The sequence below is a fragment of the Flavobacterium suncheonense GH29-5 = DSM 17707 genome (assembly GCF_000430025.1).
Lineage (GTDB): Bacteria > Bacteroidota > Bacteroidia > Flavobacteriales > Flavobacteriaceae > Flavobacterium > Flavobacterium suncheonense.
Genome location: NZ_AUCZ01000003.1, coordinates 282,885 through 398,227, shown reverse-complemented (window position 1 = coordinate 398,227; position 115,343 = coordinate 282,885). Strand labels below are relative to the sequence as shown.

Genomic DNA, 115,343 nt, shown 5'->3' with positions numbered 1-115,343 from the left:
TTCCGTTACAAACAAAATGTACTGGTTTCCGTCATAAAACGTACGGATGCTGTTTTCCTGATACGCTTCTTTCGGCAGGGTTTTGTTCAACATCGAAATGTTGTCCTGGATTTTCTTTTGTTTTTCGGCTTCGGTCGGCAAATTCACTACGCCTTCCAAAACTTTGTTGGTGACGTCTTCGATGCGGACGATGAAGGTAACGAACAAATCTTTGTTGGGTAATTCGTCTTCCATTTTCATAGCCCAGAAACCGTCGGTCAGATAGTCGTGTTCCACAGAAGAATGACTCTGAATGTTGTCGTACCCGCAGTGGTGATTGGTTAAAATCAAACCTTTTGGCGAGATCACTTCTGCGGTACAGCCTCCGTCAAAATGCGGCACGGCATCTTTTAAACTGGAATGGTTCACGGAATAAATATCGTCCGCAGAGATTTTCATGCCTAAATTTTTCATTTCCGTTTCGTTCATTCCTTTTAATAAAGAAGGAATCCACATCCCGCCTTGCTGGGCGAATGTTGGCAGAACGAATAAAATAATAAGAAGTCTTAGAAATTTCATGAGTAAGTATTTGAATTGTAATATGGATTTTCAGTATAGGTTTGGTTTTATGCCTGATTGTTACAAATGTAGTTCATAATTGTTGCGGTTGCGCCTTTATTCATTTGTACGAAAGTAGCACAAATATGTCCTTTTTCATAGCGTTCGTCTTCGTTTTGCAGCAATAAGTCGAAAGTTTGATTCAGTTCGTCTTGGTTTTTGATGGAAAGACAACCTTTGATGTTGACCAATGCCGTAGCTTCCGCGAAATGGGAGTAATTCGGACCAATGACAATCGGCACACCAAACGTAGCCGGTTCCAAAAGGTTGTGAACGCCCGGATTTCCGAAGCCGCCGCCTACATACGCAATATCGGCATAACTGTAAATTTTGGTCAGAATCCCGATGGTGTCGATGAGGAAAACGTCAAATTCCGCAAGATTCTGATTTTCTTTTTCGGAAAACAAAACCGTTTTTTTCTTCAGTTGTGCTTTAAGATTCTGAATTTGTTCTGCTTTAATATTATGAGGCGCGATGATGAATTTTACCCCTTGCGACTGATTGATATACGGAATCAGCAACTCTTCGTCTTTCGGCCAGGAACTTCCGATGATGATTGTGGTGGTGTTGTTTTTGAACTGTTCGATGAAATCCAGCTTGTTGTCGCGCTCCAGAATCGAAACCACCCGGTCAAAACGCGTATCGCCGGACACTTTTACTTTGGTAAATCTTATACTTTGCAATAAATTTTTAGAGCTTTCATTCTGCACAAAAAAGTAGTTGAAGGTTTTTAAAGCGTTGCGGTAAAACCCGCCGTACCATTTGAAGAAAGATTGCTTTTCTCTGAAAATACCCGAAATCAGATAGGTTTTTATGTTTTGCTTTTTCAGTTCGTTCAGGTAATTCGGCCAGTATTCGTATTTGATGAAAAACGCCATTTCCGGATGCGTCAGTTTCAGAAACTGCCGGGCATTACTTTTGGTATCCAGCGGAAGATAAACCGTAACATCGGCAACCGTATTGTTTTTACGAACTTCATAACCCGACGGCGAGAAAAAGGTCACAATGATTTTATGATTCGGGAACTTTTCTTTGATTTTCTCCATTACCGGAAGTCCCTGTTCATATTCGCCCAAAGAAGCCGCGTGAAACCAGATTGTTTTGTCGGAAGTGGAAATTTTCGAGGAAAGCGTTGCGAAAACCAACTTGCGGCCTTCCACAAACAGCTTGATTTTCGGACTGAACCACGCCACAATTTTCAGCAGAAAACCGGCCAGGTGAACCAATAGATTGTAGCAAAAAAACATACTTTTTCTTTTGTAGCGCTAAAATACGGTTTCTTTTCGTTATCCTTAAATCATTCTACTTTAATTCGTATTTTTGCTTGTTTCAAATTATATTTTCCAGATGAAAAAACTACAAATGGTTGACTTAAAAAGTCAATACGACAAAATAAAAGATACTGTAAACGCCTCTATTCAGGAGGTTTTAGATACCACGACATATATCAACGGACCGCAAGTACATCAGTTTCAGAATGCATTGGAAGGTTATCTGGATGTAAAACACGTTATTCCGTGTGCCAACGGTACCGATGCGTTACAAATTGCCATGATGGGCTTAGGTTTAAAACCCGGAGACGAAGTCATTACTGCTGATTTTACCTTTGCCGCAACCGTTGAAGTCATCGCTTTACTGCAGTTAACACCAGTTTTGGTGGATGTGGATATGGAAACCATGAACATTTCCATCGACGCGATTAAAAAAGCCATCACCCCAAACACCAAAGCCATAGTGCCGGTGCATTTGTTCGGACGCGCGGCCAATATGGAAGCGATTATGCAATTGGCCTTAGAGCACGATTTGTATGTGATTGAAGACAACGCGCAGGCCATCGGTGCCAATTATACCTTTAAGGATGGCAGCAAGAAAAAAGTAGGGGCGATTGGTCACGTAGCTTCAACTTCGTTTTTCCCGTCTAAAAATTTAGGTTGTTACGGAGACGGTGGTGCCATTTTTACCAACGACGATGCTTTGGCGCATACGTTAAGAGGGATTGTAAACCACGGTATGTACGTGCGTTACCATCACGACGTAGTGGGCGTAAATTCCCGATTGGACAGTGTTCAGGCAGCGGTTTTAAATGCAAAACTGCCTCATCTTAACGATTACAATAAAGCAAGAAGAGCAGCGGCGGCCAAATACAACGTGGCTTTTGCAAATCATAAAAATATTGTGACGCCGGTTTTCGATTTGAACGGCGATGATCACGTTTTTCATCAATATACTTTACGAATTATAGATGCAGACCGCAATGCGTTGATGGAACATCTGCAGAACAAAGGAGTGCCGTGCGCGATTTATTACCCGATTCCGTTGCACAGCCAGAAAGCGTATTTGGATGTCCGTTACCGCGAAGATGATTTCCCGGTAACAAATCAATTGGTAAACGAAGTAATTTCCTTGCCGATGCATACGGAGTTAGACGACGAACAAATCGGTTTTATTGTCGATTCGGTGCTTGAATTTTTTAAATAATCTTTAAGAAGGCTTATTTTTATAAGGATTAAGGATTAATGTAAATTTTAGCTGCATGAAGGTACTCGTTACAGGAGGTTTAGGATTTATAGGCTCACATACGGCGGTAGAACTTCAGAACAAGGGTTTTGAAGTGGTAATTGTAGATGATCTTTCCAATTCATCTCTGAATGTTTTAGAAGGAATCACAAAAATTACCGGAGTTGCGCCTGTGTTTGAACAATTAGACTTGCGGGAAAAAGCTCTGGTGGAAGATTTTTTCAAACGTCATGCTGATATTGCTGCGGTTATTCACTTTGCAGCATCGAAAGCGGTGGGGGAGAGTGTGGAAAAGCCGTTGTTGTACTATGAAAATAATGTGACCTCTTTGGTGAATATTCTAAAGGAATTGCAGAAAAGACCTAGAGCAAGTTTTATTTTCAGTTCTTCCTGTACGGTTTACGGTCAGGCCGAAAAAATGCCGATTACAGAAGCGGCTCCTTTGCAAAAAGCGCTGTCCCCATACGGAAATACCAAGCAAATTGGTGAGGATATCGTTAACGATGTGGCCAAAGTAACCAATATTAGTGCGATACTTTTGCGTTATTTCAATCCGATTGGTGCACATCCTTCGGCTGAAATAGGCGAATTGCCCATTGGGGTGCCGCAAAATTTGGTGCCGTTTATCACTCAAACTGCTGCAGGACTTCGCGAGAGTTTATCGGTTTACGGGAACGATTACCCCACACCGGACGGAACGGCTATCCGCGATTATATTCATGTAGTGGATTTGGCCAAAGCCCATGTGGTGGCCTTACAAAGACTGCTGGACCATAAAAATCAGGAAAAAGTGGAAACTTTTAACGTGGGTACCGGTACCGGCAGTTCCGTTTTGGAAGTGATTACCGCTTTTGAAAAAGTAAGCGGCCGGAAATTACCGTATAAAATAGTAGGCCGAAGAGAAGGCGACATCACCATTGCTTATGCCAACACAGACAAAGCCAATGCGGTTTTAGGCTGGAAAGCAGCATCCACCCTGGAAGAAGCCTTGGCCAGTGCCTGGAAATGGGAACAGAAAATAAGAAATTTGCAATAATGTAAAATAAAAAAGTCCTTACACCGTAAGGACTTTTTGTTTTGTAAAAAGACGGGATTATTTTTTAACCTCTTCTTTTACTTCTTTAGCAGCAGCTTCTACTTTAGCAGCACCTGCAGCAGCAGCATCTTCTACTTTAGCAGCAGCAGAATCCATAGCTTCACCGGCAGCAGCAGCAGTTGAATCAACTGTTTCAGTCATTTCAGTGCCTACAGCTTCTACAGCTTCGTCTACTTTATCTTCTGTTTTTTCTTTGCAAGAAACCATTAATGCTCCTACGAAAGCTAACGCTAAAAGTGTTTTTTTCATTTTCTAAATTTTAAGAATTAATAATTATTTATAGGTAATGCTAAAGTTAAACTATTTTTTTAATAAAAAACAAGGCAATATGAAAAAAAATCCAGAAGATGACTTTACAAAACCAGCTCGCTGTAAAGTTTATCGAATGTCAGGTCGAGATTTGTGCTAAAGCCCGGATGCGGTCTGGAAATCTGGATGCTGGAACTGCGCACCGCCGTCAGCCAACGGAACCTTTCCGCCACATCAAAACCGGCTATCGGTCCTCCGTCTTTACTGCCTGAGCAGATTTTGTCAAACGAGCGGATGTTTTCCTCTAACTGCTCCAAATCAAATTCAGGACACAGCATTCTGATTTTTCCGGAAGGAACCGAGTAACTCATGCGAAGGTATTTCTTTTGCTTGCAGAAAAGAATCAGCCCGATGTTCAGGAATTCTTCGCGCTCCACTCTCGGGACCACCCGGATTACGGCGTATTCATATAAGTATCTTTCGTGCATCTTGGGCTTGTTTTAAGAATAAATCGGCATGTTGTAAACGGGTCGTCAAAAACTGAAAATAGACGTTTCGGATGGCTTCAGGAGATAGGGTGTGATCATCCCAAAGCAACCAGTCTTCCGGAATCAGGGCAACAATTTCCCGCAATACTTTTTCGTTCAGTCGGGAGGTAAATTCCTGATGCACTTCCTCTAATTTTGTTGCTTTCGGCAGTAAAACATGGTCTTTAATCAGTGCAAAAGACGTAACGGCACTGGCTTCCCAGTTGTTCCACGCGTGGTGAAAATAAAACGAGGCGCCGTGGTCAATCAGCCACAATTCCTTATGCCAGATCAGTAGGTTGGTGTTGCGAAACGTACGGTCAACATTGGTGATAAACGCATCGAGCCAGACGATTTTGGAAGCGAGCAGTGCTTCGCAGTCGTTCACGGCGGCATCATACGTGATAGCTCCGGATAAATAATGTAGCCCTAAATTCAGTCCTTGGCTGAATTTCAGCAAATCCTGAATTTCCTCGTCGGCTTCTGTACGTCCGAAGGCTTCGTCCAAAGTGGCAAAAACTAGTTCCGGAACCGATAAACCCAAATAACGGGCAATTTCTCCACCAAGCAACTCCGCAATTAACGCTTTTACACCGTGTCCTGCTCCGCGAAATTTTAAGACGTATTTGAAATCGTCATCCGCCTCCGCCAAAGCCGGTAACGAACCGCCTTCCCGTAAAGGGGTAATGTAACGCATGACGTTAACCGTCCGTAAAGTAGTTTGAACCATAGTGAAGTCTTCTAAAACAAAGATATTACTAAAAATAAAAAACTCCGACGTTTTGCATCGGAGTTTCTGTAAGTATCAGTCGTAAATTAAGCCGAAATCGTTTCCACGTCTTTGTTGATTTTGTTTACCAGACCAACAAGAACTTTTCCGGGGCCGACTTCCGTAAAACTGGTCGCACCGTCAGCAATCATTTGTTGTATGGATTGCGTCCATTTTACCGGAGCGGTCAATTGGATAATTAGGTTTTTCTTGATTTCCGCAGGATCCGAAACCGCGCTGGCCGTAACGTTCTGATACACCGGACAGCTTGGCGTGTGGAAGGTTGTTGCTTCAATCGCAGCCGCTAATTCTTCCCTTGCAGGTTCCATCATCGGAGAGTGGAATGCACCGCCCACGGGTAAAATCAAAGCGCGTTTTGCTCCGGCTTCTTTCATTTTTTCACAGGCTTCTTCCACGGCTTTCAGTTCACCGGAAATTACCAATTGTCCCGGGCAGTTGTAGTTTGCGGCCACCACCACACCGTCAATCGAAGCGCAGATGTCTTCCACGATTTTATCGTCTAAATTTAAAACGGCTGCCATCGTAGAAGGTGTGATTTCGCAGGCTTTTTGCATCGCCATGGCGCGTTGGGACACTAATTTTAAGCCGTCTTCAAACGACAAGGTTCCATTAGCCACTAAGGCAGAGAATTCTCCTAACGAGTGACCCGCGACCATATCCGGTTTAATGTCCAGTGTTTTCGCTAAAATAACCGAATGTAAAAAAACGGCCGGTTGTGTTACTTTGGTCTCTTTTAATTGTTCTGCCGTTCCTTCAAACATGATGTCGGTAATGCGGAAACCTAAAATTTCGTTGGCTTTTTCAAACATTTCTTTTGCTAACGGAGAGTTTTCGTATAAATCTTTACCCATTCCGGTAAATTGAGCTCCCTGACCCGGGAAAACGTATGCTTTCATTTTTATTTGGTTTAGTTTGGAAAAACAAAAATAGTGATTTTTTTGGAGCGCCAACATCCGGGCTTTTTTGGAGGCGTCATTCCCGCTGTCCGCTCTACAAGGTGCCGCTTCCATCGGGGCTGGAAAGTTATCGTCTTTTGTGCCGGAAAAGAGAAACCCGCTGCTTTAGTACAAAGCAACGGGTTTCGAAATCAACCAAAAACTTATTTATTATGAAAAGGTATTTATTGTTTAACCAACTGTAATTCAATATCCAGTTTTACGTCTTCACCCACCAAAACGCCTCCGGTTTCCAAGGCCGAGTTCCAGTTTAAGCCCCAGTCTTTGCGGTTTACTTTTCCGGAAATGTTGATTCCTGCTTTGGTGTTTCCCCAAGGATCGGTCATCAGTCCGCTGAATTCAGCCGGAAGTTTTACGAACTTGGTTACGCCTTTTATTGACAAATCTCCTGCTATTTCGTAGTTTTCGTCGTCCACTTTGGTAAACGAAGAAGCTTTGAACGTCATTTTCGGATGGTTTTCCGCATCAAAGAAATCAGCGCTTTTTAAGTGGTTGTCGCGGTCCGCATTATTGGTGTCAATCGAGTTGATGTCGGCCGTGAATTCGATGTTCGCTTTGGTGAAATCATCGCCATCGGTTACGATATTGGCATCGTAGTTGTTGAATTTTCCGGCTACGTTGGTAAACATCATGTGTTTTACTTTAAAGCCTACGGTGGAGTGTGTCGGGTCAATTGCCCATTTTGTTGTTGCCATAATTGTATTTTTTTAAATTTTAAGTGTTGTAATTTGATGAAACAAAGTTACGTTGGGTTTGTAGTTCAGGTACTTAACCTAGATTAAGAAATAAATTGTTATTGAATTTGCATCGGAACTTCCATCAGTAGCAATTCGGCTTCCGAATCGGCTTTTATCGAAACCTTGTCGGTGTTCCAGATGCCAAAACCATCTCTTCGGTTCAGGGTTTGCCCGTTTATGGTAATATCACCGTTTAATACGAAAACATATAAGCCGTTGCCTTGTTTTTTAAAGGTGTAATCAGTTGCGAAATCTTTGTCGAATTTTCCCAAATGAAACCACGCATCCTGATGGATCCAAACTCCGGCATCGTCTGGATTAGGTGACAAAATCTGCTGTAATTTGTTGTGACGTTCTTCCGGATTTAACGTAATCTGGTCGTAACGCGGGGCCACGTTTTGTTTGTTCGGGATCACCCAAATCTGAAGGAATTTTACAGCTTTGTCTTCGTTTTTATTGTATTCGCTGTGCTGTACTCCGGTTCCGGCGCTCATCACCTGGATGTCCCCGTTTTTAATTACAGTTTTGTTGCCCATGCTGTCCTGATGCTCCAAATCGCCTTCCAACGGAATACTGATGATTTCCATATTCTGATGCGGATGTCTGCCGAAGCCCATTCCGGCCGCCACCGTATCGTCGTTCAGTACGCGAAGCACACCGAAATTCATGCGCTCGGGGTTGTAATAATTCGCAAAGCTAAAGGTGTGATAGCTCTGCAGCCAGCCGTGATTCGCATTCCCGCGCGTTTCGGCTTTATGTAAAATAACATTGTCCATAATCTTTGAATTTGTGTTTTGAATGTGATTGAACCCGACAGCTTTTTCCTCGGATTCAGCGCTCTTGTTAGCCAGTGCATTTCCCGTAATGACGGCTCCGGTGCCTAAGAGTGTTTTTCGGATAAAATCTTTTCGGTTCATAACTTTGATTTTGATAGGACAAAGTTACGGTGGGATTGGGGTGGAAGTCCTTAACCTAGATTAAGAAATGATTTTTGAGGTACTGAGGTGCTAAGGTGCTAAGTTGCTGAGGTTTTAAGTCCTCAGCATTTTAGGGACTATTTTTTAAGCAGTCGCGCTTTCATCTTACTGAAAAACTCCGGCGTTACACCAATATAAGATGCGATTTGTTTTTGAGGAAGGCAATGGACTAAATCCGGATATTTTTTGGAGAACTTGTCGTAACGGGCTTCAGCGGTGAAGCTCATATTGTCAATCAGGCGCTGTTGGTTGGCTACCAGCGAATTTTCGATCAGGATGCGGAAAAAGCGTTCCATTTTCGGAACTTCGGCAAACAACGTGTCGCGATTTTCTTTGGAAAGCAGGATTACTTCGGCTTCTTCATTTACTTCGATGTACAACTGGCCGGGACGCTGTGATAAAAAGCTGTACATGTCGGCAATCCACCAGCCGGGGCAGGCAAAACTCACGACGTGCTCGACGCCGTTTTCATCGATGTTGTAGCTGCGCAAAATCCCTTTGGTTACAAAAAAGGAGTTGATGCAAACTTCTCCTTCTTTTAACAACAATGTTTTGGGTTTATAGGTTTGGATTTCGGTAAAAGCCAGTACGCGCTCCTGTTCCACGGGGGTGAGCGATACGTGTTTGGCGATATTGTCCAGAAGTTGCTGCAAAAGATTATTTATTCGTTGGGTTCAATATGAATTAAAACGTGGCCAAGCTCAATCAGTTGGCTTCTCAGAGTGTCTTTTAATTTGTGTGCCAGATCGTGGCCTTCTTTAACGGTGATGTTGGCATCTACAATGGCGTGCAAATCGACGTGGTATTTCATTCCTGCCTTTCGGATGAAGCATTTTTCCGTGCCGAGAATACCGTCAACGGTTAAGGAAATGGTCCGGATTTCCTGTACCAGATCTTCATAGCGGTGTTCGTCCATAATTTCGCCCAGTGCCGGTCTGAAAATCTTATAGCAATTGTAAAGAATGAAAAACGAAGCCAGAAGGGCCGCCCAATCATCCGCGGCTTCATAGCCTTTGCCAAAAAACAAGGCGATTGAAATCCCGATAAAAGCAGCAACCGAAGTAATCGCGTCGCTTCGGTGGTGCCAGGCATCCGCTTTCAGGGAAGAACTGTTGGTTTCAATGCCTTTTTTCATGACTTTCTGAAACGAAAATTCTTTCCAGAGAATGATGATGCCCAAAACAATCAGCGTCCAGGATTTGGGCAGTTCGTGCGGCGTTCCGATATTCTGAATGCTTTCGTAGGCGATAATGGTAGCCGAAGTAATCAGGAAGCCCACCACAATAAACGTAATCAGCGGTTCCGCTCTTCCGTGGCCGTAAGGATGGTTGTCGTCCGCAGGTTTGTTGGCGTACTTTATTCCGAATAAAACAAGAATAGAAGCAAAAATATCAGCGGTAGATTCAATCGCATCGGCAACCAAAGCATAGGAATTCCCGAAAAAACCAGCCAGCCCTTTGCTGATGGCCAGACAGGTATTCCCTATAATACTGAAGTATGTAGCGTTGATGGCTTCGCGTTCTTGGGTCATGGGGCTTATTTTTTCGTGTCTTTCTTTTCGTCAAGTAAGGTGAAAGAACTCGCAACAAAACGATTGTTGACCACTTCACCGGAAACTTCCGCTTTGCGAATGGCATTGCAGAAACCGTCGGACGCATGGGCATCACCGTGTTGGTCAATAGAAGTACCTTCCACAAAATACGGTTTTCCGTTTATGCGAACGGCTAAATCACAGCCTTTCTTTTCGGTCATCCCGAACTGACACTGCCCGCAGGAAGCTTCCACGATTTGTGTTTTGGGTTTTTCTTTTTTTTCTTGGGCATTTACAGAAAATGCTACTGTGACAAGAAGTATAGTAAATAACTTTTTCATGTGTTATGGATTAACAGTTACTAAGGTAGCGGTTTTTTTTGCTTTTTCCACCACTTCTTCGATTGGCGTGTCCAGCGTGTCGTTTACCAATACGACGCCCATTCTGCGGTACGGTCGGGAAGTGGGTTTGCCGAAAATCCTGAAATCGGTTTTGGAAAGCGACGCTACTTTTTCAATGCCGTCATAAGTCGGGTTGTCGGAATTTTGGGTGGCTAAAACCACGGCACTTGCCCCTATGCGTTCCAACGTAATTTCCGGAATCGGGATGCTTAAAATGGCGCGCAAATGCAGTTCGAATTCGTTGAAATTTTGTGTTTTGGCTAAGGTAACCATGCCGGTGTCGTGCGGACGGGGCGACAATTCGGAGAAATAAACGCCTTCATCCGTTAAGAAAAATTCCACGCCAAAAAGGCCTGCGCCGCCTAAGGCTTCGGTTACTTTTCGCGCCATGTCCTGAGCTTCCAGGATATCCTTTTCGGAAACGCGTGCCGGTTGCCAGCTTTCCTGATAATCGCCGCGTTCCTGACGGTGTCCGATTGGTGCACAGAATAGTGTTGGGTGATTGTTTTGGGTAACGGTCAGTAAAGTAATTTCAGAATGGAAATTCACAAACGCCTCCACAATGACTTCGATGATGTCGCCACGGGAACCTTCCACGGCGTAGTTCCAGGCTTTTTCTATATCTTCTTGTGTTTTAATGGTCGATTGTCCTTTACCCGAGGAGCTCATCAGGGGTTTAACAACACATGGTATTCCAACTTCAGATACTGCTTTTTGCAATTCTTCTTTAGTAGTGGCGTAACGGTAATTGGCTGTTCGCAAGCCCAAATCCTTAGCTGCCAAATCGCGAATGGCTTTTCGGTTCATGGTAAAATTGGCTGCTTTCGCGGATGGAACTACTGTGATGCCCTGTTTTTCATAATCGTAAAAACGTTCGGTGCGGATGGCTTCGATTTCCGGTACGATAAAGTCAGGTTGGTGTTTGGCTACGATGCGGTCCAGTTCGGCGCCATCTAACATGTTGATTACTTCAAACCCGTGCGCAACCTGCATGGCCGGAGCGTTTTCATAACTGTCAACGGCAATTACTTTCTGCCCGATGCGTTGGGCGGCAATTACGAATTCTTTTCCTAATTCCCCAGAACCTAAAAGGAGGATTTTCTTTTGCATTATGTTGTGTTGTTTTGAAGGCTTAAAGGTAGTTAGTTTAGGCTGATTGACCAAGTTTTTGACGGTTGTGATTTTTTAGATTCAAAATCGATTTGATCACAGTTTTGTAATTTTATGTTTTTCTTTAAATAAAAAATCACAAAACGGATGCGAGACTTTTTTGCCTGTGTAAATAGGAGAAATAAAAAAGCCTCAAATTTGCTTGAGGCTTTGTATTGTTATGCTAAAACTTCGGAAGTGGCGACCGCTTCTTTGATGCGGCGGAGCGCTTCTTTCAGTAAATCTTCGCTGGTGGCATAGGAGAAACGGATGCAGTTCGGGTTTCCGAAAGCGTCTCCGGTTACGGTGGCTACGTTGGCGTGTTCCAATAAGTACATCGAAAAATCGTCGGCATTGTTGATTTTTACACCGTTTAAAGTTTTGCCGAAGAAAGCCGAAACGTCCGGGAATACATAAAATGCGCCTTCCGGTACGTTGATTTTCATCCCCGGAATTTCGCGGATCAAACCAACCACCAAATCTCTTCGGCTGTGGAACGCATCCACCATGTATTTTAAAACTTTCGGATCGGCGTCTACGGCAGTAATCGTAGCTCTCTGTGCAATGGAATTGGCACCGCTGGTTACCTGTCCCTGAATTTTGGTACAGGCTTTGGCAATGAATTCCGGTGCTCCGATATAACCAATGCGCCATCCGGTCATCGCGAAGGCTTTGGCTACTCCGTTTACGGTAATGGTTCTGTCAAACATTCCCGGAATCGAGGCAATACTACAGAAAGTTCCTGAAAAATTGATGTGTTCGTAGATTTCATCGGAAACCACATAAATGTTCGGGTGTTTTTCCAGAACTCTGGCAAGTGCAGTCAGTTCTTCACGGCTGTATACCGAACCACTCGGGTTGCATGGTGAACTGAACCACATCATTTTGGTTTTTGGTGTGATGGCGGCTTCCAGTTCTTCCGGTGTCATTTTGAAATCGCTGTCAACGGAAGTTTTTACCACAACCGGTTCGCCACCGGATAATTTGATGATTTCGTAATAACTCACCCAATACGGAGCCGGTAAAATTACTTCGTCGCCGTCGTTTAACATGACTTGGGCAATGTTGTATAAGGATTGCTTCGCACCGGTAGATACTACGATTTGCGAAGGTTTGTAATCCAGATTGTTGTCTCTTTTGAATTTGCGGCAGATGGCTTCTTTCAGTTCCAGATAACCTTCCACCGGAGTGTAGGTGCTGTAGTTTTCGTCAATCGCTTTTTTTGCGGCTTCTTTGATGAAATCCGGCGTGTTGAAATCCGGTTCTCCTAAACTAAGGCTGATAATGTCTTTTCCTTGTGCTTTTAATTCTCTGGCTTTCGCCGCCATGGCTAAGGTTTGTGATACTGCCAGGCTGTTAATTCTGTCCGATAACGGGTTCATAATTGTCGAGTTATGTTGTTTTGTATTATGCTAATTGCGGTTTTCGTCCCATTTCTTTTAAGTGCTTGAAATGCGAATAAATAGCCGAACGCGTGGTTTTAAATTCGTAATACGGCAAATTGCATTCTGCTGCGGTCTGTTTTACGATTTCAGCGATTTTTCCGTAATGGATGTGGCTGATGTTCGGAAAAATGTGATGCTCAATCTGATGGTTCAGGCCACCGGTGTACCAGTTTACCAACCAGTTTTTAGGTGCAAAATTGGCTGTTGTAAACAATTGGTGCGCGGCCCAGGTGTTTTCGATTTCGTTGTTCTCGTCTGGTTGCGGATGTTCGGTTTCTTCCACCACGTGTGCCAACTGGAATACTACGCTTAAGATTAATCCGGCGGTATAGTGCATGATCAGGAAGCCTAACAATACTTCCCACCAAACGATGCCTAAAAGCATTGGAATGACCAGCCAGATGGAAAAATAAATCACTTTAGTTACAATTAATGTGCTCCAAAGAGTAAAAGGTTTCGGGAATTCACCGTACGATAGTTTGCGTTTGATGTAACGGCGCATTTGTTTGAAATCCGTAGTAATTGCCCAATTGAACGTTAGCAAACCATAAAGGAAAATGGAGTAATAATGCTGGAATTTATGCACAGGCGACCAATCGGCGTGTTTGGTAAAACGGATGATGCGTCCGGCTTCCAGGTCTTCATCATGTCCGTGTATATTGGTGTAGGTGTGGTGCAGTACGTTGTGCTGTACCTGCCAGTTGTAAACGTTTCCGGCTAAAATATAGATGCTGCCGCCCATGATTTTGTTTAACCAGGGCTTGGTGGAATACGAACCGTGGTTGCCGTCGTGCATCACGTTCATGCCTACGCCGGCCATTCCGATACCAATTACGATGGTCATCAGCAAATGCGCCCAAAGCGGTAAATCAAGCGTTAAAATCAGAAAGTACGGAGTCAGGAAAATCGAAAACATGATTATGGTTTTCAGATGCAGTTTCCAGTTCCCGGTTTTTTTGAGGTTATTTTCTTTAAAATAGTCGTTTACGCGTTTGTTCAGCGTTCTGAAAAACTTCAGGCTGTCGGATTTTGAAAAAATTGGAGCGTTATTTTCCATATTCATTTGCATTAAATTCGCCCAAAGGTAATTATTAATCGACACCTAATTCGTTAAAGTTGATAAAAATTTCACTGTTAAATTGTGTACTTTTGCTAAAAATTTGAATAATGCAGGATATTGTAAAGTATTTCCCTAACCTAACTGATACTCAGCGGGAACAATTCCGGAAACTGGAAGAGTTGTACCATGACTGGAATGCAAAAATCAACGTGATTTCCCGAAAAGATATTGACGAATTGTACACCAAACACGTATTGCATTCGCTGGGCATCGCCAAAGTGATGGATTTTCAGCCCGGGGCGAAAGTCATGGATGTGGGAACCGGTGGCGGTTTTCCGGGCATTCCGTTGGCAATTTTATATCCTGAAACTGATTTTTATTTAATCGATGTGATTGCCAAAAAAATCCGGGTAGTAAATGAAGTAGCCAAAGGATTGGGGTTGCAAAACGTAAAAGCCGAGCAAATGCGCGCCGAAAACGTAAAAGCCGAGTTCGATTTCATCGTGAGCCGCGCCGTAACCAACATGCCGGATTTTTACAAATGGGTAAAAGATAAAATCAAAAAGCAAAGCAATCATGCATTGAAAAACGGAATTTTGTATTTAAAAGGCGGCGATTTAACCGAAGAGCTGAAAGATTTTCCGAAAGCGACTTTGTATAATTTATCCGATTTCTTCGAGGATGAGTTTTTTGAAACAAAGAAAGTAGTGCATTTGCCGCTGAAGTATAAAGTGTAAGAGTCAAAAGTCAAAAGTCGAAAGTCAAAAAGAGAAGCGGAAAGTCCAAAAATAGTAGAATAAAAAAAGTCGAACCCAAATCCGGATTCGACTTTTTTTTATGAGGGTTTAAGGCTCTGAGACCTTAGACTTTTGACTTTAGGACTAATTTTAGCCTAAGAACGGATATCTGTAATCCGTTGGTGTTACAAAGGTTTCTTTGATAGTTCTTGGGGAAACCCAACGCATCAGGTTCAATACCGAACCGGCTTTGTCGTTGGTTCCGGATGCTCTTGCACCACCAAATGGCTGTTGTCCTACTACGGCTCCTGTTGGTTTGTCGTTGATGTAGAAGTTTCCGGCTGCATTTTCCAAGGCTTTGGTCGCTTCCGCAATTGCGTAACGGTCCTGGCTGAAGATGGCTCCGGTTAAAGCGTAGCTTGACGTTCCGTCTACTAATGCTAAAGTTTCTGTCCATTTGGCATCTTCGTAAACGTAAATCGTCAATACCGGTCCGAACAATTCGGTACACATGGTGTTGTATTTCGGATTCGTGGTTACGATAACCGTCGGCTGGATGAAATACCCAACAGATTTGTCGTAACCGCCGCCGGCAATAATTTCCGCATCGCTGTCTTTTTTCGCCTGATCGATAAATCCGGCCAATTTGTCAAACGACTGTTCTGAAATTACCGAAGAAAGGAAATTGCTCATGTCTTCCGGTGATCCCATTTTCATGGATGCTAGATCAGCTAACAGCAATTCTTTTACTTTAGGCCAGATAGAAGCCGGAATATAGGCTCTTGAAGCTGCCGAACATTTTTGTCCCTGGTATTCGAAAGCACCTCTTGATAAAGCGGTGGCTACTTGTGCCGGAATAGAAGAAGGGTGTGCTAAGACGAAATCTTTACCACCGGTTTCTCCAACAATTCTCGGATACGTTTTGTACTTGTGGATGTTCTGACCGATTTTCGCCCACATGTCGTTAAATACTCCGGTAGAACCTGTAAAGTGAATGCCTGCAAAATCAGGACTTGCCAACAAGGTGTCGGAAATCATTCCTGAATTCCCGGTAATCATGTTGATCACCCCGGCCGGTAAACCTGCCTGTTGGAACACTTCCATAATTACATTGGCCGAATAAACCTGAGTAGCCGCCGGTTTCCAGATTACCACGTTCCCCATCAAAGCAGGCGAAGCCGGTAAGTTGCCTGCAATCGCGGTAAAGTTGAACGGCGTAATGGCATACACAAATCCTTCTAACGGACGGTGCTCCATGCGGTTCCAGATGCCTTCTGAAGAAACCGGTTGCTCCGCATAAATCTGTGACATGAACTGTACGTTGAAACGCAGGAAGTCGATCAATTCACAAGCCGAATCAATTTCTGCCTGGTGAACGGTTTTTGCCTGAGCAATCATAGTCGCTGCATTGATTTTCGCACGGTAAGGTCCGGCTAACAATTCCGCAGCTTTTAAGAAGATGGAAGCGCGTTGCTCCCAAGGCATGTTTGCCCATTTTTTCTTTGCTTCCAAAGCAGTAGCAATCGCTTTTTCGATGTGCTCTTTTTCGGCTTCATGGTATTGTCCCACCACGTGTTTGTGGTCGAACGGAGGCGTTATGTTTTTGGTCTTTCCGGTACGGATTTCTTCCGAACCGATATATAAAGGTACGTCTACGGTGCTGTTGTACATTTGTTTGAAAGCTGCAGCCACAGCTTCTCTTTCCGGTGTTCCGGGAGCGTATGATTTAACTGGCTCGTTAACCGCTTTGGGAACATTGTAAATTCCTTTTGGCATAATTTGTTGTATTTGTGTTTTGAAAAAATTTCGCGTAGCGAAGATACAAATTATTAGCCAATACGCTAACCGGTTAACTGTTAATGGTTTTGTAATTTTTCAGAGTTTAATTTAAGGCGAAAGGCGCACTTAATTTAAAGGTAGGGATGATTACCCGAAAAGTTTTCGTGGTGGTAAAGTTGATCATGTTGAAATACCCGCGCATTGCTCCGAAAGGCGACGAAAGCAGACAGCCGGAATTGTAGGTGTGTTTTTCACCGGGTTTTAAAACCGGTTTTTTTCCGATAACCCCTTCGCCGTCCACAATTTCCAAATCGTTCAGGGAATCGTGAATTTCCCAATGGCGGGAATTGAGCTGTACGGAATCTTTACTCTGGTTTTCAATGGTCACTTCGTACGAAAAGGCAAAGTGAATCTTGTAGTTTTTGAAGTACGTGCCTTCAAAACTGGTCAGAACCGAAATCTTTATACCGCTCGTAATCTGTGAAACCATTTAAGGAAAAATTAGATTTCTTCAAAAATAAGAAATATTTGTTTTAGAAACAGCAATTTAGAAAAAATTTAATTGGTGATGTTTTCCGAATTGGAAATCCCGCGCCCGATGATTCTGTCATAACGATCGTTGTTGCCCCGGTAGTAAACGAGAATAAAATAGTCGTTTTCCGTCTGATAAAAATTCCCGTCGACAGCATTTTCATAATCGATTTTTCCTTTTTTATCGACGATAACATACTGATAATTAGTAAACCCCTGTTTGATTAAAACCGGTTTTTCAAAAATGCCGCGCTCTTTGTTGTAGTCCATTTTGTATTCCGGGCTTAGGCTGTAATTGTTAAACATTCCCACAATATAAATGTCTTTGTCGCCAATAAAAGGATTGGAACTCAGGGAAAAATACACCCACGAATAATCGGCTTCCAGAGTGCTGTTTGAGCTGTTCATGTTGTTAACCAGAAAGTTTCCGTTGATGTCCGGGGCATAAGTATACGGCTGATTGGCCCTCGATGTATTCAGGTACAGATGCGAATTGTAAATTTCGCCGGCCGTTACATTAAACACATTGTTTCCCACGGCCCGGATGTCCTTGTTTTCAAAATACAGAAATTCGTTTCCGCCCCAAAACTGGGTTTCTTTGTTATAGCGGTAAATTAAATCGGACCCAATGGTGTACTGGGGTTTGATGTTGTAAATCGCATTGTCCAGACGTCCGTTTTGAAACAAGGCCACCTTAATGTTATTGGCAGGATTCTGAAAAAGATGATCGCCGGTTTTAATTACAAAATCCAGATTCTGCATCTGGTTGATGGTGCTGATGTCGCGGGAACGTTTAATCTGTAAAGGAACAGCAAGCTGCTCTTCGTATAACATGAATTTTCGGGAAAAAACCAGCTCCTGACTGGAATCGAAAATCTTCACCATATAATTCCCGCTTTTGGTAATGCGGTTGTACTGATTTGGGAACGACAACGTATAGTGTGAATAAATCTGAAGCGTGTTGAAGGAGTTCTGATAATTCATAATCCGCTGGTTATCCATGCCTTGCAGGTATTCCACTTTAGCGAGCGGGCTTGGCGTCCAGTCGTAATTGTATTGGGTGATGGTGTAATAATAGTCTGCTTCGTTGCCAAACAAATCGTCAAATTGCAGTTCGAAACGGTCGCCTAACCGGAACATCGGAATCATATTGTTGCCGTTTTGAACAAAAGAAACCGTTTTGATGTTAAAGGGTGGTAGTGTTTCCTTTTCTGCTTGAGCAGACAAGTTGATGGAGAAAAATAAAACAATTAAGAGATGCGTTCTACTGAAAATCATAATACTATTTTTGGCAGTTCATAAAAGTAATGATTTTCTTCAAACAAAATCTGTTCCAAAAAAGGAAGCTGTTATTTATGGCAAACCGGCAGAATTTCGCCTTTGGCCAAACAGTATTTTTCCACCAGTTCCGGAGATAAAGTTGCAGTGTAATCCACTTCGGAAACTTTAAAACCGATGCTTCTCAATTTGTCGAAATAATCCCTTCCGTATACGCGCACATGATCGTACTGACCGAAAATTTTAGCACGCTCTTTAGGATCGGTAATCGAATCGTCCGAAAAAGTAGCCGTTCTGTTCAAATCCTGCGGAATTTGAAAAATGCCCATACCGCCCGGTTTTAACACTCGGTATAGTTCCTGCATGGCTTTGGTGTCATCCGGGATGTGTTCCAAAACGTGGTTGCAGAAAATGATGTCGTACGAATTGTCCTGAAAAGGCAAATTGCAGATATCGGCTTTCACATCGGCCAACGGAGAAAGCAGGTCAGTAGTAGTGTACTCGATGTTTTTTTGTTTTTTGAACCGCTTGTAAAATTCCTGTTCCGGAGCAAAATGCAACACTTTTTTCTTTTCGGTTGTCGTGAAAAAATCGGTTTCGTTTTTCAGATATAACCATAATAATCGGTGTCTTTCCAGAGATAAAGTGCTGGGTGATAAAACATTGTTTCGCTGCGTGCCGTAGCCGTAAGGCAAAAACATGCGGAAACTTTTCCCGTCAATCGGATCGGTGAACCGGTCTCCTTTTAAAAGAAACGCCAGAACGGGACGCACCACGATACTCAAACGAATCAGTATCGGACGCGGAATGGTATTGAGTATGAATTTAAAAAGTTTTTTCATTAAAGCACCAGCGGTTGTTTTCGGAATTCGTTTTCCTCATCGGACGTAATGCCCAAAGCTTTGTAAATATAAGCGAAGGTGGATAAAAGTTCCGGTTTTCCGTCCACAATAGCCACATCGTGTTCAAAGTGTGCCGAAGGTTTGCCGTCTGCCGTGGTAATGGTCCAGCCGTCTTTGTGCTGTTTGATGTTTTTGGTGCCTTGATTAATCATCGGTTCGATAGCTACCACCATGCCTTCCTGTAACAGTTTGCCGCGGCCGCGTTTTCCGTAGTTGGGCATTTCCGGGGCTTCGTGCATGGTGCGTCCGATACCGTGTCCTACCAATTCGCGCACTACGCCATAGCCGTGGTTTTCGCAATATTTCTGAATCGCATTGCCCACATCTTCCGTGCGGTTGCCGGCTTTACATTCCCGGATACCAACGTATAACGATTCTTTGGTTACTTTTAGAAGTTTCTTTGTGGCTTCACTCACTTCGCCTACCTCAAAAGTATAAGCGTGATCGCCGTAAAAGCCGTTTTTCAGCGCACCGCAATCTACCGAAATGATATCGCCACTTTCCAGAGGTTTGTCATTCGGAATGCCGTGAACCACTTGGGAATTTGGGCTCATGCACAACGAATTCGGGAAACCGTACATCCCTAAAAATGCCGGTGTGGCGCCATGGTCGCGTATAAAGGTTTCGGCAAGTTTGTCCAAATACAGGGTGCTTACGCCGGGTTTTACTTCCGAGGCAATCATTCCTAAGGTTTTGGAAACGATTAAGGCGCTCTCACGCATCAATTCGATTTCTTCACGGGTTTTGATGATAATCATAACTTAAATATTGGACTGCAAAAATACAATATTCTGCGGATAAATCTTTATTTGTAAAATAAGCCTGAGATTTATCAGATTTCCGTAACTTTAGTGGGAGTAATTTTACGAAAATTCAAAGTATGAGTCAATATGTAACTGCTGCAGAAGCTGTTAAAGTAGTGCAGTCTGGTAACAGAGTGTACGTTCAGGCCGCTGCTGCCACGCCTTCAGTATTAACCAAAGCCTTAACCGACAGAGCAGCCGAACTGAGAAATGTGGAAATCTGTCATCTCCATACCGAAGGGGAGGCGCCTTACGCCAATCCGGAGCTTTCCGAAAGTTTTCACGTGAATTCCTTTTTCATTGGCAGTAATGTTCGGCATACGCTGGTAGCGGGGAATGGTTCCTATACACCGGTTTTTCTGAGCGAACTGCCACTGCTGTTCCGCAAAAAGGTGGTGTCGCTCGACGTGGTTTTCATTCACGTTTCGCCGCCCGACAATCACGGATATTGTTCTCTTGGTGTTTCTGTTGAGGCAACTTTAGCGGCTATAGAAAATGCCAAAATGGTGGTTGCACAAGTAAATCCTAAAATGCCGCGGACTTTCGGAGACAGTTTGCTTCACGTGTCTGAAATTGATTATCTGGTGGAAGCGGAAACCGAAATCCACGGACACGGCATGGCTGAAATTACTCCTGAAGAAGCCAAAATAGGCGATTTTGTGGCGAGTTTAATCGAGGACAGAAGCACCCTACAGATGGGAATTGGTTCCATACCGAATGCCGCATTGGCGAAATTGGGCAATCACAAAGATTTAGGGCTGCACACCGAAATGTTTTCCGATGGCGTCATAGATTTGATTGAAAAAGGAATTGTTACCTGTAACTACAAAGGAGTAAGTCGCGGTCGTGCTTTGGCAACCTTTTTGGTGGGCTCCAAGCGATTGTATGATTTTGTGGACAACAATCCGTTTATTGAAATGCGGGAATCGTCTTATGTGAATGACGCCTCAATCATCCGGCAGAATCCGAAAATGGTAGCGATAAACTCTGCGATTGAGGTGGATGTAACCGGTCAGGTGTGTGCGGATTCGATTGGCGGAAAGATGTATTCCGGTGTTGGCGGTCAGATGGATTTTATCCGAGGGGCTTCGTTGAGTGAAGGCGGAAAAGCCATTATTGCCCTGCCGTCGGTTACCAAACGGGGAGAAAGCCGAATCGTACCTCATTTAAAACAGGGAGCCGGTGTCGTAACCACGCGGTCTCACGTGCAATACATCATCACCGAAAACGGCATTGCCGATTTATACGGAAAAACGTTAAAACAAAGAGTTGCCGAAATGGTAAAAATTGCCCATCCGGAGCATCAGGAACGCGTCGAGCGGGAATATTTTGAGATGATCAAGAATGGTTAGCGATAAAAAAACAAAGCCACAAATTCACGAATTGTTTTTTCGGACACTGATTATTCGTGAATTCGTGGCTTTTTTATAGCGTGAAGTAAGTAGCTTAATCTTGGTAAGCGTGTTTGTAAGGCTGTCCGCTTAAAATCTTCAGCATGTCTTTTTCGGCACTTTCCATATAAGACTCTACGATGCGGTGCAGTTCTTTGCCGTTTTTGTAGAAGATGAAGGTCGGCACGTTGGTGATGTCTAATCCTGCTTCAAAATTTTCCGGGGTGGTTTTCAATTTGTCGACCATAATCAGAGTCACTTTTTCAGTGTCGAAACCAATCGCGTCCAAAACGTTGTAAAATTCCGGAACACGGTGTTGGCTGTCTTCGCACCAGGTTCCCATAAAAACGGTTACGGTGACACCTCCGGTATGTTTTTTTAATTCCGAAAGAGTAGCCGCACTCGGTTTGTAATTCTCATAATTTGGGTTGAACCACAAATTGTATGGCGATTTTAAAAGCGCTTTTTTGTCGTATTTGCCTACTAACATATCACGGGTTTGAACGGTGGTTACTTCTGAGGTCATGATCGGTTTTTTTTGGGCGTTGCAACCTGTGAAAGTTGCCGCTAATACTAAAATTGAAACTATTTTTTTCATAATTACAGCAGGGAATGTCTTGTCATTACTTCGGGTTTTTCAAGACCCATTAGTTCTAAAATGGTCGGGGCAATATCGCCTAAAACGCCGTCGCTGATGTGTTTCAGTTCTTTGTCCACTAAAATAATCGGCACCGGGTTGGTCGTGTGCGCCGTGTTAGGCGTTCCGTCCGGATTGATCATGGTTTCGCAGTTACCGTGATCGGCAATTACAATAGTGGTGTAGTTGTTTTCCAGAGCGGTTTCAATCACTTCTTTCACGCAAACATCGACCGCTTCACAGGCTTTGATGGCGGCTTTCATTACGCCGGTATGGCCTACCATGTCGCCGTTGGCAAAATTCAGGCAGACAAAATCGACTTCGCCTTTTTTCAGTTCGGGAAGTAATTTGTCTTTGATGTCGAACGCACTCATTTCGGGCTGTAAATCGTAAGTAGCCACTTTTGGTGACGGGCAAAGCAAACGTCTTTCCCCGATAAAAGGGGTTTCGCGACCACCGGAAAAGAAAAACGTCACGTGCGGATATTTTTCGGTTTCGGCTATCCGGATTTGCAGTTTGTTGTTGTATTCCAAAACTTCACCCAAGGTTTCGGTGATGTTGTCTTTGTCGTAAATCACGTGTACGTTTTCAAAGGTGTCGTCGTAGTTGGTCATGGTAACGTAGTACAACGGCATTTTGTGCATGTTCTGTTCGTGGAAATCTTTTTGCGAAAGCACTTCGGTTAATTGTCTTCCGCGGTCGGTACGGAAGTTGAAGAAAATCACCACATCGTCTTCTTTGATTGTGGCAACCGGTTGGTTGTGCTCGTCGACCATCAGAATCGGTTCGATAAATTCGTCGGTAATATGGTTGTGATAACTCGCTAAAATGCTCATCACCGGATTAATGGAATGTGTTCCGATGCCGTTCACTATCAAATCGTAGGCTTTTTTGATGCGTTCCCAGCGTTTGTCGCGATCCATTGCATAGTAACGGCCCACAATCGAAGCCAGTTTTGCAGGGGAATCTGCCAGGTAATTGTTTAAATCTTCAATATACTTCGCTCCGGATTTCGGATCCACATCACGGCCGTCCGTAAAGGCGTGAACAAAAATATTTTGCAGGCCGAAATCTTTTGCCGCATCCAACAGACCGCGTAAATGCGAGGTGTGGGAATGAACGCCACCATCGGAAACCAAACCTAAAAAGTGAACGTTTTTATTGTTTTGTCTGGCATAAGCAAAAGCGTCATGTAGTACTTTTTCCTGATTCAGCGTTTTATGCTGTACCGCCAGATTGATTTTTGCCAAATCCTGATAGACGATGCGTCCTGCACCCAAATTCATGTGACCTACTTCCGAATTGCCCATTTGTCCTTCGGGTAAACCCACATTTAAACCGTCGGTGCGTAAGGTGGCGTTGGGATAATTCAGGTACAAACTGTCAATAAAAGGCGTATTGGCGTTGTCTATGGCAGATACTTTCGGATCGGGTGATTTGCCCCAACCATCCAGGATCATTAAAATCACTTTTTTGTTCATTTTCGCTAAATTTCAACAAAGATAACGAATCGGACGGGAGCCTGAAATTTGTTTTAAACTTTTTTAACCCAGCTCTTTGCCTGATTGTAGTCTATGTAATAACGAACGCTTACGGAAAAAATATGGTTCAGGTTGTTGTTTAGGGTATGATCCAGATTGTCTACGATGTTTTTGTTTACCCTGCGCTCAAAATGCGAAGCATTGTTGCGGTACAAAACGGAAACCTGGCTTCCCGGAGCGAACCACCACGAATAGGACAAATCAAAATTCCAGATTTTAAAATTGTTGTTCTGATTTTGCGTGTAGGTGTTGTTGTTTTCAAAATGACCGTCGTCTTTTAAAGTCAGGAAGTTAAGGTTTTCGGTATACGACCAATAATAACGGGCTCTTAAATTGAACGTCATTTTGTGGTTAAGGGAAAATTTTCCGGTAAGCGTATTTTCGATGGTGTTCCGATCGCGGTTGGAATACACGATATCGTCGTTAACGCTGTCGTAATCCACCCAGCCTTTGTCGGCATTCTGGCGAATGTGCTGCAGGTAATAAATGAGCGAAAACTGATTGCTGAAGCGATAACGCGGGCTGAAATAAAAGCCGATGTTGTGACGGATATCCTGATTGAACCGATCGTACCAAACGCCGGTATCCAGTGCAAACGGATTGTTGTAGTTGGTGGAAATGTCAAACCAACCGCTGTAAATTTGTGGGTTGTACGAAAAACGGCCTTCCTGTCTCGGCTGGTAAAAATCGTAGGTTTCAAATGGATTTACCTGAAGACCGCCGCCGATATAATGATTTTTTTTGTTCGTGGTATTGATGTTTACACTCATATAGGCTTCCTGTGCGCGCCCGGTGGTATTGTGGAATTCAGCGTAATAATTGGTGTTGATGTTAAAGCTGTTGAACGTTTTGTTCGGATTCAGAATACGGTAATTTGCATTTGCATAGACATTGTGATAATTGTTGATGAACAGAATGCCCATGTCGTTGATGTCGTATTTGTTGGAAACATAGGTGCTGTTCACGTTAAAACGGTATTTTCCGCTGATTTTGCTGAAATTCAGATAGCCGGTGTATCCGTTAAGGTTTTCCGTGATTTCGTTAACATGGCTGAATTTGAAATTTCCCGACAGTTTATAGGTATTCGCTCTTGTATTCAGGTCAAACAGGAAAGCCGAAACGTTGGCATCCCGAAAATCGCCGTTTCGCATCACATTGGTGTTGACAAAAGTAAAAGAGGAATTCTTCCGAAAACGCTGATCGAGTACCAATACGTTGTAATTGGTTAAAGGTTCTACGGTTTCGGAGCGGGTTTCTCCGGTGGTTTTGTTCCGGATGGTTACGTCTGTTTTTTCGGTCACGGCATTTAAAACGCCAATTCCGAGTCCTTTCGCGTTTCGGCCGGAAACCTTAAGAGCATTTATCAGGTTGACGGTGGCGGGATAATCCAAAACTTCCTCATCGGCGGTAGTGGCCGGATAAGTCGAGGGTGCGGCTCCGATTCTTCGGGAGTAGAACAGATTTCCTTTGTTGAACAAATCAGTTCCTTCAGTGAAAAAAGGGCGGTTTTCGTTGAATTGCTGTTCGAAAGGTCCTAAGTTTAAAACGACATTGTCAAACGTGGTTTGTCCGAAATCCGGAACCAAAATCGCATCTAAAGTAAACGAGTCGTTAATGCCGTATTTTAAATCCATACCGGCTTTAAAAGTGTTGTCGGTTCCTGTTTTGTTGGTGTTTAGATAGTACGAGGAATACGGGATGAAAAAGAGTCGGGTAGGCGGCTGAATGTTTTGAATGCCATCGAGTATGCCTGCCTGCTGAATAATCGTTCCGATTTTGTTGTCGATGTGGTTCCAGGTGAATTTCTGACGGTCCCGTCTGATTTCCCGGAAGAAATTTACGCCCCAGACCTGTTCTTCTTTTTCGGCAAAGCGCAAGGCAGCGTAAGGAATTTTCATTTCCGCGATCCAGCCGAAATCAGTTATCGAAACCCCGCTGTTCCAGATTCCGTCCCAGGAATAATCTTCGTTGCCTTCGGTGGCCAAAGCGTCCATTTGGGTTCCGGCGGTACTTACGAAAAAGCGGAAATCCTGCTGTCCGTCGTTATAACCGTTAATGAAAATCCCGAAGAAATCGGATGTCCCGAAATTGTCGCGTTCCGTAATTTCTTTTAAGATTTTAGCCGGATCATCGTACATTGTAGCCCCGATGTAAATGCCTTCGTTGTCGTACAGCACTTTAACTTCCGTGCGTTTTTCGTGTGCGAGCGGTTGGCCGTTATCGGGTTCGAACATGATAAAATCGGTGGCCGTTTGGGCAGTTTGCCATTCAGGCTCTGATAATTTTCCGTCGATGCTAATGTTGGTCTGTGTTTTTAGAGCGGTAATTTTTTTCTTTGCCTTGATTAGAGGCATCGTGTCATTATGGTTTGTTTGGGCTAAACTCACAAGTGAAGAACCAAGGGTTAAGGCAAACAGGGCAAGTCTGTTCATTTTTTTGATTGAATTGATGATTGACATGTCAAAGATAAATAATTGTTGAAACCCTTACGGATATTAAGAAATGTTTAACTAAAGGCATAAAAATCAGTCGGTGAAATGTTAAATATTACCGATAAAGTGCAAAAAAAATTTGGCGGTTTAAATTATTTATATATTTTTGAATCGACTTAACCAAAACATAACAACTAGATTATCAATGATTTACAGAGTATTGCCAATTTTATTTTTGTTTCTTTTATCGTTCAAACCCACCACAGTAAAAGAGAACAACGATCCGAAGTTATTGGCTGCAAATGCAAAGGCTTCACTAGAGTTAAAAGTTAAAAACCTGTACAGCAGTTTAAATGTAAATGCGTTTCAGATGCCGAAAATGGAAGCTTTTTCCAAGGCGTTGGAAGGGTATTTTCAACTGAAAGAACAGGGAATTATCCAAAAAGATATCCTGACCATTATAGACTTCAGTCTTTCGTCAACCAAAAAGAGACTGTGGGTTATCGATATGGCTACCAATACCGTTTTATTGCAATCGGTAGTGTCACACGGAAGAAACAGCGGTGAGGAGTTCGCCATGTCTTTTTCCAATGAAGCCAACTCTTATAAAAGCAGTTTAGGGTTTTACGCAACTGGGGAAACCTATAACGGAAAACACGGTCTGTCGTTAAAATTAGACGGTTTGGAGTATGGTATCAACAACAACGCCAGAAACAGAGCTGTAGTAATGCACGGAGCGGATTATGCTGACGAAAGCATCATCAAGCAACAGGGAAGATTAGGCAGAAGCCAAGGTTGTCCGGCAGTACCGTATGCACTTCACAAAGAAATCATCGAAATGATTAAAGACAAATCGTGTTTGTTTATTTATCATCCGTCCCGAAACTATGAAAAACAATCGAAGTTAGTTTCGTAATTTTTCATACAAATCGAAATCGAGGTTGTATATATCATCCCGAAATTCCAGAAGCCCGTTTTTATCCATCCAGGCGGTCCAGTACCACTGATGAATAAAGATGGGTTTTTTTAGTGGTATTCCTGAAGTTTTTTTGCTTTCAATAAGTTTTTCCACCCGTTTTTGATCCATGATGTTTTCATCGGTTTCCAGAATATAATAAGCCAATTCCAACGGATTTTCCACGCGGATACAGCCCGAACTCAAAGCACGGCCGTTCAGGGCAAACAGCTCTCTGTGGTTGGTGTCGTGCAGGTAAACCAGATGACCGTTCGGGAAATTGAATTTAACCAGCCCCAAAGAATTGTTGCTTCCTGGTTTTTGCACGTAGCGGTAATTGTTAGGTTTGTCTGCATTCCAGCTGTAAGGATCGACCACTTCGCCGCGCATGTTGTAAATGGTAATGCCGGTTGCGGCAAAATAACCGCGGTTTCGTGCGGCACTTGGTCCTAAATCTTCTTTAATGATGGTAGGCGGAACCGTCCAGGTTGGGTTAATCACCAGATTGCTGAACTTGGAAGACAGCACCGGAGTTCGTCGTTTTTCTCTTCCCACCACAACTTTGTGCGTGCGGATGGTGTCTTGGTCTTTTACCACGTACAGCCTGAAATCGGGAATGTTTACAATCACATAATCGTTGCCCAAATCTCTCGGATACCATCGCCAACGTTCCAGATTGGCTAAAATTTGTTGCTTTCGCTGATTTTTGGTGATGTTCATGGCGGCAGCGGTGCCTTTTCCGATAACCCCATCTGTTGCCAAACCATGTCTTTCCTGAAAGCGTTTTACGGCTTCCACGGTTTTCTGGTCGTAAACCGCCGTTAAGCTGTCCGGTTTCTGATAATCGCCCCAATAAGCCAAGCGTTCCTTAACGGTTTTGATGGTTTCGGTGGTGTCGTTCGGCTTGATTTTGTCCGCAACCCGAATGACGCCGATGTTGTCGTTCGGATAGGAGTTGATTTTTTTTAGGCTCTTTATTAGTTGCTTGTAAACAATGTGTTTGGGTTTTAAGGTGTCCAGCGTTTCTTCCACTGTATGGTTCCGAAGCGCTTCCTGAAGTAAGTCGATAGCTTTCAGTTCTTTAGGATACATGTCCCAGTCTTTGTAGAGCTGGGTCGGATCCACTTTTCCGTTGTAAAGATGATTGGCTAGACGCTGAAAGGATTCGGTAAGAAGAATATCTGTGGCTACAACCTCTTTTTCGGTTAAAGTAAGCCTTGATTTTTCTTTTTTCTCAAGCGTTTTCAGGTTGTAATCGTCGGGGTCAAGTCCTTCGGCTTCGGTACTTTTTATAAGGGCGATGAGCTTTTTCCGGTCCTCTTCTTTGGTCCAAACCGTTTTGAAAAGGTTGTTTTGGTAAAATTCCTTAATGCGTTTGGGTTTGTCTTTAAGGGCAAGACTGTCAAAAGCGATGGCTTCCGGTGAAGAAAGCGGCACAACTTTGACAGTATCTTTTTGTGTATTGTTCGCCAATACCGCCTCTTTTTTGCAGCTGATGATGAAAATCGGGAGAACTAAAAAGAGGTATTTATACGACATAATCATTTGTTTTTCACACTGTAAGTTACAAAAATTGCAACCGACGTTTTACTATTTTAACATTTAGATGCACTTCAGCATCACAAAATGCGTGCCGATTTCTGGTATCTCAAAAGGCTCACCCTTAATTTTGTAATCTAATTTTTGATAAAAAGGAACGGCTTTCTCTCTGGCATTGAACCAGATAAGTTCGCCTTTTTGCTCTTTCACATGATGTTCCACTTTTTTTACCAATTGTTCTCCGACGCCTCTTCGCTGGAATTCCTGCAATACTGCCATGCCCCGAATCTGATATTGCTCTTTTTTGGACGAAATGGGATGATTGACCTTGTACACCGAAACTACGCCAATCAGATCGTCGTGTTCGTATAGGCCAAAATGGGCGGTGGTTCCTAAATTGTCGCCCTCGAAATGACAACTCTCGATGGGTTTTCCGGGACGAAGCACAGGTTGTCGTACCGAAAATGTTTCTTCTGCTTCAATCTGATGGATAAAAATCATATTTTTTTCTTTAGTGCTGAAAGCGGTTAACAAATTGGTAACGAATTAATGCTGAATTAATTATTACTATAGATGCTAAAATTTCCTAAAAGTTGCTTTCGAAAACGAAATATTTTTTTCGCGATAAAATTTGCTTGAAACAAAAATATTTTTTTATATTTGCACCCACAAATACGAAATCATTCAACTCTTTGTTTAGCGTTGGTGATTGAAAATGCGGAAGTAGCTCAGTTGGTAGAGCGTCAGCCTTCCAAGCTGAATGTCGCGAGTTCGACCCTCGTCTTCCGCTCTTGGAAAAACCCGATGAAGTTTTAAAAAGCATCAATAGGCGGAAGTAGCTCAGTTGGTAGAGCGTCAGCCTTCCAAGCTGAATGTCGCGAGTTCGACCCTCGTCTTCCGCTCCAAAAGAGCAAAACCACACTGAAAAGTGTGGTTTTTTTGTTTTATGACGTTTTGGAATTAATGTGAAAAGAGTGTCAGTACAATTTCAAAAGCAATCAGGATGATGATAATCCATTCCAGGCGGGCACTTTCCCGAACATTCAATACATCCGTGAACAGTGTCAAGTTGTCTTCCACAATCTGTAAGCGGTAATCCAAATCCTTAAACCGTGGAATGATGTCGAAATTGGCTTTCAGGTTTTTGTTCAGTAAATTCAACTCTTCGTTATCCCAAACCAGATTCGGGTCGTCTAAAATATACAGGTTGTCGACGATACTGTTTTTAACATTCAGTACTTTTCCGATGTATTTCAGCAGTTCTTTTTTGGAGATGTTCAGTTTGCCGCGTCTTTCCAATTTTAATATGTAGTGTTTTGAGGAGGTAATCAGTTCGTCCGTAAGCTTTTCGTAATATTCCAAAGCCACTGACTGTCCGGTATTTAACATGACAATCCGCAGGGTGTCAGCATCGGTTTTCGGAACGACTACCCGGTCGTTTTTCACCATGGTTTTGGGATAACCGGCATCCGTTTCAATCTGGTATTCTTCGGTTAAATCTAAAAAAACGGGATTTAAAGCATACGGTTTGAGGAAGTTGAGAAACTCGCTTTTCGCTACGGCATCGTAATTGGCAAAAACCACCACACCATAATCGAAAAGATACAAAAAACGGTCATGTTCCGGAAATACATAGAAGGCCTCAGAGGTGCTTCCGGAAAATACCTCGGTACGGAATTCAGCCCGAAACTTTTTCATATTGAAAGCTTCGGCAATTTGTATGGCTTCAATGCGCATTTTCATAACCGACTGCTTTTTACAAATGTAAGAATATTTTCTTATTATTTTGTAAATAAATGGGTTATGATGAAGGAGGATTTAGTTTAAATCGGATAAATCAGTTTCCGGTTCCAGTTCAACGGGGGCCTGGTTTTTGCGGAACAGTCGCGCGGGCAGGTTGCCTTTCAGCGTGATTTTATTTCCCGAAACTTCCAGCCAGCTGCCTTCGCGCAAGCCCAAAACCGGTTGCGGATTAAAATGGTGGAATTCGTTAATACGGGTTTCCCGGGTTTCGCCCATATGCGTCGAACCTTCTATCGGGTCCAGATAATGCGGGTTGATGTTGAACGGAACGAAACCAAGAGTGTTGAAACTCGGCGGGTACACAATCGGCATATCGTTCGTGGTACCCATCGTTAAGCCACAGATGTTACTTCCGGCAGAAGTTCCCAGATAAGGCGTGCCGTTTTTTACTACTTTTTCCAGGGTTTCCATAAGACCGGTTTTGTACAATTGCGAAACCAAAAGAAAGGTATTGCCGCCGCCGGTAAAAATGGCTTCTGCGTTTTCGAGCGCCTCAATCGGATTGTCAGACTCGTGAATTCCCTGTACCGTAATCCCGATTTGTGCAAAAGCTTCACTAACTTTACGGGTATATTCGTCGTGGGTAATGCCGCTCGGACGGGCAAAAGGAATGAAAAGTAATTTCTTTACATGGTTAAAATGTACCGATAAAGCAGGCAGAAGGTAATCCAGATAACTGCCGCCGTGCAGGGTAGAAGTGCTGGCAATAATGATTTTTTTCATAGGTTGTGTTTCGATACTTCAAAGGTAATGCAATTTTAATTTAACAAAAAATTACAAAGCTATTAGGACTATTTTGTGAGGAATGTCAGATAGTTTTACCGCATCAACACTAATCAAGACGCATGAAGCAAAAATTACTTTTTCTTTTGCTGTTGGTTTTTTCCGCAGCCTGGTCTCAAAACCCTAAAATTTTGAAAGGGAAGGTGATTGCCGATACCAAAGATCTCGGAGGAATTACCGTTGGAAATCTCACGACGCACAAAGAAGTGTTTACGGCTTCAGACGGTCAGTTTTCCATTTATGCGAAAGCAGGAGATACGTTGCTTTTTACGTCGGTTCAGTTAAAAACGCGGAAAATTGTGGTGGAAAAGGAAGATTTTGACTACCTGCCGTTTCCCGTTCGCCTGGAATTGAAAGTTACCGAAATTAAGGAAGTTGTTGTGGAAAAAAGCAACATTGATGCTGTAAGCCTTGGGATTATTCCGTATAAAGTAAAACCCTTCACGCCGGCAGAGCGTCGGTATTATACGGCCAATACAGGTTCGGGTTTAGTGTCGGTGGATGCTATCATTAATACCATATCGGGCAGAAATGCCATGCTGAAAAAGGAAATCGCCGCCGAGCGCAACAAAATGATACAAGAGCGTCTGGGTAATATGTTCGATGCGGACTATCTGATGACCGAATTTAAAATCCCCGAAGACTATATAGACGGATTTGTGGTATTCGCTTCGGAAAATCCGAAAGTAGCCAAAGCCGTGAAAGACAAGAATAAAACCCTGACTACGTTTTTGTTGGGTGGTTTGGCCGAAACATACAACAAGATGATAACCGATGCGAAATAAAATACAACTGTTGCTACTGGTAATGGTCCCTTTTTTTACGTTGGCACAAGTAGACCGCTCTCTTTTAAAAGGTAAAATTGTGGCCGATTCTTTAGAAGTGGCAAATGTTTCGGTAACCAACAAAACGGCCGGTATAGTAACGATGACCGATGTTAAAGGGGATTTTCGTTTGATGGCCAAAGAAAAAGATACATTGGTTTTCAGCGGGATTAATTTTCATTCTTCTCATTTGATTGTTAGCCATACCCATCTTGCCGATGAAGATTTGACGATACGCCTTAGTGTAAAAATCAATGTTTTGGACGAAATTATTGTCCGACCGTATACCTTAACGGGGAATCTGGAAACCGATACGAAAAAACTCAAAGTAAAAACTATTGATATAAACGTGAAAGCGGCTGTTGCGGGGTTGTCTGCGCCTCAAGTAAAATATAGCGCGGTTAAGGAAGGTATGAAAAGTGTTTTGCCCACAACGGAAAGTTCATTAACCGGTATCGATTTGAAATATTTGGGATCATTGTTATATCAAGCTGTTTTCAAACCAAAACCCAAGTCGAGAAAAATCGAATTCATCACCGACAAAATCTTTTCGGATGCGGTAAAAGAAAAGTTTTCCGAAAGTTTTTTTACAGAAACCTTAAAGCTGAAACCCGAACAAATCGATTTGTTTCTCGCCTATTGTGATGACGGTTCCGCAGCAAACCGCGCCTTGCTGAATCCTAAAAAAGAATTTGAACTTATTGATTATCTGCTAAAAAAGAGTGAAGAATATCTTAAAAAAAATCAATAAATTATTTCTTTTATTACATTTGGCGCATGAAGTTGCTTGTTAGACGTTTTTTACCTGTTTTTCTTATTGTGATGCTTTGCTCTTTTGCGGTGCATAAATTTTATGTGGGTATCTATCAGGTAAATTATGTGCCGAAGAAGAAGGAAATTCAAATCACGGCACGCATTTTTATCGATGATCTGGAAAAGGCACTGGAACATAAATATCAAAAGCGAATTTATCTTGCCACTCCTAAAGAAATTTCCGAAACCGATGATTTCGTCAGAGAATACCTGAGTGAAAAATTTGTGCTTCGGGTTAATGCTACTGCCAAAACGTTAAAATTTCTGGGGAGAGAAACCGAAGACAATGTGCTGATTTGTTATCTGACCGCTTCAGTTCCGGAGAAGATAAACAACATAGCCTTATACAATGCTGTTTTAATGGAAACCTACGAGGAGCAACAAAATATTGTGCATTTTAATGTAAACGGTAACAAAAAGACCCTTTTGTTGACTCATAGTGAACCGGAAGGAGAAATTGAATTTTAGAACAACCAAATCAAAAAAGATATGAAAAAATTTGCATCCGTTTTTTCGTTAGTTGCCCTGGCTGTACCTTTTATGGCTTTGGCTCAGGATACAAAAACCACAGAGAAAAAGCGTGAACCGGGCCATTACGACACGAATAAATTCAGTCAGATGTACCGTGAAATGGCCACTCCGAATTCGTATCGTACAGCTTCGGGAGCACCGGGCCCGGCGTATTATCAGCAGCAGGCCGATTATAAAATCGATGTGGAACTGGACGACCGAGGCACCCGTCTTTACGGAAAAGAAACCATTACTTATTACAACAACGCTCCGGAAACGTTAACCTATTTGTGGGTACAGTTGGATCAGAACCAGAAAAAACGCGGGGGTCAGGCCGAATTGGTGCAAAACGAGCGCATGGATCCGGCAATGAGTACGGGAGGCTTCGTAAAAAAATTCATGGAACCTTCCTTTGACGGTGGTTTCAACATCGAATACGTTAAAGATGCCAAAGGCAATCCGATGAAGTATACCATCAACCAAACCATGATGCGCATCGATCTGGATACTCCGCTGAAAAAAGGGGAAAAAGTATCGTTTTCCATCAAATGGTGGTACAACATCAATAATTATATGGTAGACGGCGGCCGTTCCGGATACGAGCATTTCGATAAAGACGGCAATAATTTGTACGTAATTGCGCAGTTTTATCCGCGAATGGCGGTATACAACGATGTGGAAGGTTGGCAAAACATGCAGTTCTGGGGTTCCGGAGAGTTTGCGTTGCCGTTTGGGAATTTTGAAGTAAACATTACCGTTCCGGCCGACCACATCATGGAAGGCACCGGAGTGTTGCAAAACCGAAGCGAAGTGTTTACCGCAGAGCAGGTTAAACGCTACCAATTGGCCGAATCAACGTATGACAAACCGGTTGTGGTGGTAACACAGGCCGAAGCCGAAGCTGCTTCCAAAGGGTTTTCCGATAAGAAAAAAACCTGGAAATTTAAGGCAACAAACGTGCGCGATTTCGGATTTTCCACTTCGAGAAAATTTATTTACGATGCGATGGCCGTGAAACTGGAAAACGGGAAGTCCGTGATGGCAATTTCGTGTTATCCGCCGGAAGCCAATCCGTTGTGGGGCGAATATTCAACCCGAGTGGTGGCGCATACGTTAAAAACCTATTCAAAATACACTTTTGATTACCCTTATCCGAAGGCGGTTTCCATTTCAGCCGAAGATCAGGGGATGGAATATCCGATGATTTGCTGGAATTACGGGCGTCCGGATGAAAACGGCTATATAAGTGACCGCGTCAAATACGGGATGATGGGCGTAATCATCCACGAAGTGGGACACAACTTTTTCCCGATGATTGTCAATTCCGACGAGCGTCAATGGACCTGGATGGACGAAGGACTGAACACATTTTTAGAATATTTAACCGAACAAAGCTGGGACAAAAACTTCCCGTCCAGTCGTGGGCCGGCCGCTAAAATTGTACCCTACATGAGTGGCGATCAGAAGTATCTGGAACCGATTATGTCGAATTCGGAAACTATCTATAATTTTGGAGCCAACGGTTATGCAAAACCGGCCACCGGACTGAATATTTTGCGGGAAACCATCATGGGACGTGAATTGTTCGATCATGCCTTCCGTACGTATGCGCAGCGTTGGAAATTCAAACATCCGACGCCGGAAGATTTCTTCAGAACGATGGAAGATGCTTCGGCAGTAGATTTGGACTGGTTCTGGAGAGGTTGGTTCTATTCCACCGATTATGTGGATATCGGCATCAAAGAAGTAAAACAGTACTTTGTAACCGAAAATCCGACCAAACAGGTCACCGAGCAATTTAACCGCAGAGGACGAAAAATCAGCGACGCGCAGCCAATGGTGTACATGGTGTCGGAATTATCGCAAGATTTCAAACCGGAACTGAAAAAACCGCTTGAAATCAAAGACGTAAAACTTTTAAGCGAATACATGGCAAGACTTTCGGCCGACGAGAAAAAAGAGCTGAAAACCCCAAAATATTTCTACGAAGTGGAATTCGACAAACCGGGCGGCATGATGATGCCAATCATTGTGGAGTTGCAGTTTGAAGACGGAATCAAAGAAAACCACCATTTCCCGGTACAGATCTGGAGAAAAGGCAACGATACTGCAAAACGCGTTTTTGCTACGGATAAAGTGTTGAAGAAAATCCAACTGGATCCGAAACTCGAAACGGCAGACATTGATGTAACCAACAACGTTTGGCCGAAAGAAGAAGCAAAATCGAAATTCGACGAACTTTCACAAAACCAATAACCAAAAAGACCGTCTTACCCGATGGTCTTTTTTGGTTTTTAATAACAGTTTCATTCCGAAAACTTTGTAACTTTGCGTTCTTGCAAATAATAACCATAGTACCATCATGTTTGGAATAGGAGGCGGGGAAATTTTCCTGATTATTGTAGTCGCGTTAATGTTGTTCGGATCGGATAAGATTCCGGATATCGCGCGTATGCTCGGAAAGGGAATGGCGGAACTGAAAAACGCCACCAACGATATCAAAAGCGAAATTCAGAAAAGTGCCCAGATGGATGAGCTGAAAGATTTAAATCCGATGAATCAGATTGATTTCACGGCCGACATCAACAAAGAAATCGACAAAGCCAAAGAAGATATCGAAGACATGACCGGACCGATTAAACGCCAAATGTAACTGTGGATAAAATCATTCAACTCGATAAAGAACTTTTCGTTTTTTTAAACGGATTGGGCTCTGAAGCTTTCGACGGCTTTTGGCTGTTCCTTACCAAGCAACTGCACTGGACACCTTTTTTTCTGTTTATTTTTTATTTGCTTTTCAAAAAACTGGGTTGGAAACATTTGCTGCTGATTGTTGTTTCGATAGCGGTGATGTTAACGTTTACCGATCAGTTTACCAATCTGATTAAAGACAATGTACAACGGTTGCGTCCCTGTAATGATTTGGAAATTAAAGATATCATCCGAATTGTAAAATGCAGTGACACTTTCAGTTATTTTTCCGGACACGCCATGAATTCGACAGCTTCGACCATGTTTGTCTTCCTGATTCTGAGAAAATATTACCGTTACGCGTTTTTGCTGTTCCTATTTCCGCTGATTTTTGCGTACAGCCGTATTTATCTGGGCCTGCATTTTCCGGGAGATATTTTATCCGGTTACTTTTTCGGAGCGCTTTCCGGTTACGGTTTTTCAAAACTTTACGACATTTTCAGAAGGAAATATTTTCCGGAAAGTTTATAAATCAACTAATAAAAAACCACGAATGCACGAATTCTTTTTTGAAACATTCGTGCTTCGTGGCTAATATTTTACGGCTAACGGTAGTCTGTCAACTAGATTACACGGCTCATCGTCAAACCGTCGCGAATTGGTAGTAAAACCGTTTCTACGCGCGGATCGTTTTTCAGGATTTCGTTGTATTCCAGTAACACTTTGGTACTCTTGTCGTTGGCTTTTACTTCTTCCAAAACTTTTCCGCTCCACAACACATTGTCGGACAAAATCAAGCCACCTTTGTTCATCATCGGTACTATCATGTTGAAATAGTTGATGTAGTTTTCCTTGTCGGCATCGATAAAAACCAAATCGAATTTTTTATTTAACGTCGGAATAATTTCCAAGGCATTCCCCAAATGCTGATGAATTTGTTTTCCCCATGCCGATTCGTCAAAATATTTCCGCTGAAAACCGTACAGTTCTTCGTTGTTGTCGATGGTGTCCAGCGTGCCGTTTTCGGTTAAACCTTCTGCTAAGCACAAAGCCGCATAACCGGTATAGGTTCCGATTTCCAAAATAGTGTTCGGACGGATGAGTTTCGACATCATGCTTAAAAAACGTCCCTGAAAGTGTCCGCTCAACATTCTCGGCTGCAATATTTTCTGATGGGTTTCTTTATTTAAACGCGCCAACAACTCCGGTTCGTTTTCGGAATGCAGCGCCACATACTCTTCTAAAGCTTCGGATATAAAATGCATAAACTGATTTTTTACAAATTTACAAATAAGCCGACAATCAAATTCACAAAATGTAAGTAACTTTGCGCCATGCAAACGGAGAAGAAAGACATACGGGCGTTAACCAAAGAACAGTTGCGCGATTTTTTTGTAGCCAACGGCGATAAAGCCTTTCGCGGCAATCAGGTGTACGAATGGCTGTGGCACAAGCGCGCGCATAAGTTTGAAGACATGACCAACCTTTCCAAACATACCCGGGAAATGCTGGAAGCGAATTTCGTCATCAACCACATTAAAGTGGATACGATGCAACGCAGCTCGGACGGTACGGTAAAAAACGCCGTTCGCCTGCACGACGATTTAATTGTCGAATCCGTTTTAATTCCGACCGAAACCCGAACTACGGCTTGTGTTTCCAGTCAGGTAGGCTGCAGTCTGGACTGTAATTTCTGTGCCACCGCCCGACTGAAAAGAATGCGCAACCTGAACCCGGACGAAATTTACGATCAGGTAGCCGCTATCGACAGCGAAAGCCGATTGTATTACGACCGGCCGTTGTCCAATATCGTGTTTATGGGCATGGGCGAACCGCTGATGAACTATCCCAACGTGATGAAGGCGATAGAAAAAATCACGTCACCGGAAGGATTGGGAATGTCGCCCAAACGCATTACGGTGTCCACTTCGGGCATTTCCAAAATGATTAAAAAGATGGCGGACGATGAGGTGAAATTCAAACTGGCAGTTTCCCTGCATTCCGCGATTGAAGAAATCCGCAACGACATCATGCCGTTCACCAAAAACTTTCCGTTAACCGAATTGCGGGAAGCGCTGGAATACTGGTACAAAAAAACCAGAAGCAAAGTCACCTATGAATATGTAGTCTGGAAAGGCATCAACGACGATAAAAAATCCATCGACGCGTTGGTGAAATTCTGCAAATACGTGCCGTGTAAAGTCAACTTAATCGAGTACAACCCGATTGACGACGGTGAATTCCAACAAGCGTCTCAAAAGGCAATCGAGGATTACATTATGGCTTTGGAACGAAACGATATAGTAGTGAAAGTACGCAGAAGTCGCGGGAAAGATATCGATGCTGCCTGCGGACAATTGGCCAACAAAGAAGCCTAAATTTCGATACTTTTCTTGATAGAATTTCGCTATATTTGAGGCGAATGAAAATCACGGAAAAAATAAAAGAGCCGATTGCCTTTGAAATGGAACTTTTCGAAAAGAAGTTTCAACTGGCTATGTCTTCCAAAGTGGCGCTTTTAAACCGCATCACCCATTATATTGTTAACCGCAAAGGGAAACAGATGCGTCCGATGTTTGTGTTCTTAACGGCCAAAATGGTGTCCGGCGGAACGGTAAACGACCGAACCTATCGCGGGGCTTCCGTAATCGAGCTGATTCACACCGCCACTTTAGTACACGACGATGTGGTGGACGACAGCAACAAACGCCGCGGTTTTTTCTCCATCAATGCTTTGTGGAAAAACAAAATTGCCGTTTTGGTTGGTGATTATCTGCTGTCCAAAGGTTTATTGCTTTCCATTGACAATAACGATTTCGATTTACTGAAGATTATTTCCGTAGCCGTTCGGGAAATGAGTGAAGGCGAATTACTCCAGATTGAAAAAGCCCGACGCCTTGACATCACGGAAGAGGTGTATTACGAAATCATCCGCCAGAAAACCGCAACTTTAATTGCCGCGTGTTGTTCGTTGGGCGCCTGTGCCGTAAAACCGGAAGACCTTGAAGTGGTGGAACGCATGCGTAAATTCGGCGAGTTAATAGGAATGGCGTTTCAGATTAAAGACGATTTATTCGATTATACGGAAGATGCCATTGGAAAACCGACCGGAATCGACATCAAAGAACAAAAAATGACACTGCCATTGATTTATGCGCTGAACAACTGTTCGCCGAAAGAAAAAAGCTGGGTCATCAATTCGGTGAAAAACCACAACAAAGACAAAAAACGCGTTCGCGAAGTCATTCAGTTCGTAAAAGATAAAAACGGATTGCGTTATGCCGAACAGCAAATGATACAATTCCAGCAGGAAGCCTTACAACTTATCCAAAACTTCCCCGATTCTCCCTATAAAGATTCCCTTGTTTTAATGGTGAATTACGTGATTGAAAGAAAAATTTAATTTTTTTTTCATGTGTCATGCAACTATTTTACAATCTCAATCGTCTATGCTGATAGAAGTCGGTTAATAGTGCCGTTTTCTGATTTTGGAACTTAAAAAAGGAATGAAAGTAATCCACTTGCATCAGGACGAAAAAGAAATCATACAGTTGGCAGTCGAAAACAACCGGCATGCGCAGCACAAGATTTATGCGCAGTTCGCTCCGAAGATGTTGAGTGTGTGCCGACAGTACATTAAAGATGTTCACCAGGCGGAGGACATTATGATTACCGCTTTTATGAAAGTGTTTTCAAATTTGAAGCATTTCGAGCACAAAGGCAGTTTTGAAGGCTGGATCCGAAGAATCATGGTCAACGAAAGCATTTCGTTTTTGAGAGTTCAGAAGCAGGTAAAGTTTACCGAAGATGAAAATTTCTTTGAGGAGCGCTTCAACAATATAGAAAGTCAGTTTTCGGTGGAAGACATCCAGTTTTTGATTGACAGTCTTCCCGACGGCTATCGAATGGTGTTCAACCTCTATGCGATTGAAGGCTACAAACATCAGGAAATTGCTGAAATGTTGGGCATCAGCGAAGGAACATCGAAATCGCAACTGTCGCACGCCCGGAAAATGCTCCAAGACCAAATTAACAAACAAAAAAATTATGACTATGGAACCGAATAAAATGGAAGAAGTATTCAGAAAAAAGCTGAATGAGCGAGAAATTCAGCCTTCTGAAGCCGCTTGGGACAGATTGGATGCGATGCTTTCGGTAACCGAAAACAAGAGACCGAAACGCAATTTCCGATGGCTGTACGTGGCGGCAAGTATGGTGCTTTTTTCAGGAGTGGGGTTGTTGCTTATGCATCAGGAAAGAAGCAATCAAACCCTTCCGATGAATAGTAACGACAATGTTGTGGTTGAAGGAAAGGCAATTAAAGAAGCGGAAGCCGTATCGGAACCTGTAAATGGTGATGGTTCACCAATTTTTGAGAAACATAACAATGCTGAAACGTTAGCTGAACATCAATCGAACACCAGCACACCAGTAAGAAAAAAACAAAAAGTTGCAAACAGCACGCTTCAGGAAGTGCGAATTGATAAAGTGCCTGTTTTACAGGAAACACCGCCGGTTATCCTCGAAAACACCCATCAAGAACCTGAAAAAATGCTGGCAGTAAACGAAGCGCCTAAAGAGAAACCAAAGGTAAAAGTAAACGCCAATTCGCTGTTGTCGTCGGTAGAAGGCGAACTGAATATGGAATTCCGCGAAACCACTTTGGATAAAATCAAGAAAAACTTTAAAACGGTAAAAACGGCTGTTGCCAACAGGAATTACGAATAACAATCAAAAATCGAACAGTTAAATTTTTTAATCATGCAGAAAATTATTTTTTATGTAGCGGTATCCTTATGCCTTTTTGTGAGCAAAGTAGTGGCACAAGAAACGTTTGAGCAGCGTGCTAAAGTCATCGCTCAGAACATTGAGAACATCACGAAGGAAGAGAAACAAGCCTTAAAGGAAAAGGTCGATCTGATCAATCAGGACTTAGAGAGCAAGAAAATCACCTCTGAAGAAGCCGATCAAAAGAAAATTGCGGCTGCCAACTGGCATTCCAAAAACATCGAAGAGCGCGTGGCGATGGAACAAGCTAAATTAAATGATCTGGTTCAGGAAAAAGTGGAGGGTAAAATCAATGACACTACCAAAACCAAAAAGAGAAACCGCTTTTCCATCAGCATTTCCGGAGACGATTTGAACGAGCCGGGAAGAGAAAAGAGAACAACAACACAATTTGTGTTGGCTTCCGGATTCAATAATCTCGTTACCAAAGGTGCGGTTGCTAATTCAGATTTCGGTTATATGCGATCTGTGTTTTTCGAGTGGGGTTTAACCAAAAGAACGCGTTTGGGCAAGGAAGCAAGCCCGTTACATTTAAAATACGGACTGTCGTTTATGTATAACATTATTGCACCTACCGATAATCGTTATTTTGTAGACAATGGAAAAGAAACCGTAATGGAAACCTATCCGGTGGAATTACGCAAAAAAGACAGTTATTTTAAAAATGTATATTTGGCATTGCCGGTGCATTTGGAATTCGATTTTTCAAAAAAAACAACGAAAGACGGAACAACATACTATAAATCACACAATGGTTTCCGTTTTGGGGTAGGAGGTTTTGTAGGGTATAATACCAATTCCAAGCAATTTTTAAGTTATAAAATAGACGATTATAAAATTAAGGAAAAGCAAAAAGGCGATTGGAATGTAAACGACTGGAATTACGGATTGAGTACTTATGTAGGCTGGAAAGAAACCAGTTTGTATCTGAAGTACGATTTAAATCCGTTGTTTGAAAATAATGCGGTAGATCAGCACAATGTTTCCTTGGGTATCCGTTTCGATTTGAATTAATCAGGGTTAGTTACACATACGTTTTTAAAAGGTGTCATCGAAAGAGGCACCTTTTTTAATTAAAAGATTGAAAAATCTGCTGGCAGTCTTTTGTTTTAGTGGTGCAGCAGTAAAAATTCAAGATATTCTTTTTAAACTTTAGAACTTTGTATCTTTGGAACGTTGCCACAGAAAAAAAATGATTTCACAAAACACCATAGAAACCGTATTTGAAACCGCCCGCGTCGAGGAGGTAATCGGCGATTTTGTCCAATTGAAAAGAGCGGGAAGCAATCTGAAAGGATTAAGTCCGTTCTCGAATGAAAAATCGCCTTCGTTTATGGTGTCGCCGGTGAAACAAATCTGGAAGGATTTCAGTTCCGGAAAAGGCGGCAATGCCGTGACGTTTCTGATGGAACACGAACATTTTTCGTACCCGGAAGCCATTCGGTATTTAGCCAAAAAATACAACATCGAAATTGAGGAAACCGAAATAAGCGACGATGCCAAAGCCGAAGCCAATGAAAAGGAAAGCATGTATCTGGTATCGGAATTCGCCCAAAAATATTTTCATTCGACCTTGTTAAATACCGATGAAGGAAAAGCTATCGGCTATTCTTATTTCAAAGAGCGCGGTTTTACAAAAGAAACCATCGAAAAATTCGGTTTAGGGTATTCCCCGGAAACCTGGGATGCTTTTACCATGGAAGCGCTCGGCAAAGGATACAAACTCGAATATCTGGAAAAAACGGGGTTAACGATTGTAAAGGAAGACAAACAGTTTGACCGTTTCAAAGGCCGTGTGATGTTCCCGATTCAGAGTATGTCGGGCCGTGTTTTAGGATTTGGAGGCCGTATTCTCACCAACGATAAAAAAGCAGCCAAGTACCTGAATTCCCCGGAAAGCGACATCTATCACAAGAGTAAAGTGCTGTATGGGATTTACCACGCCAAACAGGCCATTGCCAAACTCGACAACTGTTTTCTGGTGGAAGGCTATACCGATGTGATTCAGCTGCATCAGGCCGGAGTGGAAAACGTGGTAGCGTCTTCGGGAACCGCTTTAACGCCAGATCAGATTCGTCTGGTGAATCGTCTGACGAAAAATATTACGGTGCTTTTTGACGGGGATGCCGCCGGTTTGCGCGCGTCCATCCGTGGAATCGACTTAATCCTGGAAGAAGGCATGAACGCCAAAGTCTGCACGTTTCCCGACGGCGAAGATCCGGACAGTTTTGCCAAGAAAACCTCGCATGACGAACTGGTCGCGTATCTGAGCGACAACGCGATGGATTTTATCCAGTTCAAAGCGTCGTTGCTGATGAAGGAAGCCAAAAACGATCCCATCAAAAAAGCGGAACTCATTCGCGATATGGTAACCAGCGTGTCTAAAATCCCGGATAAAATAAAGCGCGAAATTTACATTCAGGAGTGTTCCCGGATTATGGATATTTCCGAAGACGTGTTGTTTAATACGTTGGCGCAGCTCGTTCAGAAAGACATCCATGAAGCCGGGAAAAAACTGAAAACCGAACAAAAAGCGTTTGAGGTGGTCCGACCGGAAACCAATCCGGAGATGGCAACTAAGGTTGATGTGTTGTATGAGTTGGAGCGCAAAATCATCGAAATTTTACTGTTGTACGGAACGGTGGAAGAAGAATTTGAAGATTTGATTTTAAAAGTGAATGAAGAGGGCGAAACGGTCGAGGTAAAGGAAATGAATGCCTATAAAGTGTACCAGCGCATTTACCTGAGTTTGCAGGAAGATGAGGTGGAACTGGCCAATGCGCCATTTCGGGCGATTTACAACGATTTGATTAATTATTTTCACCAGCACGAAACCTTTGAACTCGAACAATATTTAATGCGACTGGAACCGGATCTGGCTCAGGAAGTGACGAATATTCTGATGGAAGAAGAGCGCGATTTGCTTCACAACTGGGAAGCACAGCAAATCATCGTAAAACAAAAAAACCAGACGGTAAGTCAATACGTTTCCGAAACAATATTGACTTTGCGCTGGTTTTTAGTAGATAAAATTATCAACGAACTGAAAAATACTCTTTCTGCCGAACCTGAAGCCGATAATTCCGAAACACTCGCCTTAGCGATGGAATATTATAAGTTAATCAATTCGTTTTCGACTAAACTAGGTAGAGTAATGTCGCGTTACAGTTAAACGATTTCCAAAGCTTTTGCTTTGTTTACCAAATCAACCAAGTTTGTAACATGGAGTTTGGTTAACAATCGCAACTTGTATGTACTGATGGTTTTCTCGTTTAAGGTTAACAACTTCGCAATCTCTTTGTTTTTCTTTCCGTCGCTTAAATAGCGTAATACTTCGATTTCTCTCGACGATAATTTGCGGTACAAACGATCGGATTTTTTCCCTTTGTTTAGTAAGGCCAGGTTTTTCTTAACCGCTTCACTGAATACCACATGCCCTTCGTTAACTTTCTTAATAGCGTTTTCTAAATCTTCTAATTTTGAGCTTTTGTGAATATAAGCTGAAACTCCTGCTTTTAAAGCATTTGGTGCATAGATTTGTTCTCCTAAGTTGGTAAAAACCACAAACTTACTATCGGAATATTCTCTGATTAATGATTTTACCAGATTAATACTCGTTAATCCTTCCAACTCTAAATCTAAGACAACAACATCTACTGCTTTCTTTTTTAGTAATTCATCCAGGTCATCCAAATTACTAACCACTCCTACAAAATTTACAGCGGAACTGTCTTTGAAGTAGGATTTCACCCCTTGATGTACTACGGGGTGGTTGTCTGCTAAACACACTCTAATCATTTCACATACATTTTTAATAGTAATAGTCTGTAAAATTACTAAAAAAATACAATATACTGATAATCAACAATCAGAAATTTATTTCAATTCGTCCGGAATACGACAAACCGGTATCGGGTTCATTTTGTGTTGGTTGATGACGTTCAGCCTTTTATAGATTTTGAACACTTCTTTTGCTCTTCCAGAAAAGTCGTCTTCCGTCTTACCGGCCGCCATTGCTGCCATTGCGATTTCCAGTTCATCGTAACTGGCACCCAATTGGTCTTCGTCGCTGCGTTCGTCTTCGTAATTGGCATCGGTAAAAAGACCGTCTGTAGGTTTGGCGTCTAAAATACTTTGCGGAACATTCAGATATTTGGCCAGCAGGCGAACTTCGCTCTTAAGCAAGTCGGCAATCGGGCTGAGATCTACGCCGCCATCACCGTATTTGGTAAAAAAACCTACGCCGAAATCTTCTACTTTATTACCGGTTCCGGCTACAAGCGCATAATGCAATCCGGCAAAATAGTATAAGGTCGTCATGCGTAAACGCGCTCGGGTATTGGCCAATGTTAGATTTAAAGTGGCTTCGTTTTCAGAATCGGGAACTTCAGCTTTGAACGTTTCAAAAACAGGAGTCAAATCGGCGATTACGCTGGAAACGTTCGGAAAACGCTTTTTTAATTGTGCAATATGTTCCTGTCCGCGGGAAACCTGGGAAGGATGCTGGTGAATCGGCATTTCCACACATAAAGTAGGCAAACCCGTCTGGGCGCAAAGTGTTGAGGTTAAGGCAGAATCAATCCCACCGGAAATCCCTACAACAAAACCTTTTACTTTAGCGTTTGTGGCATATTCGCGTAACCAGTTAACAATATGAGTGTTTATTTTTTCTGCCTGAAAAGTCTTTGCCTGTGTCATGATTATTTATGAGGATTTTATAAAAACTGTACCGTATATTTGCGTCAAATTTGTAGCCCTAAAAGTATTAATTTTTGATTAAAGTTATATGAAGAAATACGCATTGCTTTTGATTGCTTCGCTGGCCTTTGTTTCTTGTAAAAAGGAAGACAAGGTAACTGAAGCCGTTGAAGCCATTCCGGTGAATTTGACTATTGAGCGTTTTGATAAACTTTTTTATGAATCCAAACCGGAAGATTTAGCCCAACTGAAAAAGACCTATCCGTTTTTCTTTCCTGCCGGTAATCCCGATACGGTTTGGACGAACAAACTGCAAAATCCGTTATTGCAGGAGTTGTACGGCGAGGTAAAGAAAAAATACCCCGACAATACTGCCTTTGAAGGAGATTTGGAAAGTCTGTTCAAACGGATTCAGTATTATTATCCGGAATATAAAGCGCCTAAAGTCATCACCTTAATTTCAGAGGTTGATACTGATGCCAAAGCTATTTACGCAGACAGTCTGGTGTTACTTTCTTTAGATACGTATTTGGGCAAAGACCATCGTTTTTACGAAGGCTTTCCGAAATACCAGCGTCAGGGTTTTGAACCGTCGCAGATGATGCCGGATCTGGTAACGAGTTTTTCGCAGGGAAAAATTGCACCGCCAACAGACCGCAGTTTGTTAGGACAGATGATCTATTTCGGTAAAGAATTGTATATGAAAGACCTGCTGTTGCCGGATGCTTCTGATGGCGCCAAAATCGAATACACAGACGAACAGATTAAATGGTGTCAGGAGAATGAATCGGAACTGTGGCGTTATTTCATCGATAACAAGCTGTTGTTTGATACCGATACAAAACTGATGCAGCGGTTCATTTCGGTTGGTCCGTATTCCAAATTTTACCTTGAAATCGATCAGGAATCGCCCGGGCGTGTAGGGCAGTGGATTGGCTGGCAAATAGTGCGTTCCTATATGAAAAACAACGAGGTAACACTGCAGAAAATGTTAGCCACGGATGCCAAACAAATCTTTGATAACTCTAAATACAAACCAAAAAAATAATGTCAAAAACGATTAAATCTGAAATAAAACTTACGGTTGAGTTAGACGAAAACCGCGTACCCGAAAAATTATCGTGGACTGCTAAAGACGGAGGTGTAAATGCAGAAGAAGCCAAAGCCATGCTGTTATCCATCTGGGACAGCAAAGCACAGGAAACCTTACGCATCGATTTGTGGACGAAAGACATGCCGGTGGACGAAATGAAAGTGTTTTTCCACCAAACCTTAGTAGCCATGGCCGATACCTTTCACCGCGCTACCGAAGATGAGAAAATGACAGCCACCATGCGGGATTTCTGCGATTATTTCGCTGAAAAGCTGGAATTGAAGAAGTAAGCGGCCTTTTTTGATAATTTAGCCGCGAATTCACGAATGTATTTATTAATATTCGTGAATTCGCGGTTCTTTTTTATACAGATATTTTTACAAGCTGTTGTTTTTAAATAAATCGTCATTCACCTGATCGATAAATTCCAGAAGCGGTTCTCTTCCGGTTTCCTCTGTGGATGAGGTTACGAAATATTGCGGCATTTCTTCCCAGTTGTTGGCCAAAAGCGCCTTGCGGTAAGCGGCCACATGCTGATCGATTTTTCCCCGACTGATTTTATCAGCTTTGGTAAAAACAATGCAGAACGGCACGCCGGTTTCGCCTAAATAATTGATGAATTCCAAATCGATTTTCTGCGCTTCATGACGGATGTCAATCAGTACAAACGCACAAACCAACTGTTCTCTTTTTTCAAAATAATCGGTGATGAACTTCTGAAAGGTTTCTTTTGTTTTTTTGGAAACCCTTGCATAACCATATCCCGGCAAGTCGACTAAAAACCAGTTGGAATTGATTTTAAAATGGTTGATAAGCTGTGTTTTTCCGGGTTTTCCGGAAGTTTTTGCCAAATTCTTGTGGTTGGTCAGCATGTTAATCAGCGACGATTTTCCCACGTTCGAACGGCCGATAAAAGCATATTCCGGAAGCGGTTCTTTCGGGCATTTGCTCACTTCGGAGTTGCTGATGACAAATTCGGCAGTGTTAATTTTCATGATATTTTAAATTGAAAAAGTTACAGTTGCCTGTAACTTCTTGTTTATAAATTCGATTTTTTAAGCCATTCCAGCATCAATCGGTTGAATTCGTCCGGATGCTCCATCATGGCTGCATGACCGCATTTGTCAATCCAGTACAAATCGGAATTGGGCAATAAGCGGTTGAATTCCTCAGCCACATCCGGCGGGGTAACTTTATCGTTTCGGCCCCAGATAATACAGGTTGGCGTTGTCATTTTAGGCAAATCTTTCGCCATATTGTGTCGGATGGCACTTTTTGCAATCGTAAGCGTTTTTAAAAGCTTGATGCGGTCGTTAACAGTAGCATACACATCGTCCACAATTTCTTTGGTGGCTACTTTCGGATCGTAAAAAACATCTTCGGCTTTTTTCTTAATGTACTCATAATCACCCCTTTTTGGATAGCTTTCACCCATGGCGCTTTCGTATAAACCGGAGCTTCCCGTAATGATTAAGCCGGCCATTTTTTCGGGATACATTTTGGTGTGGTACAGCGCGATATGGCCTCCAAGCGAGTTTCCCAGCAAAATAACTTTATCGAAATCTTTAAAGGTGATAAAATCCTTTACAAATTTTGAAAACGCTTTTACATTAGTCTTTAAAATGTTATTGGTGTATAGTGGTAATTCCGGAATGACAACTTTATAACCGTGTTTTGGGAAGAAATCTGCAACGCCGTCGAAGTTGCTTAAACCGCCCATTAATCCGTGTAAAATAATGATAGGCGTGCCCTCTCCAGCTTCAAAATATCTGTATTTGCCTTCTTTTTTCAACATGTGTTTTTGGTGTATAATGATCCAATATCAAATTCAGACAAATATATGATTTTCTCCTAAAATAGGAGCGTTTCACCCTGAAAATCGAAAATAGTTTCTTATTAAAACTGATTTGAAACCATTGTTTTGGCTAAAGTGTTAATTATCAACATTTTTTGAATCGAAAAGCTATTGAAAAATGGAAATTCTTCTTTTTCGAAATTCGGCAATAAATTATGTCGTTTTTTAAAAATTATTGCGTTTTGTTTTGAGATTCTTTTAAAACATTAAATTTTTCTTAAATATTAAAAATGAGTGAATTACCAGATTTTCTTACGAATTGGTGTTCGGGTGTAAAAACTTATCAACAAAGTGGGAATTTGTGGTAAAATGTGGTAAAAAAATCTGTACTTTTGTTCTAAATCAATTCAAAAACCGTTTCGCTTGACGAATATTATCGGAACATACGAGTGTAAAATCGACGCTAAAGGAAGGCTGATGGTGCCGGCTCCGCTGAAGAAGCAATTGCCTTCTTTGGATGATGGTTTTGTGTTGAAACGCTCCGTTTTTGATAAATGCGTAGAGCTCTGGCCGAAAGCGGAATGGGATATAATGATGCAGAAAATCAACGGATTGAATCGTTTTGTAAAAAAGAACAACGATTTTATCCGCAAGTTTATGGCAGGAGTGAAGATGGTCGAAATTGACGATGCAGGCCGCCTTTTAATCACAAAAGATTTGATTGATTTTGCCGGAATTTCAAAAGATTTGGTCTTGACCTCAAAGGTAAATATCATCGAAATCTGGGATAAAGATTTGTACGAGCAATCCATTTCCGGAGATGATGTCGATTTTGCGGATTTGGCAGAACAAGTAATGGGTAATTTAAATGACGATGGAAATGGAATATCATAATCCGGTTTTGCTAAAAGAAACGGTGGACGGTCTGAATATTAAACCGGATGGGGTTTATGTGGATGTAACGTTCGGCGGCGGAGGGCATTCCAGAGAAATTATGCGTCGTTTGGGGCCGAACGGAAGATTGTTTGCGTTTGATCAGGATACCGATGCTCTGGCGAATGCGATTGACGACGAGCGCTTTACGTTAATCAATGAAAATTTCCGATTCCTAAAGCGTTTTCTTCGCTTTCACGGCGTAAAAGAAGTGGACGGGATTTTAGGTGATTTAGGCGTTTCATCGCATCAGTTTGACGTAGCGGAGCGCGGTTTTTCAACCCGTTTCGATGCAGAGCTGGACATGCGCATGAATCAAAACGATGCTGTAAGTGCCTATCATGTGGTAAATGAATATGAGGAAGCTGATTTGCGCAGAATTTTTGCTGAATACGGCGAGTTAACAACAGCAAAAGGCTTGGCAAACGCCATTGTGACGGCTAGAAAAGAGCAGCCTATCAAAAATACGGAACAGTTAAAAAAAGTGCTGTCGAAATTTTTACCGGCACACAAAAGCAATAAGATTTTAGCACAGATTTATCAGGCAATCCGCATTGAGGTAAATCAGGAAATGGAAGTGCTGAAAGAGTTTTTGGAACAGTCGTTGGAAATTTTAAAACCGGGCGGTCGTTTGAGTGTGATTTCCTATCATTCTCTGGAAGACCGACTGGTAAAGCGTTTCATGAAAAACGGTTTGTTCGAAGGAGAGCCGGAGCGCGATTTTTTTGGAAGATTTGAAGTGCCATTCAGGCTAATCGGAAAAATGATTGTGCCTTCCGAAGCGGAAATTAAAGAAAACAACCGTGCCCGAAGTGCCAAATTGAGAATTGCGGAAAAACGATAAGAAATGAAAGGCGGCGTATACAGTTTGTTAAAAGCAAAATTTCTGATCGAAGACGATGCGTTGAAGAATTGGAAATTCATCCTGTTTCTGATCCTGCTGGCGATGATTATGATTGCCAATTCGCACCGTTATGAGCAGAAAACCTACCGTATTACAGAGCTCACGAATGAGGTAAAAGAACTGCGTTCTGAATTTGTAGACCGCCGTTCCCAACTGATGGAACTTAAAATGGAATCCACCATATCAAAGGAAATGGAACCGAAGCATATTTTTCCGTCATCGGTTCCGCCTAAAAAAATAAGAGTAGCAAAAGAAGAAAAAGGCGTGTTACAGGGTTTATGGCAGTAGACAACAAACACATATCGTATCGCATTTATCTGGTAGCCTTCATGATTTTCATGATGGCTGTTGCTGTTACCGTAAAGCTTACCAATATTCAGTGGGTGGAAGGGGAGCACTACCGTCAGCTGGCCAAACAGCGTACGGTAAAAAACTTTGTAATCCCGGCGAATAAAGGAAATGTCTATTCCGCCGACGGAAGTTTGCTGGCCACCTCCATCCCGAATTACACCATCCGTTTCGATGCGTTGGCGCCTTCTGCGGAAAATTTTGAGAAATACGTGAAACCGCTTTCGGATTCCCTGGCCTTAGTTTTAGGGAAACCGTCCGGCTATTTCCAGTCGGAATTGAGAAAAGCCAGAGCCAACAAAAACCGCTATTATTTGTTAGCACGCAAGCAAAGTTATACGGAATACATGCGTATCAAGAGTTTTCCATTGTTCAATCTGGGAGCTTATAAAGGCGGTATGATTACCGAGCAGAAAACCGTTCGGGAACATCCGATTGGAAAAATTGCGGAAAGAACCATCGGTTACGAACGTTTCGACGAAAAAGGAAAAGGAACAAGAGTAGGAATTGAAGGTGCTTTCGGTGAATACCTTAACGGAAAAGACGGCCGTCGTCTGATGCAGAAAATTGCCAAAAATCAGTGGAAACCTATCAGTGATAACAACGAAATTGAGCCAAGAGACGGCTATGACATCATTTCAACCATTGATGTTTACATTCAGGATATTGCCCATCACGCCTTGCTGAAGCAATTGGAATACTATCAGGCCGATCACGGTTGTGTGGTGGTGATGGAAACCAAAACCGGCGAAGTAAAAGCGATTTCCAATTTAGGACGCTCGGAAAGCGGGAATTATTATGAAACCATTAATTACGCCGTAGCGGAATCGCACGAACCGGGTTCAACCTTTAAACTGGTAGATCTAATTGCACTTTTAGATGATGAAAAAGTCGATACCAGTCAGGTGTACGATTCCAAAGGAGGGGATATCACTTACAGAGGCCGTCACGTTCGCGATTCCCACAAAGGCGGTTACGGAAAAATTTCACTGGCCCGAGGTTTTGAAGTATCCTCGAATACTGTATTGGTGCAGGCCGTATATGAAAATTACAAAGACAATCCGGAGCAATTTGTCAACCGATTGAACAATTTGGGTTTAAACAAACCGCTCGGGTTGCCATTTAAAGGAGAAGGCATACCGTATGTTCCGCAGCCGAGTGATAAAAAATGGTCGGCGATTTCCCTTCCGTGGATGGCTTTCGGGTATGGGGTTTCTATGACACCTTTACAAACGCTAACCTTGTACAATGCAGTGGCAAACAACGGTGAAATGGTAAAACCGCAGTTTGTAAAAGAAATTAAGGAGTGGAATAAAACCATCAAAAAATTTGACAAGCAGGTAATCAATCCTAAAATCTGTTCCGATGATGCTTTGGCTAAAATTAAAGCCGTTTTGGGTAATGTGGTGAAGCGGGGAACCGGTTCGAAATTGTATTCCAAAGATTTTTCGATGGCCGGAAAAACCGGAACCGCTCAGGTAGATTATCATAAAGGAGACGGGAAAATGTATTACGCTTCGTCTTTCGTAGGTTTCTTCCCGGCGGATGAACCGAAATATTCCTGCGTAGTGGTAGTGCACAAACCTAATGTGGCGGCAGGCTATTACGGAGCCGATGTGGCCGGGCCGGTTTTCAAACGAATCGCACAAAAGATTTTTACCGATGTGCCGTCCACCAACGAAATCAAAAAACTGAACGTTCGCTATAAAACGCAGGAGAAAAATTACGCGGAGTATTACGATAAGGTCCAGAAAAAAGAAGCAGTAGTGCCAAATGTGAAAGGAATGACCGGAATGGATGCTGTGGCAATGCTTGAGAATTTCGGGATGAAAGTGAAAGTAATCGGAACCGGAAGAGTGAAACAACAGTCCATTCAGCCCGGACAGGTTTTCAGAAAAAATCAAATCATAACCTTAGAATTATCGTGATGGTTTTAAAAGATATATTATATAAAGTAGCGATTGAAGCTGTAAAAGGTTCCACGGATATCGAGGTGAACAAAATCGAATTCGATTCCCGAAAAATCGTCTCCGGCGATGCTTTTGTAGCTATAAAAGGAACGGTTTCCGACGGACATGATTTTATTGAAAAAGCAATCGGGTTAGGCGCGACAGTTGTGGTTTGTGAGGTTTTACCAAGTGCGATTGCGGAAGGAATTACCTATATTCAGGTAGCCGACACCAGCAGCGCTTTAGCATATATGGCCGCTAATTTCTACGGAAATCCGTCTGCCGATTTAAAACTCGTAGGCGTAACCGGAACCAATGGAAAAACCACAATTGCGACTTTGTTGTATCAATTGTTTAAAAATGCGGGGTACAAAGTCGGTTTGCTGTCCACAGTAAGAATTATGGTGGATGAAACCGAATTCAAAGCCACGCATACCACTCCGGATTCCCTTACGATAAACCACTATTTGCGCGAAATGGTGGAAACAGGTTGTGATTATTGTTTTATGGAAGTAAGTTCTCACGGCATTCATCAGAAAAGAACAGAAGGCTTACATTTTACCGGCGGAATTTTTACGAATCTGTCGCACGACCATTTGGATTATCACACCACATTTGCCGAATACCGCGATGTTAAGAAATCGTTCTTCGACAATTTGCCGAAAACCGCTTTTGCCATCACCAATACCGACGACAAAAACGGACCGGTAATGCTTCAGAATACTAAAGCCCGAAAATTGACTTACGCGCTAAAATCGTATGCAGATTATCGCGCTCAGGTTTTGGAAAATCAACTTTCAGGCCTGCTGATGAAGATTAACGATCAGGAAGTCTGGGTGCGTTTAATTGGTTCGTTTAATGCCTACAATTTACTGGCGATTTACGGCGCTGCAGTGCAATTGGGCTTGGAAGAACAGGAAACTTTAAGGTTGTTAAGCGAGTTGGAAAGTGTTTCCGGACGTTTTCAGTTTATCGTTTCCGAATCGAACATCACGGCGATAGTGGATTATGCGCACACGCCGGATGCCTTGGAAAACGTACTGAAAACCATCGAAGACATCCGTACCAAAAACGAACAGTTAATCACGGTAGTGGGTTGTGGTGGCGACCGCGATAAAACCAAGCGACCGATAATGGCAAAAATAGCGTCCGAAATGAGCGATAAAGCCATTTTTACATCGGATAATCCGAGAAGTGAACAACCGGAAGCCATCATCGAAGACATGGAAAAAGGGGTGGAAGGCCAAAATTTCAAAAAAACACTGTCGATTGTAGATAGAAAGCAGGCAATTAAAACGGCTTGTCAGCTGGCACAAAGCGGCGACATTATTTTAATTGCCGGAAAAGGTCACGAAACCTATCAGGAAATTCAGGGCGTGCGTTATGATTTCGACGATATGAAGATTGTAAAAGAGTTATTGGAACAATTAAATAAATAGTAAGTAATACGTATTCCGCAGGCTGTAAACAGAATAGTATCCGCCAGACAGAATTAACCTTAATCAAAAAAACTAAAAAATATGCTGTATTATTTCTTCGAATATTTACACAGAAATCTGGATGTTCCGGGAACCGGTGTATTTCAGTACATTACGTTCCGTTCCGGATTGGCAATTATATTGTCACTGATGATTTCCACCATTTACGGAAAGCGTATTATCAATTATTTAAGAAGACAGCAAATCGGGGAAACCGTTCGCGAATTAGGCTTGGAAGGGCAAACGCAAAAAGCGGGAACACCCACCATGGGAGGCTTGATTATTATTTTCTCCACCTTGATTCCGGTGTTGTTATTGGCCAAACTGGACAATATCTATGTAATCCTGCTGATTGTAACCACTCTTTGGATGGGAACCATTGGTTTTATAGACGACTATATCAAAATTTTCAAAAAAGATAAAGAAGGTTTAAAAGGCAGATTTAAAGTAATCGGTCAGATTGGCTTAGGACTTATTGTGGGTTCGGTATTGTATTTTCATCCCGGTGTTACGGTAAGAACCGATACTTCCACCACCGATATTTTTAAAGAAGGAACCGTGATTACGGCTCTGGCAAAAGAGGAAAAATCCACCGCTACAACCATTCCGTTCTTTAAAAACAACGAATTCGATTATGCGGAACTTTTAGCCTGGACCGGCGATAATTATCAGGATTATGCCTGGCTGATTTTTATTCCGGTGGTCATTTTCATCATTACGGCGGTTTCCAACGGAGCAAATTTAACAGACGGAATCGACGGTCTGGCAGCGGGAACCTCGGCCATATCGGTGCTTACGCTCGGTATTTTTGCCTTCGTTTCGGGAAATATCATTTTCTCAAATTATCTGAATATCATGTACATCCCGCATTCCGGAGAAATGACCGTGTACATTGCGGCCTTTGTGGGGTCGCTCGTCGGGTTTCTTTGGTACAACGCGTATCCGGCATCAGTTTTCATGGGCGATACCGGAAGTTTGACTATTGGCGGAATTATTGCGGTGTTGGCCATAGCGGTTCGCAAAGAATTGTTAATCCCGGTGCTTTGCGGAATCTTTTTAGCCGAAAATTTATCGGTAGTACTTCAGGTGGCTTATTTTAAGTACACCAAGAAAAAATACGGAGAAGGGCGTCGCATCTTTTTAATGTCGCCGTTGCACCATCATTACCAGAAAAAAGGGTATCACGAGAGTAAAATCGTAACCCGGTTCTGGATTGTAGCCATCCTGTTAGCGATCTTTTCACTGGTATCCTTAAAACTGAGATAATATGAGACTGGTAGTTTTAGGTGGAGGAGAAAGCGGCGTAGGCACCGCGATCCTAGGAAAGAAAAAGGGGTACGAAGTGTTTGTGTCCGATTTTGGAGAGATTAAAAATAACTACAAGGAAGTTTTGATTTTAAATCAGATTCCTTGGGAAGAAAAACAACATACAGAAGAATTAATACTGAATGCCGATGTGGTGATGAAAAGTCCGGGAATTCCCGATAAATCCAACATCGTGAAGCAGCTGAAAAAAAATAATGTTCCGATCATTTCCGAAATCGAATTTGCCAGTCAGTTTACCGAAGCCGCAACCATCGGGATCACCGGAAGCAACGGTAAAACGACCACCACAATGCTAACGCACCATTTGCTGAAACAAGGCGGAATGAATGTTGGAATTGCCGGTAATATCGGTAAAAGTTACGCCTGGCAGATTGCGGAAAACAAATACGAAGCGTATGTTCTGGAACTGAGCAGTTTTCAGCTGGACGGAATTGAGGAGTATCGTCCGCACATTGCCGTCATGACGAACATCAGCCCGGATCACCTGGATCGTTATAATTACGATTACAATTTGTACATCGCTGCCAAGTTCCGGATTACCAAAAATCAAACTGAAGACGACTATTTCATTTACGACGACGACGATCCTGCCATAGTGAAATGGTTATCCGAAAACACCATACGAGCCAAGAAAATTCCTTTTTCCTTAACCAAGGAACTGAAAGAAGGAGCTTTTGTAAAAAACGACAACATCAACATAATTATCAATAACGAAGAATTTACCATGCCAATCAACGAACTATCATTACAAGGAAAACACAATGTGAAAAACGCAATGGCGGCTACCACCGTGGCGCAGTTAATGCGTATCCGGAAAGAAACCATTCGTGAGAGTTTGTCGAACTTTCAAGGGGTAGAGCACCGCTTGGAAAAGGTGTTGAAAATTCAGAACGTTCAGTATATCAACGATTCCAAAGCCACGAACGTAAACGCTACTTTTTTTGCTCTGGACAGTATGATTACGCCAACCGTTTGGATTGTAGGTGGTGTGGATAAAGGAAACGATTACAGCGAGTTAATGCCGTTGGTGCGTGAAAAAGTAAAAGGAATCATCTGCTTAGGGGTGGATAATACTAAAATTGTGGAAGCCTTTGGCGATGTGGTAGACACGTTGGTAGAAACCACCAGCATGACCGAAGCCGTGAAAATAGCACAGCGCATGGCCGAGAAGGGCGACACCGTGTTATTGTCACCGGCCTGTGCCAGTTTCGATTTGTTCGAAAATTATGAAGACCGCGGAAAGCAGTTTAAAAACGCGGTTCAGAATTTATAATTGAAACGGAAATTACAAGATAACAAGAACCAAAATGAAACAACTGTTAAACAATTTAAAAGGAGATAAAGGCATCTGGGCGTTTGTGGCGTTGCTGGCGCTGTTTTCTTTTATGCCGGTTTTCAGTGCGAGTTCCAATTTGGTGTACGTGGTGGGAAAAGGGTCGATTGTCGGCTATTTGTTCAAACACTTAATTCATATTTCCTTAGGATTTCTGATTGTGTTCCTGATACACAGACTGCCTTACCACAAGTTTAAAGCACTTTCCTGGATAGCGGTTCCGATAATGGCTGTTCTGTTGTTGTATACGTTGGCTAAAGGAAATACAATCGGTGGAGCAAATGCCAGTCGCTGGGTACAGATTCCGTTTACCGGATTTACCTTTCAGCCGTCCTCACTGGCGTTTATTGTGCTGATGGTGTACGTGGCGCGTTATCTGGCGAAAATCGAAACCAAAGAATACACGTTTAAATCGTCAGCTTTTGAATTATGGCTGCCGGTATTTGTGATAATTGGCTTAATTTTGCCGGCCAATTTCTCGACTGCGGCCTTAATGTTCAGTATGGTTTGTATGCTGGTGTTTGTCGGGAAGTACCGTTTGCAGTATTTGTTTTCCGTTATCGGAATCGGGATTGCAGGACTGTTGCTGTTTTTTCTGATAGCCAAAGCGTTTCCCGGAAACAAATTAACCAGCCGTGTGGACACCTGGATGAGCCGTATTGAGCGTTTTACTTCCGATGCACCCGATGAAGATGTGTATCAGATTGAAAATGCCAAAATTGCCATCGCTTCCGGAGGAATTTACGGTTTAGGGCCTGGAAAAAGCGTTCAGAAAAACTTCCTGCCGCAATCCTCTTCGGATTTTATCTTCGCCATCATCGTTGAAGAATACGGATTGGTAGGCGGTATCGGTATCTTGTTTCTGTACATGATGCTGTTCTTTCGGTTTCTGGTAACCGCGCACAAAGCACAGTCTTTGTTTGGAAAACTGCTGATCGTCGGGCTGGGATTCCCGCTCATCTTTCAGGCGCTTATCAATATGGGCGTAGCGGTGGAATTGTTGCCGACGACCGGACAGACCTTGCCGTTAATCAGTAGCGGGGGAACTTCCATCTGGATGACTTGTGTTTCCATCGGAATCATTCTGAGTGTAACCAAGAAAGATGAAGAGATGGCCGAAATCGAAGCTGAAGCCCGATTAAGAGACGAAGCTTTGCAGCGCATGATTGACCGGGAGGTGGCCTTGGAGGCTGAAAAAAATAACAATATCGAGGAAATAATCGAAAGAGCCACAAAAGGCGGAGAGTATTCCATAGAAGATGAATCCGATAATCCGATGAATGCGGTGTTGGGGAAGTGAGAAGTGAAAAGTGAGAAGTGAAAAGAGATAAGAATTAAGTTAAAGAAATGAAAGACAATCCAAAATTCATAATCAGCGGAGGTGGTACCGGAGGGCATATTTACCCGGCGGTGGCCATTGCGAACGAACTGAAAAGTCGTTTTCCGAAAGCGGATATTCTTTTTGTGGGCGCCAGCGACAAGATGGAAATGCAGAAAGTTCCCCAGGCTGGTTACCCGATCAAAGGATTGTGGATTGCGGGAATTCAGCGAAAGCTAACGTTACAGAACGCCATGTTTCCGTTGAAACTGATTTCAAGTTTAGCCAAATCATTCGGAATTTTGAGAAGTTTTAAACCGGATGTGGTTATTGGAACCGGTGGATTTGCCAGCGGTGCCGTTTTAAAAGTGGCTTCGATGATGGGAACGCCAACGGTTATTCAGGAGCAGAATTCTTATCCGGGCATCACTAATAAACTGTTAAGCAAAAAGGCTAATAAAATTTGTGTGGCCTACGAAAATTTAGAGCGTTTCTTTCCGAAGGAAAACATGATTTTAACCGGAAACCCAGTCCGTCAGGATTTGATTTCGGTAGGCGATAAAAGAAATGAAGCTGTTGACTATTTCAAACTGAATCCTTCCAAAAAAACACTATTAGTTTTAGGCGGAAGTTTAGGGGCGAGAAGAATCAATCAGTTAATCGCTAAAGAACTGGATTTTTTGTTATCGCAAAACGTTCAGGTTATCTGGCAATGCGGAAAATTATATTTTGAAGAGTATAAACATTTCAACGATAAAGAAAACGTACAAGTGTTGTCCTTTATTGACCGAATGGATTTGGTATACGCTGCTGCAGATGTGGTAATTTCCCGCTCCGGAGCATCATCCGTTTCTGAATTGTGCATCGTCGGAAAACCGGTGATTTTTATTCCGTCGCCGAATGTTGCGGAAGATCATCAGACCAAAAACGCAAAAGCCATCGTCGATAAAAACGGCGCCCTTTTGCTAAAAGAATCCGAATTGGACACACAGTTTGAAACCGTTTTTCAGGATTTGATTTCCAACGAAGAAAAACAAAACCAATTGAGTGCAAACATAAAACAGTTGGCCTTGCCCAACGCGACAAAAGATATAGTTGATGAGATTGTAAAACTGATCAAGTAATCAGTCTTAAAAAGTAAAAAGAATGAACCTAAACCAAATACAAAACGTCTATTTCATCGGAATCGGAGGCATCGGAATGAGTGCTTTGGCGCGGTATTTTAAATTCATCGGAAAAAATGTTACCGGTTACGATAAAACGCCTACGCATTTAACCGAAGAACTGGAGCAGGAAGGGATTCAGATTCATTTTGAAGACAATGTTGCGTTAATTGGTCAGGACTATTTAAACAAAGGAAATACGCTGGTGGTGATTACGCCGGCCATTCCGAAACAACATGCAGAATGGAATTATTTCCTTGATAATGGTTTTGTAGTGAAAAAACGCGCCGAAGTGTTGGGAATCATCACCAAAGACACGTTTTGTTTTGCTGTAGCCGGAACACATGGAAAGACAACCACGTCCAGTATTTTAGGACATGTTTTATACGAAAGCGGCGCCGATGTCACCTCCTTTTTAGGCGGAATCGTAGAAAATTACAACTCTAACCTAATCGGAAACGGAAAAACGGTTACCGTAGTCGAAGCCGATGAATTCGATCGTTCTTTTTTGCATTTGCATCCGAATATCGCGTGTGTAACATCAATGGACGCCGATCATTTGGACATCTACGGCGACAAAGCTTCCATTGAAGCATCGTTTATCGAATTCGCCAACAAAGTGGAAGACAAAACGAAGTTATTCGTCACAAACGGTTTGCCGATTGAAGCCATTACGGTGGGAGTAAACGACGATTCGCAATTCGTTGCGAAAAATATCAAAATAGAAGACGGTTGGTACGTTTTCGATGTGGAAACACCGACCGAAACAATAACAAATTTGAAATTTGGTCTGCCGGGCAGACATAACCTGACTAATGCGTTGTTAGCTTTGGCGATGGCAAAAACATTTGGTACCCCAACGGACGCGATTGCCAAGGCTTTTTTAACGTTTAAAGGTGTACGCCGCCGTTTTTCGTTCCAGATCCGCAAGCCGGAGTTGGTATACATCGACGATTACGCGCACCATCCAACGGAAATTAATGCGGTGCATCAGGCTGTTAGGGAATTGTATCCGGGGAAGAAGGTTTTGGCGGTGTTTCAGCCGCATTTGTTCAGCAGAACCCGCGATTTTGCCGATGATTTTGCCAAAAGTTTATCGCAATTCGACGAAGTTTTTCTGATGGAAATTTACCCGGCCAGAGAATTGCCGATGGAAGGCATTACTTCGAGCTGGCTGTTGGATAAAATAGATAATAAAAACAAGCGATTGGTACAGAAACCGGAATTGATTTCGTTACTGCAAAGTGCTGATGCTCCGGTAATTGTAACGATTGGTGCCGGCGACGTAGGCGAAATGGTTCAGGATATTAAAAAAGCGTTGGAAAAATGAGGAAAATTAAATGGACAGATGTGCGTTTGGTTCTGATGCTCGGCGTCATGATTTTTCTGTATTCGTTTTCCTCGAAGCGAAACGGAACCCGAAAAATTGTAAAAACCGATGTTGCATTTACCGGCGAAAACAACCCGTTTATAACCCATGAAACGGTTAATAACTTGTTAATACAAAATTTTAACGGCGCTTCCACGATACGAAAAGATAAATTAGATTTGAATAGTTTGGAGCATACTCTCGACAGTAACAAAATGATCGAAAAAGTCGAGGTATATGCCACAATAGACGGAACCCTAAAAGCACTCGTTACACAGAAGACCCCAATCGCAAGAGTTAGCAACGAAAAAGGTTCGTATTACATTGACTATCAAGGAGAAGAAATGCCGTTATCGGAAACCTATACCGCGCGCGTGCCTCTTTTGTCCGGTGAGGTGAATGACGAAAATAAAGCGGGATTGGTGGAAATTTTCAGGAAAATTCACGACGATGATTTCCTTAAAAAAAACATTACAGGCGTACAGATTTTGCCAACGGGAAGCATGATTATGACGAACAGGAATTACGATTATCGGATTCTTTTCGGAAAAAGCATCAATGCGGATAAAAAGTTTAACAATTACAAAGCCTTTTATCAACACGCTTTGAAAGATACCCTGATAGGGGAATATAAGTTGATTAATTTGAAGTTTACACAACAGGTTGTGTGCACCAAATAGCAGGAAAATGGAAAAAGACAGTATTGCAGTAGGATTAGATATCGGAACCACGAAAATCGTGGCGATGATCGGCAAGAAAAATGAGTACGGAAAATTGGAGATTTTAGGCGTTGGCAAGTCCAAAAGCCTTGGTGTGGCACGCGGTGTGGTAAACAATATTACACAAACTATCCAGTCGATTCAGCAGGCAATTATTGAAGCCGAAGCGGATTCCGGATATAAAATTAACGATGTGGTGGTGGGAATCGCCGGTCAGCACATCCGCAGCATTCAGCACAGCGATTACATCAGTCGTCCGAATCCGGAAGAAGTGATTGGCGATGCCGATATCGACATGCTGATCAACCAGGTACACAAACTGGCCATGTTGCCGGGTGAGGAAATCATCCACGTGTTACCGCAGGAATTCAAAATCGACGGACAATCCGAAATCAAAGAACCGATCGGAATGTACGGAGGACGTTTGGAGGCCAGTTTCCACGTGGTAGTAGGGCAGGCTTCGTCCATCAGAAACGTTGGCCGTTGCATTAAAAGTGCAGGATTGGATTTGTCAGGCTTAACCTTAGAGCCGTTAGCTTCAGCCGATGCGGTGTTAAGTCAGGAAGAAAAAGAAGCCGGAGTAGCGTTGATTGATATCGGAGGCGGAACCACGGATTTGGCTATTTTCAAAGACGGCATCATCCGTCACACCGCAGTGGTGCCTTTCGGCGGAAACGTGATTACGGAAGACATCAAAGAAGGTTGTTCGATTATCGAGAAACAGGCAGAATTGTTAAAAGTGAAATTCGGTTCGGCCTGGCCGGGTGAAAATAAAGACAACGAAATCGTTTCGATTCCGGGGTTAAGAGGGCGTGAGCCTAAAGAAATCTCGTTAAAGAACCTTTCGAAAATCATTCACGCGCGCGTGGTGGAAATCATCGAACAGGTTTTTGCGGAAATCAAAGCCTACGGACACGAAGATCCGCGTAAAAAGTTGATCGCGGGAATTGTATTAACCGGGGGTGGTTCGCAGTTAAAACATATCAAACAATTGGTGGAATACATTACCGGAATGGACACCAGAATCGGTTATCCGAACGAACATTTAGCGGGTAATTCCGATGAGGAAATCTCAAGTCCGTTGTATGCTACAGCCGTTGGTTTGGTAATGAACAGCATCCGAAACAATACCAAGAGTGCCACGCCGTTGGTAGAAATGAAACAGCCGGAGCCGAAAATTGAAATCAAGCCGCCGGTAATTCAGAATGTTGAGGAGGAAACTCAGGAAGAACAGCTTACTGAACAGTCCAAAGCGGAAACCAAAAGACCTCCGGTTGAAATGGAATCCACGGGAGATAAGATCAAACGGGGCTTTTTTGACAAATATATAGACAAGATTAAAGAATTTTTAGATAACGCAGAATAAAACCGATACAGTATGGAAAGCAACAACGAATTTGGAAGTATTTCATTTGATTTGCCTAAAAACCAGTCAAATGTAATTAAAGTTATTGGTGTAGGTGGCGGTGGCAGCAATGCCATTAACCACATGTTTAGACAAGGAATCGTAGGTGTGGATTTTGTAATCTGCAACACCGATTCCCAAGCGTTACAAAACAGTCCGGTGCCTAACAAAATTCAATTGGGGATTGGTCTTACGGAAGGACTTGGTGCAGGCGCCAACCCGGAAGTAGGGCAGCAGTCGGCTTTGGAAAGTATCGAAGAAATCGAAAAAATGCTGGACAGCAATACCAAAATGGTTTTCATTACTGCCGGTATGGGTGGCGGAACCGGTACGGGTGCTGCTCCGGTAATCGCACAATTGGCAAAGGAACGCGATATTTTAACTGTAGGTATCGTAACCATTCCGTTCCAGTTTGAAGGAAAAGTGCGTTCCGAGCAGGCGTTGCAAGGGGTTGAAAAACTGCGTAAACATGTAGATTCTTTAATCGTTATCAACAATAATAAGTTAAGAGAAGTATACGGAAACTTAGGATTCAAATCCGGATTCTCCAAAGCCGACGAAGTGTTGGCAACAGCATCACGCGGAATTGCCGAAGTAATTACCAACCACTACGCCTTAAACATCGACTTGCGCGATGCGAAAACCGTGTTGTCCAACAGCGGAACGGCAATCATGGGATCGGCTACAGCTTCTGGTGAAAACCGTGCCAAAGATGCGATCGTGGCTGCTTTAGATTCTCCGCTGCTGAACGATAATAAAATCACAGGTGCCAAAAACGTATTGTTGCTAATCGTTTTCGGAACCAACGAAATCACGATGGACGAAATGGGTGAAATCAACGATTACATCCAGACCGAAGCAGGTTACAGCGCCAACATCATCATGGGGGCCGGCGAAGACGAATCCTTAGGCGATGCTATTTCCGTAACGGTAATCGCAACCGGTTTCAACGTAGAGCAACAAGCGGAAATCGTAAATTCCGAGCCTAAAAAGATTATCCACACCTTAGAAGGGGAACAGAAATTAGTGCAGGATTTAACCCAAAAACCAATGGTTCCTTCTTTTGATTTTTCCTCCATCGCTCAGGAAGTAAAACCAGAGCCTGTGGCAGAAGTGACGCCGGCAGCGGAAGAAAAAATCGTGTTTGCTTTAGAGGAGGAAGTAGAAGTAGTTGAAAAAAAGCCGGTAGCGGAAGTGGATTTAATTCCGACTTCTGAATTCATCAATAATTTAGACGTTTTCTTTGAAATCGTTTCCCCGGTAAAAGAAGAGCCGAAATTTGAAATCAAAGACGTTCGTGAAATCGAGGTATTTGGAGCGGAAATCGTAAAACCGGAAGTGAGAGAAGTTCAGGAGCAGATTTCGTTTTCCTTCGACCTTACTAACGGTGGCGTTTCCACAAACGACGACCGCATGGTGTTCGACTTAACCGAAGAAACCCGCGAGATGAAAGTAAACGAGCCGGTTCAGGTAGTTCCGGTAACCGAAGTAAACGAATCTGGCGTGGTGCGTTATTCTTTAGACGATTACATGGAAAAAGAAAACGAACTGCTAGCGTCCAAACCGGTTGCGGAAGTAAAAGAAACGCCAATTGCTCCCGAGCTGGACATCACCATGAGAAAAGCAGAGGAAGCACCTGCGGCAGCACAGTCTTTCTTCGACGAAATCTCACCGGTGGAAATGACCATTGAGGAAACGTTGCGCATGCGAGCCGAAGAGCGCAAAAGAAAAATGAAAGAGTTCAACTATAAATTCAACAACAGCGCTTCCCGCGTGAACGAATTGGAAAGAGAACCTGCTTACAAACGCATGGGAGTAGACCTGAATTCCGCTCCTGTCGACAACAGTAAATCGCGCATGTCTTTAGGATTGGACAGTAACGACGACATTCAGTTGCGTTCCAACAACTCCTTCCTGCACGACAACGTGGATTAACTAACCCATATTTTGAGAAACCTTTAACCCGGGGCTTGTGAAGTTTCGGGTTATTTTTTTATCTTCGCAGTGCGAAAAATTAATTTTGGGTTTGGGAGCGAATGGTCCGGGTATTTCAGGAGGCCTTTTTCCCGCTTTCCGTTCTACTTCGTGCCACTGCAATCGGGGCTAGAGGGGAAACCGTTTGAATTTTTGCAGTCAATTGAAAAATAACCGAATAGACCAATAAATATGAGTTTAGGAGTTAAAATCATGGACGAGATGAAAACCGCCATGAAAGCAAAAGATACCGTAGCTTTAGAAGCGCTGCGTGCGATTAAATCGGAAATTTTACTGGCACAAACGTCAGCAGGAGGCGGCGATTTAACCGCAGAAGACGAAATTAAATTGCTGCAAAAACTGGTAAAGCAAAGAAAAGACAGCGCTGCCATTTTTAACGAACAAGGACGCGCTGATTTAGCAGAACCAGAGTTAGCTCAGGTAGCGGTAATCGAGAAGTTTTTGCCTGCGCAATTATCCGAAGCAGAAGTGGAAGCCATAGTCGCTAAAATCATCGCAGAAACCGGAGCTAACGGTATGGCAGCCATGGGTCAGGTAATGGGTCAGGCTTCCAAAGAATTGGCCGGTCAGGCAGACGGGAAAACCATTTCCACTATTGTGAAGAAATTATTAGCATAAAGAATTTAGAATTTAGAATTTAGAATTTAGAATTTAGAATTTGTTTTTTATTCACATTTCTAATTTCTGACTTCAACCGGCCTCGTAGTTCAACTGGATAGAATATCAGATTTCGGCTCTGAGGGTTGGGGGTTCGAATCCCTCCGAGGTCACGGATAAATAAAAACATAAGTAAAAATGTCCAAGCTTGCTTGAGCATTTTTACGTTGTTTTTATTTTCAAAGCGGAGCTTTGAGGGATGCACGTAGTGAATCCCTTTATAAGTTGAAGCTTGCTTGAGCATTTTTACGTTGTTGTTATTTTCAAGGCGGCGCTTTGAGGAATGCATACCGTAAATCCTTTTAAGAGTTTAGCTTAAACTTTTTTTACAGTTTTTATTGTCAAAGTTTTGAATTCAGACTTTCTTTAAATAAAATTAAGCCCCTAACCGAATCAGAATATGGAAGAACCGATTCCGGTATTTATACTTCTGGTAGCCGTCCTTATGGTGGCTATTGTTTTGATTCTTTTTTTTGCCACCATTTTTACTTTTTTTGAATTTGTTTACGGGCGGCTCTTTCATAAACCCTTTTTTGTACATTGGTACCGTTCCCATAAAACGTTACCGGCAAAGCAGTTTGAAATTTTGTTTAACGAGTATCCGTACTATCGGAAATTAAAGCCAAAAAAACGCGTTTATTTTGAACATCGTGTTGCCCGGTTTATCGAAACCTATCAGTTTATCGGAAAAGACGGTTTTGATGTAGACAACCGGGCAAAGGTACTCATCGCATCAACCTATGTGCAGCTTACGTTTGGGATGCGCTCTTATTTGTATCCGGTTTTTGATAAAATCATCATTTACCCGACGTCGTATTATTCCACGATTAATGAAGTGTACCACAAAGGTGAATTTAACCCGATGATGAAAGCCGTGGTTTTTTCCTGGGAAGATTTCGAGCAGGGACTCGAGTACAATAATGACAACCTGAATCTTGGTTTGCACGAATTTACCCATGTTCTTAACTTTCAGGGATTGCGAAGCGAAGATGCCAGTTCGCTTATTTTTGCCCGTTTCTTTAACCGCATCCGTCAGGAATGCAACCACGGTCCCAATCGTGAAAAACTGATGGCTTCCGGATATTTTCGGGATTATGCCTACACCAACGATTTTGAATTTCTGGCGGTCGTTCTCGAGCATTTTTTTGAAACCCCGAAAGAATTTAAAACCGAATTCCCAGAATTGTTTCATTTGGTGAAACGAATGATTAATTACAAAGAAACAGCCTAAAATTTTGTTAAAAAAACTAACAGAAAACCTTCGTCCGCGAGATAAGAAGTAGCTTTGTTTAACCAAATCAAGAATTAATAGACATACAAGCTATTGTACTACTTTTATGAAGCCAAAATATTTAATTTACACACTCCTGGTCGTAGTGCTGGGAGGAATGATTTTCTACAGAGTTTCCGAAAATAAAGCCAAAGACGGCGGCGGAAAAGGCAAAAACGGCGGTGAAAAAAAACCTGCAAAAGTTACCGGCCTTGTGTTACAGACGCGGGTTTTCTCCGACAACCTTTCCCTTTCCGGTTCCATCGAGGCCAACGAACAGATTGAAGTGCGCAGCGAAGTACCCGGTGTGGTGGAAAGCATCAATTTCGAAGAAGGCAGTTTTGTAACCAAGGGTCAGCAACTGTTAAAGATTAACGATTTAGAATTACGCGCCCAACTGTCGCAGGCCAAAACGAAACAAACCTTGGCTTCCGAAAACGAGCGCCGTGCCCGGTTGTTGTTGCAGAAAGAAGCCATAAGTCAGGAAGAATACGACATTGCCAGTGCCGATTTCCGTTCCGCACAGGCGCAAACCCAACTGATTCAGGCGCAAATCGCCAAAACGTCCGTGCGAGCTCCTTTTTCAGGGAAAATCGGATTGCGTTCCATTTCCAAAGGCGGTTATGTTACGCCGACAACGGTTGTGGCGAATCTGGTGAACACCAGTCAGGTGAAAATTACGTTTTCCATTCCGGAGAAATATTCCGGTCAGATGAAAGAAGGAACGACCATTTCCTTTACGATTGCCGGTTCCAAAGAAGTTTTTACGGCTAAAATATATGCTATTGAACCCGGTGTAGAAGTGACTACGAGAACGTTGAAAATGCGTGCTTTGGCGGAAAACAAACAAGGGAAATTAATTCCCGGAACCTTTGCCAACATCGCGTTACCGCTGGAAAAAATTAATGACGCTATTTTAGTGCCGACAGAAGCCCTGATTCCGGTGCAAAACGGGAAAAAAGTCTTTGTATCCGTAAACGGAAAAGCCAAAGAAATCATGGTGGAAACCGGAACCCGTACCGATAAAGAAATTCTGATTCTGTCCGGGCTGAAAGCAGGCGATACGTTGTTAACCAGCGGTGTTATGACCTTAAAAGAAGACGCACCCGTTGCCGTAAGTTTAAAGTAAGATATTAAGTATGAGTTTATCCACTTTAAGTATCAAAAGGCCGGTTCTTACGATTGTAATGAACCTGATGCTGATTCTTTTCGGGGTGATTGGGTATACGTTTTTGGGCGTGCGCGAATTTCCGTCGATTGATCCGGCACAGATTTCCGTACAAACCAATTATTCCGGTGCCAATGCCGATATTATCGAATCGCAAATTACCGAACCGCTGGAAAAAGCGATTAATTCCATAGACGGGATTCGCAACATTTCCTCTTCCAGCAGTCAGGGGAGAAGTAATATTTCCATTGAGTTCAACCTTGATAAAAATTTAGAGGAAGCCGCTAACGACGTACGCGATAAAGTGTCACAGGCGGTCAGAAGTTTGCCGCAGGATATCGATGCGCCGCCGGTAGTTTCCAAAGCCGATGCCGATTCCGAGCCGATTATCACCATGACGGTTCAGAGTGACAAGAAAAACGTATTAGAACTTTCCGATTATGCAGACAATGTGCTTTCCCAGCGTTTGCAAACCATTCCGGGCGTAAGTAGCGTCCAGATTTGGGGCTTGCGGAAATACGCCATGCGGTTATGGATCGATCCCAATAAACTGGCGTCTTACGGTTGCACGGTTTCGGATGTGCGAACCGCATTGAACAAGCAAAACGTCGAATTGCCTTCCGGAAAACTGACTGGCGCCAATACCGAACTTACCGTTAAAACGATTGGAAATCTTTCAACGGAAGAAGAGTTCAACAATATCATCATCAGAGCTGAAGGAGATAAAATTGTTCGTTTAAGCGATGTCGGAAAAGCCTCGTTGGAAGCCGAAAATCTGGAAACCAAACTTTCGGATTCCGGTCAGCCTATGGTCGGGATGGCGATTATTCCGCAACCCGGAACGAATTACCTGGATATTGCCGAAAAATTCTACGAGCAATACGAACAACTCCAAAGAGATTTACCGAAAGATTTTAAACTGAATATCGCCATCGACAACACGGTTTTCGTAAAGAAAGCAGTAACGGAAGTGGCAGAAACCCTGCTGATTTCCATCATTCTGGTGATCTTAATCATTTACGCCTTTTTCAGGGATTGGGCGATTGCGTTCCGACCGTTAATCGACATTCCGGTCTCCCTGATTGCTACGTTTTTCATCATGTATTTATGCGGATTTTCCGTGAACGTTTTAACCTTGCTGGCCATCGTTTTAGCGACCGGATTGGTGGTGGATGACGGTATCGTAGTGACGGAAAACATCTTCAAAAAAGTAGAAGAAGGCATGACGCCGATTGAAGCGGCCATCAAAGGTTCCAATGAGATTTTCTTTGCCGTAATTTCCATTTCCATTACGCTAGCAGCCGTGTTTTTACCGGTGATTTTCCTGGAAGGTTTCGTAGGACGTTTGTTCCGCGAATTTGGGGTGGTGATTGGCGCTGCGGTACTGATATCAGCTTTTGTTTCTTTAACGCTTACGCCGATGTTAAACGCCTATCTGATGAAAGGCGGCGAACAGAAAAAATCCAAATTTTACAAGTTAACCGAGCCGCTTTTTGAAAAAATGAATTCCGGATACGCCGAAGCGCTGACCGGTTTTATGAAGAAAAAATGGCTGAGTTTCCCGATACTGATTGTCTGTTTCGGATTGATTTACCTGTTTTTTAACGTGCTACAAAAAGAAACCGCTCCGTACGATGACCGCAGTTTTATTGGTGTTAATGTTACGGCACCCGAAGGCGCATCGTACGATTACATGGACCGGTTCATGAATGAATTGACCGATCTGATTAACGATTCCATTCCGGAGAAAAAAGTGAGTCTGATTATCACCTCACCGGGTTTTGGTTCTTCCTCGGTAAACAGCGGACGGGCCAGAATTGCCTTGGTGCAGCCGGGCGAAAGGGAAAGAAAACAGAAAGAAATTGCCGAAAGTCTCACCAAATGGACCAGACAATATTCGGAAGCTAAAGTGAACGTTTCCGAATCGCCTACCATTGCCGTAAACCGTCGTGGCGGAATGCCGATTCAATTTGTCATTCAGGCCCAGAATTTTGAAAAACTGGAAGAAAAAATACCGGTTTTCATGGATGAAGTGGCTGACGATCCCACTTTCTCCAATTACGATGTCAATTTAAAATTTAACAAACCGGAGGTCTATGTAACCATTGACCGTGAGAAGGCGCAGAGTTTGGGGGTTTCCATCATTGATGTGGCGCAAACCCTTCAACTTTCCCTGAGCGGGCAGCGTTTCGGCTATTTTATGATGAACGGGAAACAGTATCAGGTGATGGGGCAATTCGACAAAAAAGACAGGGATGCTCCAATGGACTTGACGTCTATTTTTGTGAAAAGCGATAAAGGAGAATTGATTCAGCTGGACAATTTGGTGACCATCGAAGAAAAGAGCAGTCCGCCGCAGTTGTATCACAACAACCGTTATATGTCGGCTACAGTTATGGCTGGTTTAGCTCCCGGAAAAAGTATAGGCGACGGTATTGACGCGATGGAACGCATCAAAGAAAAAGTGCTGGATGACAGTTTTACCACCGATTTGAGCGGTGAATCCCGTGATTTCGTGGAAAGTAGTTCCAATACGTCATTCGCTTTCGGCTTGGCGTTGCTGTTAATCTTCCTGATTTTGGCGGCCCAGTTTGAGAGTTTTATCGATCCGTTTATCATTATTTTAACCGTACCGATGGCGGTGGCAGGAGCGTTGTTTTCGCTTTGGCTGTTCGGGCAAACCTGGAATATCTTCAGTCAGATTGGAACGGTGATGTTAATTGGTCTGGTAACGAAGAACGGTATTTTAATTGTGGAATTTGCGAACCAGCTTCGCGAACAGGGAAAATCGAAATACGACGCCATCATTCAGGCTTCCGAGTCGCGATTGCGCCCTATTTTAATGACCAGTTTGGCCATTGCGTTAGGCGCCTTGCCTATTGCGATGTCCTTAGGTGCCGCATCCACCAGCCGAATAGGAATGGGAGTGGTAATTGTTGGCGGAACGTTGTTTTCGTTAATGCTGACTTTGTTTGTCATTCCGGCCATTTATCTGATGTGGTCGCGTGAGAAAAAGCATCGTCCGGAATTTGATAACCTTGAAAAGTATGAGAAGGAATAAGGCTATGAAAAAGATTGTATGGCAACTGGTTCTATTGCTGGCTTTTTTTCAGACAGCGCGGGCACAAGAGGTTCTAACGCTGGAAGATGCCGTTCAGATTGCCTTGAAGAATAATTATGACATTCGTTTGGCTTCCAACGATTTGAAAATAGACGAAGCCGGAGTTGGTGTGGCGAATGCCGGAATGTTACCGAGAATTGATGCTACTTTTACACAAAGCAACAGCATCCAGAATACCAAACAGACCCAATCGACCGGGGCCGTTCGGGAATTGGATAATGCCAAGAATAACAGTATGTCCTACGGGGTAAACATGGGGTGGACCGTGTTTGACGGTTTCCGGATGTTTGCCCGTTACGATCAGCTCAAAGAATTGCAAAAGCAAGGCGAAACCGAGCTGAAATTAACCATCATGACCAAAGTAAGCGATGTGATGGCGGGGTATTATGATCTGGTGCAGCAACAGCAACTGTTAAGGGCCCTGGATACCACAATTGTCATTTCCCAGCAACGTTTAACAACCGCTGAAAACCGTTTTGCCATCGGAAAAGCAGCCAAGTTGGAAGTGTTAAATGCACAAGTCGATTTGAATACCGATAAGTCCAATCTGCTGAAACAAAAAGAGTTGTTACAGCATGCTAAAATCCGTTTCAATGAGTTGCTGGCAAGGGATACTGATACTGATTTCAACGTAATAGAAACGGCAGAATTTGATGATAAGCTGCAATTGTCGGAATTGCGCGAATTAATGAAAAAGCAAAATCCACAGTTGCAATTGGCGTTCATCAATAAACGCGTTGCCGAATTAAATCTGAAACAGGTTAAGGCGAGCCGTTACCCAACCGTTAACCTGAATGCCGGTTACAATTTCAGCGAAAGCGAATCGAGTTTGGGATTTGTCTCGCAATCGTCTGCCCGTGGGTTGAATTACGGTGTATCGGCTTCCATCCCGATTTTTAACGGCTTTTTGCAACACCGCAACGAGAAGATTGCAAAATTGCAGGTGGAAAGTTCCAGCATGGTAATCGAACAGCAAAATCGTGCTGTTGATGCGCAATTGGCGACGGCTTTTCAGACCTATACGACTAATATTGAGCTAGTAAAACTGGAGGAAGACAACGAAACCATCGCAAAACGCAATCTTGAGATTACTTTGGATAAGTTTAAAATCGGAACGGTTCCCACGATCGAGTTCCGAACGGCTCAGGAAAATTATATTAATGCGGTAGCCAGACACAGCAGTGCTAAATTTCAGGCCAAAATTTCCGAAATCGCATTACACGAAATCGCAGGAAATATTAAGTTTTAATTATCCGCTGATTTTTATCAGGTATTTTGTAATTTTATAACGGTAATTTTATTGATAATCAATGCATTACGGTTATGAAACAGCATGTGCCCGTGTCGACTATCATGACACAGAATATTGTTAAGCTCAACCTCACGGATGATCTGACTAAGGCCGAAAGTCTTTTTAAAAGTCATAAAATCCGACACATTCCGGTAGTGAACGGAAATCATATCATCGGAATGTTGAGTTATACCGATTTGTTACGAATCTCTTTTGCCGATGCGGTAGATGATGACGATGAAGTGGTAGACACTACGGTGTACAACATGTTTACTTTGGAGCAGGTAATGACGAAAAAAGTGGTAAGTGTTTCACCCGATACGACCATCAAAGAAACGGCGGAAATACTGGCTGCCAATGAGTTTCACGCACTTCCGGTTTGTACCGGAGATTTGCTGGTTGGCATTGTAACCACTACCGATCTGATAAAATACCTCTTAGAGCAATACAATTAAAAAAAGCGCTGAATTCAGCGCTTTTTGGTTTTTACAGGGTAGTGATTTTCTTTAAATCGGCTATTGTAGCAATCGGGTCTTCGGCCCGGAATACGAAACTTCCGGCTACCAGAACATCAGCACCGGCTTCCGTCAGTTGTTTTGCGTTTTTGTCGGTTACACCACCGTCAATTTCAATTAGTGTTGAAGCGCCGTTTCGGGTAATGATCTCCTTAAGCTGTCTTATTTTTTTATAGGTGTTTTCGATAAAAGACTGACCGCCAAACCCCGGATTCACGCTCATGAGGCAAACCAAGTCAATGTCGTTGATAACATCTTCCAGGAGTGAAACATTTGTATGCGGATTCAAGGCTACACCGGCTTTCATGCCTTCTGCTTTGATGGCCTGAAGCGTTCGGTGTAAGTGGGTACAGGCTTCGTAATGCACCGTTAAAATATCGGAACCCAAGGCTTTAAACGTTTTGATGTAGCGGTCCGGATCAACAATCATCAAATGGACATCGATGGTTTTTTTAGCGTGTTTGTTGATGGCTTCCAGAACCGGCATGCCAAAAGAAATGTTGGGCACAAAAACACCGTCCATGATGTCGATGTGAAACCAATCGGCCTGGCTGGTGTTAATCATTTCGATATCGCGCTGTAAATTGGCGAAATCGGCGGCAAGTACAGAAGGTGCTATGATAGCTTGTTTGCTCATTGTAAATAAATTGTGTTGTTGTTTGTGGTGCAAAGATAACTTAAAGTTTAAAGTTATACATTTTGTTAAGAAGAATTTGTGCTAATGTAACTTGTAATAAAAAGCAAAACTCCGGTAATCAGCCGGAGTTTCAATCATCAATCAAAAAACGAACAGTTATTGAAACTGTTGTTGCGTTCAATATTTTAAAGAATAACTATCAAATTTTGAGCCGTAAAGTTAAAATAAACAATTCAATTTACAACTTTTTTCTGATTTTTCCAAATTATCCTAAGTAAGTTTTAAGAATCTTGCTTCTGGATGTGTGTTTTAACCTGCGAATTGCTTTTTCTTTAATCTGACGCACACGCTCGCGGGTCAAATCGAAAGTTTCGCCGATTTCCTCCAGAGTCATCGGATGTTGATCGCCCAATCCGAAATACAAACGCACTACGTCTGCTTCTCTTGGGGTTAACGTTTCCAGGGCTCTTTCGATTTCGGTGCGAAGCGATTCGTGAATCAGTTCTCTGTCCGGATTTGGCGATTCTCCCGAACGTAAAACGTCGTATAAGTTGGAATCTTCCCCTTCCACAAGCGGGGCATCCATCGACAGGTGACGTCCGGAGTTTTTCATGCTCTCTTTAACGTCATTAACGGTCATGTCTAACTCTGCTGCAATCTCTTCGGCTGAAGGAGCGCGTTCCTGCGATTGCTCCAGCAACGCATACATTTTGTTAATCTTGTTAATCGAACCGATTTTGTTCAACGGTAAACGAACAATGCGCGACTGTTCGGCTAATGCCTGAAGGATTGACTGACGAATCCACCATACGGCATACGAAATAAATTTAAAACCACGGGTTTCATCGAAACGTTGTGCGGCTTTAATTAAACCTAAATTACCTTCGTTAATTAAATCGGGTAAGGTTAATCCCTGGTTCTGATATTGTTTCGCTACGGAAACAACGAAACGTAAATTGGCTTTGGTCAATTTTTCCAAGGCTCTCTGATCGCCGGCTTTAATTCGCTGTGCTAATTCTACCTCTTCATCTGCCGTAATCAGGTCTACTTTACCAATTTCCTGAAGGTATTTGTCTAAGGAAGCAGTTTCACGATTGGTTACCTGCTTAGTAATTTTGAGCTGTCTCATTAATTGTTTCTCCTTATCTTTTTAAGTGTTCAGGTAGTTATACGTAATCGGGTTTCAAAAAGTTACAAAAAATTTTAAAATAAAACAGTACTTAAAAACAAAGCTGTTTAAAAGTACTGTTGTTACAATAACTAACTAACCTTATAATTTACGAGTTCCCAACCAAGTGCCGCTTTCCGGAACCGAATTTTGCCATATACCACTAATGGTGTTTCCGTTGAGGGTGCCGGAAAAATTCCCACCTTCGAATGTACCGCTGAGTGAAGTTCCGGTGATGGTTCCGTCCAAATAAATCGCCGAGGTTTCGCCATTGGGAACGACCAGTCCCAAAGCATAGCCGTCCGCGGTTGTAGCTAAATTAAACACCCCGCTGTCGTCACCGGAAAAACTACCTAAATAGCATTTAATCTGAGCAAATGAATATTCTTTAAAAATCTGAACATAAGAATCGGGGTGTCCGTCGATGACGATGTTTTCAATTAAGGGTTCTTCTCCGGTTGCCGAGACATTAAATTCAAATGAACTTTCGCCGCTGGTAAAAGTCAGGTTACTGATGGCAACTCCTTCCATAACGTTTTCCGATGTTGTGAAGTTGTACGTCATGCCGTCTATAACAAGCTTTGCTGAAATATTTCCCGAGTTATTGAGGTTTACGTACACCGTTCCGGAGGAGCCAACAAAAATCCCTTTGTAAATACCGAAATTGCTGTCATCATATTCTGCTTTTGCTTCCGGAGCCGTTGCTAAACCGTCATCAGTAGCGGAAGCAGGGTCGTCACTACTGTTACAGCCTAACGTAAAAATGCTTAAAAAGAAAAGGAGAATAATTTTTTTCATAACCTTAATCATTTCATTACCATAAATTTAGATATATTTTTTTTCTTCGTTTAAATTGACTATTTATAATCGATTAACGGTTCTGATTTTGGGTTGATTTAATAAAAAAACCCTGCTTCGTGAGAAACAGGGTTCAACCTATGAATTAATTAATTGCAATTAACCTTGAGGATTTTCTTTTTTCACTTCTTTTTTCTCCTCGCGCGGCGGTCTTGGTAACAACTGCTTGCGGGATACTTTTTCCTTACGGGTTTTAGGGTCTATGCCTAAATATTTCACCATGAAAACATCGCCCATATTTACTACGTCGGATGGTTTTTCAGTGCGTTCCCAAGCCAACTCCGAAACGTGTAACAATACTTCGTTTCCTGGGGCTTTGGTGTATTCCACTACGGCTCCGAAATCTAACATTTTCACGACTTTTACTTCGTAAGATTCCCCAACCTGCGGTTTGAAGATAATCGAATCGATTTTCGCTAAAACAGCGTCAATTCCGGCTTGGTTGGTTCCTAAAATTTCTACGATACCTTGTTCATCCACTTCGTTGATAACGATGGTGGTTTCTGTGGCTTTCTGTAATTCCTGAATCACTTTTCCGCCCGGTCCGATCAAAGCTCCGATGAAGCTTCCAGGGATGGTGGTCATCACGATTTTCGGTGCTTTAGGTTTTACGGTTGGTCTTGGCTGAGCCAGAGTTTCCGTTATTTTTCCTAAGATGTGTAAACGTCCGTCACGGGCTTGCTCTAAAGCCTGCTCCATGATGTCGTAACGCAAACCGTCGATTTTGATGTCCATCTGACAAGCGGTAATACCATCAGCAGTACCGGTTACTTTGAAGTCCATATCACCCAAGTGATCTTCGTCTCCTAAAATATCCGACAATACGGCAAATTTCTGACCGTCTGTGATTAATCCCATCGCAATTCCGGAAACCGGTTTGATCATTTGTACACCGGCATCCATTAATGCTAAAGTTCCGGAACAAACCGTCGCCATCGATGACGAACCGTTCGACTCCAATACTTCAGACACCACGCGGATGGTATAAGGACAATCGGCAGGAATCATGTTTTTTAAAGCACGCTGTGCCAAGTTTCCGTGGCCAACTTCTCTTCTTGAAGTTCCTCTTAACGGTTTTGCTTCACCGGTAGAGAAAGGAGGGAAGTTGTAGTGTAAGTAGAAACGCTCTTCACCTTGTTCTGAAGGCAAGTCGATTATGTTGGCTTCTCTTGAAGTTCCAAGAGTTACGGTAGCTAACGCCTGAGTTTCCCCACGGGTAAAGATAGCCGATCCGTGTGCCGATGGTAAATAATCCACTTCCGACCAGATAGGACGGATGTCTGTGGTTTTTCTACCGTCAAGACGTGTTCCTTTTTCAAGGACTACGTTGCGTACTGCTTCTTTCTGTGTTTTGTAGATATATTTGGATACCAATTCTGCTAAATCTGCATTTTCGGCATATTCTTCTTCAGTGAATAAGGCTTTTACCTCTTCTTTGATAGCAGTAAATTTTTCGCTGCGCTCTTGTTTGGAAGAAGCTTCCTGAGCAATAGCGTAATATTTATCGTAAGCGGCGGCTTTTACTTTTGCGTAAACTGCCTCGTCTGTTTTCTCTGTTTCGTATTCGCGGTATGCCGGAGCGCCAACTGCAGCACGCATGCGTTCCTGAGCGGCAATCTGAACTTTGATGGCTTCGTGTGCAAATTTGATGGCTTCCACCATTTCGCTTTCTGAAATCTCTTTCATCTCACCTTCCACCATACATACAGAATCAGCAGAAGCACCAATCATCATGTCGATGTCGGATACCTCCAATTGCTCACGGCTCGGGTTGATGACGAATTTTCCGTCCACACGGCCTACGCGCACTTCGGAAATTAAATTGTAGAAAGGAATGTCAGACACAGCTAAACACGCAGAAGCCGCTAAACCTGCCAAGGCATCCGGCATTACGTTGTCGTCGTGCGACATTAACTGAATCATGATTTGCGTTTCCGCGTGATAATCATCCGGGAATAACGGACGCAATACACGGTCTACCAAACGCATGGTTAACACTTCGCTGTCACTCGGACGCGCTTCTCTTTTGAAAAAACCTCCCGGGAAACGTCCCGCAGCGGCAAATTTTTCACGATAATCTACGGTTAAAGGTAGAAAATCCACTCCTGGATTGGCAGTACGGGCAGATACTGCCGTTGCTAATAACATTGCATCGCCCATACGAACCACGACAGAACCGTCGGCTTGTTTGGCTAGTTTTCCTGTTTCGATTGAGATGGTTCTACCGTCTCCCAAATCGATAATTTCTTGGGTAACCTTAGGAATCATAAAATTTAATTCTTAATTAAACAAAGGGTCTCAGTTGTGTTGTTGTTGTGTTGTTGTGTGTAGTTGTCTAATACCCAATGAAAAACCAAACTTTTTTCTGTCAAAATATACAAAACAAAAAGAGGCGCGCAGGCACCTCTTCTTCATGATTATTTTCTGATGTTTAATTCTTTGATAATCGCACGATATCTGTTGATATCTTTTTTCTTTAAGTAGTCAAGAAGACTTCTTCTTTTACCTACCAATTTCACTAACGAACGCTCGGTGTTGTAATCGTGACGATTAGCTTTCAAGTGTCCGGTCAGGTGATTGATTCTGAATGTGAACAAAGCGATTTGTCCTTCAGCAGAACCTGTGTTCTCAGCTTTTCCTCCGTGTTTCGCGAAAAGATCGGCTTTTACTTCTTTAGTTAAATACATGCTAATATTATTAAAATGATTATTATGCAGATTGAGACGATCTCAATACGGGTGCAAAGGTAACTTTATTTTTCAGAATCACAAATTATTTGCCGAAACTTCCTTAAAATAATTTTGCAACTTCCTGATTTACAAACTCCAGAAAGCGTTCGTCGGCTTCGGTGAACGGGTCGATCACATGACTGTCAATGTCGATTTGTCCGATGTTGATGCCGTTAACAAAAAGCGGTACCACAATTTCCGATTTCACGGTAAAACTGCAGGCGATGTAATTGTCCTGCGCCGCAACATCCGGCACTACAAAATTGGTATTCGACTCGGCCACCTGTCCGCAAATCCCTTTTCCAAAAGGAATCACAGTGTGATCGGTGGGCGCTCCCACATAAGGGCCTAAATGCAGCGTTTTGGTGTCGTGGTTCGCAAAATAAAAACCGACCCAATTGTAATAGTCAATATTGTCAGTTAGTAATTGACACAGGTTTTTGAGTTTCTCGTCGCGGGAAAGTCCGTTTTGTGCTAGTACTTTGGTAACTTTTGGCTGTAATTCCTGAAAGTGCATGTTTTTTAGTTTTCTGCAAAAGTATTGAATCGCCGTTTTTTTATTTTTATATTTTTGTTAAAATCAAATTCGTGAAACAAGTCTTTTTGCAATACCGGCCTTTTTTTGTTTTTCTCCTCAGGTTTTTCGTGCTGTACGCGGTGTTGACGATAGGTTACGGATTGTACCTTAATCAGTTTGATGAAGCGCGACTGGAATTGGATGGCTTTACCCGAATGGTTGCGAAACAGTCCAAATCATTGTTGGAAGTGTTAGGAAAAGAGGTGGAAGTAGAACCCAGCGCTATTGAACCTTGCATGAATTTAATCTATGAAGGAAAGTTCGTGGCCCGTATTATCGAAGGTTGTAATGCGGTAAGTGTGATGATACTGTTTGCGGCGTTTGTGTTTGCTTTTTCTGCGAAGTGGCTGAAAACTGTCGGCTACATTGTAACAGGATGTTTTATTATTCATGCGCTGAACGTCATTCGCATTGCACTTTTGGCAATAGCGCTCTACCATTATCCCGAAAGTGAACATTTATTGCATGGTGTTGTCTTTCCGTTGTTTATTTACGCAGTGGTTTTTGTTTTGTGGGTATTGTGGCTTCAGAAATTTTCAGGATATGCTAAACATGCTAAAAAGAAATAAAGGAGCGATAGCGCTTGTCGCCTTGCTGGTAGTAGTTTTGGCGGGCATTCGCTTTTTTGAGGCATCCCTTTTTTACGACCCGTTTCTTGATTTTTTCAAAGGCGATTTCCAGGAGGCTGATTTGCCACAGTTCGACAGTGTAAAGCTGTTTTGGGGATTATTGTTGCGCTATCTGATGAATACGGTGGTTTCACTGGCAATCATTTATGTCATCTTCAAGGATTTTTCGCTGGTGAAGTTTTCCGCAATCTTATACCTGATGCTGTTTTTGCTTCTGGTTGCCGTTTTCTTCGGCTTGTTGCATTGGACCCAACATCCGGATTACAGACTGCTTTTTTATATCCGCCGTTTTCTTATTCAACCGCTTTTTCTGGTGTTGTTTTTGCCGGCGTTTTACTATCAGAAAAAAGTTTCCTGAAAATAATTTCGTACCTTTAGACAAAGGACATAAGTATGAAAGTTGTCAAACAATCCGGTGATATTGTACATTTTGATCGGGAGAAATTGCGAAACTCCCTTCAGCTTTCCGGTGCTACGAAAGAAAAAATAGAAGACATACTCGGCATCATCGAAAGGGAAATTTACGACGGGATGCCCACACGGAAAATTTACAAAATGGCGTTTCAGCTGTTAAAGAAAACGTCAAAAGTGCATGCCGCACGATACAATCTGAAAGCAGCCGTTCAGGCCTTAGGACCGGCGGGTTTCTTTTTTGAAAAATTTATAGCGTTGTTGTTCCGCAATGAGGGATTTGCAACGCAGACGAATCTTGTGCTTAACGGAAAATGTGTTTCGCATGAAGTGGATGTTGTGGTAAAAAAAGAAGGCGTTGTTTCGATGGTGGAATGTAAGTTTCACAGCAGTAACGAAATCAAATCCGATGTTAAAATTCCGATGTACATTTTGTCGCGGTTTAACGATTTAAAAGGGAAAACACATTCCGTTTTCAGTAAGGATGATACCATCAGTAAATGCTGGGTAATTACTAATAATCGGTTTACCAGCGAAGCCATTCAGTTCGGAACCTGCTCCAATTTAAAAATGGTGAGCTGGGATTTTCCGGCCAAGGAATGTCTGAAATACAAAATAGAAGAAAACGGCCTTTATCCGGTAACCTGCCTCACCACGTTAACACAATACGAAAAGGAGAAACTGCTCATCCGCGATGTACTTTTGGCATCCGACCTCATTGGAAACAGCGGGTTGCTGCTGGACATCGGAATCAATTTCAACCGTATTAAAAACATTATGAAGGAAGCATCCGAATTATGCGATTACGTAGGGAATAAGTGTGCCATTTTTAACGGATAAATCATGAAAATACAATTTTTAGGAGCGGCCGGAACTGTAACCGGATCCAAAACTTTAATCGAATCGAACGGCATCCGTATTTTAATCGACTGCGGTTTGTTTCAGGGCGGACACGAATTGCGGCAACAAAACTGGGAGCCGCTTCCGGTTTTGCCGTCGACCATCGATTTTGTTTTGCTTACGCACGGTCATCTGGATCATTGCGGTTGGTTGCCGATATTGGTCAATCAGGGTTTTGAAGGAAAAATTTACTGCACCAGCCCGTCCAAAGCGATTACCCAATTGATTCTGAGGGACAGTGCCAAAATTCAGGAAGAAGAAGCCGAAAAAGCCAACAAGGAAAAATATTCCAAACACAATCCTGCCAAACCTTTGTATACGGTAGAGGAAGCCGAAAAAGTGTTGCCGTATTTCAGAGTCATCCAAAAAGACCAGGAATTCAATCTCGATGCGGAAATTACGGCCCGGTATTTTTACGCCGGTCACATTTTGGGCGCCTGTTCCATCGAGTTGAATCTCGAAGGGAAAAAACTGGTTTTTTCGGGCGATATCGGTCGCGATAACGACGACTTGCTTTTCCCGGCCGTAAAACCCAAACAAGCCGATTACGTTTTTCTGGAATCCACCTACGGCAACAAGCTACATCCGGAGAACGACCCTAAAGAAGAACTGGCCGAATACATCAACGAAGCTTATGAAAAAGGCGGTAATATTGTAATTCCGAGTTTTGCGGTGGAGCGTGCTCAGGCGGTTATGTACTTAATCTGGCAACTCAAAAAAGCAGGTAAAATTCCCGATATGCCGTATATTATTGATACGCCTATGGGGATTGAAATGCTGCAGCTTTTTGTGGAAAACCGTCAGTGGCACAAACTCCGAATCGATCAGTGTGAGGAAATGTGCAAAATGTTTTCCATGATTACCGAATATGAAGATACGATTGCAGCGATTTACGACGATCAGCCTAAAGTGGTGATAGCGGCCAGTGGCATGTTAACCGGCGGAAGAGTGCTGAGTTATTTGGAGCGTTACATCGTCCGACCGGAAACCACGGTGGTGATTGTGGGCTATCAGGCGGAAGGAACGCGCGGCAGAAAACTGCTCGACGGCGAAAAAGAAATCAAAATTTACGGAAAATACTATCCGGTAGAAGCAAAAATCGTGGAAATCGAAGGGCTTTCCGCGCACGGCGACCAAAAAGATTTGTTAGAATGGCTGTCCGAACTGGAACAAAAACCGGAAACGATTTTTCTGGTGCACGGTGAAACGGAAGCCCTGACAACACTGCAAAATGAAATTGAAGGAAAATATCAGTTCCGTTGCGAGATTCCGTATCAGGGACAGGTGGTAGAAATCAATTAACAGGATTTTAGATTTTAGTTTCAGAAAAAGATGTATTTTTGGTTCGATTTTTTATAACTGATGAAAATTAACAAGCACATAAGTTTTGTTTTGGCCCTGCTGATTTTGGTTTCCAATGTCGGTTTAGCGTTCAATGTGCATTATTGCGAAGGCGAACTGGCCGGCGTTTCACTGGATTATAAAAAATACGAGCCTTGTGTCGAGGAAAAAGCCGAAGCGGAAAAGTCCTGTTGCGCTACTTCCAACGAACACGACAGTTGTTGTTCCAACGACAAAATAGACCTGAAAAAATCGATTTCCGACGAAATTATTGTTAAAAGTTTTCAGCTGGATTTGGCAGCGTTTACCGTTGCCGATGTCTGGGAACCCATAAATTTTGAGGCAGTTGAAGAAGCAGCTGTAAAAAGCGATACACCGTCGTTCTATTGCGACAGTAACGCACCGCCGCTCTATAAACTCTATTGCCAGTATGTTTTCTACGACTCGTTTTAATGTTTTTGCAACTCTGAATCGCTTCGGAGTAAACTTCTATTGAAAACATTAAAACAACAATCATGTATAAATATTTTATGTTTTTCCTGGTGTTGATGACACAATTTACATCGGCGCAGGAAAAGGTGACAGGTACTGTTACCGACGAAAAAAAACAGCCTATGATTGGCGCGTCCGTGGTTTGGAAGGACTCGTCAGTCGGAACCATGACCGATGATAAAGGTTATTTCGAATTACCCATGAATCCGGGCAGTCATGAAGTTACCGTAAGCTATGTGGGCTATGAAAGCCAAACGTTGATGGTACACGAACCAAAAGTTATCAGCGTCGAATTGAAACCGGTCAAAGCCTTGGAAGGCGTAGTGGTGAATACCAAACGAAATTCCCTTCAACGCTCTTATGTGAAACCGCTTAATACGCAAACCATGAGCAGTAAAGAGCTCTTGAAAGCTGCCTGCTGTAACCTTTCCGAGAGTTTTGAAACCAATCCGTCCATCGACGTAAATTTTTCCGATGCCATTTCGGGAAGCAAACAGATTAAGATGCTCGGGTTAACCAGTCCGTATATTTTAATGGCGGAAGAAAATATTCCTTCCGTCCGCGGGGCTTCCCAGGCGTATGGTTTGTCATTTGTGCCGGGCACCTGGGTAGAAAGCATTCAGATTACCAAAGGTGCGGGGAGCGTGGTGAACGGTTACGAAAGCATCTCCGGGCAAATCAACTACGAATTGCTTAAACCGGCGACTGATATTCCGTTTTACCTGAACGCATACGGTTCTACGGACAGTCGTTTCGAACTGAATACCCATTTCAACAGAAAAATCAATGATAAATTAAGTAGTAGTCTGTTTGTACACGGAAATACACGCGTCTCCAAAAACGACATGAATGACGATGGGTTTCTGGATAATCCGCTCGGGAAGCAAGTCAATATCATGAATCGTTGGCAGTACAACAATCCCGAAAAAGGCTGGGTAAGCTTTCTGAACGTCCGCTACATGAGAGACGAAAAACAAACCGGGCAAAAAGCCTTTGATCCGGGCCGGGATAAACTGACAACCAACCATTGGGGTTCGGAAATCAATACCGATAAACTGGAGATGTCGTCCAAAATAGGTTATGTGTTTCCCGATACGCCCTGGAAAAGTTTTGGTTTTCAAAATTCGTTCAATTACCACAAGCAGGAATCGTATTTCGGTTTAAACCAATACAATATTAAACAGAACAGTTTTTATTCCAACCTGATTTACAACTCGATTATCAGCAATACGCTGCACAAATTTGCAACCGGTCTGAATTTTACTTCCGACGATTACAATGAATTTGTATCCGTAGGACTTCCGATGGACGTTAGCCGTCGCGATAATTCCGTTGGGGCTTTCTTCGAATATACCTATGACAATACCGATAATTTCAGTTTGGTAGCCGGAGGGCGCTTTGACATGCACAACCGTTTGGGAGCCTTCTTAACACCGAGAATTCACATGCGTTACAATCCATGGGAAAAAGCCGTTTTGCGAGCTTCTGTGGGAAGAGGAAAACGAAGTGCGAACATTTTTGCGGAAAACCAAAACCTTTTTGCCACGTCAAGAGCGTTCTCGATTTTAAATACGGATGGAAAAATCTACGGATTGGCTCCAGAAATTGCCTGGAATTACGGTTTGAGTTTTTCACAAGGCTTCCAGTTGTTCGGAAAAAAAGCTGAAGTGGCGCTGGATTATTACCGCACCGATTTCCAGAATCAGGCCGTGGTGGATTTGGATTTCAGCCCGCAGCAGGCAGTGTTTCGTAATCTGGACGGAAAATCATTCGCGAACAGTTTGCAAATTGATTTCAATATCGATTTGATGACCCATTTTACCGTGCGAACGGCCTATAAATTCTACGACATCCAAACGGATTACTTAACCGGAACGTTAGAGCGTCCGTTGCAGGCGAAGCACCGTTTCTTTACCAATATTGCGTATGAAACGCATATTAAGGAGAAAGGACAACAGTGGAAATTCGATTTTACCTACAACTGGATGGGAAAACAGCGTTTGCCTAATACGGGTTCCAATCCGGAGCCGTATCGTTTAAGAGAATTCTCGAATCCGTTTTCGGTGATGAATGCTCAGATTACAAGAACGTTCTCGAGTGTTTTTGAAGCGTATGTAGGGGGCGAAAACATCGGGAATTACAAACAGAAAAATGCAATTTTAGGCGCCGATAATCCTTTTGGTCCGTATTTTGATAGTTCTATGATCTATGCGCCGGTTTTCGGACAGATGTATTATGCGGGTATTCGATTTAAAATAAAAGATAAAAAATAAAACCATGAAAAAAGTAATAGCAATCGTGCTTGTTTCCCTTTTCGGATTTGCAATGCAGGCACAGGAGAAGAAAAATAAAAACGCCAAAGCCGATGTGGAGGTAAAAGGCAACTGCGAAATGTGTAAAAAACGCATCGAAAAAGCCGCGTATTCCGTTGCGGGAGTAAAATCGGCAGTGTGGCATTCAGACGATCAGATGTTACATTTGGTATACAACGAGCAGAAGTGTTCAACAACCGATGTGGAAAAAGCAGTGGCTAAGGCCGGTCACGATACGAAAGATGTGAAAGCAACAGAAGCAGAATATAACACGCTTCACGACTGTTGTCAGTACGATAGGTAAAAAATAGAAAAATCCGTCATTAAGACGGATTTTTTGTATTCTTCTGATAATGCGGATTTTTGGAGGATAAGATGGTTGGTAAAATGCTGGAATTTCGGCAATCCGATTCAGGAAATCAATCCGACGTTCGGGTATCCTATATGCCTTATTTTAAATTGTATTTGCTGTTCGGTTTAATTATAAAGAGCTATTCATTTTTGAAATAGCGCTTCTTAATTATTTTACTTCGATAATTTTTGTTTCGGAAAGTATTTGACCATCACTATCTATTCCTTCAAGTATGATTTTTACTTTTTCTTGATTGAAATTGGGGATTGAAAACGTAAATGTTCCGTCGGAATCTGTAAGTACTTTTGGAAGCCATTGAATAGTGCCGTAATTTTGGAAGCCCGGATCATTAAAATTTGCGTATTTTGGGTTTTTAAATATTTCATCTTTTTGAAAACCTCCAGTTAAAACTTGTGAATTAGACTTTACTTTAAAGGCAGTCGGTCCGTCCGCTCCTTTTTTTGTGTAAATACGGATCACTCCTCCAAAACCTGACTGACCGCTACCATAGCCTCTTTTATTAATATAAATCTCATCAACAAAAGTTAAACGGTAGCCTAATAAAATATTATAATCCGATATTAGAGAGTCGTCAATATAAATAGTTGGACCATTACTGATGTTGTTAAAAGTATGTACTCCTCGTGATATAATAGTGACAGTTGCACCTTGTATGTTTACATCGTAGCCATGGCTGGCTATAAATTGAAGAAGATCCTGATTCTGATCTTCCTCAGTAATTTTAAAGCCCTTGGACATTCCGTTGTTGTATCGGAGATTGTTGGTCAAAGGTTTGTTTTTTTTGACAGTATTAACAGTAATGTCTTCTAATAAAGTGCCGTTAATAATTTTAGGAAACCAATCATTGTTGTCATTTGTGATGAACTTGCTGAAACAGGTTTGAGGTTCAGGAGAGATTGGTTTAGTATAGACTCGTTTATTGTTTGTAATTGAACTGTACATTTTAAGAGTTTTTTGTACTGCCTTTGAATTTAACAAGCTGAAGTGTACAGTCGTGGAGTCTGCCACAATAAGGTTTTTAAACTGAAATTCATTTTTACTGTCTATTGATGTGAATTCAGTAAAACCATATGCGGTAGACGACATATTGATTTTATGTTTTGTTAAATCAGTGTTTTCTAGATTTACTTTTCCTTTTAATGTTAGCCCTAAATCAAATTCAAAATTTTCCTTAGGAGGGTTATTGAGTAAGTTGTTCCAAATGTATTTGGATTGTGCAGTAATTAAAATATTGTCTAATTCGTAATGTTTCTTTTTGTTGAACTCATTTATAAAATACGCGGCATTGGGTATTTTTTCTTTTAGTTCATCAAATATCATATAGTTGTATATGGTTTGATTTTTATTTTCAAATTGAGCTTTTTCAGGTAAAACAGAAATACTTATTTCACCGGCTTTAAGTCTTGTATTTCCTTTTATTTGAATGGAATCGGCTCTTTTTTCAAAGATCGAAAGTGATGTTTGGGTACTTTCGTAAGGCTGTCTGTAAATATTTCGTTCTCCTATTTTGGTTAGTTTTTCATTTATCAGGTAAACCGTACTTAGTCCTTTTGGAATTGAAGAATTGGGAATACTTATGTTTTTTTCTGTTTTACCATCAAAAGTAAAATCGGCAATTATTGCAGCACTGTTCTGATGGATAACAAATGAAAAAGGAGCATTGTTGATTTTACTTAGTGTACGTGAATTGGTTTTCACTTTTATAATTGTATTGTCAGGAAACGTATAGTTGTTAACTGAAAATGTAAAACCTTCCATTTGTAATGGCGGGAGGTGTTTCTCAAATGATTTTCCGGAGATAGTAACCACAGCCTTATACGTTTCGTTCTGATTCAAAAAGATTTCAAATTTTCCGAAACCCAAATTATTGGTTGAGAAAGTTGTGATTGTATTGTTTTTTGAATCCACAATTTTACCGTCATGAGTGGCAATAGCTGTATTGTTACAATCGTTAATTTTTATAACAACAGCATTAGTAGCCCCTTCCAAAAGTACACCGCTTTCCGGGCTGAATGTTATGTTTACATTGTCCAGATTTATATTCTGTGTGTTGTTTACGACTTTGTTTTCTAAAGGATTAATAATATATATCTTGTACACTGATGAACAATCTTCCGAAAAATTATTCATGTAGTTGGTATAGGCTTGAAGATAATATGTTCCGGTTTTAAATTCGGGGCCTAATTCAATGTTGCCGTAAAAAGTGCTATTCTCGGTATAGATAAGATGTGATTTAAGCTTAATACCATTTTCATTATACAGTGCCACATAAGTATTAATAGTTAAACCAAAGGGTAAACCTGTTTTCTTTTCAGTTATATAACCCTTAAACCAAATTTTATCAGAAGATAAATATTCGTTTTTGTTTAAGTGAATATGAATGTTTTCACGGTCAAGTTTGAAATAGTCTACAATATTTTGTGAAATTTTTTCCTGATGACTTTTTGAAAAATTCGGAGCTTGTGAATATGAAAATGTAAAAGTGTAAATAAGCAATATGAATTCTATAAAATGTAGTTTTTTCATTACAATTTTTTTGTAAAAATATAAAAAAAAACCACTAGAAAAAACTAGTGGTTTTAAAAAGTCAAATAAATGTCATAATAAAAAAATATTACATCATGCCTGGCATTCCGCCGCCCATTGGCATTCCGCCTCCGGCATTTTCTTCTTTGATTTCCACCAAAGCACATTCGGTAGTTAAAATCATTCCGGAAACCGATGCGGCATTTTCCAAGGCCACACGGGTTACTTTTTTCGGATCGATAACTCCGGCTTTCAGCATGTCTACGTATTCGTCGGTTTTGGCGTTGTATCCGAAGTTGTCTTTTCCTTCCGCTACTTTTGCCACCACAACTGAACCTTCTAAACCTGCGTTTTCCACGATGGTTCTCAAAGGCGCTTCCACCGCACGGGCTACAATCTGAATTCCGGTTGCTTCGTCAGCGTTGTCGGCTTTTACTTTGTCAAGTACTTTTTTGGCTCTTAATAAAGCCACACCACCACCGGCAACTATTCCTTCTTCCACTGCGGCTCTTGTGGCGTGTAAAGCATCGTCTACGCGGTCTTTTTTCTCTTTCATTTCCACTTCGGAAGCGGCTCCAACGTAAAGTACGGCAACTCCTCCGGCTAATTTAGCCAAACGTTCCTGTAGTTTTTCACGGTCGTAATCCGAAGTAGTGGATTCCATCTGTGCTTTGATCTGGTTCACGCGGTTTTTAATCATTTCCGCTTCCCCGGCGCCGTTTACGATGGTTGTATTGTCTTTGTCGATGGTTACTTTTTCTGAAGTTCCCAGCATTTCCAAAGTCGCGTTTTCAAGGTTGTATCCGCTTTCTTCCGAAATTACGGTTCCGCCGGTTAAGATGGCGATGTCTTCCAACATGGCTTTTCTTCGGTCTCCGAATCCTGGCGCTTTTACCGCGGCGATTTTTAAAGCACCACGCAATTTGTTCACCACCAAAGTGGAAAGGGCTTCACCATCAACATCTTCAGCGATGATTAATAGCGGTTTTCCGGATTGGGCTACCGGTTCTAAAATCGGCAGTAATTCTTTTAAAGAGGATACTTTTTTGTCGTATAATAAAATGTAAGGGCGTTCTAATTCCACTTCCATTTTTTCGGTGTTGGTTACGAAGTAAGGCGATAAATAACCGCGGTCGAACTGCATTCCTTCCACCACATCCACGTAAGTGTCGGTTCCTTTGGCTTCTTCCACCGTGATTACACCTTCTTTGCCAACTTTTCCGAAAGCGGTTGCAATTAAATCCCCGATAACATCGTCGTTGTTAGCAGAAATCGAAGCCACTTGTTTGATTTTATCCGTAGAAGAACCCACTTCTTTGGCCTGTTTGCCCAAATCGGCAACGATGGCTTCCACCGCTTTGTCGATTCCGCGTTTTAAATCCATCGGATTAGCTCCGGCGGCTACGTTTTTCAATCCTTCTTTAACGATGGCTTGTGCTAAAACGGTAGCTGTTGTGGTTCCGTCACCGGCTAAATCGTTGGTTTTGGAAGCTACTTCTTTTACCATTTGTGCCCCCATGTTTTCCAAAGCGTCTTTCAGTTCCACTTCTTTCGCAACCGAAACCCCGTCTTTGGTAACGGTTGGTGCTCCGAAAGATTTAGAAATGATTACGTTACGGCCTTTGGGTCCTAAAGTTACTTTTACTGCATTGGCCAAGGCGTCTACGCCGCGTTTTAAACCGTCGCGTGCTTCAATGTCGAATTTAATATCTTTTGCCATAGTTTATTAATTAAGAATTAAGATTTTAGAATTAAGAAAAATTGCAAGAAAGATCTATAAATTAGAAATTTTCTGATTTCTGAACTCTAATTTCTGATTTAGATGATTGCAAGGATGTCGTCCTCACGCATGATTAAATAATCTTTCCCTTCAAATTTCAAATCGGTACCGGCGTATTTTCCGTAAAGAACCGTGTCGCCAACTTTTACAGTCATGGCGTGGTCTTTTGTGCCGTTTCCAACAGCTACAACTGTTCCTTTCTGCGGTTTTTCTTTAGCAGTGTCCGGAATGATGATTCCTGAAGCGGTTTGTGTTTCTGCAGCGGCAGGTTCCACCAAAACGCGGTCTGAGAGAGGTTTGATTTTTAATGCCATAATTATATGTTTTATGTTATTATTAATTGGATGCATGGCTAATTTCAGAAATTGTGCCAAGGCTTTTAAACTGACAAATTTACCAAATAAAAATGCCAGCACTGACAGGCTGGCATTTTTTGTGTAAGCGTATAGCTTAAATTATTTTTTTGCTTCATCTGTTACAGCCGGTTGTGCTGCATCAGGAGTTGTGGCAGGGGTTTCCTGTTTAGCGTCTGTTGCTGCCGGAGCTGTTGTGGCAGCAGGGGCAGGAGTGCTTCCGTCGATTAATTTAGAACCGTTGTCGCTTAATGCTCCTGTGAAACTTAAGCTGGATAATAAAATCAACACGATTAACAAACCGGCCAATGTCCAGGTGCTTTTATCTAAGAAGTCATTTGTTTTCTGTACACCACCCATCATTTGTGATCCGCCGATAGCAGAAGACAAACCTCCGCCTTTAGGATTCTGCACCATAATAACTACCACAAGTAAAAAACAAACGATTGTGATTAACACTAAAAAAATTGAAAACATATTCTAAATCTTTAATTATTATTTTGTTGTAAAAGTCTGATATCCGAAATTCGGTCTGCAAAGAAACTACTTTTTTCCGGATATTTCAAAATTAAAATTTCATAAGCTTGGATGGCTTTCTGATATTTTTTTTGTTCCAGATATACTTTGGCCAGTGTTTCCGTCATTAAATAAGAGTTTTCCTGTGTGGACTTCTCAATGTTAACAGGGGCTACCGGAGCATTTTTAACCGGAACTATTTTTGGATTCGATTCGATAAATTTGTCGATTAGATCTATTTTTTTCTTTTTTTCTTCGTCAATTTTAGGGGTTTCCGGAGTGTTTTCCCTGTCAATTGGGGTAAATCTGGTCAGTTGCAGCCATTCCTGAAATGAATGTTTTTCCTCTTTTGAAAAATCCAGCGGTTTGCCGATTTCGAGTTTTTCTTCAAGAGTGGGCTGCTCTTCCGAAATGGTACTAACTTGTTTTTCAGAAGTTTCAACAGTAGCTGTTAACGGACTTTCAGGTTCTTGTTCTGTTTCCGGTTCGGCAATCTGAATGGAAGAAAGGATGGATTGTTCTAATGGATTTGTTTTCGCTTGAACCTCGATTTTATCCGATACCACAATCTTGTACTGATTTACAATGATGTCGTTGATAGCGGCCTCTTTTTCTTCCAGAAAAGCCTTTTGTATGGAAACAAATCCTTCCGAGGTAATGAATTCAAACAAGACACTGCGGTCGGTGGTATAAGCTGCCGTTTTCTTTAATTCCTGATTGTAGCGAAAACTGTTCTGGTTGTAAAGCCCTTTAAGATGCAACGCACGAGCCGACTGGAAATACGGGAATTGTTCCAGAACTGTTTCCAGTTCGATGGTCTGTCTTCCGTTGATTGCCTCAGGTTTGCGGATTAAATATGTTAAATCGTGTACGTTCAATCGTTGCAGTTTAAATTACCATTTTGCTAAGGAAGCATTAAAAATATCCTGAGTGATGCGTTCGAAAATTTCGTCCAATGCGGTTGTAAGTCTTGAGCCTACAAGCTGATCATTAGCCGGAAAATCATGGTAAAACGAAAATCTTTTTTCAAAATCATCATCTGGTTTTTTCTTGTTTGTAAAACGGACGATTACCGTTATAGTAAGACGGTTTTGGGCAGCCAACTGATTGGCGGTGGCGGTCATGGGTGTGATGCGGTATTCGGTAATTTCGCCTTCATACACCAAATCGCCATTGTTATTGGTAAGATTCAGATTGGTCTGATTCTGAAGAATTTCCTGTAATTTTAGCGTAAAAGTTCTTTCAATTCCGGGTTCAATTAAAGCGGCATTGTTCTGAAAGTAGTTTACCTGAAAGGTTTTAGCGTCGATTTTACCCGTTCCCGTAAAATTGTAATAGGAGCAGGAGGTAATGCTGAGCAATACAAAAAAGGCAATTATAGCGTGTAATTTTTTCATTTGATTCTAAAACCTCAAATATACTATAAATCAAATTGTTTTATCTTTCGGTACAGCGTTCTTTCGGAAATTCCCAATTCATCAGCGGCAGCTTTGCGTTTTCCTTTGTTGCGTTCCAGAGCTTTTTTGATGAGTTCGATTTCTTTTTCGTCCAAACGAAGCGAGTCCTCTTCTTCCACGGTTTCGGCAAAAAGATAGTTTTGGTCGTCATCGTCGTCAAATTCTTCCTGCTGGTGCCGTTCCTGAACCGGAATCGCGTTGAGGGATTCTTCAAACGGAATTTCACTGTCTTCTTTCTGACCGTATATACGCTGAATCAGGGTTTTGTTGCTTTCCTGCACGTTTTTCGCATTGCCGTTTTGCAGCAAATCCAAGGTTAGTTTTTTCAGGTCGTTCAGATCGCTTTTCATGTCGAAAAGGATTTTGTACAGAATTTCCCTTTCGGAACTAAAGTCACTTTCTGGTTTTTTTCCGATTACCGAAGGTAGAGTGCTGCTCTCCATTGGTAAATAAGAAGCCAGCGTTGCCGCCGTGATGTCGCGGTTGGTTTCCAGAACCGAAATCTGCTCGGCTACGTTGCGCAACTGACGGATGTTTCCGCTCCAACGGTATTTGATTAAATATTGCACCGCATTGTCATCTAATTTAATCGGCGGCATTTTGTATTTGTGTGCAAAGTCGGAAGCAAATTTCCGGAACAGTAAATGAATGTCATCTTTGCGTTCGCGAAGAGGCGGTAAACTGATTTCCACCGTACTCAGACGATAATACAAATCTTCGCGGAACTTCCCTTTCTCAATAGCTTCCTGCATGTTAACATTCGTAGCCGCTACAATCCTTACATTGGTTTTCTGAACCTGGGAAGAACCCACTTTAATGAACTCGCCGTTTTCCAGAACACGCAACAATCGTACTTGCGTGGTTAGCGGCAATTCGCCTACTTCGTCTAAGAAAATGGTTCCGCCGTCTGCTACTTCAAAATACCCTTCGCGGGTGGAAGTTGCGCCGGTAAACGATCCTTTTTCGTGTCCGAACAATTCACTGTCGATGGTGCCTTCCGGAATCGCACCGCAGTTTACGGCAATGTATTTTCCGTGTTTGCGGTGGGAAAGCGAATGAATGATTTTCGGAATACTTTCTTTACCCACACCACTTTCTCCCGTTACCAATACGGAAATATCGGTCGGGGCGACTTGAATGGCTTTTTCAATCGCACGGTTGAGTTTCGGGTCGTTTCCGATAATCTCAAAGCGTTGTTTTATGGCTTGAACGGATTCCATTTTTATTTTACTTAATTCTAATTTATCTGGAGCGTGTGCTTTTAATTCATTTCAGTTGAATACCCAACCGCTTCACCTATTAAGGTAGCCGAAGTACAATCACTGATTTTTACCAGAACGAAATCGCCCGGTTTGTAATTTTCTTTCGGGAAAACCACTACGGTGTTTTGCGAGTTTCTTCCGCTCCAGTGTGCATCAGAACGTTTCGATTCTTTTTCAACCAATACTTCAACAGTTTGACCGATGAAACGTTGTGCGCGCTCTAAAGATGTTTTTTGTTGCAAATCGATGATTTCATTCAGACGACGTTTCTTAACTTCTTCCGGTACATCATCTTCCATTTTTCGGGCGGCCAAAGTTCCCGGTCTTTCCGAGTAAGCGAACATGAATCCGAAATCGTATTTCACGTATTCCATCAGGCTCAACGTATCCTGGTGGTCTTCTTCTGTTTCGGTAGGGAAACCGGAAATTATATCCTGTGACAAGGAAATGTCCGGGATGATTTCATAAATTTTATCTACCAGTGCTATATACTCTTCGCGAGTGTGCTGACGGTTCATTTCTTTTAAAATGCGGGTGCTTCCCGATTGTACCGGCAAGTGAATGTATTTGCAGATGTTGTGGTGTTTCGCCATCACTTCAATTACTTCCACATTCATATCCTGCGGGTTGGATGTCGAGAAACGGAAACGCATTTTCGGGAACTGGGTGGCACACAGGTCTAATAACTGTGCGAAATCCACCGCTGTTGCTTTCTGCATTTCGGTGGCTTTGTCGAAATCTTTTTTCAGTCCGCCGCCGTACCAAAGATAACTGTCTACGTTTTGGCCTAAAAGTGTGACTTCTTTGAAGCCTCGGTTCCATAAATCCTGAATTTCCTCTAAAATGGATTGCGGTTCGCGGCTGCGTTCCCGTCCGCGGGTAAACGGAACGACACAGAACGTACACATGTTGTCACAACCACGGGTGATGGAAACAAACGCTGTTACACCGTTGCTTTGCAGACGAACCGGAGAAATGTCCCCATAGGTTTCGTCTTTGGATAAGATTACGTTGATGGCATCGCGGCCTTCATCCACATCTTTTAAAAGATTCGGAATGTCTTTGTAAGCGTCCGGACCGACTACCATGTCTACGATTTTTTCTTCTTCGAGGAATTTGCTTTTCAGGCGTTCTGCCATACAGCCCAAAACACCCACTTTCATTCCGGGGTTGATTTTCTTTACGGCATTGTATTGTTCCAAACGTTTGCGTACAGTTTGTTCGGCTTTGTCGCGAATCGAACAAGTGTTTACCAATACCAAGTCGGCCTCCTCAAGGTTTTGAGTGGTGTTGTATCCTTCATTCGCCAAAATGGAAGCTACAATCTCACTGTCGGAGAAATTCATCTGACAGCCGTAACTCTCGATAAAAAGCTTCTTCTGGTTTTCCGTTTTCTGTTCCATTACAAGGCTGGTACCTTGCTTGTTTTCTTCGATAATCTTTTCCATAAATCACTTCAAAGTGTAAAAATCAGTCCGCAAAGATAATACTAAATTTGACTTTCTGACAAGATGGCAGATTTGTTTAACATATTATATAGGTTCCTGTTTTGAAAATCGAGGTTGTCTTTCGCAGCAACAGTGTTTGTGGTTCGCAAATCGCTATTTATAAATCATCGAAAGGGCTTTTAATTTGTTGCAGGCTTTTGGTGCTCACATGAGTGTAAATTTCCGTGGTTCGGCTGCTGTTATGACCTAAAAGTTCCTGAATGTATCGCAAATCTGTGCCGCTTTCAAGCAGGTGTGTGGCATAACTGTGTCGCAACCAGTGCAGAGTAACCGGTTTAGTAATCTTGGTTTTCTCAAGCGATTGCTTTAAAACACTCTGAAGGCTTTGTTCGGAATATTTTTCGCCTTTTCCCTGTCCTTCAAAGAGCCAGTACGAAGGTTTGTAAAACGAATAATACGTTCTCATCAGGGTCAGGACTTTTCCGGTAAAGGGTACAATGCGGTCTTTCTTGCCTTTGGATTGCCGGATGATCAGTACATTTCTTTTGGAATCGATGTCGTTAAGGGTTAAATTCAGGAGTTCGCTTCGTCGCAGGCCACACGCATAAATGAGGCTTAGCATGGCCCGATGCTTTATGTTGATTGGGGCTTCCAGAATTTGTTTCACTTCTTCCTTGCTTAACACGTTGGGTAATTTCTTTTCCCGTTTCGGACGGTGAATCAGTTCCGGATCTATTTCTTTGTTTTGAATGGTTCTGAAAAAGAGTTTGATGGCATTCACAATCTGATTCTGAAAAGAAGCCGACAGTCTGTTTTTAATGATGTACTCATTATTATAGGTAATCACATCTTCATTGGTTATGGAAGTTATAGGCTTAGTGTTGTAGAAAACCAAAAAAGAGCGCAATGCCTCGGCATACGTTTTCAGGGTATTTTCACTGTACCGTTTGGAGCGCAAATACTTTTTAAACTTTTCAATTGCCTGAAAGCCTTCTTCTGAGGGAAGTAATTCGTTTTTAAGTTTCAGCCGAAACCGTATGCGGTATTCTTCTGTATCAGGAAGATGCCATATTCTTAAATCGTAGCTCCAACGGGAACCTTTAAGGGCTCTTATTCGGGCAATGGTGTCAGGATTTTTTTCAAAGACAACCCCTATGCGACTTTCACCATTTATATGGATTAATCTGGCTTCCCACTTCATCTTTTTGGCTTGTATTTGTATAATTTGGAATAAGATTATTCTTTGTTTTTTGTGAAATAACGCGCTTTTTCTTCGGCGACTTTTAGTATTTCTTCAAAATTTTCTTGTTCGTACAATACGCTTGCGATTTGGTCGCTGAGCCAGGAAGTAATGAGTGTTTTCTTGGCTATTCCGTAAAATTCGGCAAACTTTTCCACCTGTTCTTTAGACGGTTTTCGGTCGCCCCGTTCGAACTTGCTGATGATGGCCTGGTCAATCTCCAAAGCGGCGGCAACCTGTCGTAAAAGAAGTCCTTTTTCTTCGCGGGCCTTTCTGATTATATCTCCAAAAGAATCCATATGACAAATGTTGTTTTGACAAATTTAGTCAAAAAAATAATAACATCAGATTTTTCTTCAAAATATTTTTCGGATTAAAAAGAAACATGCGACGTTGAGAGTGATGGCCGCGTATAACTTATAATCGATAAAATGTGTTTTTAAAAATGGCAAAGACGCAATATTTAAAAAATTCCTATACTTTTGCGGTTCAAATTAAGTGTAAATGGCAAAGAATTTAGTAATCGTTGAGTCGCCTGCCAAGGCAAAAACCATTGAGAAATTCCTGGGGAAAGATTATCAGGTGGAGTCCAGTTACGGACACATTGCGGATCTTCCGTCTAAGGAAATCGGAGTGGATGTAAACAATAATTTCAAACCGAAATATGAAGTGTCCTCCGATAAAAGAGCCTTGGTGAAAAAACTCAAAGATTTGTCTAAATCGGCTGAAACCGTTTGGTTGGCTTCCGATGAGGACCGCGAGGGAGAGGCTATTGCATGGCACTTGGCGGAAGAACTGAAACTGGATGAAAAAAAGACCAAACGTATTGTTTTTCATGAGATTACGAAATCGGCAATTCAGAAAGCCATCGAAAATCCGCGCGGTATCGACTATAACCTGGTCAATGCACAGCAGGCGCGAAGAGTGTTGGATCGATTGGTGGGCTACGAATTGTCACCAGTGCTTTGGAAAAAAGTAAAGGGCGGTTTGTCGGCCGGTCGTGTGCAATCCGTTTCCGTTCGTCTGATTGTAGAACGCGAAAGAGAAATCCAGAATTTCAAGGCAGAAGCATCCTATAGCGTAACGGCAGAATTCACTAACGAAGCCGGAAAAACTTTCAAATCCAAATTGCCTAAAAATTTTGTAACTAAACAGGAAGCGGAAAACTTCTTAAAACAAAATGTAGGTTCTTTATATAAGGTGTCGGATTTAGAAACCAAACCGACTAAAAAATCACCGGCCGCACCGTTTACCACGTCGACTTTACAACAGGAAGCAGCGCGAAAACTGTATTTTCCGGTTGGCGTTACGATGATGATGGCGCAACGTTTGTACGAAGCCGGATTGATTACTTATATGAGAACGGACAGTGTGAACCTTTCCAACGAAGCGATGGCAGCTGCAGAGACAGAAATCATTAAATCTTACGGTAAAGAATTCAGTAAACCGAGAAACTACGCTACAAAATCCAAAGGAGCCCAGGAAGCTCACGAGGCGATTCGTCCTACGGATATGTCCCGTCATTCGGTAGATATTGACCGCGATCAGGCGCGTTTGTACGATTTGATCTGGAAAAGAACCCTAGCTTCCCAAATGAGTGACGCGCAATTAGAGCGCACCAATGTGAAAATTGAAGCCAACAATCATAAAGAACTATTTGCAGCAACCGGTGAAGTCATCAAATTTGAAGGCTTCCTGAAAGTGTATCTGGAAGGCCACGATGATGAAGAAGAAGAACAGGAAGGCATGTTGCCGGCCTTGCATGTGGGTGAAAAATTAAGCAACAATTATATTACGGCTACCGAGCGTTTTTCAAGACCACCGGCCCGCTACACAGAAGCTTCTCTGGTAAAGAAATTGGAGGAGTTGGGCATCGGACGTCCGTCTACCTATGCGCCGACGATTTCTACCATCATCAACAGAAACTATGTGGAAAAAGGGAACTTTGAAGGACAGGAGCGCAAATATCAGGTGCTTACCCTGAAAGGTGCAGACATAAAAACACAGGAGCTGAAAGAAAATGTAGGTTCCGATAAAGGGAAATTAGTGCCTACGGATATCGGAATCATTGTAACCGATTTTTTGGTTAAGAATTTCGAAGCCATTTTAGATTACAATTTTACCGCGAAAGTAGAGCAGGACTTTGACGAAATCGCAGAAGGGAATATCGAATGGGCCAAAATGATGAACGATTTCTACAATCATTTTCATCCGATTGTCTCCAAAGTGGAAACCACGGCAGAACGAGAAACCGGGGAGCGTATCTTAGGCGTGGATCCGAAATCGGGTAAACAGGTTTCGGTTCGTTTGGGGAAATTCGGACCCATGGCCCAGATTGGGGATATCGACGATGAAAACAAGCAATTCGCGAGCCTGCGTCCGGAACAGAATATCGGAAATATTACTTTGGAAGAAGCGCTTAATCTGTTCCTGCTTCCTAAGATATTAGGAACTTATAAAGGTGAAGAGGTGGAAGTGAACAATGGACGTTTCGGACCGTATGTCCGTTTCGGCAAAACCTTTATTTCCCTTCCGAAAGGTGAAGAGCCGTTAGATGTTACCTTTGAGCGTGCCGCCCAACTGATTCAGGAAAAAGAACAAGCCGATGCGCCAATTGCTGTATATAAAGGTATGGAAGTGCAGAAAGGTGTCGGTCGTTTTGGGCCTTTCATCAAATGGAACGGCATCTTTATCAACGTAAGTAAAAAATACAATTTCGACAATTTGTCGGAATCCGATATTGCAGAACTGATTGAAGACAAACTGCAAAAAGACATCGATAAGGTCATTCACAATTGGGAAGATGAAGGTATTCGCGTGGAAAAAGCCCGTTGGGGACGTTCGGTTATCCTGAAAGGAAAAATCAAAATCGAACTGAGTAAAGATGTTGATGCGTCTAAAATGACTTTGGAGCAGGTAAAAGAACTTATCGAGAAGAAGGCGCCGGCCAAGAAAACTGCGGCTAAAAAGACAACGGCGAAGAAAACCACTGCTAAAAAGAAATAAAAAAGTATGGTATTTGATTTTTTTCAGCCTTTGGAAGATGATTTTTTGGAATTCATCGGAAGCTTGAGTCATCAGGCATTAGGCAAAAAAGTTGTTTTTCACAGTGCTACCGATTTTCCGAATATCGAAAAGGCGACTATTGCAATTATCGGCGTTTTGGAGAATAGGGGATTAGGGCAGTCGGAAAGTGAAATAGATTTGCATCATATCCGTAAAGAATTTTACAGCCTGTTTCCCGGGAATTGGCATGCTCAGATTGTAGATTTGGGGAATATTGCGCCGGGAAATACCATGGAAGACACTTATTATGTGTTGAAAACGGCGATTGCCGAATTGGTGAAAAACAAGGTGATTCCATTGGTAATAGGAGGCTCGCAAGATCTGACATATGCTATGTATCGCGCGTATGATGTGTTGGAACAAATGGTAAATGTGGTAGCCATCGACAGTAAGTTTGATTTTGCTAAAGAGCAAAGTCCTGCGGCACATTCGTATTTGTCCAAGATGATCGTGGAAGAACCGAACAATCTCTTTAACTACAGTAATATTGGGTATCAGACCTATTATAATTCTCAGGAGGAAATAGATTTGATTGAAAAATTGTATTTTGATGCCTACCGTTTGGGGGAAGTTTGTAATAATTCCGCCATTGCAGAGCCGGTTTTTCGTGATGCCGACCTGGTTACCCTAGACCTAAATGCAATAAAATCGTGTGATTCTGGAAATTTTGTGAATTTTATGCCTAATGGATTCAACGGAAAAGAAATTTGTGTACTTTCGCGCTATTCTGGTATTAGTGACAAAGTCAGTGCGTTTGGTGTTTTTAATCATAACGGCACACAGGCAGAGTCGGTGCTGATTGCCCAGATATTGTGGTATTTTGTTGAAGGATATCATTATCGCTCCAGGGAATATCCATACGGAAGTAAGGAAGATTATCTGAGGTATATTGTTCCGTTGGAAGATGAAGAATTGATCTTCTATAAGAGCGATAAAACGGAGAGATGGTGGATTGAAGTGCCTTTTTTAACAAATATTAACAATAAAATAAAAAGAAGTACGTTATTACCATGTACCTATGAGGATTATGTTGGTGCAACCAATCAGGAAATACCGGAAAGGTGGTGGAAAGCACAAAAAAAGAATTTAATTTAAGCAGTAGTAATTGCTGTATATTGTTGAAAATTGGCGAAAATTGTTTTTTTAAGTTTTTTTTAGGAAAAAAATTGTTTTTTTGAAAATAAATAAATAGGTTTACGCCCTTAAAAATGTGTATATAATTAACCCAAATTTATATGAAGAAGTTCATAGCGTTAACAGCACTTTTATCATTATTCGTTAGCAGCTGTCACAAGAACGACAGAGGAGAGCTAGTAGGAGTTAAAGGAAGGAAATGGCATCCAGAGAAGCCGTTTGGAATGACTTTGGTTCCTGGAGGCGCCTTTATTATGGGTAAATCAGACGATGATTTGGCCAATGTTGGTGATGCTCCGACAAAAACTGTTACAGTTCGTTCCTTTTATATGGATGAAACGGAAATCACAAATAGTGAGTATCGTCAGTTTGTAGAATGGGTGAAAGATTCAATCATCAGAACTCGTTTGGCTATTTTGGCAGATGAGCAAGGACAAAAGCCTGGTTCCGGTAACGGAGGAAAAGGCGGAAGTATTGGTGATTTTGCATTTAAAGATCAGGATCCGGCAAAAATGTCTGCGTACGATAAATATATGTATGAGAACTATTATAGTGTGGGGACAGATGAAGATCCTTATGCTGGAAGGCGTTTGAATAGAAAAGTTAAATTGCATACCGATGTTCAGAAATATCCTGATGAGTATTATGTTGAAGTAATGGATTCTTTGTATTTACCTGCGTCTGAGTCGTATAACGGGTTAAGAACATTTGATGTTTCGAAGTTGCAATTCCGATATACTTGGATGGATATTCAGGCTGCGGCTAAAGACAAATCGGTTGGAAGTAGCAGAACGAAGAGAAGTAAGTTTATCAAAACGGAAAGCATTCAGATTTATCCGGATACAACGGTTTGGATTAAGGACTTTGCTTACTCTTATAATGAGCCAATGCATAACGATTACTTCTGGCACCAAGCGTATGGAGATTATCCGGTGGTTGGAGTGTCTTGGAAGCAGGCGAAAGCGTTTTGTGCTTGGAGAACTTTGAACAAGAACTCTTATATTAAAAAGAGAAAAGGTAGAGATCAGGTGAACTCTTTCCGTTTGCCAACAGAGGCAGAGTGGGAATATGCTGCCAGAGGTGGTCTGGAGTCAGGTACTTATCCTTGGGGAGGTCCTTATGCTAAAAATGACAGAGGTTGTTTCTTGGCTAACTTCAAGCCTAATCGTGGGGATTACGCGGCGGATGGAGCCTTGTATACTGTTGAGGCAAAATCATATGAGCCAAATGAATTTCACTTGTATAATATGGCAGGTAACGTTGCGGAGTGGACGGATTCTTCTTATGACCCGGCAGCTTATGAATATGTTTCTACTATGAATCCTAACGTGCCGGATTTGTCTAACCAAAGAAAAGTGACTCGTGGTGGTTCTTGGAAAGATGTAGCGTATTTCTTGCAGGTGAGTACTCGTGATTATGAATATGCAGATTCTGCAAGATCATATATCGGATTTAGAACAGTTCAGGATTATATGGGAACTAGTAATACTGCAACTGAGCCGAAATAAAAACAGAAAAAATTAACCAATTTTTTATATTAACTTAACTAACTAAATTTATTTATTATGGCATTATTACCAAAAAAAGTTATGAACTTCGCCTACGGTATGGGGGCGGCAGTAGTTATCGTTGGAGCATTATTTAAATTGATGCACTGGCCTGGAGCTGGTCCAATGTTGATTATCGGTCTATTGACAGAAGCGGCTATTTTCGGTTTGTCTGCGTTTGACCCGGTTGAGAAAGAATTAGATTGGACTTTGGTTTATCCTGAATTAGCAGGTGGAGAAGTTACAAAAAGAGATGCCAAAAAAGGTGAAAACCCAGCAGAAGCTCAAGGTTTATTATCTCAGAAATTAGACAATATGTTAAAAGAGGCTAAAATTGACGGCGAGTTAATGGCTAGCTTAGGAAACAGCATTAAAAACTTTGAAGGAGCTGCTAAAAATATGGCGCCAACTGTGGATGCTATTGCTTCTCAAAAGAAATATGCTGAAGAGATGGGATTGGCTGCTGCTCAGTTAGAAAGCTTAAACAGCATGTATAAAATTCAGTTAGAGAGTGCGTCTCGTAATGCAGAAATCAATAAAGAAGTTGCAGAAAACAACTTGAAATTGAAAGATCAAATGCAATCATTGGCTGCTAACTTATCTTCATTAAACAACGTATATGGCGGAATGCTTTCTGCAATGAGTAACAGAGGCTAATTAGTTTCATTATTATTTTATTTAATCTTATAAACTAATTAGAAGAAATGGCAGGAGGAAAATTAACCCCTAGACAGAAGATGATTAACCTAATGTACTTGGTTTTCATCGCGATGTTGGCATTAAACATGTCAAAAGAAGTATTAACTGCTTTTGGTAATTTCAATGACAAATTTGACGAGTCAAACAAATTAACAGAGCAGTCCAATGAAACTTTATTGTCTGCTTTAAATACTAAAGCAAGTGACGAGCCTGCGAAATATGGTGAGTCTGCTAAAAAAGCACAAGAAGTTTCCAGAATTTCTAAAGAGTTTACGGCTTTCTTAGAAAAAGTTAAAGCTGAAGTTACTGAAGGAATTGAAGTTGATAAGGAAACTGGGAAATTACCTTTCGAGGCAATGGATAAGTCTACTATCGATGAGAAATGGTTTGCCGGTGACGGTTACAGTGCAAGAGGTACTGAAATTGTTTCAAAAATCGACAAGTATGTTGCTGATATTAAAAAAGTATTAGGAAACGATGTAAAATACGGTCCTTTTATTAAAGAGATTGAGAAAAAATTCTCAACAGCTGATATTACAGACAGAGAGGGAGTAAAGAAAAAATTCTTAGATTATAAGACTAAAGGATTCCCTGCAGTTTCTACTTTAACATTGTTTACGTCTATGCAAAACGATGTTAAAAATACAGAGGCTGGTGCTTATAACTTATTCTTAGGAAACGCTTTGAAACAGGCTGCTTCTATGAAAAACTTCCAGGCAATTGTTGTATTAGAGAAAAATGCATATTTCCAAGGGGAAGAGGTTAAAGGTAAAGTGGTTTTAGGCCGTTATGACGCAAACACTCAGCCAACTTCTTTCAAAGGACCTGGTAAAATCGAAAACGGACAAGCAGTTATCTCGATGACGGCTGGTGGTGTTGGAGAACAAAACATCTCAGGAGAATTTGGTTTCTTGGAAGACGGAAAAGAAATTCCATTGAAATTCGAAGGGAAATATGTGGTTGTGCCTCGTCCTAATTCAGCTAACATTTCTGCTGATAAAATGAATGTGGTGTATAGAGGTTTACCTAACCCGATGACAATTTCATTCGCAGGTATTGCTGAGGATAAAGTTACAGCTTCTGCTCCTGGATTAACATCTACTGGAAAAGGTAAATATAACTTAAACCCTGGTTCTGGTACAGAAGTGACTATTACTGCTACTGGTAAATTACCTGATGGTAAAACAGTATCGGATAAGAAAGTTTTCCGTATCAAAAATATTCCGCCTCCTTTTGGTGCAATCGGTGGAACAACTGGAACAGTGAAAGGATCTAAGTCACGTTTAGAAGTGTCTCAGGTTTCTGCTAAATTGGAAGACTTCTTGTATGACTTAAACTTCCAAGTAACGCAATTTACATTTAAAGTTCCTGGTCAGCCGGCAGTTATTGTAAATGGAGACAGAGTAAACGCACAGTGTAAAGCTGCTTTAGCCAGAGCTGGTCGTGGAGATGTGGTAACTATCTCTGATATTAAAACAAAAATTGTTGGTGTTACTGCTAACATTGTGACAGGTAAAACAGCTCCGGTTGTATACGAAATTCAATAATGTTTAAGTACCCCAGCTTAAATAACCTTTAAATTTTGAACATGAAATTGAGAAAATTTTTAGTAGTATTTTTCGCAGTAGCAGGAGGTTATACTTCTTTTGCGCAGTCGAACCTTTTAAATGCCAAAACTCCTGATGAGATTGGTAAAAAAACAGCTGCTCAGATGAATGCGGATAATGATAAGCCGTTGCCTTACGGATATGTGCATGATCGTGATGTATTGATGGGAAAAACAACTTGGGAAATCATCGACTTAGATGAAAGAGTTAATTTTCCTTTATACTATCCAATCGATACTGCTAATATTGGTAAAGACAGACGTTCTTTATTTGATGTTCTTTTAAAAGGTATCAAAAGCGGAAGAATCACAGAGGTGTATGGTGATGATTATTTCACAACCAAAAAGACACTGAAGGATATGGAATCTTCTTTTTCTTATATCGATACCACTCAGGCAGGTAGGGATGAGATTAATACTTACTATGAGGATTATTTCCCACAGCCGCAAACTGTTAAAGAAAAGGTTAACGGAAAATGGGTTACCAAAACTGTTCCTGGAACAGCTAAAAGAGTGTTAGATCCTCAGTTTATAGATAAAAGAGATTTAACAGCTATTGATATTTCAGGATATAAAGTTAAAGGTTACTGGTATTTTGACAAGCGTCAAGGCGAGTTGAAATACAGAATGTTGGGAATCTGTCCGGTTTCTCCTGAAGCTAGAGATATTGGAAATGACAATGCTGACGTTATTGAATTGTTCTGGGTGTATTTCCCTTCAATCCGCGACGTTTTACACGAAGCAAAGGCTTTCAACGACAGAAACTCTGCTATGCCTATGACGTTCGACCACTTGTTAAATGCGCGTCGATTCAGCGGTGTTATTTACAAAGAAGAGAACGTATACGGAGACAGAACCATCGAGCAGTACATGAAAGAAAATGCTCAGATGCAATTGTTAGAATCCGAGAGAGTAAAAGAGAAAATCCGCAACTTCGAAATGGATATGTGGAATTACTAAAATTCTCAAATTATAGAAAAACTCCTGTCAATCGGCAGGAGTTTTTTATTTTTGTACCATGACAGAGTATCTTATAGTAGGTTCCGGTTTGGCCGGAATTTCGTTTGCCGAAACGGCTTTTTTACATGACAAGACTTTTCGCGTAATAGACGACTTTCGTTTTTCTTCTTCCAAAGTAGCTGCCGGATTGTACAATCCGGTAATCCTGAAACGCTTCAGTCAGGTTTGGAAAGCCACGGAACAGCTTCACTACGCCTTGCCTTTTTACAAAAGGATTGAAGAAAGACTCCATTGTAAGTTTGATTTTACCATGCCGGTGTACCGAAAGTTTGCCTCCATTGAAGAACAGAACAACTGGTTTCAGGCTGCCGACAAGCCCAAACTTTCCCCATTTCTGGCAACCAAAATTATTACCAGGCAATTTTCAGGAATTGAAGCGGAATACGGTTACGGTGAAGTTTTGCACACAGGCTATGTAGACACAACGGTTTTGTTGTCAACTTACAATGCTAAACTTGAAGAGCAAGGGTTGTTGTTTCGGGAAGCGTTTAGGTATCCCGATTTGATTTTTCACGAAGATTATGTGGAATACCATTCCCAGCAGTATAGAAAAGTAATTTTAGCCGACGGATTTGGCTTAAAAGGGAACCAGTACTTCAATGATTTGCCCTTAGACGGAACCAAGGGAGAACTAATCATCATAAAAGCTCCAGGGTTGGATTTAGACGTGGTTTTAAAATCCAGCGTATTTATTCTGCCGATGGGGAACAACTTATTTAAAGTAGGTGCCACCTACAATTGGGACGATAAAACCGATCTGCCAACCGAAGAAGGTAAACAGGAATTGGTGGCAAGCCTGAAAGAAATCATCTCCTGTGATTTCGAAGTCGTAGACCATTTCGCCGGAGTCCGTCCAACCGTTAACGACAGAAGACCGTTAGTAGGTACACATCCCGACCACAAGAATCTCCATATTCTGAACGGATTGGGAACACGCGGCGTTATGCTTGGTCCTTGGCTAGCCAAAGAACTGTTCGAGCATCTTGAATCGGGAGCCGAGTTAGATCCGCAAATCGATGTGAAGCGTTTTTATAAAAAAAGAGGAGCTAACTAAGCTCCTTTATGGTTGTTGGTTTTTCCAGTTTTTGTCGTAGTGGATAAAAAAATTAATCCAGATGTTGCGGGACAATCGCATGATTACCGGCATAAAAACAATTAAAGTAGCGATAATAGCAATGAAAGCCGTTTTTAAATTTGTTCCGATAAACAAATAGCTGATTATAAAAGCCGCAACACCAAAAGCAATTCCAACACCGTAGCTTACATACATGGCGCCGTAAAAGAAAGAAGGTTCAATTTTATATCGGGTGTGGCAATGGCTGCAGGTGTCATGCATTTTGAAAATATTCCCCAAGTGGTAAGGATTTTGGTCCAGGTACATGCTTTCTTCCTGACATTTAGGACAACTTCCTGTTAAAATGCTGTTGAGTTTCGATCCTTTTTTTAACATTTGCAAAAAATTTCAGTAAAGGTACTTTATTTTCAGAATTGCCTTGGTAACATTAGTCACAAAAATATGCTTAATATTCACAATTTGTCGGTTTCTTTTGGAGGAACGTATTTGTTTGAAGAAGTAACGTTTCGTTTGGGAGCGGGCGATCGTGTTGGTCTTGTCGGGAAAAACGGCGCCGGAAAATCCACCATGCTGAAAATTATCTCGCGCGACATGCAGCCCGATACCGGAAGCATTGCCACCGAAAAAGAAGTGCGCATCGGCTTTCTGCGTCAGGACATTGATTTTGTTCAGGGCCGAACCGTGTTGGAAGAAGCGTATCAGGCTTTTGAGGAAATCAAGCAGGCCGAATTCAAAATGGATGAAATCAACCATCAGCTGGCCACCCGAACCGATTACGAAAGCGCCGAATATTCCGAACTGATCGAACAGTTAAGCGATGTGACCCATCATTACGAAATTTTAGGCGGCTACAACTACGTGGGCGACACCGAAAAAATCCTTTTGGGCTTAGGATTCAAACGAGAAGAATTCAACAACCTAACTGATACCTTTTCCGGCGGATGGCGCATGCGTATTGAATTAGCAAAATTATTACTGCAGAATAACGACATTTTATTGCTGGATGAGCCAACGAACCACTTAGACATCGAAAGTATCATCTGGCTGGAAGGGTTCTTAAAATCGTTTCCGGGCGTGGTAGTAATCATTTCCCACGACAAAATGTTCCTGGATAACGTGACAAACCGTACCATAGAAATTTCTTTAGGAAAGATTTACGACTACAACAAACCGTATTCCCAATATTTAGTGCTGCGTCAGGAAATCCGTGAAAAGCAGTTGGCCACACAAAAGAATCAGCAGAAGAAAATCGAGGAAACCGAAAAACTAATCGAAAAATTCCGCGCCAAAGCCTCCAAAGCTTCGATGGCACAATCGCTTATCAAGAAACTGGACAAGGTGGAGCGCATTGAAGTGGATGAAGACGACAATTCGGTGATGAGCATTTCCTTTCCGGTTTCCGTAACGCCGGGCAGGGTAGTAGTGGAAGCCGAGCACGTGACTAAAAAATACGGAGACAAAACCATCCTGAAAGACATTTCCCTTTTAGTGGAACGCGGCAGTAAAATAGCCTTCGTAGGACAGAACGGACAGGGGAAATCCACGTTTGTAAAAGCCATTCTGAATGAATTCGAATACGAAGGCAATATTAAATTAGGACACAATGTTCAGGTAGGGTATTTTGCCCAAAACCAAGCTGAATATCTCGACGGCGAAAAAACCTTATTGGACACCATGACCGAGGCCGCCACCGACACCAACCGTTCCAAAGTACGCGATATGTTAGGGGCTTTCTTGTTTCGTGGAGACGATGTGGAGAAAAAAGTAAAAGTACTGTCCGGAGGGGAACGCAACCGTCTGGCGCTTTGTAAACTGCTTTTACAGCCGTTTAACGTGTTAATCATGGACGAGCCGACGAATCACTTAGACATCAAATCGAAAAACGTTTTAAAAGCCGCTTTACAGCAATTTGAGGGGACGCTGCTGTTGGTGTCCCACGACCGTGATTTCCTTCAGGGTATGGCAAACATTGTTTACGAATTCAAAGACCAGAAAATCAAGGAATACTTGGGCGACATCAACTTCTTCTTGGAGCAGCGCAACGTGCAGAACATGCGTGAAGTCGAAAAGAAAGACGTGGTAGTCAAAGAAACGCCGAAAGAAAACAAAGCCTTGTCTTACGAAGATCAGAAGAAAAACAAATCACTTCAGAATAAACTAAGCAAAATCGAAAGCCAGATCCAACAACTGGAAACCGACATACAGAAAGACGACAAAGCACTTGTGGAAAACTACGAAAAACTAATGCAGGATGCCTCGTTTTTTGCGGCTTACGAAAAGAAAAAGAAAGACTTGGATCAATTGCTCGAAGACTGGGAAAACGTTCAGATGGAATTGGAAGCGCAGTAAAATTTGGAGCCAAACGTCCGGGCAGCGAATAAGCCATTTTCCCGCTGTCCGCTCTACGCGGTGCCGCTCCCATCGGGGCTAAAGGACAACTTTGGGAACTTTTTGAACGTCGGTTTTATTTAAAAGGGTGGCGCTGTTGCCATTGGGCTTCCGGTTCCAGATTGGTAAAAATCTTTCCGATGTATTGGTTAATCAGCCCGTTGCGATGGTAAATGAATCCGGACATTCTCACCGGTTCGGCCCCAACGGAACTTTTAATTTCCAAAGCCGTTCTTCCGAAAATGATTTTTTTGTAGCCTTTTTCAATCCCGAATTCCGTCATGTTGTACAGCATGTTCAGGTACAGCATTTTTTCTTTCTGTATTTCCGAATCGTAGCCTAAGAAATACGTTTCCAGCACCGTTCCGTTCAGCAGTAAGGTGTGAAACCCGACTAATTTTTCCTCCATAAAATAACCCACCAGTACAAATTGCTCGTTCAGTTGCTTTTTAAAAGTCGAAAAATGGTTCTTAGCCAGGAAAAACGTGTTGAACGGCGCGTTTTTGGCCACATGGTGGTACAACTCGTAAATCCGTTCTTCGTTTGCGGTAATTTCCTCAAGACTCAGTTCTTTGGTGAGAACCCTGTCACATTTCTTACGTGCCCGTTTGTACTGATCGCGGTATTTTTTGGAAAAAGCCGCTACATAATCGTCTTTGGTTTTCCAGTCGTCTGAAAGCCTGAAAATCATGTTGGGCTGCGTGTTGAATTCGTAGATGTTTTTGAAATCAAAACGTTTCAATGCATCGGCGCAATACGGGTAAAAATCCTTAAACGAAACCAAGTGAATGTTGATTCGGTTCTTTTTGAAATACCCTATAATTGCCTCGGCACATTCCACCAAAACCCTGCTGATGTGTTCAAAATCAATTTCTTTGTTGAAGGTATACCCGTTTTGTCCGGTAATCATATTGTTGCCCAAAAACAGCACATGCGACGCGAAGTTCTTAAAAACGAAATTCCGGACGGCGGTTTTTAAACATTTGTCCCGTTCCCCAAATGATTCCAGTTGGTTCAGATTTAAGTATTGCGCCAACGCCACGCCAATCAGTTCGGAGTTTTCAAAAATGCCGATGTAAAAACACTGCATGTTGGTCGGGGCCGAAGTTTCGAGTACTTTCAGATACGGCGTTTGCAGAAAAGCATTGGCTATAGCCACGTCGTCCCAGTTTTTGGGGAGCTCTGAAATTTTCGAATAAATCGTGAAAGTGGTCGTGCTCAAAATCAAAAAAATCGCCCTACAAAGGTAGAGCGATTGTGCTATAATAAAATGTTAATTCTTACTCCCATCCGCAGATAATCGCTCCCATAATAGTTAGGGAAACAATCCAATAGCCGGCATTTACTAAAATATATTTCCAGGATTTCTGCTCAAAAAGTGCGTTGATGGCTGTAATCGGCAAGGCGATGAACAATCCCGCAAAGAAACCATGAAAAGCGCCATGTTTGAAGGTGCGGAAAGCATCACCGTAATCGGCCATAAAAGCGGCATAAGAAGGTTTGGCAGTTTCAATGAATTCCGGCCCGCCAATCATACCCAAAGCACTCATTTGGTGAATGGTTAACGCAGGCAAAATGAAGGCCAGCATTAAGGAGTAAAAAATGGTTAAGCCGAAAACTTTTACCATGTTGCTTTGTTTGGCTTTTTCTTCGGTCATTCCGGTTTCGTTCATCCAGATGGTTCCGAAAACTTTAGGGCTGTACCACACGAATCCAACCAATAAAGTAACCAGAGCGGCTACCAATACTGCTAAGTAGTTAAATTCCATAAATTGTTTTGTTTTTGGTTATTCTCAAATTTAACAAATAAAAACAGATAACCAAAAAACCACCAACTTTTGTTGATGGTCTTTTTTTTTAAATATACAACAGATTTACAGATAGAAAATTCAGAGAATAAAAAATCTGCGAATCTGCGGTTGGATTAAATCTTTGAGAGAAAATGATTTATTCCGCTGCTACTAATTTACTGGCGCTGCGGTACAGAAATTCGTTGTAGATATGGCGTTTGGCAAAACGGTTCGGCGAATCCGCGTTAATCATTTTGTAGTAGGTGTTTTTCGGCACGCCAAAATACTCAAACTGATTGCCGTCCAAAAAGGAAATGTATAACACGCCGTTATCCATGTTAAATTCCAAAATTGACGAAGTGGTAGTGGTTTTGAGATATTCCTCTTTGTCTTTTTCCAGCGTTTCCGGCGCGATGCTTACCAAAAAGTGATACGCTTCGATGATTTGCTTGCTTCTCTCTTCTGCCGCCAAGCGCTCCACTGGATCAGCAACGGTATCCGGATGGTCTTCCTTCATGCTTTTTCTGTAAATCGTTTTCAGCTCTTTTAAAGTAGCGGTCTTGGTAACGTCCAGTAATTTTCGGTATTCGGCGATTTTCTTTGTATTCATGTTTTGTAAAATAAAAAAAAGCCACTCATTGCTGAGTGGCTTCATCTAGTAGCGGGAACAGGACTCGAACCTGTGACCTTCGGGTTATGAGCCCGACGAGCTGCCTACTGCTCTATCCCGCGCTGTACGGTTTGTATTCTCAATATTTTCTTAGTAGCGGGAACAGGACTCGAACCTGTGACCTTCGGGTTATGAGCCCGACGAGCTGCCTACTGCTCTATCCCGCGCTGTTTCGAGTGCAAAAGTACAACGATTATTTGAAAAAACAAGTTTTATTTAGAATAATATTGAATTATTTCGTCTATTCGGCTGATATGACTACCTTTGTACGCTAATTTTTTTACCATGTCGCACAAAGCAGGTTTTGTAAACATCATCGGAAATCCTAACGTTGGAAAGTCCACGCTAATGAATGCTTTCGTTGGGGAGCGCCTTTCCATTATTACGTCTAAAGCACAAACTACCCGACACCGTATTTTGGGAATTGTGAACGGAGACGATTTTCAGATTATGTTTTCCGATACTCCGGGGATTATAAAACCGGCGTATGAAATGCAGGAATCCATGATGAATTTCGTGAAGTCGGCCTTTGAAGATGCAGATATCCTGATTTACATGGTAGAAGTAGGCGAGAAGGAACTGAAAGACGAAGACTTTTTCAACAAAATCATCCATTCCAGAATTCCGGTGTTGTTGTTGTTGAATAAAATCGATAAATCGAATCAGGAACAATTGGAAGAACAAGTGAATTTGTGGAAAGAAAAAGTGCCGAATGCCGAAATTTTTCCGATTTCCGCCTTGGGAAACTTCAACGTAAGTGCCGTTTTTGACCGAATTCTGGAATTGTTGCCGGAATCGCCGCCGTATTATCCGAAAGACGCTTTAACTGATAAACCGGAGCGTTTCTTTGTAAACGAAACCATCCGCGAGAAAATCCTGTTGAACTACGATAAGGAAATCCCGTATGCGTGTGAGGTAGAAACCGAAGAATTCAAAGAAGACGACAACATCATCCGAATCCGTGCGGTGATTATGGTGGAGCGCGACACCCAGAAGGGAATTATCATCGGGCACAAAGGTTCGGCGATTAAAAAAGTCGGGATTCAGGCGCGCGAGGATCTGGAAAAATTCTTCGGAAAACAGATTCACATCGAAATGTTCGTGAAAGTGAACAAAGACTGGCGAAGCAACGCCTTTCAATTGCGCCGATTCGGGTACAATCAGAAATAAAATTAAGGTAAAAGGAAAGAGGAGTAAGGGATAAGATTTTTGCTTTTGCCTGATCCCTTTTCGCTTATCCCTTTCAACTTCAAGTTAATTAGCCTAACTTTGCACCAAAATAGCAGAAAATGAACAATATCGTAGCCATAGTCGGAAGACCAAACGTAGGGAAATCGACTTTTTTTAACCGTTTAATCCAGAGAAGAGAAGCCATCGTAGATTCGGTGAGCGGTGTGACGCGCGACAGAAATTACGGGAAAAGCGAGTGGAACGGAAAGGAATTTTCGGTAATCGATACCGGAGGTTATGTGAAAGGTTCCGACGATATTTTTGAAGGCGAAATCCGCAAACAGGTAGAATTGGCCATTGACGAAGCCGATGCAATTATTTTTGTAGTGGATGTGGAAGAAGGCATTACGCCAATGGACGAGGAAGTAGCCAAATTACTGCGCAAAGTAACCAAGCCGATTTTGTTGGCGGTCAATAAAGTAGACAACGCCATGCGTGAAAAAGACGCTGTGGAATTCTATAATTTAGGATTGGGTGAATATTTTACCATCGCCGGAATGAACGGAAGCGGCACCGGGGAATTGCTGGACGCGCTGGTAAAAGTGTTACCGGAATTGCCGGATGCGGTGGAAGAGGAAAATCCGTTACCGCGTTTTTGTGTGGTAGGACGACCGAATGCCGGAAAATCGTCGTTTATCAATGCCTTAATCGGAGAAGATCGTTTCGTGGTAACCGATATTGCCGGAACCACCCGCGACGCCATCGATACCAAATATAACCGTTTCGGATTTGAATTTAACCTAGTGGACACGGCGGGAATCCGCAGAAAAGCCAAGGTGAAAGAGGATTTGGAATTTTACTCCGTAATGCGTTCCGTGCGGGCGATTGAACATTCCGATGTTTGTATCCTGATGATTGATGCGACCCGTGGTTTTGAAGGGCAGGATCAGAATATTTTTTGGCTGGCCGAGAAAAACCGCAAGGGAATTGTGATTTTGGTCAACAAATGGGACTTGGTGGAAAAGGATACGATGTCGGCCCGTGATTACGAAGCGAAAATCCGCAAAGAGATTGAACCATTTACCGATGTGCCGATTTTGTTTGTGTCTGCTTTAACCAAACAGCGTTTGCTGAAAGCGTTAGAAACTGCGGTAGAAGTATATGAAAACCGTAAACAGCGTGTTTCCACTTCCAAATTCAACGAACTGATGCTGCCGATTATCGAGCGCACGCCGCCACCGGCTTTAAAAGGAAAATACGTGAAAATAAAATATTGTATGCAGTTGCCAACGCCAACGCCTCAGTTTGTGTTTTTTGCCAATTTGCCGCAGTATATTAAAGATCCGTACAAGCGTTTTATTGAAAATCAATTGCGCCAGCACTACAATTTTACGGGTGTTCCGATTGATATTTACTTCAGACAGAAATAAACTGTTAAAAATTTTAAAAAGAAACATTTTCTTACATAATAAAATCTTTATTTCGCGGTTTTAATGAGCAATCATTTTAACCGCAATTTTTTATGCCAAAATCAATGTTTCAAAGAGTACTGTTTTTAGTTTTCGCCGTGTTTTCGCTACAGGCATCGGCACAAAACTCCATTAAGTTTAAAGGGAAAGTTATCGAAGAAAAAACCAAATTGCCCATGGAAGCCGTAACGGTGTATGTCTCCGTGGCCAAAGATTCTTCACTGATCGATTATACCATCACCGATAAAAACGGAAATTTCTCTTTCGATTTGAAAAAAAATTCCAATCCGATCTGGCTGAAAATCTCGATGACGGGTTTTGAAGGTCGTAAAATTTCGCTGAACAGTATTTCGGAAAACAAAGATTTTGGGGTAATTTCCCTGAAAGAAGAAGCCACGATGTTGGGTGAAATTGTAGTAAAAGCCGAAGCACCACCCATTCGGATTAAAAAAGACACGCTGGAATTTAACGCGGCTTCGTTTAAAGTCCGTCCGGATTCCAACGTGGAAACCTTACTGAAGCAATTACCGGGCGTGGAAATCGATTCTGATGGGAAAATAACGGTAAACGGAAAAGAAGTGAATCAGATTTTAGTGAATGGCAAGCCGTTTTTCGATAAAGACGGCAAAATTGCGTTGCAGAATCTGCCGGCGGATATTATCAATAAAGTGCAGGTAAGTGATACGAAAACCAAACAGGAAGAGTTGTCGGGGAAACCTGCTTCCGGGAACAATGCCAGTATCAACCTGACCATTGATGAAGATAAAAACAAAGGGTTTTTCGGAAAATTCATGGCCGGTTACGGCACGGATGACCGCTATGAAAGCAGTGCTTTGGTGAATTATTTTAAAAACAAACGCAAGCTAAGTGTTTTGGCTTCTTCCAACAATATCAATTCCACAGGCTTTTCGATGGATGAGATTTTTGACAACATGGGCGGAGGAAGAAATCGTTCGGTATATTACAATGATAACGGCTCTTTCGGGATTAACGGAATGCGTTTTGGCGGTGGTGCCGGAATTACCCAATCCAATATGGTCGGAATTAATTACAGTGATGAATGGTTTAAAAACTTCGATACCCAAATCAGTTATTTTTTCTCCGATCAGCATGCCAAAAACGACAGTAGAGCTAAGCAGATTAACTTCCTGCCATCCGGCGCTTTTACCACCGATTCGCAATCGAAAAGCAAATCGGATCGTTTTAGTCACCAGGCCAGCATGGAATTAGAATATAAAATTGATTCGACAACCACGGTGGTTTACGTACCGCGATTTTCCAGTTCTTACGGAAAAGATCGTGAAAACTCGTATCAGGTATCGACCGATGAAGACGGCAATGTGCAAAACGAGAGTACCGCAGCAACTTTTGATGAAAGCACGGGGAATAAGTTTGAAAACAAATTATACCTGAACAAAGCGTTTAAAAGAAAAGGCAGGTATTTGAGTACTTCAGTGGGAAGTACCAACAGTCAGGATGATGTGGATTCCTACAACAATTCCGCTACGCTGTTTTATCAGGGAACCGATCCTGATGATATCCGTAATCAGGTCAGAAAATCCAGAAATACGACTGACAACTACAATGTGGATGTGAGTTATACGGAACCCTTAAAAGATTCATTGAGTGTAAGTGTGGGAATGGCCTACGAATGGCAAAAATCGGCAAACAACAAAAAGGCGTTTGATTACGATGCTGTTTCCGAAACGTATTCCGTCGCGAATGATGTCCTGACCAATTATATTGCTTCCACAGCCCGAATTGCCAAACCGAATGCCGGTTTCAGTATTAACAAAGAAAAATTTAATTTTAATCTTAACGGAGGTACTACCATAATCGGTTTTGATGCGAATTCTGTTTATTTGGGAACAAATACCAATCTGAACCGGAATTTCGTGTTGCCTTCGGCAGATTTGAATGTGTATTGGAAATTGGCCAAGTCTAAGAGTATCTGGGCCAGTTACAGCTATGAATACGATTTGCCTTCCGCCAGTCAGATGATGCCGGTGGAAGACGTATCGAATCCGTTGAATACCTTTGTAGGTAATGAAAATCTGGATTTGAACAAGAGGCATTATATGTA

General features: G+C 42.2%; 107 protein-coding genes and 5 tRNA genes (2 of these 112 cut by a window edge). 59 read left to right on the top strand and 53 right to left on the bottom strand.

Features of this window, described 5'->3' with window-relative positions; translation table 11 throughout:
- Both G498_RS0102040 and G498_RS0102035 read right to left on the bottom strand, forming a co-directional pair.
- Window positions 1–558, bottom strand: the 5' end (the start) of a protein-coding gene (locus G498_RS0102040) for a S46 family peptidase (RefSeq protein ID WP_026979612.1). 1,611 nt of this gene lie to the left of the window's left edge; 558 of the gene's 2,169 nt are visible here — the first part of the coding sequence; the start codon lies at window positions 556–558; its stop codon lies off the left edge, out of view.
- 47 nt (window positions 559–605) lie between these two features.
- The gene (locus tag G498_RS0102035) at window positions 606–1,844 is read right to left on the bottom strand and encodes a 3-deoxy-D-manno-octulosonic acid transferase (RefSeq protein WP_026979611.1); all 1,239 of its coding nucleotides are present in this window, start codon (window positions 1,842–1,844) and stop codon (window positions 606–608) included.
- Window positions 1,845–1,944: 100 nt separating this feature from the next.
- Between G498_RS0102035 and G498_RS0102030 the strand changes: the two genes are divergently transcribed.
- Together G498_RS0102030 and galE are read left to right on the top strand one after the other, a co-directional pair.
- A complete protein-coding gene (locus G498_RS0102030) occupies window positions 1,945–3,075 on the top strand; it encodes a DegT/DnrJ/EryC1/StrS family aminotransferase (RefSeq protein WP_026979610.1) in 1,131 nt (376 codons plus the stop codon).
- A 55-nt stretch (window positions 3,076–3,130) separates the two neighbouring features.
- Window positions 3,131–4,150, top strand: a complete 1,020-nt coding sequence (gene galE, locus G498_RS0102025) for a UDP-glucose 4-epimerase GalE (protein ID WP_026979609.1) — start codon at window positions 3,131–3,133, stop codon at window positions 4,148–4,150.
- Between the two features lie 57 nt (window positions 4,151–4,207).
- Here the strand turns inward: galE and G498_RS0102020 are convergent, their stop codons facing one another.
- The 12 genes from G498_RS0102020 to G498_RS0101965 form a co-directional block, all read right to left on the bottom strand.
- Entirely contained in the window at window positions 4,208–4,459 is a 252-nt protein-coding gene (locus tag G498_RS0102020; RefSeq protein WP_026979608.1) for a hypothetical protein, read from the bottom strand.
- A gap of 104 nt (window positions 4,460–4,563) precedes the next feature.
- Window positions 4,564–4,947 carry a DUF3037 domain-containing protein gene (locus tag G498_RS0102015; protein ID WP_026979607.1) on the bottom strand — a complete coding sequence of 128 codons (384 nt, stop codon included), beginning with the start codon at window positions 4,945–4,947 and terminating at the stop codon, window positions 4,564–4,566.
- Window positions 4,925–5,716 (bottom strand): HipA family kinase, encoded by a 792-nt coding sequence (locus G498_RS0102010; RefSeq protein ID WP_026979606.1) that lies wholly within the window; start codon window positions 5,714–5,716, stop codon window positions 4,925–4,927. The genes G498_RS0102015 and G498_RS0102010 overlap by 23 nt, the downstream gene beginning before the upstream one ends.
- 86 nt (window positions 5,717–5,802) lie before the next feature.
- Entirely contained in the window at window positions 5,803–6,672 is an 870-nt protein-coding gene (gene fabD, locus G498_RS0102005; RefSeq protein WP_026979605.1) for an ACP S-malonyltransferase, read from the bottom strand.
- A 224-nt stretch (window positions 6,673–6,896) separates the two neighbouring features.
- Complete coding sequence (locus tag G498_RS0102000; protein ID WP_026979604.1) at window positions 6,897–7,427, bottom strand: YceI family protein; 531 nt, start codon at window positions 7,425–7,427, stop codon at window positions 6,897–6,899.
- A 98-nt stretch (window positions 7,428–7,525) separates the two neighbouring features.
- Window positions 7,526–8,245: a pirin family protein gene (locus G498_RS0101995; protein WP_205619174.1), complete on the bottom strand. Its 720-nt coding sequence runs from the start codon at window positions 8,243–8,245 to the stop codon at window positions 7,526–7,528.
- A gap of 278 nt (window positions 8,246–8,523) precedes the next feature.
- On the bottom strand, window positions 8,524–9,099 hold the full coding sequence (locus G498_RS0101990) for a Crp/Fnr family transcriptional regulator (RefSeq protein ID WP_026979602.1): 576 nt from the start codon (window positions 9,097–9,099) through the stop codon (window positions 8,524–8,526).
- Window positions 9,100–9,107: 8 nt separating this feature from the next.
- On the bottom strand, window positions 9,108–9,977 hold the full coding sequence (locus G498_RS0101985; protein WP_026979601.1) for a cation diffusion facilitator family transporter: 870 nt from the start codon (window positions 9,975–9,977) through the stop codon (window positions 9,108–9,110).
- Between the two features lie 5 nt (window positions 9,978–9,982).
- Complete coding sequence (locus G498_RS0101980; RefSeq protein WP_026979600.1) at window positions 9,983–10,318, bottom strand: DUF6370 family protein; 336 nt, start codon at window positions 10,316–10,318, stop codon at window positions 9,983–9,985.
- A gap of 3 nt (window positions 10,319–10,321) precedes the next feature.
- Window positions 10,322–11,488, bottom strand: coding sequence for a formate-dependent phosphoribosylglycinamide formyltransferase (gene purT / locus G498_RS0101975; protein ID WP_026979599.1), 1,167 nt, complete (start codon window positions 11,486–11,488; stop codon window positions 10,322–10,324).
- 218 nt (window positions 11,489–11,706) lie between these two features.
- A complete protein-coding gene (locus G498_RS0101970; protein ID WP_026979598.1) occupies window positions 11,707–12,909 on the bottom strand; it encodes a pyridoxal phosphate-dependent aminotransferase in 1,203 nt (400 codons plus the stop codon).
- A gap of 25 nt (window positions 12,910–12,934) precedes the next feature.
- Entirely contained in the window at window positions 12,935–14,029 is a 1,095-nt protein-coding gene (locus G498_RS0101965) for a fatty acid desaturase family protein (protein WP_026979597.1), read from the bottom strand.
- Window positions 14,030–14,139: 110 nt separating this feature from the next.
- Here G498_RS0101965 and rsmG point away from each other — a divergent pair, with 110 nt between their 5' ends.
- Window positions 14,140–14,769 carry a 16S rRNA (guanine(527)-N(7))-methyltransferase RsmG gene (gene rsmG / locus G498_RS0101960; RefSeq protein WP_026979596.1) on the top strand — a complete coding sequence of 210 codons (630 nt, stop codon included), beginning with the start codon at window positions 14,140–14,142 and terminating at the stop codon, window positions 14,767–14,769.
- A gap of 150 nt (window positions 14,770–14,919) precedes the next feature.
- On the opposite strand, the gene pruA is transcribed toward rsmG, so the two are convergent.
- The 5 genes from pruA to map form a co-directional block, all read right to left on the bottom strand.
- Window positions 14,920–16,545 carry an L-glutamate gamma-semialdehyde dehydrogenase gene (pruA, locus tag G498_RS0101955; protein ID WP_026979595.1) on the bottom strand — a complete coding sequence of 542 codons (1,626 nt, stop codon included), beginning with the start codon at window positions 16,543–16,545 and terminating at the stop codon, window positions 14,920–14,922.
- A gap of 106 nt (window positions 16,546–16,651) precedes the next feature.
- Window positions 16,652–17,038, bottom strand: a complete 387-nt coding sequence (gene apaG, locus G498_RS0101950; protein ID WP_026979594.1) for a Co2+/Mg2+ efflux protein ApaG — start codon at window positions 17,036–17,038, stop codon at window positions 16,652–16,654.
- A gap of 68 nt (window positions 17,039–17,106) precedes the next feature.
- Entirely contained in the window at window positions 17,107–18,357 is a 1,251-nt protein-coding gene (locus G498_RS0101945) for a type IX secretion system plug protein (RefSeq protein WP_026979593.1), read from the bottom strand.
- A 71-nt stretch (window positions 18,358–18,428) separates the two neighbouring features.
- Window positions 18,429–19,199 carry a class I SAM-dependent methyltransferase gene (locus tag G498_RS0101940; protein ID WP_026979592.1) on the bottom strand — a complete coding sequence of 257 codons (771 nt, stop codon included), beginning with the start codon at window positions 19,197–19,199 and terminating at the stop codon, window positions 18,429–18,431.
- Window positions 19,199–20,017 carry a type I methionyl aminopeptidase gene (map, locus tag G498_RS0101935; protein WP_026979591.1) on the bottom strand — a complete coding sequence of 273 codons (819 nt, stop codon included), beginning with the start codon at window positions 20,015–20,017 and terminating at the stop codon, window positions 19,199–19,201. The genes G498_RS0101940 and map overlap by 1 nt, the downstream gene beginning before the upstream one ends.
- A 122-nt stretch (window positions 20,018–20,139) precedes the next feature.
- On the opposite strand from map, the gene G498_RS0101930 reads away from it, so the two are divergent.
- Window positions 20,140–21,414: an acetyl-CoA hydrolase/transferase family protein gene (locus G498_RS0101930; RefSeq protein ID WP_026979590.1), complete on the top strand. Its 1,275-nt coding sequence runs from the start codon at window positions 20,140–20,142 to the stop codon at window positions 21,412–21,414.
- Window positions 21,415–21,508: 94 nt separating this feature from the next.
- Here the strand turns inward: G498_RS0101930 and G498_RS0101925 are convergent, their stop codons facing one another.
- The 3 genes from G498_RS0101925 to G498_RS0101915 all read right to left on the bottom strand — a co-directional run bounded on the left by G498_RS0101925 (window position 21,509) and on the right by G498_RS0101915 (window position 26,063).
- Window positions 21,509–21,979, bottom strand: coding sequence for a thioredoxin family protein (locus G498_RS0101925; protein ID WP_240470472.1), 471 nt, complete (start codon window positions 21,977–21,979; stop codon window positions 21,509–21,511).
- Window positions 21,980–22,053: 74 nt separating this feature from the next.
- Window positions 22,054–23,571, bottom strand: a complete 1,518-nt coding sequence (gpmI, locus tag G498_RS0101920) for a 2,3-bisphosphoglycerate-independent phosphoglycerate mutase (RefSeq protein ID WP_026979588.1) — start codon at window positions 23,569–23,571, stop codon at window positions 22,054–22,056.
- A 53-nt stretch (window positions 23,572–23,624) separates the two neighbouring features.
- A complete protein-coding gene (locus G498_RS0101915; protein ID WP_026979587.1) occupies window positions 23,625–26,063 on the bottom strand; it encodes a DUF5916 domain-containing protein in 2,439 nt (812 codons plus the stop codon).
- Between the two features lie 205 nt (window positions 26,064–26,268).
- Between G498_RS0101915 and G498_RS0101910 the strand changes: the two genes are divergently transcribed.
- On the top strand, window positions 26,269–26,979 hold the full coding sequence (locus tag G498_RS0101910; protein ID WP_026979586.1) for a murein L,D-transpeptidase catalytic domain family protein: 711 nt from the start codon (window positions 26,269–26,271) through the stop codon (window positions 26,977–26,979).
- Here the strand turns inward: G498_RS0101910 and G498_RS0101905 are convergent.
- Both G498_RS0101905 and G498_RS0101900 read right to left on the bottom strand, forming a co-directional pair.
- Window positions 26,968–28,557: a L,D-transpeptidase family protein gene (locus tag G498_RS0101905; RefSeq protein WP_026979585.1), complete on the bottom strand. Its 1,590-nt coding sequence runs from the start codon at window positions 28,555–28,557 to the stop codon at window positions 26,968–26,970. The genes G498_RS0101910 and G498_RS0101905 overlap by 12 nt on opposite strands.
- 63 nt (window positions 28,558–28,620) lie before the next feature.
- A complete protein-coding gene (locus G498_RS0101900) occupies window positions 28,621–29,058 on the bottom strand; it encodes a GNAT family N-acetyltransferase (RefSeq protein ID WP_026979584.1) in 438 nt (145 codons plus the stop codon).
- A gap of 216 nt (window positions 29,059–29,274) precedes the next feature.
- On the opposite strand from G498_RS0101900, the gene G498_RS0101895 reads away from it, so the two are divergent.
- Together G498_RS0101895 and G498_RS0101890 are read left to right on the top strand one after the other, a co-directional pair.
- Window positions 29,275–29,347, top strand: a tRNA-Gly gene (locus G498_RS0101895).
- A 39-nt stretch (window positions 29,348–29,386) separates the two neighbouring features.
- Window positions 29,387–29,462, top strand: a tRNA-Gly gene (locus G498_RS0101890).
- Window positions 29,463–29,517: 55 nt separating this feature from the next.
- Here the strand turns inward: G498_RS0101890 and G498_RS15290 are convergent.
- Both G498_RS15290 and pepE read right to left on the bottom strand, forming a co-directional pair.
- A complete protein-coding gene (locus G498_RS15290) occupies window positions 29,518–30,300 on the bottom strand; it encodes an RMD1 family protein (RefSeq protein WP_026979583.1) in 783 nt (260 codons plus the stop codon).
- A 75-nt stretch (window positions 30,301–30,375) separates the two neighbouring features.
- Complete coding sequence (gene pepE / locus G498_RS0101880; RefSeq protein WP_026979582.1) at window positions 30,376–31,083, bottom strand: dipeptidase PepE; 708 nt, start codon at window positions 31,081–31,083, stop codon at window positions 30,376–30,378.
- Between the two features lie 122 nt (window positions 31,084–31,205).
- Here pepE and G498_RS0101875 point away from each other — a divergent pair, with 122 nt between their 5' ends.
- The 6 genes from G498_RS0101875 to G498_RS0101845 all read left to right on the top strand — a co-directional run bounded on the left by G498_RS0101875 (window position 31,206) and on the right by G498_RS0101845 (window position 36,512).
- Complete coding sequence (locus G498_RS0101875) at window positions 31,206–31,928, top strand: hypothetical protein (RefSeq protein ID WP_026979581.1); 723 nt, start codon at window positions 31,206–31,208, stop codon at window positions 31,926–31,928.
- Complete coding sequence (locus tag G498_RS0101870) at window positions 31,918–32,718, top strand: carboxypeptidase-like regulatory domain-containing protein (protein ID WP_026979580.1); 801 nt, start codon at window positions 31,918–31,920, stop codon at window positions 32,716–32,718. The genes G498_RS0101875 and G498_RS0101870 overlap by 11 nt, the downstream gene beginning before the upstream one ends.
- Before the next feature lie 26 nt (window positions 32,719–32,744).
- On the top strand, window positions 32,745–33,248 hold the full coding sequence (locus G498_RS0101865) for a DUF6702 family protein (RefSeq protein ID WP_026979579.1): 504 nt from the start codon (window positions 32,745–32,747) through the stop codon (window positions 33,246–33,248).
- Between the two features lie 21 nt (window positions 33,249–33,269).
- Window positions 33,270–35,546 carry a M1 family metallopeptidase gene (locus G498_RS0101860; RefSeq protein ID WP_026979578.1) on the top strand — a complete coding sequence of 759 codons (2,277 nt, stop codon included), beginning with the start codon at window positions 33,270–33,272 and terminating at the stop codon, window positions 35,544–35,546.
- 106 nt (window positions 35,547–35,652) lie between these two features.
- Window positions 35,653–35,943, top strand: a complete 291-nt coding sequence (locus G498_RS0101850) for a twin-arginine translocase TatA/TatE family subunit (RefSeq protein WP_026979577.1) — start codon at window positions 35,653–35,655, stop codon at window positions 35,941–35,943.
- 2 nt (window positions 35,944–35,945) lie between these two features.
- The gene (locus G498_RS0101845) at window positions 35,946–36,512 is read left to right on the top strand and encodes a phosphatase PAP2 family protein (RefSeq protein WP_026979576.1); all 567 of its coding nucleotides are present in this window, start codon (window positions 35,946–35,948) and stop codon (window positions 36,510–36,512) included.
- 92 nt (window positions 36,513–36,604) lie between these two features.
- On the opposite strand, the gene G498_RS0101840 is transcribed toward G498_RS0101845, so the two are convergent.
- Entirely contained in the window at window positions 36,605–37,246 is a 642-nt protein-coding gene (locus tag G498_RS0101840; protein ID WP_026979575.1) for an O-methyltransferase, read from the bottom strand.
- 69 nt (window positions 37,247–37,315) lie between these two features.
- On the opposite strand from G498_RS0101840, the gene rlmN reads away from it, so the two are divergent.
- The 6 genes from rlmN (at window position 37,316) to dnaG (ending at window position 43,941) form a co-directional block, all read left to right on the top strand.
- Window positions 37,316–38,359, top strand: coding sequence for a 23S rRNA (adenine(2503)-C(2))-methyltransferase RlmN (rlmN, locus tag G498_RS0101835; protein ID WP_026979574.1), 1,044 nt, complete (start codon window positions 37,316–37,318; stop codon window positions 38,357–38,359).
- A gap of 44 nt (window positions 38,360–38,403) precedes the next feature.
- Window positions 38,404–39,384 (top strand): polyprenyl synthetase family protein, encoded by a 981-nt coding sequence (locus G498_RS0101830; protein ID WP_026979573.1) that lies wholly within the window; start codon window positions 38,404–38,406, stop codon window positions 39,382–39,384.
- Between the two features lie 103 nt (window positions 39,385–39,487).
- Window positions 39,488–40,048, top strand: a complete 561-nt coding sequence (locus G498_RS0101825) for an RNA polymerase sigma factor (protein WP_026979572.1) — start codon at window positions 39,488–39,490, stop codon at window positions 40,046–40,048.
- Window positions 40,035–40,709, top strand: coding sequence for a hypothetical protein (locus G498_RS0101820; RefSeq protein ID WP_026979571.1), 675 nt, complete (start codon window positions 40,035–40,037; stop codon window positions 40,707–40,709). Before G498_RS0101825 ends, G498_RS0101820 begins: the two co-directional genes overlap by 14 nt.
- Window positions 40,710–40,742: 33 nt before the next feature.
- A complete protein-coding gene (locus G498_RS0101815; protein ID WP_026979570.1) occupies window positions 40,743–41,783 on the top strand; it encodes a porin family protein in 1,041 nt (346 codons plus the stop codon).
- A 178-nt stretch (window positions 41,784–41,961) separates the two neighbouring features.
- Window positions 41,962–43,941, top strand: coding sequence for a DNA primase (gene dnaG, locus G498_RS0101810; RefSeq protein WP_026979569.1), 1,980 nt, complete (start codon window positions 41,962–41,964; stop codon window positions 43,939–43,941).
- On the opposite strand, the gene G498_RS0101805 is transcribed toward dnaG, so the two are convergent.
- Complete coding sequence (locus G498_RS0101805) at window positions 43,938–44,567, bottom strand: response regulator transcription factor (protein ID WP_026979568.1); 630 nt, start codon at window positions 44,565–44,567, stop codon at window positions 43,938–43,940. The two genes, dnaG and G498_RS0101805, sit on opposite strands and share 4 nt — an antisense overlap.
- 78 nt (window positions 44,568–44,645) lie before the next feature.
- Window positions 44,646–45,467: an NAD(+) synthase gene (gene nadE / locus G498_RS0101800; protein WP_026979567.1), complete on the bottom strand. Its 822-nt coding sequence runs from the start codon at window positions 45,465–45,467 to the stop codon at window positions 44,646–44,648.
- Window positions 45,468–45,555: 88 nt separating this feature from the next.
- Here nadE and gldB point away from each other — a divergent pair, with 88 nt between their 5' ends.
- Together gldB and gldC are read left to right on the top strand one after the other, a co-directional pair.
- A complete protein-coding gene (gene gldB / locus G498_RS0101795; protein ID WP_026979566.1) occupies window positions 45,556–46,515 on the top strand; it encodes a gliding motility lipoprotein GldB in 960 nt (319 codons plus the stop codon).
- Window positions 46,515–46,850, top strand: a complete 336-nt coding sequence (gene gldC / locus G498_RS0101790) for a gliding motility protein GldC (RefSeq protein WP_026979565.1) — start codon at window positions 46,515–46,517, stop codon at window positions 46,848–46,850. The genes gldB and gldC overlap by 1 nt, the downstream gene beginning before the upstream one ends.
- Window positions 46,851–46,937: 87 nt before the next feature.
- On the opposite strand, the gene yihA is transcribed toward gldC, so the two are convergent.
- Both yihA and G498_RS0101780 read right to left on the bottom strand, forming a co-directional pair.
- Window positions 46,938–47,555 carry a ribosome biogenesis GTP-binding protein YihA/YsxC gene (gene yihA / locus G498_RS0101785; RefSeq protein ID WP_026979564.1) on the bottom strand — a complete coding sequence of 206 codons (618 nt, stop codon included), beginning with the start codon at window positions 47,553–47,555 and terminating at the stop codon, window positions 46,938–46,940.
- Window positions 47,556–47,599: 44 nt separating this feature from the next.
- Window positions 47,600–48,355, bottom strand: a complete 756-nt coding sequence (locus G498_RS0101780) for an alpha/beta fold hydrolase (protein WP_026979563.1) — start codon at window positions 48,353–48,355, stop codon at window positions 47,600–47,602.
- Between the two features lie 423 nt (window positions 48,356–48,778).
- Between G498_RS0101780 and mraZ the strand changes: the two genes are divergently transcribed.
- The 20 genes from mraZ to G498_RS0101675 all read left to right on the top strand — a co-directional run bounded on the left by mraZ (window position 48,779) and on the right by G498_RS0101675 (window position 72,557).
- The gene (mraZ, locus tag G498_RS0101770) at window positions 48,779–49,249 is read left to right on the top strand and encodes a division/cell wall cluster transcriptional repressor MraZ (protein WP_026979562.1); all 471 of its coding nucleotides are present in this window, start codon (window positions 48,779–48,781) and stop codon (window positions 49,247–49,249) included.
- Window positions 49,224–50,132 (top strand): 16S rRNA (cytosine(1402)-N(4))-methyltransferase RsmH, encoded by a 909-nt coding sequence (rsmH, locus tag G498_RS0101765; protein WP_026979561.1) that lies wholly within the window; start codon window positions 49,224–49,226, stop codon window positions 50,130–50,132. The genes mraZ and rsmH overlap by 26 nt, the downstream gene beginning before the upstream one ends.
- A 3-nt stretch (window positions 50,133–50,135) precedes the next feature.
- Window positions 50,136–50,480 carry an FtsL-like putative cell division protein gene (locus G498_RS0101760; RefSeq protein WP_026979560.1) on the top strand — a complete coding sequence of 115 codons (345 nt, stop codon included), beginning with the start codon at window positions 50,136–50,138 and terminating at the stop codon, window positions 50,478–50,480.
- Entirely contained in the window at window positions 50,471–52,468 is a 1,998-nt protein-coding gene (locus G498_RS0101755) for a penicillin-binding protein (RefSeq protein WP_026979559.1), read from the top strand. Before G498_RS0101760 ends, G498_RS0101755 begins: the two co-directional genes overlap by 10 nt.
- Window positions 52,468–53,928: a UDP-N-acetylmuramoyl-L-alanyl-D-glutamate--2,6-diaminopimelate ligase gene (locus G498_RS0101750; RefSeq protein ID WP_117616539.1), complete on the top strand. Its 1,461-nt coding sequence runs from the start codon at window positions 52,468–52,470 to the stop codon at window positions 53,926–53,928. The genes G498_RS0101755 and G498_RS0101750 overlap by 1 nt, the downstream gene beginning before the upstream one ends.
- A gap of 81 nt (window positions 53,929–54,009) precedes the next feature.
- Window positions 54,010–55,233, top strand: a complete 1,224-nt coding sequence (gene mraY / locus G498_RS0101745; RefSeq protein ID WP_026979557.1) for a phospho-N-acetylmuramoyl-pentapeptide-transferase — start codon at window positions 54,010–54,012, stop codon at window positions 55,231–55,233.
- A gap of 1 nt (window position 55,234) precedes the next feature.
- The gene (gene murD, locus G498_RS0101740; RefSeq protein WP_026979556.1) at window positions 55,235–56,566 is read left to right on the top strand and encodes a UDP-N-acetylmuramoyl-L-alanine--D-glutamate ligase; all 1,332 of its coding nucleotides are present in this window, start codon (window positions 55,235–55,237) and stop codon (window positions 56,564–56,566) included.
- Between the two features lie 34 nt (window positions 56,567–56,600).
- Window positions 56,601–57,926, top strand: coding sequence for an FtsW/RodA/SpoVE family cell cycle protein (locus G498_RS0101735; RefSeq protein ID WP_026979555.1), 1,326 nt, complete (start codon window positions 56,601–56,603; stop codon window positions 57,924–57,926).
- Between the two features lie 47 nt (window positions 57,927–57,973).
- Window positions 57,974–59,068, top strand: a complete 1,095-nt coding sequence (gene murG / locus G498_RS0101730) for an undecaprenyldiphospho-muramoylpentapeptide beta-N-acetylglucosaminyltransferase (protein WP_026979554.1) — start codon at window positions 57,974–57,976, stop codon at window positions 59,066–59,068.
- A 22-nt stretch (window positions 59,069–59,090) separates the two neighbouring features.
- A complete protein-coding gene (murC, locus tag G498_RS0101725) occupies window positions 59,091–60,437 on the top strand; it encodes a UDP-N-acetylmuramate--L-alanine ligase (protein ID WP_026979553.1) in 1,347 nt (448 codons plus the stop codon).
- Entirely contained in the window at window positions 60,434–61,156 is a 723-nt protein-coding gene (locus G498_RS0101720) for a cell division protein FtsQ/DivIB (protein WP_026979552.1), read from the top strand. Before murC ends, G498_RS0101720 begins: the two co-directional genes overlap by 4 nt.
- A 7-nt stretch (window positions 61,157–61,163) precedes the next feature.
- The gene (ftsA, locus tag G498_RS0101715; RefSeq protein ID WP_026979551.1) at window positions 61,164–62,561 is read left to right on the top strand and encodes a cell division protein FtsA; all 1,398 of its coding nucleotides are present in this window, start codon (window positions 61,164–61,166) and stop codon (window positions 62,559–62,561) included.
- Between the two features lie 12 nt (window positions 62,562–62,573).
- Window positions 62,574–64,535 carry a cell division protein FtsZ gene (gene ftsZ / locus G498_RS0101710; RefSeq protein ID WP_026979550.1) on the top strand — a complete coding sequence of 654 codons (1,962 nt, stop codon included), beginning with the start codon at window positions 62,574–62,576 and terminating at the stop codon, window positions 64,533–64,535.
- A 231-nt stretch (window positions 64,536–64,766) separates the two neighbouring features.
- Window positions 64,767–65,213, top strand: a complete 447-nt coding sequence (locus tag G498_RS0101705; protein WP_026979549.1) for a GatB/YqeY domain-containing protein — start codon at window positions 64,767–64,769, stop codon at window positions 65,211–65,213.
- A 78-nt stretch (window positions 65,214–65,291) separates the two neighbouring features.
- Window positions 65,292–65,365 (top strand) — tRNA-Arg (locus tag G498_RS0101700).
- A gap of 287 nt (window positions 65,366–65,652) precedes the next feature.
- Window positions 65,653–66,483 (top strand): zinc-dependent peptidase, encoded by an 831-nt coding sequence (locus G498_RS0101695; protein ID WP_035744699.1) that lies wholly within the window; start codon window positions 65,653–65,655, stop codon window positions 66,481–66,483.
- 106 nt (window positions 66,484–66,589) lie between these two features.
- On the top strand, window positions 66,590–67,651 hold the full coding sequence (locus G498_RS0101690) for an efflux RND transporter periplasmic adaptor subunit (RefSeq protein WP_026979547.1): 1,062 nt from the start codon (window positions 66,590–66,592) through the stop codon (window positions 67,649–67,651).
- 10 nt (window positions 67,652–67,661) lie between these two features.
- Window positions 67,662–70,751, top strand: a complete 3,090-nt coding sequence (locus G498_RS0101685) for an efflux RND transporter permease subunit (protein WP_026979546.1) — start codon at window positions 67,662–67,664, stop codon at window positions 70,749–70,751.
- A complete protein-coding gene (locus tag G498_RS0101680; protein ID WP_394330612.1) occupies window positions 70,738–72,060 on the top strand; it encodes a TolC family protein in 1,323 nt (440 codons plus the stop codon). The genes G498_RS0101685 and G498_RS0101680 overlap by 14 nt, the downstream gene beginning before the upstream one ends.
- Window positions 72,061–72,134: 74 nt before the next feature.
- A complete protein-coding gene (locus G498_RS0101675; RefSeq protein WP_026979544.1) occupies window positions 72,135–72,557 on the top strand; it encodes a CBS domain-containing protein in 423 nt (140 codons plus the stop codon).
- 31 nt (window positions 72,558–72,588) lie between these two features.
- Here the strand turns inward: G498_RS0101675 and rpe are convergent, their stop codons facing one another.
- The 6 genes from rpe to G498_RS0101645 all read right to left on the bottom strand — a co-directional run bounded on the left by rpe (window position 72,589) and on the right by G498_RS0101645 (window position 78,526).
- The gene (gene rpe, locus G498_RS0101670; RefSeq protein WP_026979543.1) at window positions 72,589–73,254 is read right to left on the bottom strand and encodes a ribulose-phosphate 3-epimerase; all 666 of its coding nucleotides are present in this window, start codon (window positions 73,252–73,254) and stop codon (window positions 72,589–72,591) included.
- 265 nt (window positions 73,255–73,519) lie between these two features.
- Window positions 73,520–74,383, bottom strand: coding sequence for a sigma-70 family RNA polymerase sigma factor (locus G498_RS0101665; protein WP_026979542.1), 864 nt, complete (start codon window positions 74,381–74,383; stop codon window positions 73,520–73,522).
- Between the two features lie 141 nt (window positions 74,384–74,524).
- Window positions 74,525–75,220, bottom strand: a complete 696-nt coding sequence (locus G498_RS0101660; protein ID WP_026979541.1) for a hypothetical protein — start codon at window positions 75,218–75,220, stop codon at window positions 74,525–74,527.
- 159 nt (window positions 75,221–75,379) lie between these two features.
- Window positions 75,380–77,548 carry a polyribonucleotide nucleotidyltransferase gene (locus tag G498_RS0101655; RefSeq protein ID WP_026979540.1) on the bottom strand — a complete coding sequence of 723 codons (2,169 nt, stop codon included), beginning with the start codon at window positions 77,546–77,548 and terminating at the stop codon, window positions 75,380–75,382.
- A gap of 149 nt (window positions 77,549–77,697) precedes the next feature.
- Complete coding sequence (gene rpsO / locus G498_RS0101650; RefSeq protein WP_026979539.1) at window positions 77,698–77,967, bottom strand: 30S ribosomal protein S15; 270 nt, start codon at window positions 77,965–77,967, stop codon at window positions 77,698–77,700.
- 103 nt (window positions 77,968–78,070) lie between these two features.
- Window positions 78,071–78,526, bottom strand: coding sequence for a GAF domain-containing protein (locus tag G498_RS0101645; protein WP_026979538.1), 456 nt, complete (start codon window positions 78,524–78,526; stop codon window positions 78,071–78,073).
- 71 nt (window positions 78,527–78,597) lie between these two features.
- Here G498_RS0101645 and xrtF point away from each other — a divergent pair, with 71 nt between their 5' ends.
- The 7 genes from xrtF to G498_RS0101610 all read left to right on the top strand — a co-directional run bounded on the left by xrtF (window position 78,598) and on the right by G498_RS0101610 (window position 84,975).
- Window positions 78,598–79,155, top strand: coding sequence for an exosortase family protein XrtF (xrtF, locus tag G498_RS0101640; RefSeq protein ID WP_035744696.1), 558 nt, complete (start codon window positions 78,598–78,600; stop codon window positions 79,153–79,155).
- Window positions 79,130–79,573: an exosortase F system-associated membrane protein gene (locus G498_RS0101635; RefSeq protein ID WP_026979536.1), complete on the top strand. Its 444-nt coding sequence runs from the start codon at window positions 79,130–79,132 to the stop codon at window positions 79,571–79,573. Before xrtF ends, G498_RS0101635 begins: the two co-directional genes overlap by 26 nt.
- Window positions 79,574–79,608: 35 nt before the next feature.
- A complete protein-coding gene (locus G498_RS0101630; protein ID WP_026979535.1) occupies window positions 79,609–80,466 on the top strand; it encodes an ATP cone domain-containing protein in 858 nt (285 codons plus the stop codon).
- Window positions 80,467–80,469: 3 nt separating this feature from the next.
- Complete coding sequence (locus G498_RS0101625) at window positions 80,470–81,828, top strand: MBL fold metallo-hydrolase RNA specificity domain-containing protein (RefSeq protein ID WP_026979534.1); 1,359 nt, start codon at window positions 80,470–80,472, stop codon at window positions 81,826–81,828.
- 60 nt (window positions 81,829–81,888) lie between these two features.
- Complete coding sequence (locus G498_RS0101620) at window positions 81,889–82,320, top strand: HYC_CC_PP family protein (RefSeq protein WP_026979533.1); 432 nt, start codon at window positions 81,889–81,891, stop codon at window positions 82,318–82,320.
- Between the two features lie 62 nt (window positions 82,321–82,382).
- Entirely contained in the window at window positions 82,383–84,632 is a 2,250-nt protein-coding gene (locus G498_RS0101615; RefSeq protein WP_026979532.1) for a TonB-dependent receptor plug domain-containing protein, read from the top strand.
- 4 nt (window positions 84,633–84,636) lie between these two features.
- Window positions 84,637–84,975 carry a heavy-metal-associated domain-containing protein gene (locus G498_RS0101610; protein ID WP_026979531.1) on the top strand — a complete coding sequence of 113 codons (339 nt, stop codon included), beginning with the start codon at window positions 84,637–84,639 and terminating at the stop codon, window positions 84,973–84,975.
- Between the two features lie 216 nt (window positions 84,976–85,191).
- On the opposite strand, the gene G498_RS0101600 is transcribed toward G498_RS0101610, so the two are convergent.
- From G498_RS0101600 to G498_RS0101555, 10 genes are all read right to left on the bottom strand, one after another.
- Complete coding sequence (locus G498_RS0101600) at window positions 85,192–87,570, bottom strand: hypothetical protein (RefSeq protein WP_026979530.1); 2,379 nt, start codon at window positions 87,568–87,570, stop codon at window positions 85,192–85,194.
- 88 nt (window positions 87,571–87,658) lie between these two features.
- Window positions 87,659–89,290 (bottom strand): chaperonin GroEL, encoded by a 1,632-nt coding sequence (gene groL / locus G498_RS0101595; protein ID WP_026979529.1) that lies wholly within the window; start codon window positions 89,288–89,290, stop codon window positions 87,659–87,661.
- Window positions 89,291–89,388: 98 nt separating this feature from the next.
- Window positions 89,389–89,664, bottom strand: coding sequence for a co-chaperone GroES (locus G498_RS0101590; protein WP_026979528.1), 276 nt, complete (start codon window positions 89,662–89,664; stop codon window positions 89,389–89,391).
- Between the two features lie 141 nt (window positions 89,665–89,805).
- A complete protein-coding gene (secG, locus tag G498_RS0101585; RefSeq protein ID WP_026979527.1) occupies window positions 89,806–90,180 on the bottom strand; it encodes a preprotein translocase subunit SecG in 375 nt (124 codons plus the stop codon).
- Window positions 90,181–90,191: 11 nt separating this feature from the next.
- Window positions 90,192–91,097: a tetratricopeptide repeat protein gene (locus tag G498_RS0101580; protein WP_026979526.1), complete on the bottom strand. Its 906-nt coding sequence runs from the start codon at window positions 91,095–91,097 to the stop codon at window positions 90,192–90,194.
- 15 nt (window positions 91,098–91,112) lie between these two features.
- A complete protein-coding gene (gene lptE / locus G498_RS0101575; RefSeq protein WP_026979525.1) occupies window positions 91,113–91,616 on the bottom strand; it encodes an LPS assembly lipoprotein LptE in 504 nt (167 codons plus the stop codon).
- A 23-nt stretch (window positions 91,617–91,639) separates the two neighbouring features.
- Window positions 91,640–92,896: a sigma-54 interaction domain-containing protein gene (locus G498_RS0101570; RefSeq protein ID WP_026979524.1), complete on the bottom strand. Its 1,257-nt coding sequence runs from the start codon at window positions 92,894–92,896 to the stop codon at window positions 91,640–91,642.
- Between the two features lie 41 nt (window positions 92,897–92,937).
- Window positions 92,938–94,386 (bottom strand): tRNA (N6-isopentenyl adenosine(37)-C2)-methylthiotransferase MiaB, encoded by a 1,449-nt coding sequence (gene miaB / locus G498_RS0101565; RefSeq protein WP_026979523.1) that lies wholly within the window; start codon window positions 94,384–94,386, stop codon window positions 92,938–92,940.
- Window positions 94,387–94,543: 157 nt separating this feature from the next.
- Window positions 94,544–95,587, bottom strand: a complete 1,044-nt coding sequence (gene xerA, locus G498_RS0101560) for a site-specific tyrosine recombinase/integron integrase (RefSeq protein WP_026979522.1) — start codon at window positions 95,585–95,587, stop codon at window positions 94,544–94,546.
- A gap of 35 nt (window positions 95,588–95,622) precedes the next feature.
- A complete protein-coding gene (locus G498_RS0101555; RefSeq protein WP_026979521.1) occupies window positions 95,623–95,925 on the bottom strand; it encodes a helix-turn-helix domain-containing protein in 303 nt (100 codons plus the stop codon).
- A gap of 205 nt (window positions 95,926–96,130) precedes the next feature.
- On the opposite strand from G498_RS0101555, the gene topA reads away from it, so the two are divergent.
- From topA to G498_RS0101520, 7 genes are all read left to right on the top strand, one after another.
- On the top strand, window positions 96,131–98,632 hold the full coding sequence (gene topA, locus G498_RS0101550) for a type I DNA topoisomerase (RefSeq protein WP_026979520.1): 2,502 nt from the start codon (window positions 96,131–96,133) through the stop codon (window positions 98,630–98,632).
- A gap of 6 nt (window positions 98,633–98,638) precedes the next feature.
- Window positions 98,639–99,787: a formimidoylglutamase gene (locus tag G498_RS0101545; RefSeq protein ID WP_026979519.1), complete on the top strand. Its 1,149-nt coding sequence runs from the start codon at window positions 98,639–98,641 to the stop codon at window positions 99,785–99,787.
- Window positions 99,788–99,927: 140 nt separating this feature from the next.
- On the top strand, window positions 99,928–101,334 hold the full coding sequence (gene porK, locus G498_RS0101540) for a T9SS ring complex lipoprotein PorK/GldK (RefSeq protein WP_026979518.1): 1,407 nt from the start codon (window positions 99,928–99,930) through the stop codon (window positions 101,332–101,334).
- Window positions 101,335–101,391: 57 nt separating this feature from the next.
- On the top strand, window positions 101,392–102,030 hold the full coding sequence (gene porL, locus G498_RS0101535; protein ID WP_026979517.1) for a type IX secretion system motor protein PorL/GldL: 639 nt from the start codon (window positions 101,392–101,394) through the stop codon (window positions 102,028–102,030).
- 47 nt (window positions 102,031–102,077) lie between these two features.
- Complete coding sequence (gene porM / locus G498_RS0101530) at window positions 102,078–103,619, top strand: type IX secretion system motor protein PorM/GldM (protein ID WP_026979516.1); 1,542 nt, start codon at window positions 102,078–102,080, stop codon at window positions 103,617–103,619.
- A gap of 41 nt (window positions 103,620–103,660) precedes the next feature.
- Window positions 103,661–104,638 carry a type IX secretion system ring subunit PorN/GldN gene (gene porN / locus G498_RS0101525; RefSeq protein ID WP_026979515.1) on the top strand — a complete coding sequence of 326 codons (978 nt, stop codon included), beginning with the start codon at window positions 103,661–103,663 and terminating at the stop codon, window positions 104,636–104,638.
- Window positions 104,639–104,696: 58 nt separating this feature from the next.
- Window positions 104,697–105,752, top strand: coding sequence for an NAD(P)/FAD-dependent oxidoreductase (locus G498_RS0101520; RefSeq protein WP_026979514.1), 1,056 nt, complete (start codon window positions 104,697–104,699; stop codon window positions 105,750–105,752).
- Between the two features lie 6 nt (window positions 105,753–105,758).
- Here the strand turns inward: G498_RS0101520 and G498_RS0101515 are convergent, their stop codons facing one another.
- The gene (locus G498_RS0101515) at window positions 105,759–106,148 is read right to left on the bottom strand and encodes a DUF983 domain-containing protein (RefSeq protein ID WP_026979513.1); all 390 of its coding nucleotides are present in this window, start codon (window positions 106,146–106,148) and stop codon (window positions 105,759–105,761) included.
- A gap of 66 nt (window positions 106,149–106,214) precedes the next feature.
- Between G498_RS0101515 and G498_RS0101510 the strand changes: the two genes are divergently transcribed.
- Window positions 106,215–108,122: an ABC-F family ATP-binding cassette domain-containing protein gene (locus tag G498_RS0101510; protein WP_026979512.1), complete on the top strand. Its 1,908-nt coding sequence runs from the start codon at window positions 106,215–106,217 to the stop codon at window positions 108,120–108,122.
- Window positions 108,123–108,237: 115 nt separating this feature from the next.
- Here the strand turns inward: G498_RS0101510 and G498_RS0101505 are convergent, their stop codons facing one another.
- The 5 genes from G498_RS0101505 to G498_RS0101485 all read right to left on the bottom strand — a co-directional run bounded on the left by G498_RS0101505 (window position 108,238) and on the right by G498_RS0101485 (window position 110,788).
- On the bottom strand, window positions 108,238–109,383 hold the full coding sequence (locus G498_RS0101505) for a GNAT family N-acetyltransferase (protein WP_117616538.1): 1,146 nt from the start codon (window positions 109,381–109,383) through the stop codon (window positions 108,238–108,240).
- A gap of 58 nt (window positions 109,384–109,441) precedes the next feature.
- Window positions 109,442–109,930 carry a DUF1761 domain-containing protein gene (locus G498_RS0101500; RefSeq protein ID WP_026979510.1) on the bottom strand — a complete coding sequence of 163 codons (489 nt, stop codon included), beginning with the start codon at window positions 109,928–109,930 and terminating at the stop codon, window positions 109,442–109,444.
- A gap of 178 nt (window positions 109,931–110,108) precedes the next feature.
- Window positions 110,109–110,561, bottom strand: coding sequence for a KTSC domain-containing protein (locus G498_RS0101495; protein ID WP_035744693.1), 453 nt, complete (start codon window positions 110,559–110,561; stop codon window positions 110,109–110,111).
- Between the two features lie 49 nt (window positions 110,562–110,610).
- Window positions 110,611–110,683: transfer RNA gene (locus G498_RS0101490), tRNA-Met, on the bottom strand.
- A 32-nt stretch (window positions 110,684–110,715) separates the two neighbouring features.
- Window positions 110,716–110,788 (bottom strand) — tRNA-Met (locus G498_RS0101485).
- A gap of 118 nt (window positions 110,789–110,906) precedes the next feature.
- Between G498_RS0101485 and era the strand changes: the two genes are divergently transcribed.
- From era to G498_RS0101470, 3 genes are all read left to right on the top strand, one after another.
- Complete coding sequence (era, locus tag G498_RS0101480; RefSeq protein WP_026979508.1) at window positions 110,907–111,791, top strand: GTPase Era; 885 nt, start codon at window positions 110,907–110,909, stop codon at window positions 111,789–111,791.
- A 119-nt stretch (window positions 111,792–111,910) separates the two neighbouring features.
- Window positions 111,911–113,221: a ribosome biogenesis GTPase Der gene (der, locus tag G498_RS0101475; protein WP_026979507.1), complete on the top strand. Its 1,311-nt coding sequence runs from the start codon at window positions 111,911–111,913 to the stop codon at window positions 113,219–113,221.
- 104 nt (window positions 113,222–113,325) lie between these two features.
- A protein-coding gene (locus G498_RS0101470; protein ID WP_035744690.1) for an outer membrane beta-barrel protein crosses the window boundary here: on the top strand, window positions 113,326–115,343 show its 5' portion. 766 nt of this gene lie beyond the right edge of the window; 2,018 of the gene's 2,784 nt are visible here — the first part of the coding sequence; it begins with the start codon at window positions 113,326–113,328; the stop codon falls past the right edge of the window.

Excerpts from the sequence above, each read along its gene's own strand:
- G498_RS0101545 (WP_026979519.1), top strand. The coding sequence starts at position 98,639 with ATGGTATTTGATTTTTTTCAGCCTTTGGAAGATGATTTTTTGGAATTC.
- apaG (WP_026979594.1), bottom strand. The coding sequence starts at position 17,038 with ATGGTTTCACAGATTACGAGCGGTATAAAGATTTCGGTTCTGACCAGT.
- G498_RS0101600 (WP_026979530.1), bottom strand. The coding sequence starts at position 87,570 with ATGAAAAAACTACATTTTATAGAATTCATATTGCTTATTTACACTTTT.
- G498_RS0101615 (WP_026979532.1), top strand. The coding sequence starts at position 82,383 with ATGTATAAATATTTTATGTTTTTCCTGGTGTTGATGACACAATTTACA.
- G498_RS0101985 (WP_026979601.1), bottom strand. The coding sequence starts at position 9,977 with ATGACCCAAGAACGCGAAGCCATCAACGCTACATACTTCAGTATTATA.
- G498_RS0101665 (WP_026979542.1), bottom strand. The coding sequence starts at position 74,383 with ATGAGACAGCTCAAAATTACTAAGCAGGTAACCAATCGTGAAACTGCT.
- G498_RS0101970 (WP_026979598.1), bottom strand. The coding sequence starts at position 12,909 with ATGAACCCGTTATCGGACAGAATTAACAGCCTGGCAGTATCACAAACC.
- G498_RS0101780 (WP_026979563.1), bottom strand. The coding sequence starts at position 48,355 with ATGTTGAAAAAAGAAGGCAAATACAGATATTTTGAAGCTGGAGAGGGC.
- G498_RS0101690 (WP_026979547.1), top strand. The coding sequence starts at position 66,590 with ATGAAGCCAAAATATTTAATTTACACACTCCTGGTCGTAGTGCTGGGA.
- G498_RS0102010 (WP_026979606.1), bottom strand. The coding sequence starts at position 5,716 with ATGGTTCAAACTACTTTACGGACGGTTAACGTCATGCGTTACATTACC.
- rsmG (WP_026979596.1), top strand. The coding sequence starts at position 14,140 with ATGCAGGATATTGTAAAGTATTTCCCTAACCTAACTGATACTCAGCGG.
- G498_RS0102015 (WP_026979607.1), bottom strand. The coding sequence starts at position 4,947 with ATGCACGAAAGATACTTATATGAATACGCCGTAATCCGGGTGGTCCCG.
- G498_RS0101625 (WP_026979534.1), top strand. The coding sequence starts at position 80,470 with ATGAAAATACAATTTTTAGGAGCGGCCGGAACTGTAACCGGATCCAAA.
- purT (WP_026979599.1), bottom strand. The coding sequence starts at position 11,488 with ATGCAAAAGAAAATCCTCCTTTTAGGTTCTGGGGAATTAGGAAAAGAA.
- G498_RS0101675 (WP_026979544.1), top strand. The coding sequence starts at position 72,135 with ATGAAACAGCATGTGCCCGTGTCGACTATCATGACACAGAATATTGTT.
- G498_RS0102035 (WP_026979611.1), bottom strand. The coding sequence starts at position 1,844 with ATGTTTTTTTGCTACAATCTATTGGTTCACCTGGCCGGTTTTCTGCTG.
- G498_RS0101645 (WP_026979538.1), bottom strand. The coding sequence starts at position 78,526 with ATGCACTTTCAGGAATTACAGCCAAAAGTTACCAAAGTACTAGCACAA.
- G498_RS0101860 (WP_026979578.1), top strand. The coding sequence starts at position 33,270 with ATGAAAAAATTTGCATCCGTTTTTTCGTTAGTTGCCCTGGCTGTACCT.
- G498_RS0101695 (WP_035744699.1), top strand. The coding sequence starts at position 65,653 with ATGGAAGAACCGATTCCGGTATTTATACTTCTGGTAGCCGTCCTTATG.
- G498_RS0101620 (WP_026979533.1), top strand. The coding sequence starts at position 81,889 with ATGAAAATTAACAAGCACATAAGTTTTGTTTTGGCCCTGCTGATTTTG.
- murG (WP_026979554.1), top strand. The coding sequence starts at position 57,974 with ATGAAAGACAATCCAAAATTCATAATCAGCGGAGGTGGTACCGGAGGG.
- ftsZ (WP_026979550.1), top strand. The coding sequence starts at position 62,574 with ATGGAAAGCAACAACGAATTTGGAAGTATTTCATTTGATTTGCCTAAA.
- G498_RS0101910 (WP_026979586.1), top strand. The coding sequence starts at position 26,269 with ATGATTTACAGAGTATTGCCAATTTTATTTTTGTTTCTTTTATCGTTC.
- rpe (WP_026979543.1), bottom strand. The coding sequence starts at position 73,254 with ATGAGCAAACAAGCTATCATAGCACCTTCTGTACTTGCCGCCGATTTC.
- gldC (WP_026979565.1), top strand. The coding sequence starts at position 46,515 with ATGTCAAAAACGATTAAATCTGAAATAAAACTTACGGTTGAGTTAGAC.
- miaB (WP_026979523.1), bottom strand. The coding sequence starts at position 94,386 with ATGGAAAAGATTATCGAAGAAAACAAGCAAGGTACCAGCCTTGTAATG.
- der (WP_026979507.1), top strand. The coding sequence starts at position 111,911 with ATGAACAATATCGTAGCCATAGTCGGAAGACCAAACGTAGGGAAATCG.
- porL (WP_026979517.1), top strand. The coding sequence starts at position 101,392 with ATGGCATTATTACCAAAAAAAGTTATGAACTTCGCCTACGGTATGGGG.
- groL (WP_026979529.1), bottom strand. The coding sequence starts at position 89,290 with ATGGCAAAAGATATTAAATTCGACATTGAAGCACGCGACGGTTTAAAA.
- rpsO (WP_026979539.1), bottom strand. The coding sequence starts at position 77,967 with ATGTATTTAACTAAAGAAGTAAAAGCCGATCTTTTCGCGAAACACGGA.
- G498_RS0102020 (WP_026979608.1), bottom strand. The coding sequence starts at position 4,459 with ATGAAAAAAACACTTTTAGCGTTAGCTTTCGTAGGAGCATTAATGGTT.
- secG (WP_026979527.1), bottom strand. The coding sequence starts at position 90,180 with ATGTTTTCAATTTTTTTAGTGTTAATCACAATCGTTTGTTTTTTACTT.
- G498_RS0101750 (WP_117616539.1), top strand. The coding sequence starts at position 52,468 with ATGGTTTTAAAAGATATATTATATAAAGTAGCGATTGAAGCTGTAAAA.
- porM (WP_026979516.1), top strand. The coding sequence starts at position 102,078 with ATGGCAGGAGGAAAATTAACCCCTAGACAGAAGATGATTAACCTAATG.
- G498_RS0101685 (WP_026979546.1), top strand. The coding sequence starts at position 67,662 with ATGAGTTTATCCACTTTAAGTATCAAAAGGCCGGTTCTTACGATTGTA.
- G498_RS0101815 (WP_026979570.1), top strand. The coding sequence starts at position 40,743 with ATGCAGAAAATTATTTTTTATGTAGCGGTATCCTTATGCCTTTTTGTG.
- murC (WP_026979553.1), top strand. The coding sequence starts at position 59,091 with ATGAACCTAAACCAAATACAAAACGTCTATTTCATCGGAATCGGAGGC.
- G498_RS0101830 (WP_026979573.1), top strand. The coding sequence starts at position 38,404 with ATGAAAATCACGGAAAAAATAAAAGAGCCGATTGCCTTTGAAATGGAA.
- era (WP_026979508.1), top strand. The coding sequence starts at position 110,907 with ATGTCGCACAAAGCAGGTTTTGTAAACATCATCGGAAATCCTAACGTT.
- G498_RS0101820 (WP_026979571.1), top strand. The coding sequence starts at position 40,035 with ATGGAACCGAATAAAATGGAAGAAGTATTCAGAAAAAAGCTGAATGAG.
- ftsA (WP_026979551.1), top strand. The coding sequence starts at position 61,164 with ATGGAAAAAGACAGTATTGCAGTAGGATTAGATATCGGAACCACGAAA.
- G498_RS0101610 (WP_026979531.1), top strand. The coding sequence starts at position 84,637 with ATGAAAAAAGTAATAGCAATCGTGCTTGTTTCCCTTTTCGGATTTGCA.
- mraY (WP_026979557.1), top strand. The coding sequence starts at position 54,010 with ATGCTGTATTATTTCTTCGAATATTTACACAGAAATCTGGATGTTCCG.
- galE (WP_026979609.1), top strand. The coding sequence starts at position 3,131 with ATGAAGGTACTCGTTACAGGAGGTTTAGGATTTATAGGCTCACATACG.
- gldB (WP_026979566.1), top strand. The coding sequence starts at position 45,556 with ATGAAGAAATACGCATTGCTTTTGATTGCTTCGCTGGCCTTTGTTTCT.
- G498_RS0101755 (WP_026979559.1), top strand. The coding sequence starts at position 50,471 with ATGGCAGTAGACAACAAACACATATCGTATCGCATTTATCTGGTAGCC.
- G498_RS0101515 (WP_026979513.1), bottom strand. The coding sequence starts at position 106,148 with ATGTTAAAAAAAGGATCGAAACTCAACAGCATTTTAACAGGAAGTTGT.
- G498_RS0101655 (WP_026979540.1), bottom strand. The coding sequence starts at position 77,548 with ATGATTCCTAAGGTTACCCAAGAAATTATCGATTTGGGAGACGGTAGA.
- xerA (WP_026979522.1), bottom strand. The coding sequence starts at position 95,587 with ATGAAGTGGGAAGCCAGATTAATCCATATAAATGGTGAAAGTCGCATA.
- G498_RS0101510 (WP_026979512.1), top strand. The coding sequence starts at position 106,215 with ATGCTTAATATTCACAATTTGTCGGTTTCTTTTGGAGGAACGTATTTG.
- G498_RS15290 (WP_026979583.1), bottom strand. The coding sequence starts at position 30,300 with ATGAAAATGCGCATTGAAGCCATACAAATTGCCGAAGCTTTCAATATG.
- G498_RS0101875 (WP_026979581.1), top strand. The coding sequence starts at position 31,206 with ATGAAGCAAAAATTACTTTTTCTTTTGCTGTTGGTTTTTTCCGCAGCC.
- G498_RS0101945 (WP_026979593.1), bottom strand. The coding sequence starts at position 18,357 with ATGATTTTCAGTAGAACGCATCTCTTAATTGTTTTATTTTTCTCCATC.
- G498_RS0101495 (WP_035744693.1), bottom strand. The coding sequence starts at position 110,561 with ATGAATACAAAGAAAATCGCCGAATACCGAAAATTACTGGACGTTACC.
- yihA (WP_026979564.1), bottom strand. The coding sequence starts at position 47,555 with ATGAAAATTAACACTGCCGAATTTGTCATCAGCAACTCCGAAGTGAGC.
- rsmH (WP_026979561.1), top strand. The coding sequence starts at position 49,224 with ATGACGATGGAAATGGAATATCATAATCCGGTTTTGCTAAAAGAAACG.
- G498_RS0101805 (WP_026979568.1), bottom strand. The coding sequence starts at position 44,567 with ATGATTAGAGTGTGTTTAGCAGACAACCACCCCGTAGTACATCAAGGG.
- G498_RS0101680 (WP_394330612.1), top strand. The coding sequence starts at position 70,738 with ATGAGAAGGAATAAGGCTATGAAAAAGATTGTATGGCAACTGGTTCTA.
- nadE (WP_026979567.1), bottom strand. The coding sequence starts at position 45,467 with ATGACACAGGCAAAGACTTTTCAGGCAGAAAAAATAAACACTCATATT.
- porK (WP_026979518.1), top strand. The coding sequence starts at position 99,928 with ATGAAGAAGTTCATAGCGTTAACAGCACTTTTATCATTATTCGTTAGC.
- G498_RS0101850 (WP_026979577.1), top strand. The coding sequence starts at position 35,653 with ATGTTTGGAATAGGAGGCGGGGAAATTTTCCTGATTATTGTAGTCGCG.
- G498_RS0101500 (WP_026979510.1), bottom strand. The coding sequence starts at position 109,930 with ATGGAATTTAACTACTTAGCAGTATTGGTAGCCGCTCTGGTTACTTTA.
- G498_RS0101900 (WP_026979584.1), bottom strand. The coding sequence starts at position 29,058 with ATGATTTTTATCCATCAGATTGAAGCAGAAGAAACATTTTCGGTACGA.
- rlmN (WP_026979574.1), top strand. The coding sequence starts at position 37,316 with ATGCAAACGGAGAAGAAAGACATACGGGCGTTAACCAAAGAACAGTTG.
- pruA (WP_026979595.1), bottom strand. The coding sequence starts at position 16,545 with ATGCCAAAAGGAATTTACAATGTTCCCAAAGCGGTTAACGAGCCAGTT.
- G498_RS0101660 (WP_026979541.1), bottom strand. The coding sequence starts at position 75,220 with ATGAAAAAAATTATTCTCCTTTTCTTTTTAAGCATTTTTACGTTAGGC.
- G498_RS0101705 (WP_026979549.1), top strand. The coding sequence starts at position 64,767 with ATGAGTTTAGGAGTTAAAATCATGGACGAGATGAAAACCGCCATGAAA.
- topA (WP_026979520.1), top strand. The coding sequence starts at position 96,131 with ATGGCAAAGAATTTAGTAATCGTTGAGTCGCCTGCCAAGGCAAAAACC.
- G498_RS0101825 (WP_026979572.1), top strand. The coding sequence starts at position 39,488 with ATGAAAGTAATCCACTTGCATCAGGACGAAAAAGAAATCATACAGTTG.
- G498_RS0101995 (WP_205619174.1), bottom strand. The coding sequence starts at position 8,245 with ATGGACAATGTTATTTTACATAAAGCCGAAACGCGCGGGAATGCGAAT.
- G498_RS0101965 (WP_026979597.1), bottom strand. The coding sequence starts at position 14,029 with ATGGAAAATAACGCTCCAATTTTTTCAAAATCCGACAGCCTGAAGTTT.
- map (WP_026979591.1), bottom strand. The coding sequence starts at position 20,017 with ATGATTATCATCAAAACCCGTGAAGAAATCGAATTGATGCGTGAGAGC.
- gpmI (WP_026979588.1), bottom strand. The coding sequence starts at position 23,571 with ATGAACAAAAAAGTGATTTTAATGATCCTGGATGGTTGGGGCAAATCA.
- G498_RS0101735 (WP_026979555.1), top strand. The coding sequence starts at position 56,601 with ATGAAACAACTGTTAAACAATTTAAAAGGAGATAAAGGCATCTGGGCG.
- fabD (WP_026979605.1), bottom strand. The coding sequence starts at position 6,672 with ATGAAAGCATACGTTTTCCCGGGTCAGGGAGCTCAATTTACCGGAATG.
- G498_RS0101720 (WP_026979552.1), top strand. The coding sequence starts at position 60,434 with ATGAGGAAAATTAAATGGACAGATGTGCGTTTGGTTCTGATGCTCGGC.
- G498_RS0101570 (WP_026979524.1), bottom strand. The coding sequence starts at position 92,896 with ATGGAATCCGTTCAAGCCATAAAACAACGCTTTGAGATTATCGGAAAC.
- lptE (WP_026979525.1), bottom strand. The coding sequence starts at position 91,616 with ATGAAAAAATTACACGCTATAATTGCCTTTTTTGTATTGCTCAGCATT.
- G498_RS0101980 (WP_026979600.1), bottom strand. The coding sequence starts at position 10,318 with ATGAAAAAGTTATTTACTATACTTCTTGTCACAGTAGCATTTTCTGTA.
- G498_RS0101760 (WP_026979560.1), top strand. The coding sequence starts at position 50,136 with ATGAAAGGCGGCGTATACAGTTTGTTAAAAGCAAAATTTCTGATCGAA.
- G498_RS0101925 (WP_240470472.1), bottom strand. The coding sequence starts at position 21,979 with ATGACCTCAGAAGTAACCACCGTTCAAACCCGTGATATGTTAGTAGGC.
- G498_RS0101590 (WP_026979528.1), bottom strand. The coding sequence starts at position 89,664 with ATGGCATTAAAAATCAAACCTCTCTCAGACCGCGTTTTGGTGGAACCT.
- G498_RS0102000 (WP_026979604.1), bottom strand. The coding sequence starts at position 7,427 with ATGGCAACAACAAAATGGGCAATTGACCCGACACACTCCACCGTAGGC.
- G498_RS0101915 (WP_026979587.1), bottom strand. The coding sequence starts at position 26,063 with ATGAACAGACTTGCCCTGTTTGCCTTAACCCTTGGTTCTTCACTTGTG.
- G498_RS0101840 (WP_026979575.1), bottom strand. The coding sequence starts at position 37,246 with ATGCATTTTATATCCGAAGCTTTAGAAGAGTATGTGGCGCTGCATTCC.
- G498_RS0101635 (WP_026979536.1), top strand. The coding sequence starts at position 79,130 with ATGCTAAACATGCTAAAAAGAAATAAAGGAGCGATAGCGCTTGTCGCC.
- G498_RS0101630 (WP_026979535.1), top strand. The coding sequence starts at position 79,609 with ATGAAAGTTGTCAAACAATCCGGTGATATTGTACATTTTGATCGGGAG.
- G498_RS0101520 (WP_026979514.1), top strand. The coding sequence starts at position 104,697 with ATGACAGAGTATCTTATAGTAGGTTCCGGTTTGGCCGGAATTTCGTTT.
- G498_RS0101930 (WP_026979590.1), top strand. The coding sequence starts at position 20,140 with ATGAGTCAATATGTAACTGCTGCAGAAGCTGTTAAAGTAGTGCAGTCT.
- G498_RS0101555 (WP_026979521.1), bottom strand. The coding sequence starts at position 95,925 with ATGGATTCTTTTGGAGATATAATCAGAAAGGCCCGCGAAGAAAAAGGA.
- G498_RS0101905 (WP_026979585.1), bottom strand. The coding sequence starts at position 28,557 with ATGTCGTATAAATACCTCTTTTTAGTTCTCCCGATTTTCATCATCAGC.
- G498_RS0101865 (WP_026979579.1), top strand. The coding sequence starts at position 32,745 with ATGAAGTTGCTTGTTAGACGTTTTTTACCTGTTTTTCTTATTGTGATG.
- G498_RS0101940 (WP_026979592.1), bottom strand. The coding sequence starts at position 19,199 with ATGAAAAAACTTTTTAAATTCATACTCAATACCATTCCGCGTCCGATA.
- porN (WP_026979515.1), top strand. The coding sequence starts at position 103,661 with ATGAAATTGAGAAAATTTTTAGTAGTATTTTTCGCAGTAGCAGGAGGT.
- pepE (WP_026979582.1), bottom strand. The coding sequence starts at position 31,083 with ATGAAAAAAATCATTATTGCCAGCACTTCTACCCTGCACGGCGGCAGT.
- G498_RS0102030 (WP_026979610.1), top strand. The coding sequence starts at position 1,945 with ATGAAAAAACTACAAATGGTTGACTTAAAAAGTCAATACGACAAAATA.
- G498_RS0101870 (WP_026979580.1), top strand. The coding sequence starts at position 31,918 with ATGCGAAATAAAATACAACTGTTGCTACTGGTAATGGTCCCTTTTTTT.
- dnaG (WP_026979569.1), top strand. The coding sequence starts at position 41,962 with ATGATTTCACAAAACACCATAGAAACCGTATTTGAAACCGCCCGCGTC.
- murD (WP_026979556.1), top strand. The coding sequence starts at position 55,235 with ATGAGACTGGTAGTTTTAGGTGGAGGAGAAAGCGGCGTAGGCACCGCG.